Here is a 113743-nt window from a genome sequence, read left to right as displayed (position 1 = left end):
TGGCGTTCGACGAAACGCTGGGCGACTACGTTTACGTCGGATTGCGATGCAGTGACGACTCGGCAGATCTTGCCGGAGTGTTTCCTGTCAGGCCAAAGGCGGTGCGTGAAGGCGGTTTTGCACTCTCCGTCGCGGGGCTGCGCCGGGGTAAGGGATCGTCGCGCGAGGCCAGTCCGTTTGCCGAGTGGTGTGCAGGCATCCGCGTGGTGATTGCCGAGAGTTTCGAGCGCATCTACGCGCAGAACTGTCAAAACCTCGGGCTGCTGATGTCGACCGATGTGGCGCTTGCGGAGCGCTTGCAGGCGGGCGAAGCGGTGCCGATCGAGGTCTTTCTCGAGGACTGCGATCCGTTGGGTGAAGCCATTGTGCGCAGCGGGGGACTGTTCGGCTACACGCGGCGGCGTCTGGCGGGAGACACCGTACCGCCACGTCCCGCCCATGCGCCGGGCCCGATGACCTACGGCGAGAAGCTCATTGCCAAGGCGCTTGGCGTGGCTCGCGTGCGCGCGGGCGATGCCGTGTTCGTGCCCGCCGACTGGCGCTTCTCCCATGAATATGTGACGCCCATGGCCGTGAGCTTCCTGCGCCACGCCTTCGGCGATGCGGTGCCCGAGTTGCACGATCCGGCGTCGATATTGTGCTTCGAGGACCACCTCACCCATCTCGACGCGGTGTCCGCCGACGCCAGCCGGCCGCCGGCATTGGTGGATGCGGCGAAACGTCTTGGCACGGTGCAGCGTGAATTCTGCGCGCAGCACGATCTGCGCCTGCACGGGCGCGCGGCCGGCGGCGGCTCGGAAGGCATTTGCCACGCGCTGATGCTCGAGCGCTACGCCTTGCCGGGGCAGGTGATCGTCGGCACCGATTCGCACACGCCGCATTGCGGTGCCATTGGTGCGTTCGCCTTCGGTGTCGGGGCGACGGAAATGGCGAACGCCTGGCTGACGGGGGACGCGCGTCTGGCGGTACCCGGCACCTGCCTTGTGCAACTGCGCTCGTCTTTGCCGGCGGGCGTGGGGGCGAAGGATCTGGCGCTGCATCTGCTGCGTCTGCCGTATATCCGCGACGGCCGCGCCATCGGTCAGATCATCGAATTCGCCGGTGAGGCGGTGGCGCACCTATCGACCGACGAGCGCGCCACCCTGACCAACATGGTCGCGGAGATCGGCGGGTTGACAGGGCTGATCGTGCCTGATGCCGAGACCGTCCGGTATCTGCGCGAGCGGCGCGGCATCGACTTCTCGCTGGCGCCGTGGATGACCAACGATGCGCAGGCGTCATACGCGCACGTCATCGAGATCGATTGCGCATGTCTCGGGGCGATGGTGGCGAGTCCCGGCGATCCGGGCAACGGCGTAGCGCTGATCGATCTGACGGCGGCGGTGCCCATCGATATTGCTTACGGCGGGTCTTGTACGGGCAGCAAGCGCGACGATCTGCGGGCTTGTCACGATGTGCTCGCATGGGGGCTGTCGCATGGACATCGTGTGGCCGATGGGGTGCGCTTCTACCTGCAATACGGTAGCGAAGACGTGCGGGCATGGTGCGAGGAACAGGGTTACGCCGACGTGTTCGCGGCGGCAGGCGTGACGATGCTCTCGCCGGGGTGTGGCGCGTGTGTGAACGCCGGTCCCGGCGTGTCGCGCGCCCCGGGCGAAGTGGTCATCAGCGCGCAGAACCGGAATTTCCCCGGACGTTCCGGGCCGGGACAGATGTGGCTGGGGAGTCCGGCCACGGTGGCGGCGAGTGCCCTGGCAGGGTACATCGTCGGCTTCGATCAACTACGACGCGACGGATTCGTCCCGCATGCTGCGAGGCCGCCAGGCCGGCCGTGTGGCGAAGCGTCGAGAGCAGGTTCGGGAGGGTAGTCGATGCCGCAAGAATCTCCTGCGGCGCCAATGCCGTTGCAAGGCATTCGCGTCGTGGAGTTTTCCCATATGGTCATGGGCCCCACGTGTGGCATGGTGCTCGGCGATCTCGGCGCCGACGTCATCAAAGTGGAACCCGTGGGCGGCGACGCGACGCGGCGTCTGCTGGGCACGGGGGCGGGCTTCTTCCGCGCGTTCAATCGCAACAAGCGCAGTCTGGCCGTGGATATCACCCGGCCCGAAGGGCGCGAATTGATTCTGCGTCTGGTGGGCACGGCCGACGTGCTGACCGAGAACTTCAAGCCGGGGCGAATGCGTCAGATCGGGTTGGATTACGCGACGTTGTCGCGTCTGAATCCGGCGCTCGTCTATGTCTCGCTCAAAGGCTTCTTGCCGGGCCCTTACGCGGCGCGCACCGCGCTCGACGAAGTGGTGCAGATGATGGCCGGGCTGGCCTATATGACCGGGCCGCCCGGGCAGCCGCTGCGCGCAGGGGCGTCGGTCAACGACATCATGGGCGGTGTGTTCGGTGCCCTCGCCGCGCTGGCGGCGCTGTATGAACGCAAGACGACCGGGCGCGGGCAGGAGGTGCAAGGCGCGCTGTTCGAGAACTGCGTGCTGCTCGCGGCGCAGCACATGCAGCAGTATGCCGTGACGGGAGTGGCACCCGACCCGATGCCTGCGCGCCTGTCGGCCTGGGGGATCTACGATGTGTTCACGGCACGCGACGGCGTGCAGATCTTCCTCGCTGTCGTGAGCGACACCCAATGGCGAACGTTCTGCGACGTGTTCGGCCGTCAGGATCTGGCCGACGATGCGCGGCTCGCGACCAATAACGACCGGGTACTGGCGCGCGACTGGCTACTGCCCTTGTTGCGCGAGATGGCGCAAGGGTTCGACGCGAGCTATCTGGCGGCCGCGTTCGAGCGTCACGGTCTGCCGTTCGCGCCGATCGTCGCGCCGCAGGCGCTGTTCGACGATCCGCATCTGCTCGCGAGCGGCGGATTGGGCGATCTGGTGACTGAGAACGGCGAACACACGCAGGTGCCGCTGCTACCGATCACGATGGCGGGGCAACGCCTGCCGGCGCGCCGTGCCCTACCGGCGGCGGGTGAGCATACGGGTGAAATCCTGCGCGATCTGGGGTATCTGGATACCCAGATCGCCCGTCTGTTGAGCGAGGGGGTGGTGGCGGGACCGGTGCATGAAACCCTGACGGACAATGCCTCCGGCGCCAATGATCACACCGGTCCCGTTTTGTGGGAAGACGGCGCCAGTCGAGGCTGAATTCGGCATTTTCCGAGCGAGGATGGCGTGTCGTCTGCTTGCGGGCGGACGGCACGGCGCGGTACGGTGTGGGCATCGCCGCTCACTCCTTCTCTGCACGCCATGACCGCATCGTTCGATCTATCTCACACACGTGAATCGTCGGCACCGTCTGCCTTGGCCGACGCACCGCTTGCCGGCATTACCGTTCTGGATCTCACCCGTCTGTTACCCGGTCCGCTCGCCGGCCTTCGTCTCGCCGAACTGGGCGCGCAGGTCATCAAAATCGAGGACAAGGGCGCTGGCGACTACGCCCGCGAGATGATGCTCGGCGAGGACGAGCCACCGCCGAGCGCGTTCTGGCGTCTGCTCAATCGCGGCAAATCGGTGGAGCGGCTCGACCTCAAGAACGATGCCGATCGCGCGACGTTTCAGGATTGGGTGTCTCGTGCCGACGTACTGCTCGAAGGATTTCGCCCCGGCGTGATGGCACGGCTTGGCTTCGGCTATGAGACGCTTGCGCGCCTCAGACCCTCGCTGGTGATGGCGTCGATTTCGGGCTACGGACAGCATGGACCGATGGCGCAGGCGGCGGGGCACGATATCAACTACATCGGCTATGCGGGGGTGCTCGACCAGTTGGGAGACACGGCGGACGCGCCTATCGTCCCGAACTTCCAGATTGGTGACTTGTACGGCGGCGGGCAGGCGGCGGCGCAAGCCGTGTTGGCGGCGCTCGTCTTCGCACAGCGCACAGGGCGTGGCCGGTGGCTGGATATTTCGATGACGCACGAGGTGTTTCGCGCGAACCTCGTCCCCGCCGTGGCGTTGCACCGGCAGGGGCACGTGTCGCGGGCGGGCACAGATTTGCTCAACGGCGGTGTGCCTTGCTATCAGGTGTATCGCACTCAGGACGAACGCTACATGGCCGTGGGGGCACTCGAACTCAAGTTCTGGCAGACCTTGTGCGACGTACTCGGGCGCAGCGACTGGAAGTTGCGGCACTGGTCGCTGGGCCAGGTCATTGGCGGCGACGATGCGCGCGCCCTTCAGGGTGAACTTGCGGCGGTGTTTGCAAGCGCATCGCAGGCCGATTGGACGTTGCGCTTTGCCGATGCCGATTGCTGCGTCACGCCGGTGTTACGTCTGGAGGAAGCCATGACGCACCCGCTGTTTGTTCAGACACGCGAGGCGCTCATGCCCTGATGCCGGGGCACGGCAGGTTACCGAATGTCACAATTTTTCAGGGAGGTGAGGCGCGAGGTGCGGCCTTCCATCGCGTAGAGTCGTCGCTTACCGACACCGATACGCTCATGACTCGACGGCTCGCCTTACATCGACATCGACACTGGTTCACCCGCGCTGCGAGAGGACGATTGGCGTTTGCGCTCGTCAGTACGGTGGCAAGCGCGGCGATGACCGGATGTGTGTCCTATCAGGACGCACCGGCAGATCACGGGAAAGTTCGCTCGACAGCGATGACGGCGGCCGATCTTGCGCAGACGGATATCAATCGCATGGCGACATTGGGTATGCGGGCCAATCTCGAGAGCTTGTACGTGTTGGCCGACAAGCTCTACAGGCGTAACCCGCGCGAATGGCGCAAGAGCGGGGCCACGAGTCAGGCCCAGGCGATGACGCAATTGCGCGCTGCCGTCGAAGGGCGGCGTAGCGTGCCGGCGCTACAGGATCTGCGCGACGTGAAAGCGCTGTCTCTCTCGCTCGCCCCGACGTTCGATGGCGATCGCGTGGCCGCTTTCGTCTTCAGCCTGTCGGACACGATCATCACCGCGCACGGTGGAACGACCGTGTTTTATCTGAGCGATGGTCTCGATGCGCAGCGGATCTATAACGCGGCGCGCAACGTGGAAATTGCCGCGTGGCTGTTGGCGAGCCGTCGTGACCCCGCAGGCAATCCGTTATTGCTGGCGAACGAAATCGCTGATGTGCGCAACGTGAGCTTTGAACGGGAGTTCGGCAAGGTCATCGGCCGCCTCGACCTGCTGGCCGAGATGCTCGACGAAAAGTACCGCCGTGCGGGCATCGGCTATGCCCAGAATTTACTCGGCGCGCAGTTTCTCCAGTTCCTGCCTGTGCGATGATGGGACGTCACTGATGGGGCGCAAATGTTGCGCGAATGCTGTATATTTGCACAGTGTTTTCGCCGCCTGCCATGTCCTCCCCAATACGCAAGATCATTCACTGCGACGCCGACTGCTTTTACGCTTCTGTCGAGATGCGTGACGATCCGTCGTTGCGGGGAATTCCACTGGCCGTCGGTGGCCAGCCGGATCAGCGAGGTGTGGTCGCCACATGCAATTATGAGGCGCGCGCCTTTGGCGTGCGCTCCGCCATGCCGTCGGCTCAGGCGATCAAGCTGTGTCCGGTGCTGCGCATCATTCCCCCGAGGATGAGCCGGTATCAGGAAGCCTCGCAGCGCATCATGGCGATCTATCGCGATTACACGGATCTCGTTGAACCGCTTTCGCTGGACGAGGCGTATCTGGATGTCACAGATAGCGCGCATTGCGATGGCTCCGCGACGTTGATTGCCCGCGAGATTCGCGCTCGCGTTGCCGCAGAAGTCGGGCTGACCGTCTCGGCCGGGGTGGCGCCGAACAAGTTCATCGCCAAGATCGCCAGCGATTGGCGCAAGCCCGACGGCATGTTCGTCGTCAAGCCCGCGCAGGTCGATGCGTTCGTGGCTGCGCTGCCCGTCGAGCGCCTGTTCGGCGTGGGCAAGGTGACGGCGGAGAAGCTCCGCGCACTGGGCGTGGATTCGTGCGGTGACTTGCGAAGTCACTCGATGACCAATCTCACCGAGCGGTTCGGCGTGTTCGGCCAACGTCTGTTCGAGCGCTGCCGTGGCATCGACACGCGCGAAGTGAGTCCGGATCGCGAACGAAAATCGATCAGTGTCGAGACGACCTACACGCGCGATCTGCGAACGCTCGCCGAATGCGAGACGGCACTCGAGCCGCTGCTTCGTCAATTGTTCGAGCGCGTTGAGCGCGCGCGTCGCAGCGAGCCGCTGGCCATCGCGAAGATCTTCGTGAAAATCCGTTTCGCCGACTTCTCGCGCACGACTGCCGAAGCCGGTGCACTGGGTGTCGACCCCGTGCAATGCCGGGAGTTGCTGGCGGAAGCGGTGGGCCGCAAACGCCGCCCGGTGCGCCTGATGGGCGTGGGCGTGCGCCTGCTGGAAGCGCAGGCGGCACGCCAGTTGCGACTTTTCGACGACGAGCAGAGCTGCACCTCACTCACCGCGCCGCCGCTGGGCGATAATGCGGCATCACAGGCATAGATCGCGCGAGCGAGATGAGGGATGGCGGAGATCATCGAAGTCACATTGCGGCTGGCGGCGGCATTGATTCTTGGCGGCCTCGTCGGGCTCAATCGAAATTTGCATCACAAATCTGTCGGCTTGCGAACGCTGGCAATCGTGTCGTTCGGCTCGGCGTTGTTCGTGCTGGCGGTTGTGCCGTTTCCGGGGTCGTCGCTGAGCTACGACAACTCGTCGGTCAGCCGGGTGATACAGGGCATCGTCGCCGGCATCGGTTTTCTTGGCGCGGGTTGCATCATCCGTCCGAGTCACAGTGCGTCGGTGCATGGGTTCACCACGGCGGCGGCGTTATGGAGTACGACCGGGATCGGCATCATTTGCGGTCTGGGCCGCTGGCATATCGCGCTGGTGGCGATGCTGCTACTGCTTATCGTGTTAGCACTCGGCGGGCGGATCGAAGCGCTCGCGCACCGTTGGCTGGGGCACGACGAGTTGCAAGAGCCTTCGTCTGACGGGGACGCGCCGGCGCCGCATGAGCGCGACGGCAAGTGACATCCATCCTGCGTCTGCAGAAGATGCACATCGTAGCCTCCTCGTCCCGGACGTCACGGCCAAAATCCTGCGGATACCGAAGAAAAATGCCCGCCGAAGCGGGCAAATGACGTTGTCGCAGTACCCTCAAAAGGACGTAAGAGGGCGATTTCATTTTGGTCAGCGACGGGTCATTCGCCAATCGGGGCTTGCCCGATTAGGGAAAGCACGTCGGGGGGACTACGTAGGTTTGCCGAGAGATCGCACGCCCCCTCACCGTAGCGCGCGCAACTCCGTGGCGCGAGCCCGCGCGACCCGCAAGCCGTCGGCCTTGAGCGAGAACGTGGCGGCATCGGCTTGCTGCGAGGCGTCGGTTGCTGAGGTGTACGTCACAATGGCGGCCTGCCGCTCGCGGTGGAATCGCTCGGTGATCGGCGCGCACTCTGCGGCAGCTTCATCCGCCAGCCGGGCAGAATCGGGCACAAGATCGATATAGCGCGCGACATGGCCGTAGAGGCATGTCCGGTACTGGTCGGCCGCGGCGTCGGCGGCGGCCAGATGACGCTCACGCAAGGTGGCGGGGTCGGGCGCGGGAGGACGCGTCGCAGCAGGCGTGGTGTTCGGTTTCGATGGGGTGGCGCAGCCAGTGACAAGCAGCACGGTGGCGACACAGAACAGGGCGGGCACGACAAGGCGCGTGCGGGCCAAATTCGGAAACTTCCGAGTCATGAGGTAATCGAGGCCGATGGCATGAAGTCCGCGATCTCGCTATGGTAAGGGATTTGGCGGATTCGTCCCGAATCAACCGACAACGGCGCGCGGATGTCGCGCAAATCCGACATGAGCGAATTCGAAAAAGGGCTGGTCTGGATGCGGCGCGATCTGCGCTGCACCGATAACGCAACGTTGACGCAGGCGCTGTCAACGTGCCGCGAAGTGTATGTCGTGTTTGTTTTCGACACGACGATTCTTAAGTATCTGCCGTCCGACGATCGCCGTGTCGCATTCATTCACGACAGCGTGGCCGAATTGGCTCGCACCCTGGAGGATGCCGGGGGCGCGCTGATCGTGCGTCACGACGATCCCGCCGTAGCGATTCCCTCGCTGGCGAAGTCGCTTGGCGTTCAGGCCGTCTTTGCCGGCCGGGACTACGAACCGGCGGCGGTAGCGCGTGATCGTTCCGTGGCGCGCTCGCTCGACGATCTCGGCATTGCATTCGAGGCGCTCAAGGATCAGGTGATCTTCGAGGTCAGCGAGATTCTCACGGCGCAGGGTGAGCCGTACAGCGTGTTCACGCCTTACCAGCGGGCATGGTTGAAGCAGGTGCGTCCGGTCGATCTGGCGCCTCACGGGCGCACGCGTGATCTGGAACATCTGGCCGTGCCGCCGAACGGCGCCGAGGCACTTCCTTCGCTCGCGTCATTGGGTTTCGACGTGCCGGAATCTCGCCGGATGGCGGTTCCGGCCGGGGAGTCAGGCGCTCGCCAACTGCTGGACGATTTTCTGCCGCGTATGGCGCATTACCACGAGCGACGCGATTATCCCGCCGTGCGCGGACCGAGCTATCTGTCGGTGCATCTGCGTTTCGGCACGGTCTCGATTCGCACGCTCGCTCGCGAAGCCCATGCTGCAATGCTCCGGGAGGGGGATGCCGGAAGTGGCGCCCAGAAATGGCTGAGTGAACTCATCTGGCGCGAGTTCTATTTCATGATCCTGCACCATTATCCGCATGTCGCCGGGCAAGCGTTCAAACCCGCTTACGACGCTATCGAATGGGCTTCGGGGACGGCAGCCGACGCGAATTTTCAAGCCTGGTGCGAGGGCCGAACGGGGTATCCGCTGGTGGATGCCGCCATGCGTCAGATCAACCAGACGGGCTATATGCACAACCGCCTTCGCATGGTCACGGCAAGCTTTCTGGTCAAGGACCTGGGCATCGATTGGCGACGGGGCGAGGCGTATTTTGCACGCGCCCTGAACGATTTCGATTTGGCGGCGAATAACGGTGGCTGGCAATGGGCGGCGTCGACCGGGTGCGATGCGCAACCGTATTTCCGCATCTTCAATCCGACAACCCAGTCGGAGACGTTCGACCCACACGGCCGTTTCATCCGGAAGTATGTGCCGGAGCTGGCCGATCTGCCGGACAAGGCGTTGCATGCGCCGTGGCGAGCGGATGCGCAGACGCTGCTTGACGCCAAGGTCACGCTGGGGCGCGACTATCCGCAACCGGTAGTTGCTCACGACGTGGCCCGAAAGGAGACACTTGCACGGTACGCTGTCGTGAAGACACCGGCCGTTTCCGGCAAGCGCGGCGACGACATGGGCGCGGAGTGATGAAAGATCGGTGTATACCCCCGTCAACTTTTTCCGCTTCTGGCCGTTGATACGAGTAGGGCACTCAAGAGGCCTGGGCTTCGGTAGCGGTTCACAACGTCGGGGGGCGTTCGTGGGCGTCAGGGAGGAAGCAGTACAACAAGAATTGCTCGGAAACGAGCGAAGGCAGGCCAAAACCACACGGGGAAGCTGAAGAATGCTTTGCCGCACAGACGGCGGCTTCACCACACGGGGTTTGCGATGAGCGAGTGCCCGGAGCGTTAACGTTCCGGGCATTTTTTTATGGGGAGTCAGGCTGTCGGCGTTGGGCTGTTGTGCTCAGGACGATCCAGACCGCCAGATTGAACGGCAGGGTGAAGTACGGCCAGCCCAGCGAACCGAGCGTCTGGCCAAGCGTGATGCAGATGGCGCTGGCCAGAACGGCGCCGGCAAAGCGCAAGGCGGGGCACCGTGCAAACACGCCCAATCCGAGTGCCGCAAGAAACGCATTCACGCCAATCCCGCCGGCTTGTCCGGCCATCGCGGGCCATATCGTTGCCAGCGCGGAGAGACCCGACCAGACGGTGCCGCCCGCTGCCAGCGCCCACAACGTGGCGCGCACATTCCAGAGCGCGAGCACGTACCAGGTGAGCAGACCCAGTACTAGCGGTGCCATGAAGACGACCTGACCAACCGAGCAGAAGACGAAGCCGGGCGTGCCGGCGTCGCACGAGAGTGCCCCGGTGCGCGGTAACAGCGCCAGCCAGGGCTGCGCCGCCCATGTGAGCGCCATGACTCCCACAAACGGGCCGGTCAGGGCAGGGAGTCTGTAGCGGGCGAGTGCGGCCGTCGTGAAGACGGTCAGGCAGACGCAAACCACCAGCCATGCGGCGCACGCGGCGTCGGGTTGCCACAGAGCGCCGAAAGCGATGCCGGTCAACGCGCCGTTGTACCCAAGTGTCCCGCTGCGGTGCTGCTCACGCGGCAGCCGTAGCATGATCGCCAGACACGATGCGGCGACACTTGCCGCCAACCCGGAAAGGGCGGCAGGTAAGTCAGCCAGCGCGAGCACGGCGAGCAACAACAGGCCGATGCCTGCCGATGGAATGAAGTAGATCTGTGCGAAGTTCGCGACCGTGCCGTGAAGCGCATCGGTCAGCCAGCGGCGCTCAATCGCAAAGTGCGCCGGGGATGCCGGCATGGGCGAAGGATGAGGCATTGGCATGGTCGGACCGCGGCGGTTCGGGAGGGCATTGACGGTGAGCTCGCGACGTGAGGCGCCTGAGTGGGCGCCCCCCCCCCCGAAAGACACACGAGCGATGAGCGCGAGCTTACGCCGAACCGGTCTGTCCTGGCGCTTCGGCGCCTTATAGTCGGTATTTCATCGCATGCGGCGGCCGCCTGCCGCGAATCAATCGCGCCCGGAAAAGCAAAACCCGCGCACGAAGGCGCGGGTTTTGTTCGGCGGGCGTCGCTATGCGGCGATTACTTGCCGCCGCCCTTTGCCGGTTTGACTGCCCAGCTATCCTTGAGCGATACGATTCGGTTGAACACCGGCTTGCCCGGCACCGAATCGTGGCGGTCGGCGACAAAGTACCCATGACGCTCGAACTGCACGCGATCTTCCGGTGCAACGTGCATCAGACCCGGTTCGACAAAGGCTTGCGTGACATGCTTCGCGTTCGGATTGATGGCGTCGAGGAAGTTCTTGTCGCCAGCATCCGGGTTCGGGTCGAGGAACAGCCGGTCGTAGATGCGCACCTCGGCGGCAACCGCATGCGGCGCACTCACCCAATGGATGTTGCCCTTGACCTTGTAGTTGTCCGCGCCTGGCGTGCCCGAACGGCTGTCTTCGAAGTAGTTGCAATGCACGGCGGTGACGTTGCCGTTGGCATCGGTATCGAAGCTCGTGCACTCCACTACGTAACCGTAGCGCAGACGCACCTTGTTACCGGGGAACAGTCGGAAGAAGCCTTTCACCGGCTCTGCCTGGAAGTCTTCGCGCTCGATCCACAACTCGCGCGAGATCGGGAACGTGCGCATGCCGCGCTCCGGGAAGTGCGGATGCACCGGTGCCTGACAGTCTTCCTGCTTGCCTTCCGGGTAGTTGTCGATGACGAGCTTGAGCGGATCGAGCACCGCCGTCGCACGCGGGGCCTTCGGATCGAGGTCGTCGCGCAGGGCCTGCTCGAGAATGCTCATATCGATCCACGACGCCGACTTCGCCACGCCGATGCGCTCGCAGAACAATTGCAAGCTTTCGGGCGAGAAGCCGCGACGGCGCAGTCCGACAAGCGTGGGCATGCGCGGATCGTCCCAACCGTCGACGTGTTTTTCGTCGACCAACTGGCGTAGCTTGCGCTTGCTCGTGATGGCATAAGTCAGTTGCAGACGCGCGAATTCGATTTGCTGCGGCGTCGGACGCGTGAACATGCCGGCATCGGCCAGTTCGCCCAGCACCCAGTCGTAGAACGGACGCTGATCTTCGAACTCCAGCGTGCACAGGCTGTGCGTGATGTTCTCGATGGCGTCTTCGAGCGGGTGCGCATAGGTGTACATCGGGTAGAGGCACCAGGCGTCGCCCGTACGATGGTGATGCGCGTGACGGATGCGGTAGATAGCCGGGTCGCGCAGGTTGATGTTCGGCGAGGTCATGTCGATCTTGGCGCGCAGCACGTGCGTGCCGTCGGCAAATTCGCCTGCACGCATGCGGCGGAACAGATCGAGGTTCTCTTCGACCGAACGGTTGCGGAACGGCGAATCCTTGCCCGGCTCGGTCAGCGTGCCACGGTTGGCGCGCATGTCGTCGGCGCTTTGGCTGTCGACGTACGCCTTGCCGCGCTGAATCAGGATCTCGGCGCCCTGATACAGCTTATCGAAGTAGTCGCTTGCGAAGTAGAGGTGTTCCTTCTGCGGCGTCTGATAGCTGAAACCGAGCCACTTGACCATTTCAATGATCGAGTCGACGTATTCGGTCTCTTCCTTTTCCGGGTTTGTGTCGTCGAAGCGCAGATGGCACACGCCATCGTAGTCGCGCGCCATCCCGAAGTTCACGCAGATGGCCTTGGCGTGACCGATGTGCAGATAGCCATTGGGCTCCGGCGGGAAGCGCGTCTCAACGCGCTGGCCCCATTTGCCCGAGCGATTGTCTTCGTCAATGATATTGCGGATGAAATTGGATGCCGCGTTCAGCTCTGTGCTCATGCCTGACCAGTGTTTGGAGTTTGGCGAATATTCTACCGTACCGCATTGCACCACGGGCGAGCGTTCGCGCGGCAACACGGCGGGGATGTGGAGGCTGCGTGGAGTTGACCCCTGGAAACGCGGAGAACGTGGCGTCGGGAAGTGGTCCGGACGGGCATCCACTCGCACATGCGGGCAGGCGGCCGGTGCCTCGCGCGCGGGGCACCGGCGCTCAGGGGTCAGACGTTCGGTGCCTGGACTGCGGTGCGCTGTGCCGGCCAGTCGGCGTAGGACAGCAGCCAGAGAGAAATGATGTTCACGACCGGGATGAAGGCCAGTACCGTCAACCATGGCGACAGGCCGAGCCGGGTCAGAATGCGCCAGACGGGAATCCCAACGAGCACGATAGCGACGAGCAAGCCTATAAGACTGGACATGCGATATCTCCCGAAAGTCCCGCCGGCGGCGGGCTGCGACACCAAGTATATAGCGCGGGCCAGCCGTTGCCGCGCCCGGATTGTTCTATCCTGAAAAGACTGCCGGTGCTACCGGCGGCCTGTGAGTGACCCTCAAGGGAGGACATCATGGAACTGCACCTCCATTCGCATCGCTACACGCACCGCTCGCCCGACTGGGTGGCGGCCGCTATTGCCGGCTTTGTCGCCTGCGCCTTCTTCTCTGCGGTGGAAATGCTCATGGTGCTGCTGGTCTCAGGCCAGAGCCCGTGGGTGCCGCCTCGAATGGTCGCGGCCATTGTGCTGGGCCCGGGCATTCTGTCTCAGCCGGCCACGTTCGACCTTTCCATCGTCTCCATGGCGCTCCTGGTCCACGCGGCCATCGGCGTCGTGCTTGGCGTGGTGCTGGGCGCGATCATCGCGCCGTTCCGGCTGGACTCGGATGTGGTCACGGTGTCGGTTGCGGGCGGGGTCTTCGGGCTCGTCGTCTACGCCGTCAACTTTCACATCATGACGCAGTTGTTTCCGTGGTTCATCGAGTCGCGCGGCTGGACGATGGTCGCCGGGCACGTGATCTTCGGGGCGTTCGCGGGCTATATGTACTGGGTACTGGCCCAAATAGAGGACCGCACGGCCACGCCGTAGCCACAGTTCGGGATTGCGCCGCTTCGGTGCACGAGCAGGATTTTTCTGTTATCATTCGCGAACTGTACTCATTTTTCCGTCATCTTCGGATTCAATGAGTGGCAGTCCCCCGTGGCATGAATTGCCGGGCAGGTTCAGACCCGTCCGGAAGATAGCCAACGTGTGGCACGATTATCACTACACATGTGCCGCACGACCGTGCTACCCCATGTCGCCCTGAATGATTGGCGCGATTCCACGTGACCAACGTTCTTGTTGCTGCCCTCGACCGGGCGGCAGTGCATCGTTCCCCGAAACAGGAAGTCGTACACAGAACGCCCCCATTGCGCCTTACGTTGCGCAATGACGGTGTGCATAGGGTCTTGTGCCGTATGCAGCGTTCAGCAGTGCCGTCTGTCGTATGTCAGTCACGCGAATGTCGTGGGCTTGTCATATTTGCCCGATAGGCTGCGTGCACTTCACGGAAACATTTGTGCAAATCTGCACTCTCATCACCGTAAGCCGATTCGAGAGGGATAGTTATTAGTCAAATTTTATGCAGTAAGAAGGATACAAAATGAAAACAACGCAATATCAAGAATTCCAGTACATCGTCCATGCCGTGGAGCGTGACAACGCCCGGTGGGACGCGTTTTACGAGATTCATCGTCCGACCCGTCAAGGCATGAAAAAAGTAGGTGCCTATCAGGTGCAGACTGCCTACGGCTTTGCTACGCAAGGTAACGCCCTTGATGACGCCGAGCGTAATGCCCGTGCCGACATCGAGCAAGGCATCGTCTACTATCAGTAAGTCGGATTCCCAGCAGTTCATTCCATGTGCGCGATGCTGGCATCGTCGCTTTGCGACGGTGCTATAGTCCGGCCTTTCACAACGAGAGGCTGGAGCGTCGGGAATGGAATGGATTTGCAAGTCGTTCGACGAGTTGGGCAGCACACTGCTTTATCGCATTCTGGCGGCGCGAAGCGCCGTATTCGTGGTCGAGCAACAGTGCCCCTATCAGGACGTCGACGGACGCGATCTCCATAGCCTGCATCTCGTCGCGCAAGTGCGCGACGCATCGGATCAGCCGCAAATTGCTGCGTATCTCCGCCTGTTGCCGCCGGGGCTTGCTTATGACGAAGCGTCGATCGGGCGCGTGATCACGGCGGCGTCGCATCGCGGTACCGGGCTCGGGCGCGAGTTGCTGACCCGGGCGATCGCCATTGCCGAGGTGCAGTGGCCGTCGGCCCCGCTGCGCATCGGCGCTCAAGCCTATCTGGAAGCGTTTTATGGCGCGTTCGGGTTCGTCAAGGTTAGCGAGCCGTATGACGAAGACGGCATCATGCATATCGAAATGCTGCGCGCGCCGGCGGCGCAATGACAGTACCGTAGCCGTGCAATAGCAGTGCAATATCGGCCGGGCCTTCGTGCCCGGCACTACAATACCTCCCATCGCAGTTCTCCCGTTCCCCGACACATGGCCTTGTATTCCATCACGGGCGCCCAACTGGCGTTCGGTCACGTGGCATTACTCGACAATGCCGATTTTTCGCTCGAAGCCGGTGAGCGCGTCGGGCTTATCGGGCGCAACGGCACAGGTAAATCGTCGCTGCTCAAGATCGTGGCTGGCTTGACCGTGCCCGACGACGGGCTGGTCGCTCGTCAGGCCGGACTCAATACGGTCTATGTGCCGCAAGAACCCGAGTTCGACGCCGATCAGACGGTGTTCGACGCCGTCGCGCTCGGCCTCGGCGATTTACATCTGCTGCTCTCCGATTACGATCGCACAGCCGAGGCGCTGGCCGACGCCCCCGACGGGGCCGAGCACGATGCGCTGCTCGCGCGTCTCAATATCCTGCAGTCGTCGCTCGACGCCGCCGACGCATGGCAAGTCAAGACGCGCGTCGAGACGACCATCGCCCAGCTTGGCCTCGACGGGCACGCGCGCGTGGGAGCGCTCTCCGGCGGGATGCAAAAACGTGTCTCGCTGGCACAGGCGTGGGTAGCCAAACCCGACGTGTTGCTGCTCGACGAGCCGACCAACCACCTCGATTTCAAAGCGATCCGCTGGCTGGAAGACCTGCTCATCGGTTATCGCGGTGCGCTGCTGTTCATCACTCACGATCGCAGTTTCCTCGACCGCGTTGCTACGCGTATCGTCGAACTCGACCGCGGGCGCTTGCTCTCGTACCCCGGCAACTTCACGCAGTATCAGGAGCGCAAAGCCGCGCAGCTTGAAGTCGAGCGGGTGGAGAACGAGAAGTTCGACAAGCTGCTCGCGCAGGAAGAAGTGTGGATTCGCAAGGGCGTCGAAGCGCGCCGCACGCGCAGTGTGTCGCGTATCGAGCGTTTGAAGACGATGCGCAACGAGCGCGCCGAGCGTCGTGAAATTCAAGGCAACGTGCGCATGGATGTGGCGCAGGCCGAGAAGTCCGGCAAGATCGTGGCGGAACTGACCAACGTCACAAAGTCGTATGGCGAGCGCGTCATCGTGCGCAATTTCACGGCGACCCTCATGCGTGGCGACAAAGTCGGCCTTGTCGGCCCGAACGGTGTCGGCAAGACGACGATGCTTAAGCTCATCCTCGGCGAAATCGCGCCGGATAGCGGACAGATTCGCGTCGGCACCAATTTGCAGGTGGCGTATTTCGATCAGATGCGCGCGCAACTCGACCCCGAGAAGAGCCTGCTCGATACGATCAGTCCGGGCAGCGACTGGATCGAAATCAGCGGCGTGCGCAAGCATGTCATGAGCTATCTCGGCGACTTCCTGTTCTCGCCGGAGCGTGCCCGCTCCCCGGTGAAGTCGCTCTCGGGCGGCGAGCGGAACCGTCTGCTGCTCGCTCGATTGTTCGCGCGCCCGGCCAACGTGCTGGTGCTGGACGAACCGACCAACGATCTGGACATCCCGACCCTGGAACTGCTCGAAGAACTGCTCGAGGATTACAGCGGCACGGTGTTCCTCGTGAGCCACGATCGGACGTTCCTGGATAATGTGGTGACTTCGGTCATCGCAGCGGAAGGCGACGGCAACTGGCGCGAGTATGTCGGCGGGTTCACCGACTGGCAGGTGCAGAGTGAACGCTCCGCCGCGCTTGCTGCGCAGCGTGCGCCGGCCGACGAGGCCGCCAGGGAAGCGCCCGGCGCGTCGAAGCGCAGCGCCAATCGCACGGTCAAGCTGAGCTACAAGGAGCAGCGCGAACTCGACGGTCTTCCGGAGCGCATTGCCGCATTGGAAACGGAACAAAAGGACGCCGCTGCGAAGATTGAAGATGGCTCGATCTTTGTGAAAGATCCGGCAGCCGGGGCGGCGTTGTCCGAACGTTTCGAGGCCATCGAACTAGAGTTGCTCGAAGCGCTCGAACGCTGGGAAGTGCTCGAAGCCAAGCAGCGCGGCGAGAGCGCCTGACGATTGAACGAAGCGCTTGCGGCCGGATATCCGGCCGCATCGCGTCGACTGGCACGGGTTGTCATTCGAGCGCGTTGCGAGTGACAGTACAATAGGCCGCGATTCATCAGGCGCGGCTCGCCTCCCGGCTCACCCATGCCGGGCGCCGAGCGCGCAGAGTGCCCATTATGTGGGCGCCGCAACTCAAGTCGTTGATCCGGCGTCGCTTTTTTCATGTGTTAATGGGTTTTCCCCGTGGTTGTCCACAGGATGTGTGGATAATCACGGGGCGTCGTACCCCAATTTAGTCACGCTATGTCGAAAAAAAATACGCCTGCCCAGTACAGCGAAGCGTCCATCAAGGTCCTGAAGGGCCTTGAGCCGGTCAAGCAGCGCCCGGGCATGTACACCCGCACCGAAAATCCGCTGCACATCATTCAGGAAGTCATCGACAACGCGTCCGACGAAGCGCTTGGCGGTTTCGGCAAGCAGATTCTCGTCACGCTGAACAAGGATGGTTCGGTGAGCGTCGAGGATGACGGCCGGGGCATTCCCGTCGGCATCCACCCGGAAGAGGGCGTGCCGGTCGTTGAAATCGTGTTCACGCGTCTGCATGCAGGCGGCAAGTTCGACAAGGCTGCCGGCGGCGCCTACACCTTCTCCGGCGGTTTGCACGGCGTTGGCGTATCGGTGACGAACGCGCTGGCGACACGTCTGGCCGTGACGGTCTGGCGTGAGGGCCAGGTCTCCGAACTCGAATTTGCCAACGGCGGAAACGTCAGCGTGCCGTTGCATTCGCGCGCCGCACAACGTGGCGAGAAGAAGAGCGGTACGCGCGTCACCGTCTGGCCGGACACGAAATACTTCGACAATCCTGCGCTGCCGCTGGGTGAACTGCAACGCTTGCTGCGCTCGAAAGCCGTGCTGTTGCCGGGCGTGCGCGTCACGTTGCGTCAGGAGAAGAACGGCGAAGAACAGACGTGGTTCTACGAACATGGTCTGCGCGGCTATCTGGTCGAATCGCTGGGCGGCGCAGAGCCGCTCATCCCGTTGTTCGAGGGCGAGCGATTTGCCGATGGCAGCGAAGACAGCTTTGCCGAAGGCGAGGGCGCAGCGTGGGTCGTGGCATGGACCGAAGACGGCGCGCCGGTGCGTGAGTCGTACGTCAACCTGATTCCCACACCGGCAGGCGGTACCCACGAATCGGGGTTGCGCGAAGGGCTGTTTCAGGCCGTGCGCGGCTTCATCGAACTGCATAATCTTCAGCCCAAGGGCGTGAAGCTGCTGCCCGAGGATGTCTTTTCGCGCGTGTCGTTTGTGCTGTCCGCGAAGGTACTCGATCCGCAATTCCAGGGGCAGATCAAGGAACGTCTGAACAGCCGCGACGCTGTGCGTCTCGTGTCGTCGTTCACGCGTCCTGCGCTTGAACTGTGGCTCAACCATCACGTCGAGCACGGCAAGAAGCTTGCCGAACTCGTGATTCGTCAGGCGCAGGCGCGCACGCGTGCAGGCCAGAAGATAGAGAAGAAAAAGAGTTCCGGTGTGGCCGTGTTGCCGGGCAAGCTGACCGATTGCGAGACCGAAGACATCACGCGCAACGAACTGTTCCTGGTTGAAGGTGATTCGGCGGGCGGCTCGGCGAAAATGGGGCGCGACAAGGAGTTTCAGGCGATTCTGCCGTTGCGCGGCAAAGTCCTCAACACCTGGGAAACCGAGCGCGACAGGCTCTTTGCGAACAACGAAGTGCATGACATCGCCGTGGCCATCGGCGTCGACCCGCACGGCGCGAACGACACGCCCGATCTGTCGAATCTACGCTACGGCAAGATCTGCATCCTCTCGGACGCCGACGTTGACGGTTCGCACATTCAGGTGTTGCTGCTCACGCTGTTCTTCCGTCATTTCCCGCAATTGATCGCGAAGGGGCACGTGTATGTGGCACGTCCGCCGCTGTACCGCGTAGACGCACCGGCACGTGGCAAGAAGCCCGCGCAGAAGCTCTACGCGCTCGACGAAGGCGAACTCGAAGCGATTCTCGACAAGTTGCGCAAGGACGGTGTGCGCGAATCCGCATGGTCGATCAGCCGCTTCAAGGGGCTGGGAGAAATGAGCGCGGCGCAGTTGTGGGAAACCACCATGAATCCCGACACTCGCCGGTTGAGCCCCGTGGCACTCGGCGGACTCGATTTCGACGCGACCGTGGCGCGGATGAACATGCTCATGGGCAAGGGCGAAGCGGCGCAACGGCGTAGCTGGCTCGAGGCCAAGGGCAATGAAGTGGAAGCCGACATCTGAGCGTTTTTGCGGGTGTCGTTCCAATGACGGGGACCTCACGCATGTGCAGACCAGCGTGAGCGTTCACATAGTGGGATAATCCGAGTCTTACTCTTACCGGGAGTCGCGTTATGTTGCGTTCAATGCGTTGCATTTTCGTGCCGTTGCTGCTTGTGGGCGCAAGCGTTACCGCTTTGGCACAATCGCCTCAACCGCGCGTCTTTTTCGTTGCTCCGGCGGACGGGGCAACGGTGGCAAACCCGGTGGTGGTCAAGTTTGGCGTCGAGGGAATGGCGATCAAGCCGGCGGGCGATATGACGCCCAACACCGGTCATCACCACCTCATCATCGACGGCGGTTCCATTCCCGCAGGTCAGGTCGTCCCCACCGACGATACGCACCTGCATTTTGGCAAAGGCCAGACCGAGACGAGCGTCAATCTGACGCCGGGCGATCACACGTTGACGATGCAGTTCGCCAACGGTGCGCACCAGTCGTACGGTCCGGCGATGAGCCAGACGATCAAGGTGCATGTCAAAGGTCAGCAATAACCACTTCTCGATGACGTTTCGCCTTAGCGCGCTGCGCCGGCAGGTCTCTCTGCGCAAGTTCGCAGGGCTGGCGCTGGCGGCCGCGCTGCTTGGCGCGACGCCATTTGCGCACGCCGAACTCTACGGTTACGTCGACGAAAATGGCGTCGCCCATCTGGCCGCGCGCAAACTCGATGCGCGTTACCGTTTGGTCGTCGGAGCGGGCGGGAATGCCGATCTGCGGGCGTCGCAGGGCGGCGTTGTCAGCGGCACCGATCGCTCGCGTCTGTACGACGCCCTTGCGCGTCACCCCAATCTGAAAAAACTGGCGCCCCTGATCGCGCAGGCGGCGCAGCGCTTTCAAGTGGACGCTGCGTTACTCAAGGCCGTCATTGCGGCAGAGTCAGGATTCGACAGCGCGGCGGTGTCGCCCAAGGGAGCCGTCGGTCTGATGCAGGTACTTCCGGCCACGGGCGAGCGTTACGGTGTGCGTGCCGACGCGAAGCGCACGGTCGCGGAAAAACTCGCCGATCCGGATATCAACGTCCTGACCGGAGCGCGCTATCTGCGCGATCTGCAGGCGCGCTATCCCGATCGTCTCGAGCTTGTCCTCGCGTCGTACAACGCCGGCGAGGGCGCCGTGGCGCGTCACGCCGATCAGATCCCGCCTTACGCGGAGACGCGCGACTACGTGGCTGCCGTGCTCGAACTCTATCGACGTTTCAATCCCGAGGCGTCGAACGCCGCGCCCGGCAGTGGTGTGATACGGGCCAGCGGCGACGTGGGACAAGTCGGCCGCGCTCGCGTGAGCGGCTCGCGCAACGGCCGCATTCACGTCATTCTCGGTGCGCCGTCCGGCCTTCCTGTCGTGCCCGCTACCCTGCCGAACGCGTCGGTGCGTGACTCGGCGCCCAAGGTACTATCTTCCGCGCTGCCGACCGACTGAAGCACCATTCCACCGACTTTGCCACCGGAGGTTCGCGGGCGCGATGGCTGTGTTGCCGCATGTCGATTCCACGGTCTCGATGCTTGGATTCGTCTGAAATGTGAGCGGAGTCATCCCGATTCCCATCGCTTCCTCGCTGAAATCGCGTCTCGCTTTGTCAATCGGACGTGTTTTTGCCGAAATGTGCCGACGAGCTTGGTATGATCTCGCGGTCAACGTCCACCCGAACTCTCGTCAAACGTTCGCAGCAAACCCACAGGTTTTATGGAACAAGTAGAAGATCTCTTTACGCAACCGTCGGATGACGACACGCTGACGCTTGGCGCCTATGCCGAGCGCGCTTATCTGGACTACGCAATTAGCGTGGTTAAAGGCCGTGCACTGCCGGACGTCTGCGATGGCCAGAAGCCGGTGCAGCGCCGGATTCTGTTCGCGATGAACGAAATGGGCCTTGCGGCCGACGCCAAGCCGGTGAAGTCGGCGCGTGTGGTCGGCGACGTGCTCGGCAAGTTTCACCCGCACGGCGACCAGTCCGCCTATGACGCGTTGGTGCGTCTTGCGCAGGATTTCTCGATGCGCTACCCGCTCATCGACGGCCAGGGCAACTTTGGCTCGCGCGACGGCGATGGTGCGGCAGCCATGCGTTACACCGAAGCGCGTCTGACGCCGATCGCGAAACTGCTGCTCGACGAAATCGATGCGGGCACCGTGGACTTCGTGCCGAACTACGATGGCTCGACAGAAGAGCCGCGTCTGTTGCCCGCCCGCCTGCCATTCGTGCTGCTCAATGGGGCCTCGGGGATTGCTGTGGGGCTGGCGACCGAAATCCCGTCGCACAATTTACGTGAAGTCGCGTCGGCGGCGGTTGCGTTGATCCGCAACCCGAAGCTCGACGATGCCGAGTTGATGACGTACGTGCAGGGCCCGGACTTCCCGGGCGGCGGTCAGTTGATTTCGAGCGCTGCGGAGATCCGCGCCGCCTACGAGAGCGGCCGTGGCAGTCTCAAGATGCGTGCGCGCTGGAAGATCGAAGAGATGGCCCGCGGCCAGTGGCAAGCCGTCGTGTACGAGCTGCCGCCGAACACTTCGGGTCAGAAGGTGCTCGAGGAAATCGAGGAAATCACCAATCCGAAGATCAAGCTCGGCAAGAAGACGCTTACGCCGGAGCAGCAGAACCTCAAGCAGTCGGTGCTCGGCATGCTCGACACGGTTCGCGACGAATCGGGCAAAGACGCGCCCGTGCGGCTGGTGTTCGAGCCGAAGTCGAGCCGCATCGACCAGCAGGAATTCGTCACGATGCTCCTGGCGCACACGAGCCTGGAGTCGAGCGCCTCGGTCAACCTCGTCATGGTGGGCGCCGATGGCCGCCCGGCGCAGAAGTCGTTGCGCGACATCATCACCGAGTGGATCGGATTCCGCTTCGAGACGGTGACGCGCCGCTCGCGCCATCGTCTGGGCAAGGTCAATGACCGAATTCATATTCTTGAAGGCCGGATGATCGTCTTCCTGAATATCGACGAGGTCATTCGTATCATTCGCGAGTCGGACGAGCCGAAAGCCGCGCTGATGAGCGCGTTCAAGTTGAGCGAGCGGCAGGCGGAAGACATTCTGGAAATCCGGCTGCGTCAGTTGGCGCGTCTCGAAGCGATCAAGATCGAGCAGGAACTGGCCTCGTTGCGCGACGAGAAGGCAAAGCTCGAAGAGTTGCTTGCCAACGACAGCACGATGAAGCGATTGATCATCAAGGAAATCGAAACCGACGCGAAGCAGTTCGGCGACGATCGCCGTACGCTGATTCAGGAAGAAAAGCGCGCCGTCGCCGAGGCCCGCGTGGTCGATGAGCCGGTCACGGTCGTGGTGTCTGCCAAGGGCTGGGTGCGCGCCTTGAAGGGCCACGGCCTGGATGCACAAGGCTTCTCGTTCAAGCAGGGCGACGCCCTGTACGGTGCCTTCGAATGCCGCACCGTCGATCCGCTGATTGCCTGGGGCAGCAATGGCCGCGTCTATTCGGTGGCCGTGGCGCAATTGCCGGGCGGGCGCGGCGATGGTGTGCCGCTCACGTCGCTGATCGAACTGGAATCGGGTTCGCGGTTGCTGCACTACTACGCGGCATCGGGCGATCAGCAACTGTTGCTGGCCACCTCGGCGGGTTTCGGTTTCACGACGAAGCTGGGCGACATGGTCAGCCGTGTGAAGGCCGGCAAATCGTTCATGACCATTGACGACGGCGCTGAGCCGCTGGCGCCGACGCCAATCTGGCAGGGGGCGAGCGCAGTAGCCTGTCTGTCGAGTGACGGCCGTCTGCTTGTGTTTGGCATGGACGAGATGAAGTCGCTCACGGGCGGCGGACGCGGTGTCACGCTGATCGGTCTCGAAGACAAGCAGACGCTGGTGTCGGCTGTGCCCATCAGCCAAGCCGGTGTCACGGTGTACGGCGAAGTTCGCGGCGGCAAGGTGCAGTCCGAGACGCTCTCGGGCGCATCTCTGGCGCCGAACATCGGCAAGCGCGCCCGCAAGGGGCGCTCGCCAGCGGTCAAGTTCGCCACATTCAAGCCACGTTCGCTCGAGCCGGTGTTGCCGGCCGCGCCCTCGGCATCCTGACGGGAGTCATGCATGAGCGTTTATGCCTTCAGCCTTTTCTTGCATCTGGTCAGCGTTGCCGTCTGGATCGGGGGGATGTTCTTTGCGCTGGCCTGTTTGCGGCCAGCGTCGTCCGAACTCTCGCCGCAGCAACGCCTGCCGTTGTGGGAGGCGGCGCTCACGCGATTTTTCACATGGGTGAGCGTGGCCATCGTGGTGATCCTGCTGTCGGGCGGTCACATGATGCTTGCGATGGGCGGTTCGTACGCCCGTTGGCCCGTGCACGCGATGGCAGGCATCGGCGTACTGATGATGCTCATCTTCGGTCACGTCCGCTTTGCCCTGTTCCCGCGTTTGCAACGTGCGGTGCAGGCGCAGTCGTGGCCTGACGGTGCGGCTGCGGTGAACCGCATCCGCCGGCTGGTGATCCTCAACCTCGTGTTGGGCGTCGTCGTTATCGGTCTGGCAGCTTCTCTGCGCGGCTGATCGCGGGTCAGCCGGCTGGCCGGCTTGTCTCGTGAAGACTACCTGCCACTTCGTGGCACATCGCGACAAACGCCAGCACTAAGGGGCTGGCGTCGTCGCGGCGCTTGGCCACCAGCAGGGGCGTGTGGGCATCGGGCTCACTGAGGTCCATGAAGCACGCCCCCTCGATCTGAATGCATCGCACGGCGGCGGGGAGCACGGCAACACCCAGCCCGCTTGCCGCGAGCGCGACGATGGTTGTCGACTCGCGCGCTTCCTGCACCACGCGTGGCGTAAACCCCGCGCGCTCGCACATCTGCTGGATTTTTCCGTCGACGGCGGTACCGACATCGTGCGGATGCATGATGAACGCTTCGTTGGCCAGATCTGCAATGGATACGCTAGTACGGCCGGATAGCGCATGCCCCTGATGCAGAACCACAACCAGCGCTTCATCGATCAACGTCTCGAAACTCAATCCCGCCACCGGGGGGGCGTTGTCCGCCTGACGCAATAGGCCAATGTCGAGCGTGCGCTCGGCGAGCGCGTCCCGCTGGCGTTCCGACGGGGATTCGCTCAGTGTCAACGTCACACGTGGATACCGCTGCCGATAGCCGGTGAGCACGCGTTTCATCAGATTCGTCATCGGTGCGGAGGTTGTGAACGCGATGCGCAATTCTCCGGCGTCGAGTCCCGCAATTTGCTGCACCTCCAGACGGGCTGCGGCGGCATCGGCCAGGATCTGACGCGCTCGCACGAGAAACGCGCGTCCGGCGGCGGTCAGGAAGACACGCCGCTGCGAGCGCTCGAAGAGCGGTACGCCAAGCGCTTCCTCCAATGCACGAATCTGCATCGAGAGCGGCGGCTGCCCAATATTGAGTTTTTGCGCCGCGCGGCTGAAATGCAACTCTTCAGCAACGGCGACGAAGTAGCGGAGATGGCGCAGTTCCATACGTCGAGCCTCGATTGATCTGTTTTATATATGGAAATATCGCTTAAATATATATTGGACGTGGGGTAACGGCAAACTTATCATTGGTTCCATACCTTTCATCCTTGGTTCGCACGAGGCGAGCCAGCATCATGGCATCAACGAACTCCCTTCCTCTTCCCAGCGGCGTACCGGCCGGTAGCGTGCCGGCATCCAAGCTCCCGGCAGGTGTTGCACGCGGCACGCGCGAATATGCCGTCATCAGCCGAGCGCTCTTTTTCGGTGGTTTTTCGACGTTTGCGCAGTTGTATTGCATGCAGTCGCTGCTACCGCTGTTGACCACCACGTTCGGCATCACGCCAGCGCAAGCGAGCTGGTCGGTGTCGGCCGCCACGATGATGATGGCACTGGGTTTGCTCGTCACGTGCGTTGCGGCAGATCGCGTGAGCCGCAAGCGGATGATGACGATTGCGCTGCTTAGCTCGTCGGTGCTGACGCTCGCGAGTGCGTTCTCCACCAACTTCGAGACGCTTGTGATTCTCGGTGCTCTCAAAGGGTTGGCGCTCTCCGGATTGCCGGCAATTGCGATGGCGTATCTGAGCGAGGAAATCGATCAGCGATCGCTTGGCATGTCGATGGGGCTGTACATCGGGGGCAACATCCTCGGCGGCATGGCCGGACGCGTGCTTGCCGCATTCGTGGCGGACATGTTCTCGTGGCGCGTGTCGGTCGCGGTGATCGGGCTGGTGTGTCTGGCGATGGGGCTGGAGTTCGCTCGCAGCCTGCCGCATTCGCGCCGCTTTACCCCGCGTCATATGACCGTGCGCGACGCCCTCGGCCATGCACGTCGCCATCTGGGCGATCCGGCGCTGTTGGGGCTGTACTTGTTCGCCGGGCTGATGATGGGCAGCTTTGTCAGTGTCTACAACTATCTGGGCTTCCATCTGTCGGCATCGCCGTTCCATTTGCCGCATGCCGCGATCGGCGCGATCTTCACGATGTATCTCATCGGCGTGGTCGGCTCGTTCATCGCCGGGCCGCTGTCGGATCGCGTGGGCCGCCCCCGCCTGTTGTGGGTGCTGGTGGCGTTGGCCTTCGTGGGACTCATCACCATGCTCTCCTCACAGGTGTTGGGGGTGGTGATCGGCTTGGCGATTTTCACGTTCGGCTTCTTCGGCGCGCATACCGTGGCCAGCAGTTGGGTGGGACGCCGCGCAACGGAAGGGCGGGCGATTGCCTCGGCACTGTACCTGTTCTTCTACTATCTGGGCTCGAGCCTCTTGGGCAGTTACTCTGGCGTGATGCTCAAGTCGCATGGCTGGCAGGGTGTCGTGGCGTTGCTCGCCGTAGCGGTGGTGTTGTCGCTTGCCGTTGCGATGGCCATGCGCCGCGCTTACGGCAGCGGTCAGCCGCGCTGATCTACGCGGACAACGCACACGCCGCACATCCCCGAGCGCCCACAAAACAACAGCCACCCGAGGGTGGCTGTTGTCATTGGGTGTGCGAGGATGGCCGCGACGCGGCGCATCTCACACGGCGCTGTCGTTACGCGAGTTCGGCGATCAACTCGATCTCGACGCACGCGCCCAGCGGAATCTGCGCGACGCCAAAGGCCGAACGCGCATGCTTGCCGGCGTCGCCGAACACTTCCGCGATCAGTTCCGATGCGCCGTTCGTGACCAGATGCTGATCGGTGAATTCCTGCGTCGAGTTGACGAGGCTCATCAGCTTCACAACGCGCTTGACCTTGTTCAGGTCGCCCGTGTGGGCGTGCAGCGTGGCGATCAGCTCGATGGCGACGGCACGGGCGGCAGCCTTACCCTCGTCGACGCTGACGTCTTTGCCGAGCTTGCCGGTCCAGACCTTGCCGTCCTTCTTGGGCAGATGGCCCGAGAGGAATACGGTATTGCCGGTTTGTGCGCTCATCACGTAGGCGGCCGCAGGGGCGCCGGCGCTCGGCAGTTCAATACCCAGTTGCTTCAGTTTGTCGTAGACGGACATGTACGGCTTCCTTGCAGATGCGTTGAATCGGACCGATCGATCGGTCGGACAGGTCGGTATGAGGCTGGTGCGGCGACTTGCGCCAGACGCGCCGTCGATCACCGGCCCGAATTCCCTTCAGGCCGGCAGATAAGACGCGCTGGGCAGACGATTCAGGCGGCGCGACGCGTGAGCGCTTCGGCGACGAGGGCGCCAAGGCGCGCAACGCCCGCCTCGATCTTCTCGGGCGGCACGGTGACAAACGACAGCCGCAGCGTATTCGATTGCGGCGTGCCGACGTAGAAAGGCGCGCCGGGCACGAACGCCACATTCTGCGCAATCGCTTTGTCCAGCAACTGCATGGTGTCGATGCCGGCGGGCAATGTCAACCAGATGAACATTCCGCCTGCCGGCGTCGTCCAGGTGGCGTCAGCCGGCATATGCTTCGCCAGCGAGGCGAGCATCGCCTTGGCCTGTGCCGCGTAGAGCTTGCGGATCGACGGGATGTGCGTATCGAGGAAGCCGTCTTTCACCACTTCGTACACGATGCGTTGCGTGAGGCCCGGCGTGTGCAGATCGGCGGCCTGTTTGGCCTGCACGAGCTTGGAAATCACGGCCTGCGGGCCGATGATGAAGCCGAGCCGCAATCCCGGCGCGAGGACCTTCGAGAACGAACCCATATACAGCACGTGCTCAGGGGCGAGCGACATGAGACTGGGCAGACGCTGTCCTTCGTAGTCGAGTTCGCCGTACGGATCGTCCTCGATGATCGCCAGGCCGGCCCGCTTGGCAACGGCGGCCAGCGCCTCGCGGCGCGCCATGGACAAACGGCGCCCGGTCGGGTTCTGGAAGTTCGGCATGGCGTACAGAAAGCGTGCGCCATCGACGATCTCGGGCGTGAGCGCTTCGGGCAGCAGGCCTTGGTCGTCGGTCGGCACCGGCACGTACTTCGGCGCGAACAGCGAGAATGATTGCAGCGCGCCCAGATAGCTCGGCGCTTCCACCAGTACGCGGCTACCTTCATCGATGAAGATCTTGCCGATGAGGTCGAGGCCTTGTTGCGAGCCCGTCGTTATCAGGATGTTCTCGGGAACGAGCGTCAGGCCGTCGCGCGAGTAACGCTTGGCGATCCACTCACGCAGCGGCGCGAAGCCTTCGGTGGGGCTGTATTGCAGCGCAGCCTGCGGCGATTCGGTCAGTACGCGCTCGGCAGCGGCACGCATTTGGGCGATGGGGAAGGTGGCGGGGGAGGGCAGGCCGCCGGCGAACGAAATGACTTCGGGGCGTTCGGTGACCTTCAGAATTTCGCGAATGGCCGAGCTGGTCAGATTGCGGGCACGTTCGGAATATTGCCAATCATGCATGATGGTCTCGCTTTGAGGATGCGGCCTTTCTGAGCGGCCGCGAGTATCGGGCGTTGCGCGTGCCGGGCACGTGGGGGCAAGCGCAAACGCCGGGGGGGCAGACGCGCCGCGGTGCAGGGATCACATGCACCGCGACGTGCCTTCAGACCGGTTTGCTCGTGAGTCGCGAGGCGCCGATCTTCATGTTTTTGCCGAGTGCGATGGTCAGTACGACGCCGGCGGCGAACAGCCACGTTGCCGTGTCGACCTGTTCGCCGAAAAAGAGGGCGGACAGCGCAATCGTGAAGAAAATCTGAAGCAATTGTACTTGGCCCACGCGCGCGATCCCGCCCATGGCGAGACCGGCATACCAAGCGAAAAAGCCGATGAATTGAGAGAAGAGGGTGACGTAGGCAAACGCGCCCCAGGCTTTGCCGCTCACAGGCCACGGTTGCTGCCACGCGAGCCAGCCCACCGGCAGCACCAGCACCGGCGCACACACCACGAGCGCCCAGCAGATCACCTGCCAGCCACCCATCTCGCGGGCGAGCTTGCCGCCTTCGGCATACCCGAGGGCGCCGATCACCACGGCGAGCAGCATCAGGCCGTCGGCCGCGTGCAGACTGCCGCCTCCGGCGCGCAGTGCGAACGCAATCACCAGCGCGCTGCCAGCGAGCGCAAAGACCCAGAAGCCGCGTGACGGCCGTTCACCGCCGAGCCAATAGGCGTAAATCGCGACGAAAAACGGCTGCAAGCCGTTGACCACCGCGCCGTGCGACGCCGGAATCGTCTGCATCGCCCATGCAGAGAACACGGGGAACGCGACGATCACGCCCAGCGAGGTGATGGCAAGACTCTTGAGTTGCGGCAGCGTGGGCCACGGTTCCCGGCGCCACCAGAGCAGGGCGCCCGCGAAAACGGCGGCAACCAGCGCACGTCCCAGTCCGTTGAGCAGTGGATTGACTTCCGCGACGACGATACGCGTCATCGGCAACGTCAGACTGAAGATCAGCACGCCGATCAGCCCGATCAGCATGCCCCGGGATTCGCGCGAATTCATGGTGTTGCCTCGTGTATCTCGTTCTCGGTTGTCCGCCCGGCAGGCATTGTGCCGGGCGCTCGGTGTCACTGGGTGTTGCCCGGCCCTAGCGCAGCGTGCGCGGCCCTTCGGGCGTATCGATTTCTGCAGCGAGTGACGGCTCGACCAGTGTGGCTTCGACATTGACGAGGGTGTCCGCGCCAAGCCATTGCAATTGTTCATTGATCGCTGCCGCCTGCGGATGGAAGCCGCGCAATAACGTGACGGCACAATCGGCGCTGGGCAGCATGTCGGCCGGGTGCTGCGGGGAGTCCCATTGGATCAGCGTCGGCAGTACACCGTGTCCGGCGCCTTGCCACGCGGGCAGGCTGCCGTCGTCGGGTACGCCGATCTGCCAGGTCAGCGCGCCGCGTTGCATTTCGATGACCGGCGCCAGCCGCTGCGGATATTGCGCCTGCCAGCGCGGCAGCGAGCGCGGACGATCCACCCGGGCCACCCAATGCGCCAGATACGGTCCACGGGCGAGACGGGCCTGAACGGCCTCGTCGTCGAGCCCGAACCAGCGCGCACGGCTGGGCGGCGGGGCGTCCGGATCGATGGCGATGATCTCCAGATAGGCGCCGCCCCACAGCCCCAGCAAACTGTTATGCGTGCCCATGCGTGCGTGCTTGCCGCCACGCTGTGGCACAACGTCCGTCAGGCCGAGTTGCTCGATGACATGGGCTTCGCCCGCCTCCAGCGTTTGCGCGGCAACGACGAGATGATCCAGTTTCAGGGCGTGAGGTGCAGACATAGTGGGTTCGGGCGATAAAACCGATAGCTTACTCCGCGTCGTTCGTCGCCTTGTGCCTTTAACGGGTCATCGATTCATCCGCGCGAGAGCCGCGCCACCGTCCGATTGGCCACACGCGCCGCCAGATCGCGCAATGCGAGGCGCCAGCCGAGGCGTCCGCCCGCACGACGGGCCGGCTTGTCGGCCAGCGGCGAGAACGTCTTCGCCGGCTGACTCACGCGCAGGCGCACGCCATCCTGCCATGTGCCGAGCCACACCCGCTGACCGTGGCGAATCTCGAAGCTCTCGCCGGCCCGCAGCCAGTGGTCGGCGGGCTCGCCTTCCACGGTCAGCCACAACACGCCCTGCAGCACCTGAAGCGATTGTGGCAACTCGGCAGCCGGACTCTGCCAGAAGACAGTCCGTTCCCGGTCCAGTTCGAAGAGTCGGATTTCACGCATAGCGGTCTCCAGTTGAGGAGACACTTTATCGTTTAACTCCGGTACAGTACCGGTACAGATGTCAATGAAATTTTCGGTACAGTTCGGGATTGACAGGGAATTTGGCTGGCGTAGAGTGGCGAGCCATGAGCGGCAATGGGCAGACACTTCGGTAGTGAGTTGCCGTCAGCCGGGCAGAGGTGGACAGACGATGACGACGAACCATATTTCTCCGTTGGCGCTGGCGGACAACGCCGCGCTCGACACCGCACGCATGACGCTCGTCGACCAGCTCGTGCACTGGGCGAGTCTGCGCATCGAGGAGCGAGTATTTCTGCCGGGCATGCGCATGCCGTCGATCCGCTCGCTCGCGGAAGACAAACGCGTGTCGCGCTTTTCTGTCGTCGAGGCGTACGAGCGGCTGGTTGCGCAGGGGTATCTCGAGGCACGCCGCGGTTCGGGGTTCTACGTGCGTGAGCGGCCCGTGATGCCGCCGCAGAACGCCGCTGTACCGATGGTGGCAAAGGGCCCCATCGACGTGGCCTGGCTCGTGCGCAGCATGCTGCACTCGGTGGCGCCGGAGCGCGGTCCCGGCATGGGCTATCTGCCGCCGGGCTGGCTCGACGCCGACATGATGACGTCGGCCATGCGTTCCATGAGCCGTCAGTCGAGTGCGCATCTGCTGCAAACCGGCAATCCGCACGGCTTCCTGCCGTTGCGTGTTCAACTTCAAACGCAACTCGCGGAACTCGAAATCGGCGCACGGCCCGAGCAGATCGTGCTGACGTCCGGCATTACGCAGGCGGTGGATTTTCTGCTGCGTCTGTACGTGCGCGCGGGCGATACCGTGCTGGTGGGAGATCCGGCCTGGTTCGTGATGTTCGGCCGCATTGCGTCGCAAGACGCCCATACCGTTGGCGTGCCGTACACGCCGGACGGGATGGATATGCAGGCACTGGAGCGTCTGGTGCAGCAGCATCGCCCCAAGTTGCTGATCATCAATTCGATTCTTCAGAATCCGACCGGCACGTCGCTGACGCCGGCGCGCGCTTTCCAGATTCTGCGTCTGGCGGAGCAGTACGACTTCATGGTGCTCGAAGACGACATCTACTGCGACCTGTGCCCGCCGCACCAGCAAGTGGCGCGTCTGGCGAGCCTCGATCAGCTCAAGCGAGTGATCTACCTGGGCAGCTTCTCGAAGACCCTTGCCGCGAATCTGCGCGTGGCGTTCGTGGCGTGTTCCCCCGAGTTGGCGAAGACCTTCATCGATCACAAGATGCTGTCGGGGTCGACCACCCCGGAGATCAACGAACGGATCGTCTACAAGGCGCTCACCGAGGGGCATTACCGGCGTCACGTGGAGCGGTTGCGCTCGCGTCTCGACGACGTGCGCGACAACACGCGGCGGCATCTCGAGCGCATCGGCCTGCGTATGTTCGGCGATCCGACCTCCGGCATGTTCCTCTGGGTCGACACGGGCGTCGATACCAGTGCGGTGGCCGCTGCCGGGCACGAAGCGGGTTTCCTGTTTGCGCCGGGGGCATTGTTCTCGCCGCGTCAGACGCCGAGTACGTGGATGCGTATGAACGTCGCCTGCTCCAGCGATCCCGCCATGCTGACATTCCTCTCGCGACAGCTCGAACTGGCCGCCTGAACGGTCGGAAGACGGCCCGCCGGCCGGCCTGGCGGATGGCCCCGACAGCCCCGGATTCCGACGGGGCCCGCTGCAATTTTCCGTATCTTCGCGCAACTCGCACCGAAATAACCCTGCTGGCGGCCTTGAAATGCCGGCTGCCTGTCCCTATGTTCCGATCTGTACCGTCGTTTTGGCAGCGCGCGCGCAAGTGCGCCGGGCGGCGGTCAGCGTCGATATTCCATTCATCTCACCGATTCATGAGGGTTCCCGACCATGGCGCAAGAAACCATGAGCTTTCAGGCAGAAGTCAAACAGCTTCTGCAACTGATGATTCATTCGCTGTACAGCAACAAGGAAATCTTCCTGCGCGAATTGATCTCCAACGCGTCGGACGCCGCTGACAAGCTTCGCTTCGAGGCCATCAACAACGCTGCGCTGTACGAGCAGGATCCGGAACTCAAGATTCGCGTGTCGTTCGACAAGAACGCCCGCACCGTCACCATCGAGGACAACGGCATCGGCATGAGCCGCGAGGAAGCGATCTCGCATCTCGGCACGATCGCCAAGTCCGGCACCAAGGAGTTCTTCTCGCGCCTGTCGGGCGATCAGCAGAAGGACGCCGCGCTCATCGGCCAGTTCGGCGTGGGCTTCTACTCGGGCTTCATCGTCGCCGACCGTATGACGGTCGAATCGCGCCGCGCCGGTTTGCCGGCGTCGGAAGGCGTGCGCTGGTCGTCGACCGGCGAGGGCGACTTCTCAGTCGAGACCATCGAGCGTGCCCCGCGCGGCACGGCCATCACGCTGCACCTGCGCGAAGGCGAAGACGAACTGCTCTCGTCGTGGCAACTTCAATCGATCATCCGCAAGTATTCCGATCACATTTCGCTGCCGATCGTCATGCGCGGCGAGACGTGGGACGAAGAGAAGAAGGAGATGGTGCCCGCCGAGACGGATGAGACCGTCAATCAGGCAAGCGCGCTGTGGACACGCAGCAAGAGCGAGATCAGCGACGAGCAGTACACGCAGTTCTACCAGCACATCGCTCACGACATGCAGGCCCCGCTGGCCTGGACGCACAACCGTGTCGAAGGCCGCAGCGAATATACGCAATTGCTGTATGTGCCGGGCCACGCCCCTTACGATCTGTGGGATCGCAATTCGCAAGGCGGCCTGAAGCTGTACGTCAAGCGCGTGTTCATCATGGACGACGCGGATCAACTGCTGCCGAACTATCTGCGCTTCGTGCGCGGGGTGGTGGACTCGGCCGATCTGCCGCTGAACGTCTCGCGCGAAATCTTGCAGGAAAGCCGCGATGTGAAGGCGATCCGGGAAGGCTGTGCGAAGCGCGTGCTCAGTCTGCTCGAAGACCTGGCAGAGAACCAGCAAGACAAGTACACGCAGTTCTGGGGCGCGTTCGGTCAGGTGCTCAAGGAAGGCACGGGCGAAGATCATGCAAACCGAGAGCGCATTGCCAAGCTGCTGCGTTTTGCCAGCACACATAACGACTCGGCCGAGCAAAGCGTATCGTTGGCCGACTACGTCAGCCGGATGAAAGCAGGTCAGGACAAGATCTACTACGTCACGGCCGAAAGCTGGGTGGCGGCAAGCCACAGTCCGCATCTGGAAGTCTTCCGCAAGAAGGGCGTGGAAGTGCTGCTGCTCACCGATCGCGTGGACGAATGGATGCTCTCGTACGTGCATGAGTTCGACGGTAAGGCACTCGTGAGCGTGGCGCGTGGCGATCTGGATCTGGGCGCGCTCGAGGATGCCGGCGAGAAAGCGGCACAGGAAAAGACCAGCGACGACCTCAAGCCGCTTGTCGAGAAGATGAAGGAAGTGCTCGGCGATAAGGCTAAGGACGTGCGCGTGACGTTCCGTCTGACCGATTCGCCGTCGTGCCTGGTGTCGGACGAGAACGATATGAGCGGCACGCTCCAGCGTTTGATGAAGGCGGCCGGGCAGAAGATGCCGGAATTCCGTCCGATTCTCGAAATCAACCCGGAGCATGCGCTGATTCAGCGCCTCAAGGCGGATAGCGCCGATCTCTCCGACTGGACCGAACTGCTGTTCGATCAGGCGTTGCTTGCCGAAGGCGGCAGCCTCGAAGATCCGGCCGCGTTTGTGAAGCGTACCAACGCGCTGCTGCTCGCCGCACGTTAATCGCAATCATCGCGTAGTTCAAAGGCCCCCGCGTCGACATGTCGCGGGGGCCTTTGTATTTTCGGTGAACCTCCTGCTGGCCGGGTCGCAGTGGATTTCCCGCGTCGGGGGGCGGCCGTTTTGTGCACGGCACGCCGTCGCGCAGCGCCTTTATAATGCCGAGCCATGACTTTTCGATTCGATGTAGGCGGGCGGCGCTGGCAGGCTGTCCCGGCACCGGCGCTCTCGCGTCGTCATAAGGACTGGCTGACCCGGGGCGGTGCGCTCACACGCCATTTGTCGGCACTTGGCCGGGTGAGTGTGCGCGTCGTGGCAGAACGGGTGATGCCCGCCGACGCCGACCAGTGCCGCGCCATCGGCGTGCCGTTGCGTACGCCGATGTGGGCTCGCGATGTCATCCTGCTGATCGATGACGAGCCCGTGGTCGTGGCGCACAGCGTCACGCCGCTCACGTATAGCCGTTCGATCTGGCAGGCGATGCGTCGTCTGCGTACGCGTCCGCTGGCCGATCTGCTCTATCACGACCCTGCGGTCATGCGTTCCATGCTGGTGTCGAGCCCGTTGGGGCCGCGCCATTTGCTGCATGGCCGTGCGCGGCACGACGCCCGCGATCCGCTCGTTGGCGCAACGCCGCACGCGCGGCTGTGGGCGCGCCGCTCGGTGTTCGTGCGGCACGGGGCGCCGCTGCTGGTGACCGAAGCGTTCCTGCCGCGATTCTGGCGGCGTCTGCAGGCTGCGCACGGTGTGCCGGCGCACGACTGAATGCCATGGCGACGTCTCCCACCCCTGATCTCAAGCGCAATTTTCCGCCCGTGGCGGACGCGCAGACGCGCGTGCTTGTTCTCGGCAGCCTGCCCGGCGAGGTGTCGCTCGCGCACCAGCAGTACTACGCGCATCCGCAGAATCGCTTCTGGCATCTGGTAGGCGAGGTGATCGGTGAGCCGTTGCCGTCACTGCCCTATGCCGCGCGGCTGGCGATGCTGCGCACGCACGGCGTCGGACTGTGGGATGTGGTGGCGGAGGCGCGCCGCGAAGGCAGTCTCGACAGCAACATACGCTTGCATGCCGGCAGCGATCTCGCGGGCCTGATCGCCACGTTGCCGTCGCTGCGTGCCGTGGCATTCAACGGCGGAACGGCAGCCCGTATCGGGCAGCGCGCGTTGGCACAAAGCCGCGTGACGATGCCGGTAGTGCTGCTGCCGTCGAGCAGTCCGGCCTATACGATTCCGTATGCGACGAAACGTGACGCGTGGCTCGCATTGCGCGACTGGCTGGGGACGAAGGCGTCTGCCTGAATCCGCAGGGCGGCCGGTGGCGATACGGCAGGCCTGACGGCTGTCTTGCGCGAACCCGGTACAATGCGAACCCATCGGAATTTCCCGAGTTTCACAGAAGGACACATGACCCTCATCAAACGCAAATCCATCGAAGCCGAAGCGTTCGTCAGCGACGAGCGCACCACGCGTGCTCCCCGTCCCGCTTATAAGCCGCGCTTCGCGCCGGTGACATTCTCTGAACTGGGTGGCGTGCGTTACCTGCATTTCGGCACGGAGTGGGTGCAAGGGGCGATGCGTCTGTCCAAGCCCGACCGTATCGAGCTGGAATATGCGCAGCAGATGATGGCATGGTTGCTGTTCATGCGCGCGCCGAAGCATGTGGTGCAACTGGGTCTCGGCACGGGCTCGATCACCAAGTTTTCGCACCAGCATTTCCCGCGCACGCAGGTCACGGCCGTTGAACTGAACCCGGCCGTGGTTGTCGCCGCGCGCACGATGTTCAGCCTGCCCGACGACTCGCGTTATCTGAAGGTGGTGGAAGCGGACGCGTGGGATTTCGTCACCGATCCGGCGAATCACGGCGCGCTCGACGTGCTGCAAGTCGACCTCTACGATGCGACCGCACGCGGCCCGGTGCACGACACGCCTGCGTTCTACAAGGCTTGCCGTGCCACGCTGCGTGAGCCGGGCATGCTGACGATGAACCTGTTCGGAGATCACGACAGCTATCCGAAGAACATCCGTCGTCTGCGTCAGGCTTTCGATAACCGCGTGATCGAATTCCCGGAAGTGCACGACGGCAATGTCATCGTGCTGGCGTTCAACGGCCCGCTGCTGTCGGTCGAGTGGAAGGACGTGGAAGCTCGCGCGAAGGTGGTGGAAGCCGCCACGGGCCTGCCGGCCAAGCGTTGGGTCAAGCAGCTTCGCTCGGCCAACGGCGACGGTGGCCCGGTGTTGACGATCTGACGTCAGCCCGCCAACCTGCGCCGCACGATGCGCGCGCAGGAGACGTAGAAAAGCCAGCCGAGAGGCTGGCTTTTCTTTTGGCGCGACGCGAACCGCTGTCTCAGGCCGCGATTTCGTTGATGCTCAGCGCTTCGCCGCCGGCCACGATGGCCAGCAGGCGGTCGACGTTCGGATGCGCGCCCGGACGGTGGCGCGCGTCGGCGGTGTGCTCGCCGAAGACGGTCAGGCCGTGCTCGGCAGCCTTGGCGTCGAGCGTGCCGAAGGCCTGCTTGAGATAGTGGTACACGGCGAGCGAGCCTTGCTTGCCCGGTGCGTTCTCGATGGTCGCCACGACCGCGCCCTTGCCGTCGCGCAGTTCGATACGAGCGATGCCCTCGATGCTGCCGATGGCGGCCATCTGTGCGAGGTTGTCCTTGAAGACCGGGGTCGGTTCGATCACTGCCATGGTTGCGCTGCTCCTGCGGTTACGTTGAATTCGAAAAAACGGTGCGGGCCGAATGGTATCACCTCGGCCCGCGGGGCTTGCTGGCGCGTTCACACGCCAATCATGCACGCCGCCATTGCAGGATCGCCAGCGTGAGCACGCCCGCGATCAATCCCCAGAACGCCGAGCCGATGGACAGCAGCGTCAGGCCCGAGGCCGTCACCATGAACGTGATGAGCGCGGCTTCGCGTTGCTTCGTGTCGTGCATGGCATTGGCCAGACCGTTCATGATCGAGCCGAACAGGGCGAGGGCGGCGATCGAGACCACCAGCGCCTTCGGGAAGGCGGCGAACAGGGCGGCGATGGTCGCCCCGAACGTGCCGGCGATCAGATAGAACACGCCCGACCACACGGCGGCGGTGTAACGCTTGGCCGGATCTTCGTGCGCTTCGCGTCCGGTGCAGATGGCGGCGGTGATGGCTGCCAGATGAATGCCGTGCGAGCCGAACGGCGCGAGCAGTACCGACGCGATGCCCGTTGTCGAAATGAGCGGCGACGCCGGCACTTTGTAGCCGTCTGCGCGAAGCACGGCCAGACCGGGTACGTTTTGCGACGCCATCGCCACCACGAACAACGGGATCGCGATGCTGACCGTCGCCGATAGGGAGAACGACGGCGTGGTCCACACGGGCTTGGCGAGCGAGACGTCGAAGTGACTGAAGTCGAGCAGGCCGAGCCCGCCCGCGACCGTCGTGCCCACGATCAGCGCGAGCAGAATCGCGTAGCGCGACGCAAAGCGCTTGACGACGAGATACGTGAAGAACATCGAGAGCACGAGCGCCGTCTGATGCTGGGCCGCGACGAAGATTTCCAGCCCGATGCGAAACAGAATTCCGGCGAGCAGCGCCGACGCCAGCGCGGGCGGCACGCGGCGCATGATCGTCTCGAAGCCGCCCGTGAGCCCGCACAGGGCGATGAGCGCATTGCAGACGATGAACGCGCCGATGGCTTCGCCATAGGGCACGCCGGGCAGCGAGGTAATCAGCAGGGCAGCGCCCGGCGTCGACCACGCGATGACCACCGGAGTGCGATAGCGCAGCGATAGCCCGATGGTCGTCACGCCCATGCCGATCGAGAGCGCCCAGATCCATGACGAAATCTGCGCAGCGCTGAGGTGGGCGGCCTGTCCGGCCTGGAACATGAGAACGAGCGAACTGGTGTAGCCCGTCATCATGGCCACGAAGCCGGCGACGATCGCCGACGGCGACGTATCCGCCAATGGCCGAAGGGGGGGCAAGGGAGTGGTGCTGGACGTCATGGTGGAAGGGGGCCTCTCGTTGCGTTGTTATTGTGATGCTGCGCCACGTTACGCGATGCCGGGTGGCGAGACATGCCGCCGGCAGTCTCGGGCCGGGCGTTTGATCTGCGGTGATGAGGTTGGGCGGTTTGGGTTCGGGCTCACTTGCTCAGCACGCGCATGGCCGATTCCAGTCCGGCCAGCGTCATCGGATACATGCGGCCTGCAAAGAGCTGCCGGATGACCGAGATCGACTGACGATATTGCCATATCGGCTCGGGCTCCGGATTGAGCCATGCGTGATGCGGGAAGCGGTCGATGAAGCGGCGCAGCCACACGGCGCCGGCTTCCTTGTTGTTGTACTCGACCGAGCCGCCCGGTTGCAGCACCTCGTACGGACTCATCGTGGCATCGCCCACGAAGATCAGCTTGTAGTCGGCCGGGTACTTGCGCAGCACGTCCCACGTCTCGAAGCGTTCGTTGTGACGGCGTCGATTCTGCCGCCACAGATAGTCGTAGACACAGTTGTGGAAGTAGTAGAACTCGAGATGCTTGAATTCGGATTTCGCCGCCGAAAACAACTCTTCGGTACGTGCGATGTGGTCGTCCATCGAGCCGCCGACGTCGAGCAGCATCAGCACCTTCACGTTGTTGTGACGCTCCGGCACCAGTTTCAGGTCGAGCCAGCCGGCGTTGGCCGCCGTCGAGCGAATCGTGTCGTCGAGATCCAGCTCCTGCACCGCCCCCTCGCGCGCAAACTTGCGCAGGCGCCGCAGCGCGACTTTGATGTTGCGGGTGCCGAGTTCGACGGTGTCGTCGTAGTCGCGATAGGTGCGTTGATCCCACACCTTCACCGCCGTGCGGTTGCCGTTGCTCTCGCCGCCGATGCGGATGCCTTCCGGATTGAAGCCGCCGTTGCCGAATGGCGACGTGCCGCCCGTGCCGATCCATTTGTTCCCGCCTTCGTGGCGGCCTTTCTGCTCGTCGAACAGTTGCCTGAGCCGCTCCATGAGCTTGTCGATCCCGCCCAGCGCCTGAATGCGCGCGCGGTCTTCGGGGGACAACTCACGCTGCATGCGCTTCTCGAGCCACTCGAGCGGCACCTCGCCCGAGGCGTCGACAATTTGCTGCACGCCTTTGAAATACGCACCGAACGCCTGATCGAACTTGTCGTAGTGCTTCTCGTCCTTGATGAGCGAGAGGCGCGCCAGATAGTAGAACTCGTCGAGCGAGGGCGCGATCACCTGACGGTGCAGCGCTTCGAGCAACGTCAGGTATTCCTTGACCGAGACCGGCAGTTTCGCCGCGCGCAAGGTGTAGAAGAAGTCGATCAGCATGACGGTGGCGCGCTTACCGGTTGGCGCGGTTCATGAAGACGAGGCGCTCGAACAGATGCATGTCCTGTTCGTTCTTGACCAGGGCGCCTGCAAGCGGCGGGATCGCCAGCTTGTTATCGGCGCTGCGCAACGCTTCGGGGCCGATTTCCTCGGCCATCAACAGCTTGAGCCAGTCGATAAGCTCCGACGTCGACGGCTTTTTCTTGAGCCCCGGAATCTCGCGCACCTCGAAGAACGTCGCCATTGCGGCACCCACCAGTTCGCGGCGAATGTTCGGGAAATGCGCGTCGATGATCGACTGCATCGTCGCGGGATCGGGGAATTTGATGTAGTGGAAGAAGCAGCGGCGCAGGAAGGCGTCAGGCAGTTCTTTCTCGTTGTTCGACGTGATGATGACGAGCGGCCGGTGGCGCGCTTTCACGAGCTGGCGCGTCTCGTAGACGTAGAACTCCATGCGGTCGAGTTCGCGCAGCAAGTCGTTGGGGAACTCGATGTCGGCCTTGTCGATTTCGTCGATGAGCAGCACGACGGGATGATCGGCCTCGAAGGCCTGCCAGAGCACGCCCTTGACGATGTAGTTCGCGATGTCGCGCACCCGCTCGTCGCCCAGTTGCGAATCGCGCAGACGCGAGACGGCGTCGTACTCGTACAACCCTTGCTGGGCTTTTGTCGTGGACTTCACATGCCATTGCAGCAATGGCATATCGAGCGCGGCGGCGACTTCCTCCGCGAGCATGGTCTTGCCGGTGCCGGGTTCGCCCTTGATGAGCAGTGGTCGTTGCAGCGTGGCCGCCGCGTTCACGGCGAGCTTGAGGTCGTCGGTGGCGACGTACTGGGAAGAGCCTTCGAAGCGCATTGTCTGTGCCGTCCGCAAACAGCCGGCCAACCGGCCGGGCAGGGAAAAAGTTCAGTATAAGACATTGCGCATGAGCTTCGCCGTGACAGTCAAAATCTGTCTTTGCATCAAGGGCTTGCGGAAAAACTTCGGAGAACTGTGCGGGTCAGCCCCGAGTTTCCGGGGGCGGAGGTGTGGGTTACAATCGATTGCTTTTTTCACAGGTCGGCGGCCTTGGAGTCGGGACGTCGATCTGCGTGTTGCGGGCCGGTATTCCAACCAAAAACGTTCCCAAGAAGACCATGAAAAAGTTCCTCACCATGATGGCGCTGGCGCTTGGCAGCACGTCGCTCACGTCGCTTGGCGCGCTTCACGCGGCCGAACTCAAGCCCAATCTGGACGCGGCAAAGGACAAGGTGGCCATGTGTATCGGCTGCCACGGCATTCCCGACTATCGCACCGCATTTCCCGAGGTGTATCACGTGCCCCGGATCGGCGGACAGAATGCGAAGTACATCGAAAACGCGCTGAAGGAGTACGCGAAGGGCGACCGCAAGTTCCAGACGATGCATGGCATCGCAGCCACGTTGACCGATCAGGACATCGTCGACATTGCCGCGTACTACGCGGCGCAATCGGCGTCGACGCCGGTCAATCCCCAGAAGTAAAACGTGCGTGGCTGAGGAGAACACGATGAAGCATTCGATGGTAAAGGCCGCCGTTGCGGCATCCCTGGCGCTCGGCACCATGCTCGCGGGTGGCGCCAGCCCGGCGTACGCCGCCGGCAATATCGCCAACGGCAAAGCGCTCGTCGACAAAGGCATGTGCGTAAGCTGCCACGGCGCCAATCTGAACGCGCCGATCACGCCGGAGTATCCCAAGCTGGCGGGGCAATATGCAGACTACGTGTATAACGCGCTGCGTGCCTATCAGAACGAAACCAGTCTGGTATTTGGCCGCAGTAACGCGATCATGAAGACGCAGGTCATGTCCAATCCCGCGACGCTCGGTAAGGACGGCAAGCCGCGTCCGTTCACCTCGCAGGAACTCAAGGATATTTCGGCCTATATCGAATCGCTGCCCGGCGATCTCGTGACGAAGAAGTGAGCGGTCCGGCACCGGCATAAAAAAACGACGGTTGCGCCAAGGGCAACCGTCGTCTGCTTTGGTGTCTTCGCTTGCGGGTCGGGTTCGTGCCTGTCTTCGCTCAACGCGACGCTTGCTGCTCGATGCGCTGCAGATAGGCATCGGAGTCCGGCGGCTGACCGGTGCGTTGCGCCTCCCAGAGCGTTTGCCCCAGGCATTCCATGATGCGGTGCTGTGCGTCATGCGGCGAGTCGAGGCGCTGGGTCAGCTTTTCGTACGCGGCACGAATGCCCGGCGGCTGATCGATGGAGACCTGCTCGCTGATCGCCAGATGCATCGACAGATGCAGGAACGGGTTGGTCTGCCCGGCTTCGGGCGAGTAATCGCGGGCGCTGGCTTCTTCGGTGTCGGACAGGGCGTCGTGATACTCGGGATGTTCGTGGATCCAGTCGGCGGCAATCGTCTCGAGCGGCGTGAGGATGCTGCCGCTGCGCTGCTTTTGCCAGGTGGTGCAGAAGAATTGCCGGACTTCGTCGCGGCTCGGATTGAACATGGGGACTCCGTGGGGTTCGGGTGAGGCATCTTGCGGCGCGCCATCCCATGACTACAATGGCGGATCGATGGCCGCAGTGCGCCGGGCGAGCCGTAGTGGCGGAACACGCCGATATCGCATGAAAACTGGCCGTATTGTCGCTCAATTTTCCCAATCATGTCGCAAAGCCCCCGCGTGCCGGCCGCCACCGGCGACACCCCCATCACGCACTCGGCGCCCCCGCCTTCGGCCTGGATCGGCGTCGCATTGATTGCCGTGTCGGCATCCGCATTCGGCGCCATGGCCATCTTTGCGCGAGCGGCCACGGCCTCTGGTGCGGATATCTTCGCGATGCTGCTGTTTCGCTTCTTCGTGGCCGCCATCCTGCTGCTGGTCTGGTGCCGGTTGCAGCGAGTGCGCTTCCCGTCGCGCCGCCGTGTGCTTGGCATTGTGCTCATGGGCGGCATCGGCTACGTCGGCCAGTCGCTTTGCTTCTTCGGTGCATTGCAGTACGCGCAGGCGTCGCTGGTCGCGCTGCTGCTTTATCTCTACCCGGTGTTCGTGACAATACTGGCGGCCATCTTTCTGCATGAGCGCCTGACGCCCGTGAAGCTGGGCGCACTCGTGCTCTGCTCGCTTGGCACCGCGCTCACGGTTGGCGGCGGGCACGGGCAGCCGCTTGGCATGGTGCTGGCCGTGGCCTCGGCACTGATCTATTCGGGCTATATCGTGGTGGGGGCGAGGCTGACGAAGGGCGTCGATGCCCGTGCCACCGCCGCGCTCGTCTGTCTGGCGGCAACCATCTCCTTCGGTGCGATGGCCGCAGTGCGTATGTCGCAGGGGTTGCCGTTGCGGTGGCCGGCCGGGTTCGGGGGCTGGGCGGCGCTCGTTGCCATCGCGGTGTGTTCGACGGTCATTGCCATTCTGACGTTCTTCGCCGGACTGCAGCGTCTCGGGGCAGGGCGCGCCTCGATGCTCTCGACGCTGGAGCCGGTGGTCACGGTGCTGCTCGCCGCCGTGCTGCTGGGTGAAACGCTCACTGCGCCGCAGCTTGTCGGCGGCGTGCTGATTCTGGCCGGGGTGGTCTGGCTATCGGCGCGCGGGGCACGCGGCGCGTCTGCAAACGCCTGAACTCGCGGGGATTTTTATCGCGTCAGCGCGTGTTGCATGGCGACGGTACAATCGCGCATCGTTCGCCATTCATCTGCCGAGGTCTATCGTCATGAGCAGTATTGCCAAAGAAGCTATCGCCCAACTATTCACCCACGCCCGCACGCACAATGTGTGGCTCGACAAGCCTGTCAGCGACGAAACGTTGCACGAGCTGTACGACCTCATGAAATGGGGCCCGACGTCGGCCAACACCACGCCCGCGCGCATCGTCTTCGTGAAGAGTGCAGAAGCGAAGGCCAAGCTGCTCGAATGCATGGCGCCGGGTAACGTCGACAAGACCCGCACGGCGCCCGTGACGGCCATCGTCGCATTCGACCTGAAGTTCTACGAACATCTGCCCAAGCTGTTCCCGAATGGGGCCGAGAAGATGGTGCCGATGTTCTCGGGCGATGCTGCGAAGGCCGCTGGCGCTGCACATATGAACAGCTCGCTGCAAGGCGGTTACTTCATTCTTGCCGCCCGCGCGCTGGGCCTCGATTGCGGCCCGATGGCCGGTTTCGACGCACAGAAGGTCAACGACACGTTCTTCGCCGGCACTGACTGGCGTGTCAACTTCATCTGTAATCTGGGGTACGGCGATCACGACAAGCTGTTCCCGCGCAATCCGCGTCTGTCGTTCGACGAGGCAGCCCGCATCATTTAAAGCCGGACACGCGACGCGCCGAGGATGTTATTACGGCGCGCCAAATAAGACGGGCGGTCCCGATGCCGGGACCGCCCGTTGTCGTTCAAGGTGTTTGCGTTTGTCTGGGGAGGGGGCGGATCAGGCCTTCGGTGCGGGCGTTTTGGGCCGGAAGTCGCACAGCGGTTCGATGGCGCAATGCCAGCACTCGGGCTTGCGCGCCTTGCACACATAGCGGCCGTGCAGGATGAGCCAGTGATGCGCGTCGTGTTTGAATTCGCGCGGGGTGACGCGTTCGAGCGCCAGTTCCACCGCCAGCGGGTCCTTACCGGGCGCGAGGCCCGTTCGGTTCGCCACGCGGAAGATGTGCGTATCGACGGCAATCGTATCCTCGCCGAACGCGGTGTTGAGCACCACGTTCGCCGTCTTCCGGCCGACGCCCGGCAGTGCTTCGAGGGCCTCACGCGAGCGAGGCACCTCACCGCCGTGCCGATCGAGCAGCAACTGACACGTCGCAATGACGTTCTTGGCCTTCGTGCGGTACAGGCCGATCGTCTTGATGTAATCGGACACCCCCGCCTCGCCGAGCGCGAGCATCTTCGCCGGCGTGTTCGCCACCGCGTAAAGCTTGCGAGTGGCTTTGTTCACGGAGACGTCGGTCGCCTGTGCCGAGAGCAGCACGGCGATCAGCAATTCGAACGGCGACGTGTACTCCAGCTCCGTTGTCGGATGCGGATTGAGTTGTTGCAGCGTCTCGAACAGGGCACGGCGTTTGGCGTCGTTCATGGCGGGTGGCGCGAGGGGTTGGGCGGTCTGTTGTTGGTGGACGGGGCGTGCAGCCGCGCGTCTAGGCCTTGCCCGAGGTGTCAGGGGTATCCGGGGGAGGCGCGTCATTGTCGGTCGCAAGACCCAGCCGCTTGCGGCGTGCTTCGGCTTCGTCGATCTGCGCCTGCACGGCAGCAGAGACATTCTCCGTATTTTTCGGGCCAAGCCCTTCGGCGGCCAACGTGGCTTTCTTCTGACGTGCGCGCGCCAACGCGGCCTGAATGATGGCCTGCTTGCGGGCTGCGGCGGCCGCCTCATCGAGCGCTGGCGGGGAATCCGGTGTCTGTGTGCCACCCGATGAAACCGGCGAAGCCGTCGTCAGTGTCTCGGTGGCTTGCGATGCACCGGGCGCGGAAGCGGGCGCGCCTGGTGCGACGCGGGCCGCGCGCGCTGCCAGGCGCGCTTCACGTTGCGCCTTTTCCTTCTCGAGGCGTGCCTGATGAGCCTCGAAATGCGAGCGGGCCTCGTCGGCCTGTGCCTGCGACCAGGCCTGCCAACCGGTGCGCTCGCCGGTGACCGGCACCATGTCGATGCAGTCGACGGGGCAGGGCGGCACACACAGGTCGCAGCCCGTGCAGCGGTCTTCGATGACCGTGTGCATCAACTTGGCGGCACCCACGATGGCGTCGACAGGGCAGGCCTGCATGCAGAGCGTGCAGCCGATACACAGCGATTCGTCGATGACGGCGCGCGGGCGGGGACGCTCTGCACCATTCTCCGGATTGAGCGGAATCACGGGGCGGTCGAGCAGCCTGGCGAGACGCGCCACGCCCTCGGCACCACCCGGCGGGCACTGGTTATAGCTGGCTTGCCCGCTGGCGATGGCGTCGGCATACGGACGGCACCCTGCGTAACCGCACTTGGTGCACTGCGTCTGGGGCAATAGGGCATCGATGCGCTGCGCGAGCGCGCTGACTTCGGACACGTCTTTAGTGGGGGATTCGGCGGAAAGTCGAATTATCCTGCATTTTGCAGAAACACTGAAACCGTTGTGCCATAATTCCGCCGGTTGAGAACGACCGTCCGATCATGACGACACCAGAAACCAAGATCAAACGGGACCCCGAACGCACCCGACAGCGCATTCTTGCCGCTGCGATCGAGGAGTTTGCCGAACGTGGTTCGAGCGGTGCGCGCGTGGACAGCATCGCGCGCCGAGCGGATATCAATGAGCGCATGCTGTATTACTACTTCGGCAACAAGGACCAGCTCTATCTGGCCGTGCTCGAAGAGGTCTACGGTGAATTTAACCGTGCGGAACACGCGCTGAAGCTCGATGTGCTTGCCCCGCTCGACGCCGTGGCCGAACTGGCTCACTTCGTGTGGGACTATTACACCGATCATCCGGAACTGATTCAGCTCATCAACAACGAGAATCTGCACGAAGCGAAGTCGATGCGTCAGTCGACGGAGATTCGTCAGCAGGTCTCGCCGATTATCGAGTTGCTCACACAGACGCTCAAGCGAGGTGAGGCCAGTGGCGAAATCCGCCTGGGCGTGGACCCTGTGGATCTGTACGTGACGATCTCGGCCATGGGCTATTACGTGATGTCGAACCGTCATACGCTCTCGATCGTGATGGGGCGCGACATGATGGCCGCCGATTCGCGCAAGACGCACTCCGCGTTCAATACACAAATGCTGCTGGATTCGCTACGAATGCGATGATCTGAGCGCTGCGGTCTGCATTAGCCGCGCTGTCAGTCAAAAACAAAACCGCCGCGTGGGCCTGAGCCCACGCGGCGGTTTTGGTATGGCAGTCGAAAAAAACGAATGCCGTTCAGGCGTGCTTCGCGATGAAGTCGCGAATCTGCGGATAGATCACGTTGCGCCAGCGGCTGCCGGAGAAGATCCCGTAATGGCCGCACGACGGCGCGGTGAAATGCGCCCGGCGCTTGACCGGGATGCCGGTGCACAGCTCGTGTGCCGCCTGCGTCTGACCGCTGCCCGAGATGTCGTCCAGCTCGCCCTCGATGGTGAAGAGCGCAGTCGTCTTGATGTCCTGCGGACGGACACGCTGGCCTGCCACATCCCACGTGCCACGCGCGAGGCTGAAGTCCTGGAACACGGTCTTGATCGTGTCGAGGTAGTACTCGGCCGCCATGTCGAGCACGGCGTTGTACTCGTCGTAGAACCGGCGATGCGAGTCGGCATCGTCGTTGTCGCCACGCATCAGGTCGAGATAGAAGTCCCAGTGCGACTTCACATGGCGATCCGGATTCATGGCGACGAACCCGGCGTGCTGCAGGAACCCTGGATAGACCAATCGGCCCGAACCCGGATAGTTGGCCGGCACCGGATGGATCACATGATTCTCGAACCACTCGTAGGACTTGTTCGTCGCGAGCGAGTTGACCGACGTCGGGCTCTTGCGCGCATCGATCGGGCCACCCATCATCGTCATGGTCTTGGGCGTCTTTTCGCCGTTCGAGGCCATGAGCGAGATGGCGCCAAGCACCGGCACGGTGGGCTGGCACACCGAAATGACGTGCAGATTTTCCGCGCCGATGTGGCGAATGAAATCCTGGATGTACGCGACGTAGTCGTCCAGATGGAACTCGCCGTCTTCAAGCGGCACCATGCGTGCATCGACCCAGTCGGTGATATAGACCTTGTGGTCCTTGAGCAGCGTCGTGACGGTGTCGCGCAACAGCGTGGCGTGGTGCCCCGACAGCGGAGCCACCACCAGCACGACCGGATCGTCCTTGAGTTGCCCCACGGCGCTCGCGTCGTCCGCGTATCGCTTGAATCGCAGCAAGCGGCAGAACGGTTTCTCCATCGCCGTCATTTCCACGACGGGGATGTTATGACCGTCGACTTCGACTGCCTTGATATTGAATTCGGGTTTTTCGTAGTCCTTGCCGAGCCGATACAGCAATTCGTATCCGGCGGCGATGCGGGGTGCGCCCGGCATCATGGCAAGCAGGCTGCCCGGGTTGACGAAAGTCGTCGCAGCCGCCTTAGCCCACGTCGTGAGGGGATTCAGCCACGCGCGGTTGTACTCATGAATCTGATACAGCATGTTATGTGCCCTGGGGCGGATGATGTAGGGAATTATGCAACCGTTTATCGCGGCGGTGCAACGCAGCATAACCCTGATATATGGCATTTCCGCATCATCGCTATAGTTTTAGCTTATTCCGCCGATTGTTATTAACTATCGTTGCTGCGGTGCAACAAACGAGGAGCAAAAAAAGCCCGCCGGATGGGGCGGGCTTTTCATCGATGACGCCAGCGGCGATCAGCGCAGCACTTTGGCGATGGCCGAAGCGACGACGTCGATGTTCTTGTCGTTGAGCGCGGCCACGCAGATACGGCCCGTGCTCACGGCATAGATGCCGAACTCTTCACGAAGACGCTCGACCTGATCGGCGGTGAGGCCTGAGTAAGAGAACATGCCGCGTTGCTTGATCACGAACGAGAAATCGCGTTGCACGCCATGGGCGCGCAGCTTCTCGACCAGTGTCAGACGCATGGCGCGGATGCGCTCGCGCATTTCGGCCAGTTCCTCTTCCCACATGGCGCGCAGTTCGGGGTTGCCCAGCACGGCGGCGACGACCGAGCCGCCGTGCGTCGGCGGGTTCGAGTAGTTGGTGCGGATCACGCGCTTGAGTTGCGAGAGCACGCGGGTCGATTCGTCCTTGCTGCCCGTCACGATGGACAGGGCGCCGACACGTTCGCCATACAGCGAGAACGACTTGGAGAACGAGCTGGACACGAAGAAGTTCAGGCCGGCGGCTGCGAACAGGCGCACCACGGCGGCGTCGGCGTCGATGCCGTCGCCGAAGCCCTGGTAGGCGATGTCAAGGAACGGCACCAGCTTGCGGGCCTTCACGACTTCCACCACCTGCGCCCACTGGTCCATCGTCAGGTCAACGCCCGTCGGGTTGTGGCAGCAAGCGTGCAGCACGACGATGGTGCCTTCCGGTTCCTTGCCGAGCATGTCGAGCATGCCCGGCAGGTTCACGCCGTGCGATTCGGCATCGTAATACGGGTACGAGACGACGTTGAAGCCGGCTTGCGTGAACAGGGCACGGTGGTTTTCCCAGCTCGGGTCGCTGATGGCGACGGTGGCGTTCGGGTTAAGTTGCTTGAGGAAGTCGGCGCCAATCTTGAGGGCGCCCGTGCCGCCCAGTGCCTGGGCGGTGATCACGCGGCCTTCGGCCAGCACGGGGGAATCCTTGCCGAACAGCATTTCCTGCACGGCCTTGTCGTACGCGGCAATGCCTTCGATCGGCAGATAGCCGCGCGGCAGACCCGCGGCGACGCGTTGTTCTTCCGCTGCTTTCACGGCCTTGAGCAGGGGCAGCTTGCCTTCCGCATTGAAATACACGCCCACACCCAGATTCACTTTTTCGGTACGGTGATCGGCGTTGTAGGCTTCGTTCAGGCCAAGGATGGGGTCGCGCGGGGCGAGTTCGACAGCGGAGAAGAGAGTCATTTCGACGGCTCGAGGCAGGTAGAAGGAAAATGCAGCGGGTCGGCCGCCACTTACGCGGGATCGGCCCAACGGGGTATTTTAGCGAAGATTGCCTGCGCTTGTGGTAAACGCCGCTTCGCAAAGCGTGAATTCATGCGATTTCGACACGAAAACTGCCACGGATTGCCAGAATTTGACGAAGTCTGAGCAAGGTGAACCGTGCGACTTCGCCGCAGGTTGCCGAGTGTGCTGCCGATGACCCCGTTGTCACCCATCGAACTCAGGGAATCGTCCGACGCGCTAGAATGCCAAATTACGTCTCTCATGCTCGCACCCCCGCCATGACCCCTGCGGCTGAACACGACCTCGACGAAAGCAAGTTCCTGACGTTCCCGGATTCTCCCTACCAACTCTATTGCCCGTTCCCGGCCGCCGGCGATCAGCCCGCGGCCATTGCGCAGTTGACCGAAGGCGTGGAGGACGGGCTCGCGTTCCAGACGTTGCTCGGCGTGACCGGTTCGGGCAAGACGTTCACGATGGCGAACGTGATCGCACGGCTTGGCCGCCCGGCCATCGTGTTTGCGCCTAACAAGACGCTTGCCGCCCAGCTTTACTCGGAGTTCCGAGAATTCTTCCCGCGAAATGCGGTGGAGTATTTCGTCTCGTACTACGACTATTACCAGCCGGAAGCGTATGTGCCGCAGCGCGATCTCTTCATCGAGAAGGATTCGTCCGTCAACGAACACATCGAGCAGATGCGTCTTTCGGCGACGAAGAGCCTGCTGGAGCGCCGCGATGTGGTGATCGTGGCCACCGTCTCCGCCATCTACGGTATCGGGAATCCGACCGAATACCACCAGATGATTCTGACGGTGCGTCAGGGCGACAAGATGGGCCAGCGCGACGTCATCGCGCGACTGATCGCTATGCAATACACGCGCAACGAAACGGACTTCGGACGGGGTACGTTCCGTGTGCGCGGCGACACCATTGATATCTTTCCGGCGGAGCACGCCGAACTGGCGTTGCGCGTCGAGCTGTTCGACGACGAAGTCGACACGCTGCAACTCTTCGACCCGCTCACCGGGCGCGTGCGGCAGAAAGTGCCACGATTCACGGTGTATCCGTCCTCACACTACGTGACCCCGCGAGATACGGTGCTGCGCGCCATCGAGACGATCAAGGCCGAATTGCGCGACCGGCTCGATTTCTTTTACAAGGAAAGCAAGCTGGTCGAGGCGCAGCGGCTGGAGCAACGCACCCGGTTCGATCTGGAGATGTTGCAGGAGCTGGGTTTCTGCAAGGGCATCGAGAACTATTCGCGGCATTTGTCCGGCGCCGCGCCGGGCGAGCCGCCGCCGACGCTTGTGGACTATTTGCCGCCCGACGCGCTGATGTTTCTCGACGAGTCGCACGTCCTCATCGGGCAGTTCAACGGCATGTACAACGGCGACCGGGCGCGCAAGGAAAATCTCGTCAACTACGGCTTTCGTCTGCCGTCGGCGCTGGACAACCGCCCGCTCAAATTTGCCGAGTACGAACGCAAGATGCGTCAGGCGATCTTCGTCTCCGCAACCCCGGCAGATTACGAGGCCAAGCGCACGGGCCAGGTGGTGGAGCAGGTGGTGCGTCCGACCGGGCTGATCGATCCGATCATCATGGTGCGTCCGGCACGTACGCAGGTGGACGACGTCCTCACGGAAATCAACAAGCGAGTGGCGGTGGGAGAGCGCGTGCTCGTCACCACGCTCACGAAGCGTATGGCGGAGCAACTCACCGAGTATCTGTCCGATAACGGTGTGAAGGTCCGTTATTTGCATAGCGACATCGATACCGTCGAACGCGTAGAGATCATCCGCGATTTGCGCTTGGGCGCATTCGACGTACTGGTCGGGATCAACTTGCTGCGCGAGGGGCTGGATATTCCGGAGGTGTCGCTCGTGGCGATTCTCGACGCGGACAAGGAAGGTTTTCTGCGCGCCGAGCGGTCATTGATTCAGACGATCGGGCGTGCGGCGCGCAACGTCAATGGAACGGCCATCCTGTACGGCGACAAGATGACCGACTCGATGAAGCGTGCGATCAGCGAGACGGAGCGTCGCCGTGCCAAGCAGATGGCGCACAACGAGGCGAATGGCATCGTGCCGACGGGGGTGAAGAAGCGCATCAAGGACATCATCGACGGTGTTTACGATCCGCAGGATGCCAAGGCGGAACTGGCCGAGGCCAAGGAGCAGGCGCACTACCAGGACATGTCGGAAAAGCAACTGGCGCGCGAGATCAAGAAGCTCGAGAAGCAGATGCAGGAACACGCCCGGAACCTGGAATTCGAGAAGGCTGCCAAGGTGCGCGATCAATTGCTGCACGTCAAGGCGCTGGTGTTCGGGACCGACGGCGCGAGCGAGGCGGAGCTGGGGCCGAAGATCTGATGGCCGCCTTGCACGGCGCAACGTCTGGATAACGCAATGAATCACGCCTCCGTTCTTTTTGTTTGCATGGGCAACATCTGCCGTTCGCCCAGCGCCGACGGCATTTTTCGTCATCGTCTGGTCGAGGCCGGGCTGGCGGATCTGATCGTTGTCGATTCGGCCGGCACGCATAGCTATCACATCGGCCATGCGCCCGATGCCCGCACGCAGGCGGCGGCGCAACGGCGCGGCTACGATTTAAGCGAACTGCGGGCGCGTCGCGTCGAAACTGGCGACTTCGCGCACTTCGACTGGATCGTGGCGATGGACGACGCGAATGTCGCAGAACTCACGGCGCGTTGTCCGGCTGAGTATCGTCACAAGATTGTGCGGTTGATGGACTTTGCGGCGCGTCACGATGCCACCGAAGTCCCCGACCCGTATTACGGTGGCGCGCAAGGCTTCGAGACCGTGCTCGACTATATTGAAGACGGTCTCGATGGCCTGCTCGCGCGACTGAAAAAGGGCGCCTGAGACGCGCATTCCCACGGGGGAGGGGGCGTGAGGTGTGGCTGTACATCTTTCGCGACACGTGCCGGTGGGGCTATCATTCGCTCCAGCACCGGTACGGTGGCGCCGGTTCGGCGCGATCTTCGATGACCACGATATGCTTAGGTATCCCCGGTTTTGCCTCAGCACTCCCGTCTCTTTTCTCCCGTTCTTCAATCGATGCTCAATTCGCTCAATTCGTACTGGCGTAAATGGCGCGCCTCTCGTCACGCCGGCCATCAGCTCGACGAACTGCTTGCACACGCCGACCCATCTGCGCCGCTGGCCGTCCGTAATCAATGGCTGATCGAATTGGCGCATTGGGTGCAAAAGCGTGGCGCGCTCGTCAATGAAGTGGAAGTGCGCGAGGCGGGCGAGGCGGCGCGTTATCGTCCGCATACCCGCCTGCGCTATCTGCTGCAAATGCTCGACCGGAATCCGGCATGGCGTTTGCCTGTTGCTCGCACGCTGCGTAGTGTCATTCACGAGAGCGACGCGATTTCGTTGCTGTGCGATACGGGCTTGCCCGTGCGGCCGGGATTTTGGGGCGCGCTGGTCGAGCGTATCGAGAAGGCGCTGATTCCGCCGCCGCCGACACGACGCGATCTCTCCGCGTTGTGCTCGCTCATGTTCCCCGACGGCGACGCGGCCGATTGGATCGCCGCCATGCCCCCCGAACTGCTGGTCGATCTCATCGCGCTGCTGCATTACGGCGAGGACGAGGATGACGACGCCGACTGGAATCCGTTCGCCGACGATCTGCTTGCCGCAATGCATCACCTCGTCGACCAGATTGCGTCGACCGGGCTGTCGCAGGCGGTGCGTTCCCGTCTGACATATCCGCGTGCCACCGAATCGCCGTTCTACCGGCTCGGACGCGCCATGCAGGAACTCGAAGATGCCGGGCAGGCGTTCGCGCATGGTGCGCCGCCGTCACAGCACTTCGTGCAGCACATCAACGTGTTTCGCGCATTGCTCGACGATTGCGGCCGCGCGGCGCGTCAGGTGTATGCGCATCTCGACGAGAACGGCGTGAGCGTGGATATCGTGTTTCAGGTGGAGCGGGCCAAGGCGCGTATTCGCCGGCTCGAGCGTCTGCTCGAGGCGTGGCTGACCCAGGCCGATGAGGATCGCGCTACGGCGCGCGTGCGACTGTTCGCCGATCTGGTGCGCGCGAATCGGGCGAGCCAGAGCGTGGGTGAACTGGCACGGACCTCGTTCGGACTGCTGGCGCGCAAGGTCGTGGAGCGCAGTGCCGAGACGGGCGAGCACTACATCGCCCGCAATCGCAGCGAATACTTCGCCATGTTGAAGATGGCCTGCGGCGGTGGCCTCGTGACGGTGGTGACCGTCTACGTGAAGTTCCTGATTGTGAGCATGCACCTGCCGACCGTTGTCGAGGGCTTCCTCGCCGGTGCCAACTACGCGCTTTGCTTTCTTTTCATGCACTTTTGCCACTTCACACTGGCGACCAAGCAGCCTGCAATGACGGCACCGGCCATCGCCAGCAAGCTTGACGACGTGGACACGCCCGCTGGCATGGACGCCTTCGTCGGCGAGGTGATCGCCCTCGTGCGTACGCAGGCGGCGGCCATCTTCGGCAATCTGGCGATGGTGTTTCCGTTCTGCCTGCTGGTGCAGTGGGCGGTGTCGGCGGCGCTGGGTATGAATACGATTTCGCCCGAAAAGGCTCACGCGACGCTCACGTCGTTCTCGATTTTTGGTGTCACACCGCTCTTTGCGATCCTGACCGGGGTGCTGCTGTGGTTCTCGAGTCTGATTTCGGGCTGGGCGGACAACTGGTTCGCGCTACACGGCATCGGGGATGTGCTGGCCTACAACCGGCGTCTGCGCTTCGTCTTCGGCCGCAATGGCGCGGCGCGGCTGGCGGATGGGTGCCGTCGTCACATCGCCCCTGTGCTTGGGAATCTGACCCTCGGCTTCATGCTGGGGCTGGTGCCGGCCGTGTTGACAGCGTTCGCGCTGCCATTCGAGGTGCGCCACGTGACGTTGTCGACAGGCTCGATTGCCACCTCCATTGGGGTGCTGGGCATCCCGGTGCTGCACGATTCGGCCCTTTGGCTGGCGGTGGCTGGTGTCGGGTCGATGGCCCTGCTCAACGTTGGCGTCAGTTTTGCGTTAGCATTCCACATGGCGCTCCGATCACGTCCACTGCGATTGGGCGACCGCCGGCAAATCCATCGCGCCATCTGGCGCGCCGTGCTGCGCAATCCTCTGGTGCTGTTGTTCCCTCTGCGCTCCCCGCAGATGGATGCCCGTCCCGAAAAATAAGAAATTTCACGAACGGGTGAGGGAACTTCCGCAAAAAATGGGCCAGAAGTACTTGACTAAATTCGTAGGGAATTTATACTTGACGAAAATAGTCGAGATTAATCCCCTGCATCATCATGAGACTTACCACGAAAGGCCGTTTCGCCGTTACGGCGATGATCGACCTGGCCATGCGCCAGGACGCGGGTCCCGTGACGCTTGCGGGCATTAGTCAGCGTCAGCGAATTTCCCTCTCTTACCTGGAACAGTTGTTCGGTAAGCTGCGCCGCCACGAGATCGTGGAGAGCGTGCGCGGGCCGGGCGGCGGTTACAGCCTTGCGCGTCGAGCGGAAGAAGTGACGGTTGCTGACATCATCATTGCGGTCGACGAACCGCTCGATGCCACCCAGTGCGGCAGCAAGGGCAACTGCGAGAAGGGCCAGGACGGCCATCGCGGCCACTGCATGACGCACGAGCTGTGGGCGACACTCAACCAGAAGATGGTCGAGTATCTCGATTCCGTTTCGCTGCGCGACCTTGTCGAGCAGCAACGTAGCAAGCAGGCCCAGCAGGCCGTTCTGCGCGACACCCGCGAGTCCGGCACCAACAGCCAGACCATCGCTACGCGCATTCCCAATTCGGTCTTCGATATGGCCCGTTCATAACAGGCGCCACGGCACGATCCTGGAGCACCCCATGAAAAACGACACCCTCAACCTCCCCATCTATATGGACTACAGCGCCACGACGCCGATTGACCCGCGCGTCGTGGACAAGATGTTGCCCTACCTGCGCGAGCAGTTCGGCAACCCGGCATCGCGCAGCCACTCGTTCGGCTGGGCTGCCGAGCAAGCCGTGGAGGAGGCGCGCGAGGAAGTCGCCAAGCTGGTGAACGCCGATCCGCGCGAGATCGTCTGGACGTCGGGCGCCACCGAGTCGAACAATCTCGCCCTCAAGGGCGCAGCGCACTTCTACCAAGGCAAGGGCAAGCACCTCGTCACGGTGAAGACCGAGCACAAGGCCGTACTCGATACGATGCGCGAGCTTGAGCGCGAGGGCTTTGAAGTCACGTATCTGGACGTGAAGGACGACGGTCTGCTCGATCTGGACGTTTTCAAGGCGGCATTGCGTCCGGACACGATCCTCGTCTCGGTCATGGCCGTGAACAACGAAATCGGCGTCATTCAGGATATCGGCACTCTCGGTGAGATCTGCCGCGAGAAGGGCATCATTTTCCACGTTGACGCCGCCCAGGCGACCGGGAAGATGCCGATCGATCTGGACAAGCTGAAGGTCGACCTGATGTCGTTCTCGGCGCACAAGACGTATGGCCCGAAGGGTATCGGCGCGCTGTATGTGCGTCGTAAGCCGCGTGTGCGTATCGAGGCACAGATTCACGGCGGCGGTCACGAACGCGGTATGCGTTCGGGTACGCTGGCCACGCACCAGATCGTCGGCATGGGCGAGGCGTTTCGTCTCGCACGTGAAGAAATGGCAGCAGAGAACGAGCGCGTGCGTATGCTGCGCGATCGTCTGCTGCGCGGTCTGACGGAAATGGAAGAGGTGTATGTGAACGGCGACATGGAACAACGTGTGCCGCACAACCTGAACATCAGCTTCAATTTTGTCGAAGGCGAATCGCTGATCATGGCGATCAAGGATGTCGCGGTGTCGTCGGGTTCGGCGTGCACGTCGGCCTCGCTGGAGCCTTCGTACGTATTGCGTGCCCTGGGTCGTAACGACGAACTGGCGCACAGCTCGATTCGCTTCACCGTGGGTCGTTTCACGACCGAGCAGGAAGTCGACTACGTGGTCGAACTGCTCAAGGGCAAGATCGGCAAGCTGCGCGATCTGTCGCCGCTGTGGGAAATGTACAAGGACGGGGTCGATCTGAAATCGATCCAGTGGGCCGCACACTGAGCATTCAAGGAGTTAGCCATGTCGTACAGCAAGGAAGTTCTGGATCACTACGAAAACCCGCGTAACGTTGGCTCGTTCGAAAAGGGCGACGACGCTGTCGGTACCGGTATGGTCGGTGCCCCGGCTTGCGGTGACGTGATGAAGCTGCAGATTCGTGTGAACGAAGCCGGCGTGATCGAAGACGCCAAGTTCAAGACCTACGGCTGCGGTTCGGCGATTGCTTCGTCGTCGCTCGTGACCGAGTGGGTCAAGGGCAAGACGCTGGATCAGGCGCTCGACATCAAGAACACCCAGATCGCGCAGGAACTGGCGCTGCCGCCGGTGAAGATTCACTGCTCGATTCTGGCCGAAGACGCCATCAAGGCGGCCGTGGCCGACTACAAGCAGAAGCACGGCCAGTCGGCCGAGCCGGCAAAAGCTGCCTGAGCGGCACGACGGATAAAGGAATCGGCACGATGGCCATTACATTGACCGAGAAGGCCGCGCAGCACGTTTCGCGTTATCTGACGCGGCGCGGCAAGGGCGTAGGCCTGCGGCTGGGCGTGAAGACGACCGGTTGCTCGGGCCTGGCCTACAAGCTGGAGTACGCCGACGACGTGGCGGGTGAAGACACGGTCTTCGAGAGCCATGGCGTGAAGGTGATCGTCGATCCGAAGAGCCTGCCGTACATCGACGGCACCGAACTGGACTTCGCGCGCGAAGGCCTGAACGAAGGGTTCCGCTTCAATAATCCGAACGTCAAGGATGAGTGCGGCTGCGGCGAGTCTTTCCGCGTCTGACGCCGCGCCGTTGCGCGAGATCGTCGGTTTTCGGCAAGACGATGAAGGCCAATGGGTCGCGCGACTGGCGTGTGGGCATGGGCAACATGTCCGGCATCTTCCCCCGTGGCAGATCCGGACGTGGACGCAAACTCCCGCAGGCCGTGAAGCGATGCTCGGCACCACACTGCCCTGTCGCAAGTGCGAACGCGGCGAGCCAGCGGAGGCGTGAAGCGCGTCGGGTGCGCTGAGTATGTTAGGCGACGCAGTGAGATCGCAGCGGACGCCGTCAACGACGGCAGACGTGGCGAGAGCCTGCCGGGCGGTGAGCAGTAGCGTAGGCAGCAAGGCGGCGCGAGCCGCTTTTTTTACGGGCCGAAGGCGGGTGGCGTGACGCGACGGCATATCGCATCGACGCCCGTGACGAATGAAGAGTGCGCGATGAGTGCGTTGACTGACAACTATTTCACGCTGTTCGATTTGCCGCAGCGCTTTGCGCTCGATACCGAGGCGCTCGAGACGGCTTACCGTGCCGTGCAATCGCGCGTGCATCCGGATCGATTCGCGAGCGCGAGCGACGCCGAACGGCGCGTGGCCATGCAATGGGCTGCGCAGGCGAACGCTGCCTATCGCACGTTACGCGACCCGTTACAGCGCGCGACGTACCTGCTTACGCTGCAAGGCATCGATGTGGGCGCGGAAAACAACACCGCGATGGCCCCCGATTTTCTGATGCAGCAGATGGAGTGGCGCGAAGCGATCGACGACGCCGTCGCTGCACGCAATATCAACGCCCTCGAAGCGCTCGCCCGGTCTCTGCGTGATGATCGTCGCGTGCGGCTCACCAAGCTGGGCGACTGGCTCGAGAGCAGCGCATGGCAGCCGTCGGCGGAAGCCGTGCGGCAACTGATGTTCATTGCGCGCGCCGAAGACGACATCGCGCAGCGCATCGAAATGCTGGAAAACGCGTGACGGCCCGGTGCGGCGCCGTCACATGTCATTGAGAACTGCTTGAGAACAGGGTGCACGCGCGAGCGCGTCGCCCGCATTGCAAAGTCATGGCCCTTCTGCAAATTTCCGAACCCGGCATGTCCCCTGCGCCGCACCAGCGGCGGCTCGCCGTGGGCATCGACCTGGGCACGACGCATTCGCTCGTGGCCTCCGTGCGCAGCGGTGTGGCCGAAGTCCTCCCCGACGACCAGGGCCGCGTGCTGCTGCCGTCCGTCGTGCGTTATCTGGGCGGTCACCGTACCCAGATCGGCCACGACGCCAAGGCGGCTGCGGCTACCGATCCGCGTAATACCATCGTCTCCGTCAAACGCTTCATGGGCCGGGGTCTGGCCGATGTCGCTCACGCCGATAATGCGCCGTACGAATTCGTCGACGCGCCCGGCATGGTGCAGATGACAACCGCAGGTGGCGTGAAGAGTCCGGTGGAAGTGTCTGCCGAAATTCTGGCCACACTGCGTCAGCGCGCCGAAGACACGCTCGGCGACGATCTGGTGGGCGCCGTGATTACCGTGCCCGCGTACTTTGACGACGCGCAGCGTCAAGCCACCAAGGACGCCGCGCGTCTGGCCGGCCTCAACGTTCTGCGTTTGCTCAATGAGCCGACGGCAGCGGCGATTGCGTACGGGCTCGACAATGGGGCGGAAGGCCTTTACGCCGTCTACGATCTGGGCGGCGGCACGTTCGATATCTCGATTCTTCGTCTGACGAAGGGCGTGTTCGAAGTGCTCGCTGCGGGCGGCGATTCCGCGCTCGGCGGCGACGACTTCGATCAGGTGATCTTCCGCTGGGTGCTGGAAGCCGCCGGTCTCGACGCCGCCTCGCTCACGCCCGAAGACGTACGCGGCCTTCTCGATCATGCGCGCACCGCGAAGGAAGCGCTGACCGATGCCGAACAGGCCCCCATCTCGCTTGCGCTGTCTGGCGGGCGCAACGTTGCGCTGCAACTCACGCGCGAGCAATTCACCGCGCTTGGCGCGCCGCTCGTGCAACGCACGATCGGCCCGATGCGCAAGGCGTTGCGTGATGCCGGCATGGGGCAGGAAGACGTGAAGGGCGTTGTCCTCGTGGGAGGCGCGACGCGCATGCCGCAAGTGCGCGCGGCCGTCGCAGGCTTCTTCGGCCGTGAGCCGCTGATCGATCTCGATCCGGATCAGGTGGTGGCGCTCGGCGCCGCCGTGCAGGCCAACTTGCTGGCCGGCAACCAGGCGGAAGGGGACGACTGGCTGCTGCTCGATGTTATTCCGCTCTCACTCGGTGTCGAGACGATGGGCGGCCTTGTCGAAAAAATCATCCCGCGTAACGCGACGATTCCGGTGGCCCGTGCCCAGGAATTCACCACCTTCAAGGACGGCCAGACGGCGATGGCCATTCACGTGCTGCAAGGCGAGCGCGAACTGGCCTCGGATTGCCGCTCGCTGGCCCGGTTCGAGCTGCGGGGCATTCCGCCGATGGCGGCCGGTGCGGCGCGTATTCGCGTGACGTATCAGGTCGACGCCGACGGGCTGCTTTCCGTCTCGGCACAAGAAGTGCATTCGGGCGTGGCGGCCTCCATCGAGGTCAAGCCGTCGTACGGTCTGGCAGACGACGACATTTCGCGCATGTTGCAGGACAGCTTCGGTTCGGCCGAACAGGACATGCGTGCACGCGCGCTGCGTGAGCAGCAGGTGGAAGCCGAGCGTCTGCTGGTGGCGATCGATAGCGCTTTGCAGGCCGACCCGGAATTGCTCGATGCCGGTGAGCGCGCCAAGATCGATGGCCTGCTGGCCGACTTGCGCCAGAAGGCCTCTGGTGACGATCAGACCGCGATCAAGGCAGCGACCGAAACGCTCTCGCACGCGACGGACGAGTTTGCCGCACGCCGCATGGACAAGAGCATCCGCGCAGCGCTGGCCGGCCGGCGCGTGGCGGACATCGACAAACTGTAAGACACACACGGAAATTCAAAGTTATGCCTCAAATCGTTGTATTGCCTCACGTCGAGCTGTGCCCGGAAGGCGCCGTGCTGGAAGTTCCGACGGGCATCTCCGTGTGCAGAGCACTGCTGGACAACGGCATCGAGATCGAGCATGCGTGCGAGTTGTCGTGCGCGTGCACCACGTGTCATGTGATCGTGCGCGAGGGCTTCGAGTCGCTGGCGCCGGCGGAAGACGAAGAGGAAGATCTGCTCGACAAGGCCTGGGGCCTTGAGCCGACGTCGCGCCTGTCGTGTCAGGCGCTGGTGCCTGCCGACGGGGATCTGGTTGTCGAGATTCCGAAGTACACGATCAACCACGCCAAGGAAAATCACTAAGCAACGCCGTTGGCGTCGTGTGGTGACAAGTCAGGAGAAAAGGAGCCTGCCCATGAAATGGACTGACATTCAAGACATCGCGATTGCGCTTACCGAGGCCCATCCCGATATCGATCCGCAGTACGTTCGCTTCACCGACCTTCACCAATGGGTGATGGCGCTCGACGGTTTCGACGATTCGCCGGACCGTGCCGGTGAAAAGGTGCTGGAAGCCATTCAGATGGCGTGGATCGACGAAGTCTGACGACTGTCTATCGCGTTGGAATCAACGATTCCGCCAAAACAAAAGCCGCTCTGTTGAGCGGCTTTTGCGTTTTCTGCGATGCGGGTTACGGCAGACATCGATGATGAGGCATCGGCTGCCGCGATCATCCCGCGCGCACTAGCCCGTTGTTCTCGAGGCGCACACGGTCGCCCGGCTGCACGCCCGGTGCCGACTGATACGTCCAGTAGCGCGTCGTGCCGGTGTCCATGCGCACATACACACGATAGACAGTCTCGGAGCGCACGCGCTTCTCGACTTCGTTGCCGGCCAGACCACCGCCCAGTGCGCCGACCACCGTCATTGCGGTACGGCCGTTACCGGCGCCGAACTGATTGCCCAGCAGACCACCCGCGACTGCGCCACCGACGGCGCCCAGACCTGAAGCGCTACCCTGCGTGCGGATCGGTTCGATCGACTGCACGGTGCCGCACGTCGAACACGTTGCCGCCCGTTGCTTGGCGGGCGCTTCTGACGTTTGTGCGTACGACCGCTGCGGGGCAGGGGCACGTTGTGCCGGCGCCTGCGGCGGCGCGTACTGCGCTTGTTGGGGCGGTTGCTGCGGTGCCTGTTGCAAGGCCTGCTGCGGTGCTTGTAACGGCGCCTGTTGCGAGGCTTGCGGCTGCGCCTGCGGCGATTGCAGCGAAGGCGATGACGGTTGTGCCGCCGAGGTCAGTGCGTACTGCGAATTGTTGCTGGTCGGCGTGGGGCCATCCGTACTCTTGGCCACAGGCAGCACGCCTGTGATCGCGGCGACGCCGAGCAGACTGACGACGACGATACTGCCGGCAGCCGCAGCGGCCAGGGGATGCATGCGACGCGGTTGCAGATCGTTATCCATGTTGTTTTCTCCATCGTGCGGTTGTTGCGAACCCCTTTCTACGTGCTGGCGGGCACGGGCGTTTCGCATGAGAAAAGTTTCCGTCAAGGCAAGCGCGGCGTACGTTTCATTTTGTAACGCGATGTAAGATGTGCATCGTAGCGACACCTCCTCAGGTGCGCTGCAATGGCAGGATAAGTCTATGAGATATATGGAGATTTTCCTAGGGTGACGGCATTCCTCGCACCCGTCGTGAGGGCGTGTCTTAACAAATGAAACAAGTCGTGCGGGAGGGCAGACGTGAATCGTCAGGCGACGTCATCCGATGGGGCCGTGGGCCGTGTAGCTGTTAGCGGTGACGTTGACGATGCAGTTGATTGCACTGCATGTGCGGCGGTGGTGGCGCGCGCATAATGGCACGTATTGTCTGTGAACGTCATTTTCGTCTATTTGCGCCAACGTTATGATCGATACATTGCCCCCGCTGGATACTCCGTTCGATGTGGCCGCCCATCCGCACGTCTATCCGTATGTGGTGCAACGCACCTGGGTCGACACGAATGATCCGGCGGGCGACGTCAGCGAGCCGTTTTCCGACGACGTTTTCGTCACGCTCGTGCTCGATGGCCCGACAGGGCTGCGCCGGTTGCAATCCCAGGATCTGCATGACGCCGGTCTGACGTTCGAAGCGGCGTTTGCGCAAGCGGCATCGAACCTCTCGCGCGCCTGGTCGGCGCGGCACTTCGAGTTTGGCATTGCCCGGCTGGACGACGGTACCCTGATCGGTGGCTGTCGCGGTAACTGGATGGCACCTGCAGGCGGTCTGGTGCTGGGCAATCTCTACCAGTCGATGGTCGAACACTTCGACGTGGACGAGTTTGCCGCCGTCGCCGTTAATCGCACATTTCTTCTCGCATTTCCGACCGACACGAAGACGCTGTCCTCGCTCGCGCTACGCCAGTTGGTGGAGGAAGGCGCGAGCGGTGCGATTCTGCCCATCTCGCGTCGCTGGCTGCGACTGGATGGCGACTGGCCGTCCGCTTATCGCGGTGAACAGGTATTTTAGAAATATTTTGCGCCGGTTGGCGCGGGGGATGGCCTCGGCACCGGCGCGCTCGAATTCGGCGAAGGCGCACGTGTTCGATCAGCCACGCGGGGCCATGCAATACAAGATTCCGCGCAAGGTCATAGGCGTAGCTATCACCCTTGGCGAGCAAGGCGAGGGCGCAGAGGTCAAGCACGCCTTTTTCAGTGCGCGGCCACGCGGCGAGACTTAACGTGCTTGGTTTTCCAAACTCCGAGGACAAAAAAATGCCGCAGCGCCCTGACGAGGGCTGCGGCATTTTCATGGTGACCGTAGTGCGAGGCGAGGGGACCCGCCTGCTGCCCTGCGATCAGTCTTCGCGGCGCAGGTGCGGGAAGAGCAGCACGTCGCGAATGTTGGGGCTGTCGGTGAGCAGCATGATCAGACGGTCGATGCCAATACCGCAGCCGCCCGTGGGGGGCATGCCGTATTCGAGCGCCCGAATGTAATCGGCGTCGTAATACATGGCTTCTTCGTCGCCGGCGTCCTTTTGCTCGACTTGCGCCCGGAAGCGGGCAGCCTGATCTTCCGGATCGTTCAGTTCCGAGAATCCGTTTGCGATCTCGCGCCCCGTGATGAACAGCTCGAAGCGCTCGGTGATGCCCGGCAGCGTGTCCGATGCGCGTGCCAGCGGCGAGACTTCCACCGGGTAGTCGATGATGAAGGTCGGCTCCCACAATTGGCTCTCGGCCGTCTCTTCGAACAACGCCAGTTGCAGCGCGCCCAGACCGGCGTTCTTGAACTGAGGCGCATCGACCTTCACGCCGTACTTGCCCAATGCGCCGCGCACGAAGTCGATATCGGCCAGTTGCGCGTCGGTGAACTCCGGCGCGTACTTGCGGATGGCTTCGACGATCGTCAGGCGATGGAACGGCTTGGACAAGTCCAGTTCGCGACCCTGATACTGGATGGTTGCGGTGCCGCGCGCATCGATCGCCGCATTGCGGATCAGCGATTCGGTGAAGTCCATCAGCCAACGGTAGTCCGTATAGGCTGCATAAAACTCCATCATCGTGAATTCCGGATTGTGGCGCGGCGACACGCCTTCATTGCGGAAGTTACGGTTGATCTCGAACACACGCTCGAAACCGCCGACGATCAGGCGTTTCAGATACAGTTCCGGCGCGATACGCAGATACATTTGCATGTCGAGCGCGTTGTGATGCGTAATGAACGGCTTGGCTGCGGCGCCGCCCGGGATCGGGTGCAGCATCGGGGTTTCGACTTCCATGAAGTCGGCGTCCGTCATGTGCTTGCGGATCGAGGCGATGGCCTTGGCGCGAGCGCGGAACGTGCTGCGCGTCTCGGGCGAGGTGATCAGGTCGACGTAGCGTTGACGGTACTTCGTTTCCTGATCCGACAAACCGTGGAACTTGTCCGGCAGCGGGCGCAGGGCCTTGGCGAGCAGGCGCAGCTCCTTCACCTTAACCGACAGTTCGCCGGTGCGCGTGCGGAACAGCGTGCCGGTTGCGGCGATGATGTCGCCGATGTCCCAGCCCTTGAAGGCAGCCATGGAATCGGTGCCGACGTCGTCACGGCCGATGAAGAACTGGATCTGACCGCTGCCGTCCTGCACCGTGGCGAAGGCGGCCTTGCCCATCACACGCTTGAGCATCATGCGCCCGGCCACCGACACGGGAATGGGTTCGGCTTCGAGCGTTTCGTTATCCACGTCCTGGAAGCGCGCCTGCAGATCGCCGGCCTGATTCTCGGGACGGAAATCGTTCGGGAACGCGACGCCGTTGGCGCGCAGTGCCTGCAGCTTCTCGCGACGCTCCGCGATGAGCTTGTTGTCGTCCTGCGGCAGGTCGCCAGCCGGAGTGGCCGTTTGGGCCGGAGTGTTTTGATCGGTCATGATGCGAGCGATGAGGTTATTCGGTAAAACGTAGCGTGTGCAGCAGGGCATTCTTGAGCGAGCCGTCGGGCGCGCCCAGCCAGATCAGTTCGGTGCGATCCTGATGCGCTCCGGCATTGGCCGCCGCACTCGGGTCTCGCACGAACAGCGCCGCGATCGCCTGTGAGCGCGGCTCATACAAAATGTGGACGTACTCGCTAGGGCAGTCGTGCGGCTTGCAGCTTTGCACCAGCAACCAGGGCTTGCCGGCCACACTCACGCGTTGCGACGGCGTCGACGTACCCCCCTGACGCACCCACGCGGGAACACCGCGCGGCGCGACAATGCGCGCATACGCGCCCGAGAAGTCCGGGCGCTTGAGCAGTTCATGCAGGTACGGTCCCGTCTCGGGATTTGCACCGGGTGCGCCCGGCGTGCTGGCCGGGGCAGCAATGGCGGCGCGCTGCATGCACAACGCACTCACCACCCACACGGCTAGCGTGCGGACAAACGCCATTCCTTACACTCCCTGCTTGAGACTCGCGGAGATGAAGTCGTCCAGGTCGCCGTCGAGTACCTTGCCGGTATTGCCGGTTTCCACCCCAGTGCGCAGGTCCTTGACGCGCGACTGGTCGAGCACGTACGAGCGAATCTGATGGCCCCAGCCCACATCGGTCTTGCTCGACTCCAGCTTGTCCTGCTCGGCGCGACGCTTGCGCATCTCGTGTTCGAACAGGCGCGAGCGGAGCATGTCCCATGCTTCGGCGCGGTTGCGGTGCTGCGAACGGTCGTTCTGGCAGGCCACGACGATGCCGGTCGGGATGTGCGTCAGACGAACAGCGGAGTCGGTCTTGTTGATGTGCTGACCGCCTGCACCGGAGGCGCGATACGTGTCGGTGCGCACGTCGGCCGGATTGATGTCGATGTCGATCGAATCGTCCACTTCCGGATACACGAACAGGCTGGCGAACGACGTGTGGCGACCGCCCGACGAGTCGAACGGCGACTTGCGCACCAAACGATGCACGCCGGTTTCCGTACGCAGATAGCCGTAGGCGTAGTCGCCAGTGACCTTCAGCGAGGCGCTCTTGATGCCCGCGACGTCGCCGTCCGACACTTCGAGCACTTCGGCCTTGAAGCCCTTGCGTTCGCAATAGCGCAGGTATTGGCGCAGCAGCATGCCGGCCCAGTCGTTGGCCTCGGTGCCGCCGGCGCCGGCCTGGATGTCGATGAAGCAGTTGTTCGGATCGGCCGGGTTGTTGAACATCCGGCGGAACTCCATCTCGCCCACGCGTGCGGCGAGACCCTGCGTGTCGCTCTCGAGCGCCAGCAACGAGTCTTCATCGCCCTCGTCGCGGGACATTTCGAACAGTTCCTGCGTATCGGAAAGGCTGGCGTCGAGTTCGGTCAGGTTGGTGACGATGCTGTCGAGCGCCTTCTTTTCCTTGCCCAGTGCCTGCGCACGCTTGGAATCGTTCCAGATGTTGGGGTCTTCGAGTTCTTTGTTGACTTCAATCAGGCGAGCTTGCTTGACATCGAAGTCAAAGATACCCCCTGAGCTCGCCAACGCGGGTGCGCAGGTCGGCGAGCAGGGATTCAAGGGCGTTAAGGCGTTCGGCTTCCATGAGCTATGACGGTTGCGAATTCGGGAAAACCGCAATTATAGCGCAGCGAAGCCCCCATTCCCCCTACATTTCAGGGATATCTCAGCGTGCGGCGCGACGCAGACCGAAGGCGTCGCGGGCGTAGCCGGCGTCCGCGAGCGACGTGTCGTCGAACGAGGCGAGGGCTTCCGCCTGCAACGTCTGCTCATAGTGCTGGCGCCATTGATCGACGGCGCGGAAGAACAGGCCGAGCGGCGTGACCGGCGCAGCCACCACCGGTGTGAAGGCGTTGACTTGGGCAGCGGCGGACAGAGGGCGGAGCATGATGTGACTTCCTTCGGGAGTGGCGATGGACTGACCGGGGCGGGATGCCGTGGCAGACGTCGCACTAGGGATAACCCGAAGCTTATGCCTTTCCGTTGCGCTAAAAAAGTGAAATGTTGAGGCGCTTTTGTTCACTATTATTGAAGTGTTGCCGCTCGTCGCTTAACATGGGGCGATTCGATCCAATTCCTGTTGTCTGCGGCCTGGCCCGGGAGACGTTCATGGATTTTCTGCAACTTCAGACCTTCAAGGCCATCGTCGACGAAGGCAGCGTGCTTGGCGCTGCCGAAGCACTGCACTGTGTGCAGTCGAACGTCACGGCGCGCATCCGGGCGCTGGAACACACGGTAGGCGTCAAGCTCTTTCACCGGCAGGGGCGACGTCTGCAACTCACCCCGAGCGGGCGCACGCTGCTGGGCTATGCGGAGCGGATTCTGGCACTCGCGCGCGAGGCCAGCGCGGCGCTCAATCCGGCCAGCGAGCCGTCCGGCGACTTTTCGCTGGGGGCCATCGAGTCGTCGGCGACGTCGCGCTTGCCTGCGGTGCTGGCGCGGTTCCATGCCGCGTATCCGAAGGTTCGTTTGAATCTGGTGACCGATACGTCGCTCAATTTGCTCGACGAGATCCAGCACGGCCGTGTCGACGCCGCCCTGATTGCGGGCACGGCCTGCCTCGAAGCTCAGGCGCAGGCCGTTGTCGTGTCCGATGAGGTCTACCGCGAGCCGATCGTGTTGGTGGCGCCGGCGCGGGCGGGACGGGTGCTCGAAGCGTCGGACCTGTCGGGTGCCACGCTCCTGATGTGGCCGCCGGGCTGTCCGTATCGCGCCACGATGGAGCAATGGCTGGCGGCGAATGCCGTCACGCCGGGCCGCATTCTGAGCTATGGCAGTTACGCGACCATCGTGGCTTGTGTCGGCGCGGGCGTGGGTTACTCACTCGTGCCGCGCGGCATCTATCTGCGATACCGGCAGGAGGCGAACATCGTGGGACATGCGATGGAGGACCTCGCTGCCGTGCCGAACTTCTTCGTCCGGCATCGCGGTGTCGACGTGCATCCTGCGCGCGAAGCCTTCCTGCGCGTGATGCACGAGTACGTCGCCGAGGCGCAGCCCGCGTAGTTTTCCAGCCAGACGGGAACGCAGGCGAGTCGTTGCGTGAAGTGCTCGCCGGGGGCGGCGAGTCTGACACGGTGCGCTGCGGATCTGCAAGCGCTTCGCGTCGCGTCAGGCCTGCGCGTGCTCGACGATCATCTGCACGCGCGACACGCCGTTGAAGGTGTCTGCGGCCAGTCGATACGCGAACCGCGCACGGCTTGGCAACGTGTCGGCGTGATTGAACCAGATGGCATTGAAGCGCATGCGTCCACGACCGAGTTGCAGCTTCAGGTGCTTGTCCTTGAGGATGGCTTGCGAGAGCACATCGAACTCGCCCGAGAACACCGGTGGCGGGAAGCCTTGCCCCCACACTTGCGCGTCGAGCAACGCGACGAACGGTGGCACGAAGCACTCGTCGCCAATGTCGCCATCCGTTTCGATCACCCGAGACAGTGTCTTCTCGTCGAGCCATGCCTGTCCAACCGCCTCGAATGCCGCCTGAAAGCGCGGCAGGGCGTCGGCAGCTATCGTGAGGCCAGCGGCCATCGCATGACCGCCAAACTTGCCGATCAGGCCCGGTTCGCGTTTCGTGACCAGATCGAGCGCGTCGCGCAGGTGGAAACCGGGAATCGAGCGGCCGGAGCCCTTGATCTGCCCGTCGTCGCCTGGGGCGAACACGATGGTCGGACGATAGAACTTCTCTTTGAGGCGCGCGGCAACGATTCCGATGACGCCCTGATGCCACGTTTCGTTGAAAGCGCAGAGCGTGGTGGCGGCGCGAGGATCGAAGCGCGCCAGGTCGGCCAGCGCTTCCTGCTGCATTCCGGCTTCGATTTCGCGGCGTTCGCGATTCATTGCATCGAGTTCTTGCGCGAGTGTCCACGCGCGGCCGTCGTCGTCCGTGAGAAGACACTCGATGCCGAGCGACATGTCGGCGAGGCGTCCGGCGGCGTTCAGGCGCGGGCCGAGGCCGAAGCCCAGATCGAAGCTGCCTGCCTGCCGTGCATTGCGGGCGGCCGCGCGAAAGAGGGCGTTGATGCCCGGATGCATGCGGCCTGCGCGCATCCGCGAAAGTCCCTGCGCCACCAGAATGCGGTTGTTGGCGTCAAGTTTGACGACGTCCGCGACCGTGCCCAGTGCGACCAGATCGAGCAATGCGTCGAGACGGGGTTGTTCGCGCGCATCGAACGCGCCGCGTGCACGCAACTCGGCCCGAAGCGCGAGCAGGACGTAGAACATCACGCCGACACCGGCCAGATTCTTGCTCGGGAATTCGCAGCCCGGCTGGTTCGGGTTGACGATGCAGCGCGCGTTGGGCAATTCGCTGCCGGGCAAGTGGTGATCCGTCACCACGACTTCGATGCCGAGCGCCTGCGCGGCAGCCACGCCGTCGAGGCTGGCAATGCCGTTGTCGACCGTGATCAATACGTCGGGTGGCCCTTGTTTGCCTCGCGCGGCCAACGCCACGATTTCGGGCGTCAGGCCGTAGCCGTATTCGAATCGGTTCGGCACCAGATACTCGACCTTCGCACCGAACATACGCAGACCGCGCACGGCCACGGCGCAGGCGGTTGCGCCGTCGCAATCGTAATCGGCCACCACCAGCATGCGTTTGCCTGCGGCGATAGCGTCGGCAAGGAAAACGGCGGCGTCTTGCGCCCCTTTGAGCTGTGCGGGCGGTATCAGGCGGGCGAGCGCCGTTTCCGTCTCGGCGCTCTCGGCCACCCCGCGCGAGGCGAACAGGCGGGCGAGTACCGGGTGGACGCCGTCGCGCGAGAGGGCGTCGGCCGTCGCGTCGTCGACATGGCGGGTGACGATGTCGGTCATGCCACTTCCTCGCCAAGCCGGGCGAGCGGCACCATGCAGGCGCCGAGCGGCTGTCGGCGCCAGAACTTGCGCAGGTCGCTGCTGCGCGAGCGGATCGTCACGCTGTGGCTGTCGCCGCACAAAGTGAGTGCGACTTCGCGCGCTTGCCCCTTGGCGATGCGCTCAAGCGCGGGTGCCAGCCACATGCGGTCGATGTCGACGAGGGCATCGCGCCAGCGCGCCCAGTCTTCCACGAGGAAATACGGCGTGAGGGTGTCGATCTGCACAAGGGTGCGGCCGTCTGCGGCGGCGAGACCGGCGTCGGTGCCGTGCAAGGCGATTTGCAGGTGGGTGGCCAGGCCGCGTGTCGCGGGGTCGTCCGCCAGAATGGTCACGCAAGGCCGGTTCAGACGCGGGGCGGCGATACGCTGGCCCCCGGCGTACAGCCAGAGGGCATTGACCGGCGGCAGGCGGCGTGCTTCGCGAGCCTGATTGGCCGGATGGTCGTACCAGGCCATCTGCACTTCGTTCTGCCACTTGCGCCACGTCAGTTCGGCCTTGCCTTGCGGCAGCCAGATATCGACGTTCCGGCCGGCAGCCCGCGCGGGCGACGCGGTGAGCAGGTCGCCCAGCGCCGGCGCGCTCAGATACCACCGGTCGGGACGCGGGGCGATCAGCTCGGCGCCTTCCTCGGCAAACAGCGCGTGCGCCGTGGTGAAGAGGGCCGCCGATTCCTCGGCGCTCAGCGCCAGTTCAGACGGGGCCGTCAGCACCAGATGGTCGGTGGCGATATGGATGTGCGCGGGCTGCGCGCAGTACCAGAAGCGGGTGTCGAGCGTGCCGCTGTCTTCCAGCAGCATGAAGGGGGCTAGTGGCGCGCGCGAGGGCCCGCCGGGCAGGCCAAAGGCGTCGGCCAGCCAGCGTTCATGCGGCAGCGTGGGAACAAACGGGTCTTCCGGCACGTCTTGCGCCGACTGGACGCCGCGCGCGAGCAACTTTTCGAGCGCGGGCAACTCCAATCCGGCCAGCAGTGCGGGCAAGTGGGCCGACGCGGGCAGCGCGAACGGCAAGAGAAAGTGCAAGGCAGGTGTATCCATGTCGAGGCGAATTGTATGGCAAACTTCGCGCTGGCAGTTGGGTGACCCTGACGTCAGGTACGGAACGTAGCGTCCTTCGCGCCGGGCAGGGGCCGGGTGCGGAGCCCGGACGCCAGTGCAGACCGGCGCCGCTACGCTCCGATCGATCCTTATCAAGAATCAGGAATCCGTTTGAAATTCCCATACGAATGGCAGATCGGCTGGCGCTATACGCGCACCGGCAAGCGATCATCCGGCAACGGTTTCATTTCCTTCATTTCCTTCATCTCCATGGCCGGCATTGCGCTGGGCGTGGCAGCGCTCATTGTGGTGCTCTCGGTGATGAACGGCTTTCAGAAGGAAGTTCGGGACCGCATGCTCTCCGTGCTGGCACACATCGAGGTCTTCGCCGTCGACGGCAATCTGCCCGACTGGCAGCGCACGGCCGCCGAGGCGCTACAGAACAAGAACGTCATTGCTGCCGCTCCCTATGTGGGCGAGCAGGCCATGCTCACGCGTGACGACAACGTGCGCGGCGTGGTGCTGCGCGGTATCGTTCCCAGCGAGGAAGCCAAGGTTTCCGATCTCGGCAAGCAGATTACGGACGGCACGCTCGCCAACCTGACACCGGGCGGCTTCGGTATCGTGCTCGGACGCGAACTGGCCCGGGCGCTGGGGGTGACCATCGGCGACAAGATCACACTGGTGGCGCCACAGGGAACCATTACCCCGGCCGGGGTGCTACCGCGCGTGAAGCAATTCACCGTGGTGGCCATCTTCACGGCGGGACACTATGAATACGACAGTTCGCTCGCGCTCATCGATCTGCACGACGCCGAGACGCTGTTCCGTCTTGATGGCCCGACGGGCGTGCGTCTGAAAATTCAGGACATGGAGCAGGCGCCGCTTGTCGCGCGTGACCTTGCCAAGACGCTGACCGGCAACATGTGGGTGCGCGACTGGACGCAGCAGAACAAGAACTGGTTCATCGCCGTGCAGACCGAAAAGCGCATGATGTTCATCATCCTGACGCTCATCATCGCCGTGGCCGCTTTCAATCTGGTGTCCTCGCTCGTGATGACGGTGACCGACAAGTACGCGGATATCGCTATTCTGCGCACGCTCGGCGCACAGCCCGGTTCGATCATGAAGATCTTCATCGTGCAGGGCGTGACCATCGGCTTCGCCGGGGCGTTGCTCGGGGTGGCGCTGGGCTGTCTGGTGTCGGTCAACATCGGCACCATCGTGCCGTTCATCGAGCGCTTGCTTGGCATACACTTCCTGCCGCAAGACATTTACTTCATCTCCGAATTGCCTTCGGATCTGCAATCGACGGACGTGATCCGCATCGGGGTGATTTCCTTCATCCTTTCCGCGCTTGCGACGATCTACCCGAGCTGGCGTGCTTCGCGTGTCAAGCCGGCGGAGGCCCTGCGCTATGAATGACGCCAACAAACCCATGGCTCCCGTGTCGAACCTTGCTTACGACGGCCCGGTGCTGAGCGCGCGCGATCTCCACAAGACGTTCCGGCAAGGCGAACTGAATGTGACGGTGCTCAGCGGCGCGAGTCTCGACGTGTTACCTGGTGAGAAGGTGGCGATCGTGGGCGCGTCGGGGTCGGGCAAGAGCACGCTGCTGCATGTGCTGGGCGGACTCGACGACCCGTCGCGTGGCGAGGTGTCGCTGCTGGGCAAGCCGTTCTCGTCGCTCAAAGAGCGGGACAAGACGGCACAGCGCAATCGGTCGCTCGGCTTTGTCTATCAGTTTCACCATCTGCTGGCCGAATTCTCGGCGCTCGATAACGTGGCGATGCCGCTGCGGATTCGTCGCTTGCCGACCGAGCAAGCGCGCAAAACGGCGCAGGCGATGCTTGAGCGCGTCGGGCTGGGCCCGCGCGTGAAGCATCGCCCGTCGGAGCTGTCGGGGGGCGAACGTCAGCGCGTGGCGATGGCGCGAGCCCTCGTGACGCAGCCGGCTTGCGTGCTGGCCGATGAGCCGACCGGCAACCTTGACGGCCACACCGCCGAGACAGTGTTCGAACTGATGCTCGAGTTGTCCGAGACGCTGAAGACCAGCTTCGTGATCGTGACGCACGATATCGATCTGGCCCGTCGTTGCGATCGCGCGTTGCGGCTGCGCGAAGGCGTGCTCGAACCGGCCTGAACATCGGGCGAGCGCGCTGGCCCCCGATGTCGGGCGAAATTGGCGAAGCGCCGGGGGATCCCCGGCGTTTTGCTTTTCAGGCGCGAGCGAAGCAACGTCAGTTTCGGCAACGTCCTAGACTGTAACGCGGTGTTTTCCGATGGTCATCAACGGCGCGGCGTGCGAGCCTTGTCATCGACCCGTAGAATTGACGCTCAAGGACACCTGACCATGTGGATCGATACCCATTGCCATCTCGATGCGGCCGAGTTTGACGCCGACCGTGCGACTGTAATTGCCGACACTGCCGCTGCGGGCGTGGTGGGGTTGGTGGTACCCGCTGTTGAATGCGCGACGTTCGACGCGGCGCGCGCTGCTGCCGGGGCGATCTCCGGCGGCGCCTATGCGCTGGGCATTCACCCGCTCTACACGCCGCGTGCGCGTGATGAAGACATTGCCACGTTGCGTCGCGCCGTCGAGCGGGCGATGGGCGATCCGCGTTTTGTCGGTATCGGCGAGATCGGGCTGGATTTTTTCGTCAGGACGCTTGATCCCGAGCGTCAGCAGTTCTTCTACGTCGAGCAATTGAAGATCGCGCGCGACTTCGATTTGCCCGTCATCCTTCATGTACGCCGCTCACAGGATGCATTGCTCAAGCAACTGCGCATCTTCACGCCGCGCGGCGGTATCGCTCACGCCTTTAACGGCAGCCGCCAGCAGGCGGATATGTTTGTCGAGCGCGGCTTCTGCCTGGGGGTTGGCGGTCAGATGACGTTCGATCGTGCCTTACAGATTCGTCGTCTCGCGGTGGACGTGGCGCTCGATGCCCTCGTGCTGGAGACCGACGCGCCCGACATTGCGCCGGCGTGGCGTTACAAGCAACGCAATAGCCCGGTCGAACTGCCACGCATCGCGCAGGTGCTGGCGGATCTTCGCGGCGTGTCGATCGACGCGCTGTCGAAGGCGACGTGTGCCAATGCGTGGCGCGTGCTACCGCGTCTGCCAGGGGCCATGGCCATGACCCCCGGTGACGGGCCTGCCGCAGACATCTCCCTCATCTCCAACGAACCTGCGCGCTGACGCTGCGGCGTTGCGCGGTCTTTGAGACATGACGTGGTGACGTCATGAGAGTTGTCCTGCTTGCGTGGGTCGCGGGCGTCTGGTGGCTGCAACAGGCTTCGGCCTTGCCCGGCGGGCGGGTACTCGCTACGGCCATGGGTCTCGCCGGGGGCGTGTTGTTGGCGTGCGCACTCTGGGCGGTGACACGAAGCGGGCGCGCTGGGACGGGCGCGTCGACGGACACTGGTGGCGCTGACCCGGCACGAAGTGCGGTGTGTGCCGTTCAAGGATGGCGTCAGCGTTGCGTGGTGACAGCGCTTGCGTTGTGTGCGGCGACACTCGGGTATTCATGGGCGGCGCTTCGGGCAGAAGTGCGATTGAGCGATCGTTTCTCCACCGTGCTTGAGGGGGAAGACCTGTTGGTCGTCGGCACCGTGGCTGAGCTGCCCGTGTCGGCGGGCGACGGATTGCGGTTCGCGTTCGATGTGGAACACGCGTATCTCACTGGCGATGGGTGCGCGTTGCCAGTCATGGAGACGCCGGAAGCAGTGTCCGGGACGCGTGGCGAGCGACACGATTCGAAGCGCGGAGCGGCGTCGTGCGGACCAGTGCATGTGCCGGCGCACATCGAACTGGTCTGGCCGGGGCATTCGTTTTTCGGTCGCCAGAAAGTGGTGCGAGTTGCCGGCGTCGGGCAAACGCAAGGATTGCCTGCCGAGCGTGCGGGTCCGACAGGCCCCGGACGTCCGCGGGCAGGTGAGCGATGGCAATTGCCCGTGCGACTGACGTCGCCCAGAGGCTTTGCAAACTGGCACGGATTCGACGCCGAATTGATGGCGCTTGCACGGGGCGTCCGTGCGACAGGATATGTGCGCACTTCCTATGGCGGGGGCAGGGCGTCAAACGTAGGCGGCGCACGGCGTCTGCAATCCGGGCCGATGCCGGGATATCGTTTCGCTGCGTGGCGCGAGCGGCTGCGCGACGACTTTCGGATCGCGCTCGGACCGTCGGCGCGATATGGCGGCGTGTTGATGGCGCTTGCGCTGGGAGAGCGTGGCGACATTGCAGACGACGACTGGCAGGTGTTTGCCGATACGGGGGTGAGTCACTTGCTGGCGATCTCGGGGCTGCACGTATCGCTGGTTGCCGGGGTGTTTGCCGCGCTCGCCGGCGCGCTGTGGCGTCGGGCATGCGGGAGGCATTTCGGCTTGCCGCTATGGTGGCCGGCGCCGAAGGCCGCGGCGGTTGCGGGTCTGCTTGCCGCAGTGGCGTATGGGGCGGTCGCCGGGTGGGGCGTGCCGGTGCGCCGGGCAGTAGGCATGGTGGCGATTCTGGTTCTGGCGCTGCTCAATGGCCGATTCGCTGCGCCGTCTTACGTGCTGATGTGGGCGCTGGCCGTCATCGTCGCGCTCGATCCGTGGGCCGTGGTCACACCGGGTCTGTGGCTCTCATTCGGCGCAGTCGCTGCGCTGGTGTTGGCCGCGAGACATCGCGACCGATGGCGGGTAGCACGGCGGCGCGGGGCGTCTGAAGGGGCGCATGCCTCCACTACGCCCGGTGCGCTCAATGCGCTGGACGCGTCAGAGGTGTCCCACCGGTCTCTTTCGTCCCTTGCGTCCGAAAGGCCGCTTAGCGCGCGAGACGCTGCGAGCAGCACGCGCAGCATCGGCGTGTTTGGCCGCTGGCGAGCCGCGGCATTTGCCTCTCTGTGGCAGGCGGCGCGCGCGCAATACGCGGTCACGATAGGACTCGTGCCGTTGACGCTTGCGTGGTTTGGTGCGGTGCCGTTGCTGGGGCCGTTGGCAAACGCCGTCGCTATTCCGCTGATGACATTGATCGTGACGCCGCTGGCGCTGGCTAGCCTGCTCTTGCCCGCGACGTTGTCACATTGGGCGTTGGCGCTGGCGCATGCGGTGGTCGTCTGGCTGGCGGATTGGCTCGGCATGCTGGCGGCATTGCCTTGGGCCGTGTGGCGTGCAGGGGTTGCGCCGTCTTGGGCACAGGTGGCGGCGGTCGGCGGTGTGATCGCGTGCCTGATGCCGCTGCCTGTCGGAATGGGAGTGCGCAGGGCGAAGGCTTGGCGGGTTGGTGTTCGCTTCGCGGGTTTTGCGCTGATAGTGCCGGCATGGCTCGCTTCGTCGCCGCGCCCCGGTGCCGAGGCGTTTCGCGTCACCATGCTCGATGTCGGGCAAGGCAATGCCGTGCTCGTCGAGACGGCAACGCGCACGCTGCTCTTTGACGCCGGCCCGCCGTTGGGACGGCGCAGCGATGCGGGGCGCCGTGTGATCGTCCCCTATCTCCGGGCGCAGGGTGTCGAGCGGCTCGACCGTTTCGTCGTCAGCCACGCCCACGACGATCACTTTGGCGGCGCGTTGAGTGTGTTGAGGGCGTATCCGCACGCACAGGTGTTTTCGTCGCTGCCTGCGACGCATCGGGTGCGCCGCGCCGCCGCTGCTCATCGAACTTGCCTCGCGGGACAGCAGTGGACGTGGGATGGCGTGACGTTCCGGTTTCTGCACCCGGACACTGCGACGTTGCGCGATGGCTGGGGCGGGCGCGTCGGGCCAAACGGTGTGAGCTGCGTGTTGCGCGTATCGAGCGGGAAGCACAGTGCGCTACTCGCAGCGGACGCCGAAGCCCCCCAGGAGCGCACCATGCTGGCGCGCTTCAGGGTGGATTTGCGCTCGGACGTCCTGCTCGTGCCGCATCACGGGAGTTTGACCTCGTCGACGTCCGAATTCGTGGAGGCAGTGTCGCCGGGCCATGTGGTGTTTCAAACGGGCTATCGGAATCGCTTCGGACATCCGAGGCCGGCTGTGGTTGCGCGCTATCGGGCAGCAGGCGCTCGGATTTGGCAAACGGTGGCGCACGGAGGCGTTCGGTTCTCGATCACCGGAGATGGGATCGAGGCACTGTCCTACCGCGAGCAATACCGCCGGTACTGGCACGCCACTGATCCGGACGTGTAGGGGCGGTGCCTGACGGCGCGGGTGTGGGGACGTGGCGCCGGTCCGGCCCAGGTCTCGCGATTCGACTGAAACCTCTACCGGCACTCAATGCACTCGACGGGCGGTTCGCTAGAATGGTTCGACAAGTGCCAGACGGCCGGATTGACCGACAGTGGATTCGGGGGGGTAGACTGGGCGGGCAGGGGCGGTAGCGTCGCGCCTTCCGACTCCGGTGAAATTCCCATCGGGCTGGTTTGGCAACATGAAGAATTCCATGACAAGAGAGATCATCCATTTTTCGCACGGCAATGGCTTCCCCGCAGGCGTCTATCGCAAGATGCTCGGCGCGTTGGCCGACGAGTACGACGTGCGTGCCATCGACCGTATCGGTCACGACCCGCGCTATCCGGTCACGCCGGGCTGGCGCTATTTGCGCAACGAGTTGGTCGACACGCTCGAGCGCGAATATCACGGGGAGCCGGTCTGGCTCGTCGGGCATTCGCTCGGCGGCTTCCTGAGCCTCATGGCTGCGCTCAAGGCACCACAGTGCGTGCGGGGCGTGGTGATGATCGATTCCCCCATCGTTACGCCGGGGTGGCGCACGCAAATGCTGCGGCTGGGGATGCTCACCGGACTTTACGAACGGCTCTCGCCTGCCGGCGTGACCAAGCGGCGCCGCGATCGCTGGCCCGACTGGGAGGCGGCATGGCGGCATTTCGCCAGCAAGCCGGTGTTTGCCAATTGGGATCCGGACGTGCTGCGCGACTACATCGATTGCGGCACCTTGCCGACGGGGGAGGGCAAGGCCCGGCGTCTGGCATTCGCCCGCGAAATCGAATATCGAATCTATCTGACGCTGCCGCCGCGGCTCGCCGCACGGGCCATGCGCGGCGTGCCGGTGCCGGTCGGCTTTCTGGCAGGTACCGAATCGCGCGAGTTGCGGCAGGCGGGAATCGGGGCGACGCGCCGTATCGTGGGCACTCATCTGCGTTATGTCCACGGCACCCATCTCTTTCCGATGGAGCACCCGCTGGAGACCGCTGCGGCGGTGCGCGACATGCTCGCGGAGCTACGCGGCGAACACCGGCACCCGCTCGCGGCATGAGACTTGTGCGGGCGGCCCGCGCCTGAAGGTAGCCGAGCCGGGCAGATTCATGCTGTAGTGTGCCTGCCGTACCGGGGCGGTGCGCGCGATGGCCTGTCAAGGCCAAAATTTGCCGCGCCGCACCTCGAGGGCAAGGCAGCTTTCGGGTATAATCCGGCTTTCCCGCGAGCAATTACTGCGATGACCAAATTCGTTTTTGTCACGGGCGGCGTGGTTTCCTCTCTTGGTAAGGGAATTGCTGCCGCATCTCTGGCCGCGATTCTAGAATCGCGTGGCCTCAAAGTCACCCTCCTCAAGCTTGATCCCTACATCAACGTCGACCCGGGCACGATGAGCCCGTTTCAGCACGGCGAGGTGTTTGTCACTGAGGATGGTGCGGAAACCGACCTCGATCTGGGCCACTACGAGCGCTTCATCAGCGCCAAGATGCGCCGTGCGAACAACTTCACGACGGGCCAGATCTACGAATCGGTGATCCGCAAGGAGCGCCGTGGCGAATATCTCGGCAAGACCGTTCAGGTCATTCCGCACATCACCAATGAAATTCAGGCCTTCGTCGAGCGCGGCGCGCGTTCGACCTGGGACGGCCATCCGGACGTGGCCATCGTCGAAATCGGCGGTACGGTTGGCGATATCGAATCGCTGCCGTTCCTCGAGGCCGCACGTCAGATGAATCTGCGCCTGGGGCGCAACAGCGTGGCCTTCGTGCACCTGACGCTCGTGCCGTACATTGCGACGGCAGGCGAACTCAAGACCAAGCCGACGCAACACAGCGTGCAGAAGCTGCGCGAAATCGGTATTTCGCCGGACGTGCTGCTGTGCCGTGCCGACCGTCAGATTCCGGAAGACGAGTGCGCCAAGATTTCGCTGTTCGCGAACATTCCGCAGGACGCCGTGATCTCGGTCTGGGACGTCGACACGATCTACAAGATTCCGCAGATGCTTCGTGACCAGGGCATGGACAAGATCATCTGCGACGAGCTGAAGATCGAAGCCAAGCCGGCCGACTTGTCCATGTGGACGCGTCTGGTGCACGCTGTCGAGAATCCGAAGCATGAGGTCACCATCGGCATGGTCGGCAAGTACGTCGATCTGACCGAGTCGTACAAGTCGCTTATCGAAGCGCTGCGTCACGCCGCCATCCACACGGAAACGCGCGTGAATATCGAGTACATCGATTCCGAACAGATCGAGAAGGACGGCACGGATGCGCTCAAGCATCTGGACGCCATTCTCGTGCCGGGCGGTTTCGGTCGCCGCGGTACCGAAGGCAAGATCAAGGCGGTCCGCTACGCTCGCGAGAATCGCGTGCCGTATCTGGGCATCTGTCTCGGCATGCAGCTCGCCGTGATCGAGTTCGCACGCGACGTGGCCAAGCTGGCCGAGGCCAACAGCACGGAGTTCGATCCGTCGACGCCGCATCCGGTCGTCGCCCTCATTACCGAGTGGCAGGACCGCGATGGCAAGATCGAGCAGCGTACCGAAGATTCGGATCTGGGCGGCACGATGCGCCTGGGCTCGCAGCGCGTGCCGATCAAGGCCGAAACGATGGCCTCGCGCATCTATGGCGACACGGTCAACGAGCGCCACCGCCACCGCTACGAAGTCAACAACTACTACGTTCCGCAGCTCGAAGCTGCCGGCATGGTGATTTCGGCGCGTACGCCGACCGAGAACCTGCCGGAGATGATGGAACTGCCGCAGCAGATGCACCCGTGGTTCGTGGGCGTTCAGTTCCACCCGGAATTCACCTCGACGCCGCGCGACGGCCATCCGCTCTTCAAGGCTTATGTTGAAGCGGCGCTGGAAGGTCAGCAAGCGCGCAAGAAGGCTGCCTGAGACTGAGCTGCCGCGAGCGAGAGACAAGGAGTTCCCATGAAACTGTGCGGTTTCGACGTTGGCCTGGATAAGCCGTTTTTCCTGATCGCAGGCACCTGCGTCGTCGAGTCGGAGCAAATGACCATCGACGTCGCGGGGCAGCTCAAGGAAATGACGAGCGCGCTCGGCATCCCGTTCATCTACAAGTCGTCGTTCGACAAGGCGAATCGCAGCTCGGGCAAGTCGTATCGCGGCCCTGGGCGCGAGGCTGGCCTGAAGATTCTCGAGGAAGTGCGCCGTCAACTCGGCGTGCCGGTGCTGACCGATGTGCACACCGAAGAAGACGTGGCCGTGGCCGCGCCCATCGTCGATGTGCTGCAAACGCCTGCGTTCCTGTGCCGTCAGACGGATTTCATCCGTGCCTGCGCCCAGTCCGGCAAGCCGGTGAACATCAAGAAGGGGCAGTTTCTCGCGCCGCACGACATGATCAACGTCATCGACAAGGCCCGCGACGCCGCGCGCGAAGCCGGTCTGCCCGATGACGTGTTCATGGCCTGCGAGCGAGGTGTCTCGTTCGGCTACAACAATCTGGTTTCGGACATGCGCTCGCTCGCGATCATGCGCGAGACCAGAGCGCCGGTCGTGTTCGACGCAACGCATTCGGTACAACTGCCGGGCGGTCAGGGCACCAGTTCGGGCGGCCAGCGCGAGTTCGTGCCGGTGCTGTCGCGTGCGGCCGTGGCCGTGGGCGTGTCGGGCCTGTTCATGGAAACACACCCGGACCCGGCCTGCGCCCTTTCGGACGGCCCCAATGCCGTGCCGCTCGGACGCATGCGAGAACTGCTCACCACGCTCAAGACGATTGACGCGGCGGTGAAGCAGGGTGAGTTTCTGGAAAATAATTTCAACTGAAGTTCGGCCGGTGTGCGCAGAAGTGCGGCATCGGTGCCCACGTCAGGATTCGGCGCATGCGCCCGACGTGCGCGCGGCATGTGACGGGCTGCGGCGCGATGCAGGTTCCCTTTAGCGTTTTTGTCATTCAGTTACCGAGGAATACATGAGTGCAATCGTAGATATCATCGGGCGCGAAGTGCTGGACTCGCGCGGCAATCCGACGGTCGAGTGCGACGTGCTGCTGGAGTCGGGCGTGATGGGCCGTGCGGCAGTGCCGTCGGGCGCATCGACCGGCTCGCGCGAAGCGATCGAACTGCGCGACGGCGATAAGGAGCGCTATCTCGGCAAGGGTGTGCAGAAGGCAGTCGAGCACATCAACACCGAGATTTCGGAAGCGATCATGGGCCTGGATGCAGCAGAACAAGCCTTCCTGGACAAGACCCTGATCGAACTCGACGGCACGGACAACAAGTCGCGCCTCGGCGCGAACGCCACGCTGGCCGTGTCGATGGCCGTGGCCAAGGCGGCGGCGGAAGAAGCCGGTCTGCCGCTGTACCGCTACTTCGGCGGTTCGGGCGCCATGCAAATGCCGGTGCCGATGATGAACATCGTCAACGGCGGTGCGCACGCCAACAACAGCCTGGACATCCAGGAGTTCATGGTGATGCCCGTCGGTCAGACGAGCTTCCGCGAAGCCCTGCGTTGCGGCGCCGAAATCTTTCACGCGCTGAAGAAGATCATTTCCGAGAAGGGCATGAGCACGGCCGTGGGCGATGAAGGCGGTTTCGCACCGAACTTCGCGTCGAACGAAGAGTGCCTGACGACCATTCAGCAAGCCGTCGAAAACGCAGGTTACCGCCTGGGTGACGACGTGCTGCTGGCCCTGGACTGCGCCTCGACCGAGTTCTTCAAGAACGGCAAGTACGAACTCGCCGGTGAGGGCTTGTCGCTGACCTCGGAAGAGTTCGCCGACTACCTCGCCAACCTGTGCGACAAGTTCCCGATCGTCTCGATCGAAGACGGCATGTCGGAAGACGACTGGGCCGGCTGGAAGATCCTGACCGAGAAGCTGGGCAAGAAGGTGCAACTGGTCGGTGACGATCTGTTCGTGACCAACACGAAGATCCTGAAGCAGGGTATTGAGCAAGGCGTCGCCAACTCGATCCTTATCAAGATCAACCAGATCGGTACGCTCACCGAGACCTTCGCCGCCATCGAAATGGCCAAGCGCGCCGGTTACACGGCCGTGGTGTCGCACCGTTCGGGCGAAACCGAAGACTCGACGATCGCCGACATCGCCGTCGGTACGAACGCCGGTCAGATCAAGACCGGTTCGCTCTCGCGCAGCGACCGTATCGCGAAGTACAACCAGTTGCTTCGTATCGAAGAAGATCTCGGCGATATCGCTTCGTATCCGGGTAAGGAAACGTTTTACAATCTGCGCTAATTCCGTTTCCCCGGGAAGCTGAGCCCCGCCTCCGGTCGGGACGCACTTCCCGGAATTCTTGCCAGGCGAAAGCATGCGAATGGTGACATTGGTACTGGTGCTGCTTCTGGCGGCCATCCAGTATCCGCTCTGGTTCGGCCACGGTGGTTGGTTGTACGTGCACGAACTGCGCGACGAGTTGAGCGCCGAACAGCAAAAGAACGAGCAGTTGAAGGAACGTAACGATCGCCTTGCCGGCGAAGTGCAGGATTTGCAGGAAGGCACGGCGGCGATCGAGGAACGCGCTCGTTTCGAGCTGGGCATGGTCAAGGACGGCGAAGTGTTCGTGCAGTTCGTCGCACCCGACGGCACTGGTGGTCCGCAGGCGGCATCCGGTGTCGATGCGCCGCTGGTGTCGTCGACCGAGCCGGCGCACAAGTCGGTCGCGGCTGCCCCGCCTGCTGCTACGCCATCGTCGCAAACGAAGGGCAAGGCGCAGGCGGCGCACAAGACTCAGCATCACTGATCGCCGCTGGCATGATGTGCGGACGGTAAAACGAAAAGGCGTTCCCTCGGGAACGCCTTTTTTATTTCATGCACGGTGTCGCTCAGAAGCCGATGCCGATGCCAACCGACGAGCGCGGGCCATACCATCCGGGGCCGTACCAGCCTGGCCCATACCAGCCGGGTCCGTACCACCCGGGGCTTCCCCAGCCGCCATAGAAGTAGGCGTTGCTGTTGTAGCTGCGCATGGCGTCGTCAAACGCGCGTTGTGCGCGTTCGCGCTCGATGGCCGTTTCCTGCTCGTCGTAGATGCGCTTGTTCAGGCGTGTCAGGTCTTGTTTCTGCGCTTCGGTCAATGCAGGGGCGTCTTGCGTCTGCGGAAGACGCGCCGCCGGCGCGTCAGGGGGCGGTATTTGCAACGGCGCGCAGCCAGCGACGAGCATCAGCGCCGATGCACCGAGCGCGCCGGTGACTGACTGAATTCGCCGGACGCGCAGCGAACCGGCGGCGTGTGGTGCGTTGGGAGCGAGTCGCGACATGAACGAATCCCCGTGGATTGGCAGCGCAGCAGTGAGACCGAAGGCCTCATGCCATGACATGACGTGAGATTCACCGGCACGCGGGTCGTTCCGCGCCCGGCGATCTCAACGCCTCTCAATGCTGCACGGACGGTGCGGTGTGCGGCTGCTCGGCAAAAAGCTGTGCCGCATCCACCTTGTCGAAATGATAGGTCTGGCGGCAGAATTCGCACGCCACTTCGACGTTTGGACGCTCGTCGAACACGCTCATGACCTCCGCCTCACCTAGCGTACGCAGCATGTTGGCGACCCGCTCGCGCGAGCAAGTGCAGCGAAACGACGCGACTTGCGGCTCGAATACACGTACCGTTTCTTCCCAGAACAGGCGATGCAGCAGCGTTTCCCGATCGGTACTCAGCATTTCGTCGCGCTTGAGTGTGTTACCCAACTGACAGACGCGATTCCAGGTGTCCTCATCGAACTCGGGGGCCAGCTCGGCGCCGGCCCCTGCCGTACCGCCATGCCCCGGCAGCTTCTGCAACAGAATCCCGACCGTGTGGTTGTCGTCCGATGCCAGCCACAGGCGCGTATCGAGTTGCTCCGAATGGTGCATGTAGTGCTCGAGTACCGATGCCATGTCGGGCAGGGGGCCATGTTCGTCGGACAGCGGCACGATGCCTTGATACGGTTGCTGGCCCGGTTGTTTGACGCGGGGGTCGAGCGTGATGGCGAAGTGCGCGTGGCCATTGACGTTGACGAGCGACTTGAGCGTCGCATCTTCAGGAATCTCGCCGCTGTACTTCGCCGTGGCGCGCATCGTCAGGTCGGCGTTGCATTCGACCACGATCATGGTGACGGGGCCGTCGCCGTGCAGTTGCAGAATCAGGGCGCCGTCGAATTTGACGTTGGCCGTGAGCAGCGCCGCTGCAGCCATCATTTCACCGAGCAGATGGCGTATCGGCAGCGGGTAGTCATGGCGCTCCAGCACCGCGCGCCAGGTGGCGTCGAGGCTGACGTATTCACCGCGCACCGGGGCGGCGTCGAACATGAATTTCTGAAGTTGATCGGACACGGTTGAATTCCTGAAAAATGCGGCAACGGCGGTCAATATGGCGAGTGGCGGTGTAGGGAACAAAAACCGCACGAACGGGCCAGATGTCGCACAAAAAGCCGGTGATTGGCGCGTTAATGTTGCGTTATTTGGGGGCGCGCACCGCATTTTCAACACGTCGGGCAGCCCAGGCCCGTGCGCCGGGCCGCCGGCGCGCGTTGGCGCCGGTGGTTCGCATCAGCCGATGCGCACCAGTTGTTCCTTGAAGACCTGACGGCGTGTCGCGTAGACGTCCGCGTTGCGCTTCAGGTTGGCGACTTCCTCATCGGTCAGCTCGCGTACGACCTTGGCGGGCACGCCCAGAATCAGGGAGCGGTCGGGGAAGGTTTTGCGTTCGGTGACCAGCGCTCCTGCGCCCACCAGACTGTCGCGGCCGATGACTGCGCCATTGAGCAGCACGGCCTGAATGCCGATCAGCGAGTTCTCGCCCACCGTACAGCCGTGCAGCATTGCCTGATGGCCGATGCTTACGCCGTTGGCCAGCGTGAGCGGATAGCCCGGGTCGGCATGCAGGACGGCACCTTCCTGTACGTTCGTGCCCACACCGACCTTGATCGGCTCGTTGTCGCCGCGGATCGCCACCCCGGGCCAAACGCTGCTGTTCTCTGCGAGGATCACCTCGCCGATGATGGTGGCAGTGTCGGCCACGAAAGCACTCTCGTGGATCTGCGGGGTCTTGTCTCCAAGTTTATAGATCGGCATAGCGGCTTCGGTTCGCGGTTAAAATCGACGAAATAGCTATTGTAACGTCATGGCCGACTTCACTCCCGCGCCCGGCGGCGATACCGCCTGCAACGCCTTCTCCGGCAGTTCCACCCAACACGTCCCGTCTGGCGACGCCTCCTACGCGCCCGGTTGTGCCCGCGAGCGCGCGCTCGGCCTTCTGCGCCTGTGCGATCCGTATCAGAAGGCTGAGGGCGTGGCGGCGCTTCGCGATGCCGTGCGGGAGGGCGCCGCGCACTGGCGCCCCGAACGGCGCTTCGATGCGGCTGAAGCCGCTGAAGTGAACGGGGTGGCGAGGGCGTCCGATCCGGCTGGCGAGGCCGAAGCGCACGATGCGGGCATTCCGGGACGTCCGGCATTACCCCGGTTGGTGTCTCCACGTGAGCTGAAGCACCGCGCTGTCACGTCGGTGGAGGGACGCGCCGCGTTGCTGCACGCGCTCGCCCATATCGAATTTAACGCGATCAATCTCGCGCTCGACGCCCTATGGCGCTTCGATGGCCTGCCTGCCGCGTATTACGACGACTGGCTGCGGGTCGCCGCAGAGGAGGCGTATCACTTCACGCTGCTCTCGACGCATCTGAAATCGTTAGGCGATGCCTACGCCTACGGATGCTTCCCGGCGCACGACGGTCTGTGGGAGATGGCGCGCAGGACGTCCGGCGACTGGCTGGCGCGTCTCGCCCTGGTGCCGCGTACGCTGGAGGCGCGCGGATTGGACGCCAGTCCGCCGATCAAGGCGAAGCTGGCCAGCGCAGGCGACGCTGCCGGTGCGGCCATTCTCGACATCATTCTGCGCGACGAAATCGGGCATGTCGCCATCGGTAACCGTTGGTATCGCTGGGGCTGCGAGCGCGCCGGATGCGATCCCATCGAGACGTATTCCCGGCTGGCCATCCAGTACCGTGCGCCGCGTCTGCGAGGACCGTTCAATCTGGAGGCGCGCCGGGCGGCGGGCTTCGACGATGACGAACTCGCGGCCCTTCAGGCGAGCGAGTGACGGCGCCGTCGATGCACCAATTTTGAAGCCGATATACTCGGCGTTCCCCAATCCTTTCGCTCTTCACTACCCGCCAGCGCCATGACCGATTCGCGATCCGAATTTCTGACTGTGCGCGGCCTGCGCCATCATGTCCGGCAGTGGGGTACGCCCGGTGCACCGAAGCTGTTTTTACTGCACGGGTGGATGGACGTGTCGGCGTCGTTCCAGTTCGTGGCCGAAACGCTGGCGCAGCGCTGGCATCTGCTTGCCCCCGACTGGCGCGGCTTCGGCCTCACGGACTGGCCGGTGGCCGACGGCCGCTGCGGCAGCTACTGGTTTCCCGACTATCTCGCCGATCTCGAGGCCTTGCTCGACGTTTACACCGGGCCCGGCGACGCTATTAACCTGATCGGACACAGCATGGGCGGGAACGTCGCCTGCCTGTACGCCGGGGTGCGGCCGGCGCGGGTTCGGCGGCTTGTGAATCTGGAGGGTTTCGGTCTGCCGCCGTCTCAGCCGATTGCGGCGATCCGTCAATTGGGGCGGTGGCTCGACGATCTGCAAAGCGTGCCGACGCTGCGCCCCTACGCCACGCTTGACGCGGTGGCCGCGCGGCTGCGCAAGACGAATCCACGGCTCACTCCCGAACGGGCGGCGTGGCTGGCCCAACGGTGGGCGCGCCAGGCGCGCGACGGGCAATGGCATTTGCTTGCCGATGCGGCGCACAAGATCGCCAATCCGTATCCGTACCGGCTCGATGAAGCGATGGCGGTATGGGGCAACGTGAGCGCACCGGTGCTGCATGTGGAGGCAACGGATTCGGAAGTGCTGCAACACTTCGTCGGGGCGCAGGGGAAGGAGGCGTTCCGTGAGCGTTTTGAGGTCTTTCCGAATTTCACGGAAGCCTTCGTGGCCGATGCGGGCCACATGCTGCATCACGATCAACCGGAAGCTGTGGCACGGCTGATCGGCGACTTCTGCCGGGCGTAAACGGGATATGAGCGGGACATAAGCGGGACATAAGCGGGCGTCGGCGCGCGAGCAACTCGCGCAGCGTGCACTTGCGCGGTAGAATGAAGCCGTCATTACAACGTCACTCGCTGGTGTCCGGCGGGGCAGACGTGTCACAGCCTGGCCTCATCATGCTCAACGCGGATCTTCATTGTCATTCCAAAGTCTCGGACGGTACGCTTACGCCGTCTGAAGTCGCGCAGGTCGCTTTTGAGGCCGGTGTCGACCTGTGGGCATTGACGGATCACGACGAGATCGGCGGCCAGCGTGAAGCGCGTGCGGCGGCCGAGGCGCTTGGCATGCGTTACGTGAGCGGTGTGGAAATTTCCATCACATGGGCCAATCGCACGGTGCACATCGTCGGGTTGAACATCGACCCCGACAATCCCACGCTGATCGACGGCCTTGCGGCCACACGCGGCGGGCGGGCGACACGCGCCGAGCAGATGAGCGAACAACTGGCCGCGGCGGGTATTCCGAACGCCTACGAAGGGGCGCTGCGCTACGTTGGCAATCCTGACCTGATTTCGCGCACCCACTTCGCGCGGTATCTGGTGGAAATAGGCAAATGCGCGTCGGTCTCGGACGTGTTCGCGAAGTATCTTGCCGAGGGGCGTCCCGGCTATGTGCCGCACCGCTGGGCAACGCTTGAAGATTCCGTGAAATGGATTCGTGGCGCGGGCGGCATTGCCGTCGTGGCGCACCCGGGCCGTTATAAATTCTCACCGCTCGAATTCGGGGTGCTGTTCGATCAGTTCCGCGAACTGGGCGGCGAAGCGATCGAAGTGATTACCGGCAGCCACACGCCGGAGCAGTACCGCGAGTATGCCGATGTCGCGCGTCAGTACGATTTTCTGGCGTCGCGCGGCTCGGATTTCCATGGACCGACCGAGAGCCGCGCGCTCCTCGGCAAGCTGCCTGCGTTGCCCGACGATCTCACCCCGGTCTGGAGCCGCTGGCAGTAACCTCCCGACGCTATGTCGCAATTCTTCCAGATTCATCCGGAAAATCCTCAGTCACGACTCATCAAGCAGGCCGCCCAGATCATCGACAAGGGGGGCATCGTGGCCTTACCGACCGATTCGAGCTACGCGATCGCCTGTCATATCGACGACAAGCAGGCCGTCGATCGTCTGCGCCGCGTTCGTGGTCTTGACGAGAAGCAACTGCTGTCGCTGCTGGTGCGCGATCTGTCGGAGCTGGCGGAGTTCGCCATGGTGGACAACCGGCAGTATCGATTGATCAAGGCGACCACGCCGGGGCCGTACGTTTTCATTCTCGAGGCGACGAAGGAGGTGCCGCGCCGTCTCTCCCATCCATCGCGAAAGACGATTGGTTTGCGGGTGCCGGAGCATGCCATTACGCTCGCGTTGCTTGAAGAGCTGGGTCAGCCGCTGCTCGCCACTACGCTGATTTTGCCAGGCGAAACCGAGCCGCTGAACGACCCTGAAGAGATTCGCGAGCGGCTGGAAAAGCAACTGGATCTGGTGATCGATGGCGGCGCTTGTCCGAAAGAGCCGTCGACGGTGATCGATCTGACGGTGACGCCGCCCGAGGTGCTGCGCCGCGGGCGCGGCTCGCTGGCGCCCTTCGGGCTGTCGTGACGGGGCGCATATCGCCGCTTTGCAATGCGCGGTAATACTGGCGTGCGGGTCTGCTTGTTACAATAGCAGGCTATGAATGCAGACCTGATCCAGACCATTGCGGTCTACGCGCTCCCCGTCCTCTTTGCGATTACGTTGCACGAGGCCGCGCATGGCTACGTCGCCAAGTATTTCGGCGACCCCACGGCCTATCTGATGGGACGTGTGACGCTCAATCCCTTCAAGCATATCGACCCGATCGGTACGGTGCTCGTGCCGCTCGCGCTTTACTTCATGACGAGCGGAGCATTTCTGTTCGGCTACGCGAAGCCGGTGCCGGTGGCGTTCGGCAGCCTGCGCAATCCACGCGTCGATACGATCTGGGTGGCGCTCGCCGGCCCGCTCTGCAATTTCGTTCAGGCGATACTTTGGGCCGTGTTCGGACTAGGCTTGCAAGTGATCGGCGTTCACGAGCCGTTCTTCATGATGATGGCGCAGGCGGGCCTGCTGGTGAACCTCGTGATGTGCATGTTCAACCTGTTTCCGGTGCCGCCGCTCGATGGCGGCCGCGTGCTCGTGTCGCTGCTGCCGGCGCGCGCTGCCTACACGCTGTCGCGGGTGGAGCCCTTCGGCTTTTTCATCGTGATGGCGCTGGTGGTGAGCGGCGTGCTTGGCCGTGTGTGGCTGTGGCCGCTCATCCAGTGGGGGCGAGACCTCATCGTCTGGATGCTCACGCCGCTGTTTTTGCTGGTTTCCTGAAGCTTTTGCAGAAGACAACAAGACCATGTACCCCGAACGCGTTTTTTCCGGCATGCGACCGACCGGTCGTCTGCACCTCGGCCACTATCACGGCGTGCTCAAGAACTGGATTCGGCTTCAGTCGGAGTACCCGTGCTATTTCTGCGTGGTCGACTGGCATGCGCTCACCACGCACTATGAAACGCCGGAAGTCATCGAGCAGAACGTTTGGGACATGCTGATCGACTGGCTGGCGGCAGGCATCGATCCGAACCAGGCCACGCTCTTCATCCAGAGCAAGGTGCCCGAGCACGCCGAACTGGCGCTGCTCATCGGCATGAGCACGCCGTTGGGCTGGCTCGAACGCGTGCCGACGTACAAGGAACAGATCGAGAAGCTCAAGGAAAAAGACCTGTCGACGTACGGCTTCCTGGGGTATCCCGTGCTTATGGCGGCCGACATTCTGCTTTACCGCGCGCTGCATGTGCCGGTGGGGGAGGATCAGGTGCCGCACGTGGAAATGACGCGCGAGATCGCGCGTCGTTTCAACTACCTTTACGGCCGCGAAGCCGGCTTCGAGGAGAAGGCGCTGGCGGCTGCGCGCAAGCTTGGTGGCAAGCGCTCGAAGCTGTATCTGGAACTGCGTACGGCCTATCAGGAGCAGGGGGACGACGAAGCGCTTGAGCAGGCCCGTGCGATGCTCTCCGAGTCGCAGTCGCTGTCGCTGGGAGACCGCGAACGGCTCTTCGGTTATCTCGAAGGTGCGCGCAAGCTGATTCTGGTCGAGCCGCAGGCCTTGCTCACGCCGGCGTCGCGCATGCCGGGGCTCGACGGCCAGAAGATGTCGAAATCCTATAACAACACCATCGGTCTGCGCGAAGACGCAGAATCGATCACCAAGAAAGTGCGCACCATGCCGACCGATCCGGCGCGTGTGCGTCGCACCGATCCGGGCGATCCCGAGAAGTGTCCGGTGTGGCAACTGCATCAGGTCTACAGCGACGACGATACGCGCGACTGGGTGCAGAAGGGCTGCCGCAGCGCCGGTATCGGTTGCCTCGAGTGCAAGCAGCCGGTCATCGACGGCATTCTGCGCGAGCAGCAACCGATGCTCGAGCGCGCGCAAAAATACATGGACGATCCGTCGTTGCTGCGCGCCATCGTGGCCGATGGCTGTGAGAAAGCTCGAAAATCTGCGCAGGAAATCATGCGCGACGTGCGCGAAGCCATGGGGCTGCAATATTCATGACGGATGCTGGCGTTCCCGGCATGATGCACGGCGTGGGCGCTCCGTCGCCGTGGCTGGTGCGTTGGGCACATCTGATTCCATCGGGGGCGCGTGTCCTCGATCTGGCGTGCGGCCACGGATGTCACGCGCGCTGGCTTGCGGCACGAGGTGCGCAAGTCACCGCCGTCGATCGCGACGAGGTGGCACTTGCCACCATGTCAATGCTGGCGAACGTCACGACACTGGCGGCCGATCTCGAAGGCGCGCCGTGGCCGTTGGCCGAGGGCGCAACGTTCGATGCCGTCGTTGTCACGAATTATCTGCACCGGCCGCTGCTCTCGCACATTGCCGCCAGCGTGGCACCGGGCGGCGTGCTGATTTATGAAACCTTTGCGCAGGGAAACGAAAGATACGGAAAACCGTCCAATCCACTGTTTCTGCTGGCGCCGGGTGAGTTGCTTGATACGGCGCGCACGGCGGATTTGCGCGTGGTCGCCTTCGAGGATGTCACGTTGCCTGCGCCGCGTGCGGCGTGCGTTCAGCGTTTGTGCGCGACGCGCGCTGCCCCCGGGGAAAACCCCGGCGCTGCCGCGCTGTACGAGGCGACCGCGTAATCCGCTACAATCCACCCTTATCGCTGAATTGTTCGATCAACCATGACTACCCAAACTCCGATTCAAGGCAGTATCGTCGCGATTGTCACGCCGATGGCAGAAGACGGCAGCCTTGACCGTGAAGCACTGCGTAACCTCATCAATTGGCATGTCGATGAAGGCACTGACGGCATCGTGATCGTCGGTACGTCGGGCGAATCGCCGACCGTGAACGTCGAAGAGCATTGCGAACTCATTGAGATCGCCGTGCAGCAAACGGCGGAAGCCGGTGCGTCGCGCGGGCGTAAGGTGCCGGTGATTGCCGGCACGGGCGGCAATTCGACGGCGGAAGCCATCGAACTGACGAAGCATGCGAAGCAGGTCGGTGCCGATGCATCGCTTCAGGTCGTGCCGTACTACAACAAGCCCACGCAGGAAGGCCAGTACCAGCATTTCCGCGCCATTGCCGAAGCCGTTGAGCTGCCGGTCATCCTCTATAATGTGCCCGGCCGTACCGTGGCAGATGCCAGCAACGATACGCTGCTGCGTCTGGCGCAAGTGCCCGGCATCGTCGGCGTGAAAGACGCCACGGGTAATCTGGATCGTGGTATCGACCTGATCCGGCGTGCCCCGAAGCACTTTGCCGTGTATAGCGGCGACGACCTGACGGCAGTTGCGCTCATGCTCATGGGCGGTCAGGGTAATATCTCGGTCACTGCCAACGTGGCACCGCGTGCGATGCACGAATTGTGCGTCGCTGCGCTGGCCGGCAATGTGGTCAAGGCACGGGAACTGCAATTCCAGTTGTTCGAACTGCACCGTGCCATGTTCGTCGAAGCCAATCCGATCCCCGTGAAGTGGGCGCTGCAACAAATGGGCATGATCGCGTCGGGCATCCGCCTGCCGCTCACGCCGCTTGCGCAGGCGTATCAGGACACGGTGCTGGGTGCTCTCAAGTCGGCCAACATCGCCGTTGTCTAAGCTGTCGTTCAAGCCCCCGGGTTCGATTGCCCACCTTTTTTTGCGACTCATGAAACGAATCGTCAGTAATTCCGTAGCTCGTCCCGTGCTGGCATGGGCCGCTATTGCCTCGTTGGCCCTCGTCGCCGGATGCAGCTCCCTCTCGAGTGCCTTGTCCTCCGATAAGGTGGACTACAAAAGCTCGAAGACCGGCCCCTCGCTCGACGTTCCCCCGGATCTGACGAATGTTCAGGCCGCTGATCGCAAGTACGTGACTCCGGCCGGTACCGCCACACTGTCGACCTACGAGACGCAGCAGAAGGTCGTGGCGACGAACCCGACGGACACCGTGCTGCCGGCTGTGCCTGGCATGAAGGTCGTGCGCGACGGCAACGAGCGCTGGCTGGTGATTCAGAAGGCTCCCGGCGATCTGTGGCCGACGCTGCGTGAATTCTGGCAAGAGAACGGCTTCGTGCTGACGATCGACTCGCCTGACACGGGCGTGATGGAAACCGATTGGGCAGAGAATCGTGCAAAGCTGAATCAGGACATCATCCGCGATCTGCTCGGCAAGGTGCTCGACGGTCTGTACTCGACCGGCGAACGCGACCGCTTCCGCACTCGCGTGGAACGTGATCCGAACGGCGGCACGGACATCTACATCACGCATCGCCGTATGGTGGAAGTGTTCACGAACTCGCAGAAGGACACGACCAAGTGGGAGCCGGCACCGAATGATCCGGGCCTCGAGGCGATCTTCCTGACCAAGCTGATGCAACGCTTCGGCGTGCAGGTGGAGCAAGCTCAGGCTCAGGTTGAGGGCGCCAAGACGGGCGTGCCGACGAGCCAGGTCGTGAAGACGGCAGACGCGGCCTATCTTGATATCAACGAGCCGTTCGATCGTGCATGGCGTCGCGTTGGTGTGGCGCTCGACCGCGGTAACTTCACCGTGGACGATCGCGACCGCGCGAAGGGTCTGTACTTCGTGAGCTACGTCGATCCGGCAACGCTCGCCAAGGACAATGGCTTCTTCTATAGCCTGTTCCATGCGAAGGAAGTGCAGGACAGCAAGAAGGCCAAGAAGTACAGCGTGAACGTGCAAGGGCGCGGCGACAGCCAGACGCGCGTGCAGGTGCTCGACGACAAGGGTAACGTCGACAATTCGCAGATCGCGCAGACGATCATCAGCGTAATTGGCAACCAGCTCCGTTAAGGCGGGGCGTGCGATTCGCCAGTTTAGGCAGTGGCAGCGAAGGTAATGCCCTGCTGGTGGAGGCGTCGGAAGGCGCCTCCACGACACGTATTCTTCTCGATTGCGGTTTCTCGATGCGGGAGGTCGAGCGGCGTCTTGTGGCACGCTCGATCGACGTGACGTCGCTCGACGCCATCGTCATCACGCATGAGCATGCCGACCACATCGGCAGTGCCCTTTCCCTCACGCGCAAGTACCGGATTCCTCTCATCATGAGTTGGGGAACGGGGCAGGCCGTCAAAGTACACGCAACCCTCAAGGCTGGCGACGACGATGCGCTCGTGCGCTGGTGTCGTTCCGACGAGCCTTTGGCGGTAGGCGGTATCGAGCTTCACCCCTACACCGTGCCTCACGATGCGCGTGAACCGCTTCAGTTCGTGTTTTCCGACGGCGTGCGCCGCTTGGGGGTGCTCACGGATGCCGGGTGCCCGACCGCTCACTTGATCGCCACACTGGGCGGCTGCGATGCCTTGGTGCTCGAATGCAACCATGATCGCGAGATGCTGGCCAATAGCAAGTATCCGGCGTCGCTCAAAGCGCGAATCGGTGGCATCTATGGTCATCTGGCGAACGAGGCGGCCGCAGAGATTCTGGCGGCGATCGACAGAGCGAAGCTGCAGCGCGTGATTTGCGCGCATTTGAGTGAGCAGAACAACACGCCTGAACTGGCCATGGCGGCGATGTCCGCTGTCATCGGCACCGAGGCAACGGAGATACTCGTGGCGACGCAGGCAGGGGGCTTTGACTGGTTGGCGTGCTAGCGGCGTAGGCCCGTCGCATTGAGCTGTCGGCAGGGCGGGGTGGCCAGGGCGGATGCGATACGACGCGCAGGAATAAAAAAAGCCGGTCGAAAGACCGGCTTTTTTTGCTCAACTGCCTTGCGGCAGCGAGAGCTTACTTGCTGGCAGCAGCGTCAGCAGCCGAAGCAACGGCGTCAGCGGCAGCACCAGCAGCCGAAGCGACCGTGTCAGCAGCAGCACCAGCAGCCGAAGCAACCGTGTTGGCAGCAGCGCCAGCAGCCGAAGCGGCCGAATCAGCAGCAGCCGAGGCAGCCGAAGCGGCAGCGTCAGCGGCCGGAGCGGCGGCTTCTTCCTTCTTGCCGCAGGCGGTCAGGGCGATAGCCAACAACGAAGCGACGAGGAGAGACTTCTTCATGATCACGTCCTTTTATGGTAGAAGACAAGCGAATGAATATTAATTACGGTAATACGCTCTTGCCAGCGCAAAGCCGATTGCGAGACATTGGCAATTGAGGATTACCCTTGGTCATGCAAGCTGCTTGGCGAGAAATTATATTGGGTTTTCCCCAACGCGTCACGTCAATCTCGCGCATTTACCCCGCTTTTTTCCTTACAGCGCGCAACTTTCGCACGGTCTTCGAGTCTGGTTCGAGTTGCAGCCATCCCGAAGTATACCAATCGTACAGAATTTCGACGATTTCTTGGCTATTTTGCTCGAAATTCGCACATTCCTCGGCATCCAGTCGACGGAGGTCGGCGAGGCGCCGTAACGTCGATCTTGCACTGACGGGGACTTCGAGCGGCTCACCGTTGACGTAGTATCGGTTGCGTCGATACAACAATTGTGTCTTCGCCGAGAGCGCCAGGCCGCGCGACGACGCTTCGCGGACGAAACGCGTCTCTGAAAGCGGCGTTTCCGGCGGGTCGAAAAACACATGCGACTTCGGTTCGCTCAACCAGCGCCCAAGGAAGTCCTCCACCTCTTTCTGTCCCCAGCGCACCTTTTCGAGTTGCGAGACGAGTGTGTCGATCATGGCATCGGGCAGCGCGGCAGGATGCTTGACGGCAGATTGCGACGGGTCGGCGTATCGGCCAGCGAAATGACGTGCGAACGGCAATTCGGGGGCGTTCTCGGCAAGGTAGTACAGGAAGTTCTGAAGCATCTCCTGCTCGAGCGGCGCGCGAAAACCGATCGAGTACGTCATGCACTCGCCTTCGGCGACACCGTCGTGCGCATAGCCTGGCGGCAGATACAGCATGTCGCCTGGCTCGAGCACCCATTCCTCTTCGGCTTCGAAGTGCTTCAGGATGCGCAGCGGCACACCCTCGAGCCATGTGGTGTCACGTTGCGGCCCGATGCGCCAGCGACGCTTGCCATGGGCTTGCAGCAGAAAGACATCGTAGGAGTCGAGATGCGGTCCCACACCGCCGCCATCGGTGGCGTAGCTGATCATCACGTCGTCGAGACGAGCGTCGGGAATGAAGCGAAACTGTTGCATGAGGGCATCGACGGCCGGCGCGTGCAGATTCACACCTTGCACGAGAAGCGTCCATTGTTTGCGCGTGAGCGGCGGCAAATCGGTGGCATCGAACGGGCCGTGCTCAAGTTGCCAGCGCTTGCGCGCATGGCTGATGAGTCGAGATTCGACGTCGTCCTGCGCGGCGAGTGCGAACAGCGCGTCGCGCGAGAGCGGCGCGGTAAAGCCGGGGATCGCTTGCCGGATGAGTAGCGGGCGCTTGTGCCAGTAGCGCTTCATGAAGGCCTCGGGCGCGAGACCGCCGAGCAGGGGCGATGTGGGGCGGGATGTCGTCATGCGTAGATCGATGCGTTAAAAGTGACAGCGGGAGGCAACGGCGCCGGTGTCTGTCATCCGATGGCAGCCCGGCGCGTGCTTGCGCGAGGTGCAGGAATGAACACAATGCGAACACGCGGTGCGCCCGCTTGCGGACCTCGATGTCGCTTCAGGTTACTGCCGGGGCGCTGTCATACGGCTGCGCGTATAATGCGGGCTGTTTTCCGGAGAGTTTGATGAAGATCGAAAAGAATACCGTCGTCTCGGTGACTTACAAGTTGTCGGACGCTCAGGGCAACCTGATCGAAGAAAGCGGCGCCGAGCCGATGGTTTATCTGCACGGCGGCTATGATGGCACGTTCCCCAAGATCGAGGAAGCGCTCGATGGCCAGGACGTTGGCTATGAGGCGCAACTGCAACTGGAACCGGCCGACGCGTTCGGCGACTACGATTCCGAGTTGATCAAGGTCGAAGAGCGTGGCCGTTTCCCGGAGCCGCTGGAAGTCGGCATGCAGTTCGAAGGCACGCCGGAAGATGGTGACGACGAGTCCGACACGTTGATCTACACGGTGACGGACGTTGCCGACGACAAGGTTGTGCTCGACGGCAATCATCCGCTCGCGGGCATGGCGCTGCGTTTCGATCTGAAGGTGACCGACGTGCGTCAGGCGACGGAAGAGGAAATCGAGCACCAGCACGCGCATGGTGCGTCGGGTCTCGAGGTCGTCGACGAAGACGAAGACGACGCACCGACGCTGCACTGAGTTTCGGCGTCGCACTGCTGTCTAAGAGCAGTGCAGGCGACGCACGACGCGCGAAAGCCGTATCAGGACATTCGCCGGGTCCGGCGCATTGCATATCGCGATGCGCCGGACCCGGCGTTTGCGTTTCCAGGGCCTCGCTCAGCGGCTGTGCGCGGCGGGATGTGTCGCCGTGTTGGGCGTGCGTGCGGGGCCGATGGGCGTGACGCCCTGATTGGGGTCCGAGCTGACCGAACTGGCTCCGGTGACCAGACCGGACGACGGATAGACGGCGGAGTACGGCGCGGCGTAGGGCGCAGCGCCTGAGGGGCTGGCGGACGTTCTGCCGGGTTCGGGGTTCGGCGCGACGACCGATGCCGGCGCCGCGCCACTGCTGCGCTGAGCATTGGCCGCTGCCGCGCTATTGGGGGCGAGCGCCACGCTCTCGAAGCGGAACAGTTGCGGCGTACGCGGATCGACGCGCACGCGCACCCAGCGGTCTGCCGCGGGCGAGCCATAGCTGCTCAGTTGCGTGAATGACTTGACGGGCGCGCCGTGGGTATCGCGCAGCGGTTGCGTGTGACGCATCGTCTTGCCGCTGTCGATCAACAGGATTGGCGCTTTGAAGCGATTGGCAAGGCGCAGCAACTGCGCACGGAAATCCTTATAGCCATCGATCCCGTGCCGTCCGGACCGTTCCGAGAAGATGCCGCCCAGACCACCGCTGTGCGCCGGTTCGAACTCCGGATCGGCTTGCGCGACGATGACCATGCCAATAGCGTCCTTCTGTTGTGCGTAGACCGCCGCGTGCTGCAACCAGACGCGCGTTGCAATGACCCGATCTTCGTATTCGCCGTTGCGTCCTCCGGCCGAGCGGTAATTGTTGTTGTTACCCGGAAGGTTCAGGCCGACGAACACCACGCCGCGATAGAACCACCGCACGTTCTCGTGATACTGGCGAAAGCGTGCCATGTCGCTCTGACGCGTGATGTCGAACTGTGCGTAACCCACGGGGCCCGGGCCGAGCAGCGCATCGTCGTTGAATGCGTGATCGCGCAGAAAATCGAGGCGCTCCACGGGGTTGTAGCTCCCCTCGCTGGCGCGCTGGCAATCGGCCCAGTCGTTAGCGCCGGGCACATAGAGAAGCGGCTTGGGAGAACTGGCGAGCAGACTCAGGCGCTGCGTGATGAGTTCGTCACGGCACGACTCCGTGACGTCTTTGATATTGCCCGCGTGAACGACAAATGCAGCCTGCGTGTCGCCAATGTTGGTCAGCACGCTGCGCACCACGGGCACTTCGGCATTCCCGAACGGGGTATTGCCGAGCACGGCAAAATCGAACGGCGGCGGTTTGGGTGCGCTCTTGGCCACGGCTTTCGCGGCGGGCTTCGCGTTGCCCTGCGACGCTGCTGCCAACGTTGAACCCGTCGCCAGCGCAAGTGCCACGAAGCACACCGCGAACAAGCCGACGCGGGGGTGGCGAGGGGCGCGCAGGCGACGCAGCTTCAACACGGGAAGTCAGTGGTTCGCGCGGCCGTCCATCAGGCCTCGCAGTTCATACAACAGTTCAAGCGCTTCGCGCGGACGAAGGTCGTCCGGATCGATCTGTGCCAGACGCGCCAGCGCGGCCTCGGCGTCCGGGTCGAGTGCGGCGGCCCGACGTGTCGTATCAGGTGTCTCCTGACGTGCCGCCACGCTGCCGGCATCGTCGTCGAGATCGTCCTCGATGGGCGCGCGGGGCGCGAACAGATCGAGCTGCGGTGCGGCCGGATCGAGCGCCTGCTGTTCGAGCAACGCAAGATGCTTGCGCGCCGCGCGAATGACCGGCATCGGCACCCCGGCAAGCTGCGCGACCTGCAAGCCGTAGCTCTGGCTCGCGGGGCCATCCTGAACCGCGTGCAGGAACACGATGCCTTCACCATGCTCTACGGCCGACAGATGCACGTTCGCGCATTGCGGGAATTCGTCCGGGAGTTGCGTCAGTTCGAAATAGTGCGTGGCGAACAACGTGTAGCAGCGATTGTGACCGAGCAGATGCCGCGCAATCGCCCATGCTAGCGCGAGGCCATCGAACGTCGACGTGCCGCGTCCGATTTCGTCCATCAGCACGAGGCTCTGGTCGGTTGCCGTATGCAGAATCGCCGCCGATTCGGTCATCTCGACCATGAACGTCGAGCGTCCGCCCGCGAGGTCGTCCGAGGCGCCGATACGCGTGAAGATGGCATCGAGCGGCCCGAGGCGTACGGCCTCGGCGGGCACGTAGCAGCCCACGTAAGCGAGCAGGGCGATCAGCGCGGTCTGACGCATGAACGTCGACTTACCGCCCATGTTCGGGCCGGTGATGAGCAGCAGGCGGCGGGCATCGCCCAGCGAACAATCGTTGGCGATGAAGCGCTCCACCTGTTGCTCAACGACCGGATGACGACCCTGGCGAATGTCCACCACGCGATCTTGCACCAGCTCGGGCTTTACCCAGCCCAGTGTCTCGGCGCGTTCGGCCAGGGCGGAGAGAACGTCCAGTTGGGCGAGTGCCTGCGCAATGCGCTTGAACTCGGTGATGTGCGGCAGCAGGGCTTGCAGCAGCGCGTCGTAAAGCAGTTTTTCCCGGGCGAGCGAACGTTCCTGTGCAGACAGCGCCTTGTCTTCGAATGTCTTCAGTTCCGGCGTGATGTAGCGCTCGGCATTCTTGAGCGTCTGACGGCGACGATAGTCATCGGGCACCTTGTCGGTCTGGCCGCGCGTGACTTCAATATAAAAGCCATGCACCTTGTTGAACTCGACACGCAAATTGTTGATGCCGGTACGGGCACGCTCGCGCGTTTCCAGATCGATGAGGAACTGTCCGCAGTTCTCCGAGATGTCCCGCAACTCGTCGAGGTCGGCATCGTAGCCGCGTGCGATGACGCCGCCGTCGCGCACCATCGCAGCCGGGTCTTGCGCAACGGCGCTCGTGAGCAGCGCGAGCGCGGCGTCGGGAATGGCAAGGTCTTCGTGCAGGATGGCAAGCAGCGGCGAACTCGCTTCGACGGCGCGCAGTGTGGTGTGCAGCTCGGGCAGACGGCGCAAGGCATCGCGCAGGCTCGACAGATCGCGTGGACGCGCCGTGAGCAGTGCCAGACGTGCCGTAATTCGCTCGACGTCCGCCACATGCCGCAGTTCGCTGTTCAGCGCGCGCCACGTGCCGGGGCCTACGAGCAACGTGGCGATGGCCTGTTGGCGCGACTGCGGCACCTGCTGATCGCGCATCGGGTGGTGAAGCCAGTGACGCATCAGGCGGCTGCCCATCGTGGTGCCGCAGGTGTCGAGCAGCGAGAGCAGCGTTGGCGATTCGGTGCCGCGCAGCGTCTCGGTGAGTTCCAGATTGCGCCGGGTCGCGGCGTCCAGGCCAATATAGGCCGCTTCCCGCTCCACGTTCAGACTTTGCACATGGCGCAGCGACTGGCCCTGCGTAGCGGCTGCGTATTGCAGTAGCGCACCGGCCGCACCTAGCGCGGGGTTCAGGCCATCGCAGCCGAAGGCCGTCAGGCTGGCAACGCCGAGTTGATCGCGCAGTCGCTGCGTGCCGGCAGCCGTGTCGAAATGCCAGTCGGGCACCCGGGTCGTGGTGCCGAGGGAAAGGCCCTCGAACGTTTTCAAGGCGCTATCCGGCACGAGTGTCTCGGCCGGGCGGATGCGCTCCAGCTCGCGCGGCAGCTTATCGGCGGCCACTTCCATCAGGCGCAGTTCGCCGCTGGCGAGCGACAGCCACGCGAGGCCGGCGATGCATTCGCTGGCGCGCCGGGCCGGGGGTATCTGCACGGCGAGCAGATACTGATCGACCTTGTCGCTGAGCAGCGCGGCGTCGGTCAGCGTGCCGGGGGTAACGATGCGCACGACTTTGCGCTCCACGGGGCCCTTGGCGGTGGCCGGGTCGCCGATCTGCTCGCAGATGGCGACCGATTCGCCGAGCTTGACCAGCTTGCCCAGATATTGCTCCACGGCGTGATGGGGAACGCCGGCCATGCGGATCGGTTGACCGCCGGACTGGCCGCGCGCGGTAAGCGTGAGGTCGAGCAGGCGTGCCGCCTTGGCCGCGTCATCATGGAACAGCTCGTAGAAGTCGCCCATGCGATAGAAGACGAGCATGTTCGGATGCTCGGCCTTGATGCGTGTGTACTGCTGCATCATCGGCGTCATCGGTGCGGTGGAGGCGGGGGCAGGGGTAGCTTGGGTGCTCGTCATGAATGAATTCGGGTCGGGCGAGTCGGGTCACGATGCCTTGGGCAGGTGGCACCTGCCGGAGGATCTCGCGGTGAGCCGGCATGCAGCGCGCCGGTTCGCACCATCGTGGCGCGTTGGATGCGCAATTTTACGACGGGTTTGACCCGGCCCGTCATGCGACGTGCTGCGATGTTGCCTTCAGGTGTCGGTAAACATGTCACATGAAGGGGGCGAATTATTCTCAAGTTTCCCGAAAATGTGCCGTTTCGGGTGGTAAGCTCCGCAAAAATTACCAAAAAGCAGCGCAAGCTACTCTCGCACGGGTCAGTATGGTGAAGTCGTTGAAGGGACGAGTCGCGTTGGCGACAGCGCTCGTCTCGATGGTATTGATCGTCGGTGTGGCCGTTGGCATCGAGTTTTTCGTTTACGGGGAATTGCGAAACTCGATGCAGGCGCAGCTTGACTCGCAGGTCAAGCTCGTGGCCGACCAGCTCGACGACAAATTGCGGGGAAAGTTTCTCGCGCTGCATCGTATGTCCCGCCATATTGGCGATCTCCACGCCATGACGCCCGCGCAGTTCGACACCTTTGCCGGCATGTCGGTGTCGATGCCGGAGACGTTCAACACACTTTTCGTGGCCGCTCCCGACGGCCGCGTGCTCTACGACTCGACGTTCCCCGCCACGCCCTTCAATATTGCCGATCGCGATTACTTCCAGCAACTGCTCGCGGGCGCGCCGCAGGCCGCCTCAAGCGTGATTGCGGGCAAGATCACGCGCTCGCCGGGCATCGTGCTCGCTGTGCCTGTCACCGACGCGCAGGGTAAGGTGATGGCCGTGATCGGCGGGGCAGTCAATTTGCTGCGGCAGAATTTTATCGTTGATCTGGCGAGCAACGCGATCGGCGAGACGGGGCGTTACTGCCTGGTCACCAACGAGAATCCGGCACGGTACGTCATTCAGGCCGATGTGACAAAGATTCTCACCCCGGTGGGGCCGGAGCAGACGTTGTGCGGTATACGCGATCCCGGCCAGCACGAGATCGTCCACATGCACCCGCTGGTCGCGCGCGCGACCATGACGACGACGGGGTGGTCGGTCGTGGCGGTAGTGCCCGGTGCCGAAGCTTTCGATCCGCTCGCGCGGGTGCGGCGGCGCGTCATCATGCTCGCGATCGCCGCCATCGGTATTGCGGCGTTTGCGATGTGGTGGATGGCGCGGCGCATGTTGCATCCGCTCGACACGCTGCGCAACCTCGTACAGCGCAGCGCCGGCGATATGCGCGCCGTGCAATCGCTGCCCGTGCAGCGTGCCGACGAGATCGGGGCACTCGCGAACACGTTTCGCGACATGATGGAACAGTTGGGCGATCGTACGGAGGCACTGGAAATATCGCGCGAGGCGGCACGCGCGCACGTGCGTCGCATGCAGGAGATCGCAGACCGCGTGCCCTATTTGGTGGCGTTTCTCGATGGTGAAGAGCGCTTCGCGTTCGTGAACCGGGCCTGTGAGCAGCGATTGCGCCACTCGCGCGAGCGCATTCTCGGCGCGACGGCGCGCGAGTTGCTTGGCCCGTCGCTGTATCGTGAGTTTGCGCCTTACCTGTCGCGGGCATACGCCGGCGAGGCCGCCACCTTCGTCTGGGATTTCGGCGAAGACGCGGCGTATCGCTGCTTCGAAGTGAGTTATCAACCGGAGTGGGCGTCGCAGAATGTGCTCGCCGGCGTTCACGTATTTGTGCGCGACATCACCGTAGAGCGTTCGAACGAGCGGCGCTGGCGACGTGAATCGCACACCGATCACCTCACGGGGCTGCTCAATCGCAAGGGATTCGATCAGGCGCTGGCCAACGCCGTGCGACGTGCGCGCGAAGGCGCCGGGGCGCAGGCGCTGCTGTTCGTCGATCTGGATCGTTTCAAGGTGGTCAACGACACCTGGGGCCATGCGCTGGGTGATGAACTGCTTCGGCGGCTGGCCAAGCGGCTTGTGGCGAGCGTGCGTGAGAGCGATGCCATCGCCCGTTTCGGCGGCGACGAATTTGCCGTCATCATGGGGGATGTTCAGGATGTCGTCGACGTCGAGCGCACGGCGATGTCGATTCTCGATCTGGCGTCGCGGCCCATGGTGCTGTCCGTCGGTGAGGTGAGTGTGGGGGCCTGTGTCGGCGTGGCGATGGTCGCGCGTGGTGAGGACAAGACGCCCGACATGCTGTTCCAGGCCGCAGACCGCGCGCTCTACAACGCGAAACACGGCGGACGCGGGCGCTTCGTGCTCGGCGATGGTGCGCCCGGCCGATTCGCGTGAGCGGGCGCTCACCGGGGCGGCGAGATGTCTCGCGGATGTCGACGGTAATGCGCTGGCGTTTGCCGGGAGGGTTGGCCTGCGGTGAGCGTCGCGTATTAGGCAACGGCAATCGAACACGCCATTGCGATGAGCTTCTGTGAAGTTACGAGCGTGAATTGTCTGTCGCACAATGAACGACGCCGTACGTTGACTGCTTACCGCAGTCGATGGAGCCGGCGAGCGAAAGTGTTCATACAGGAGGCGGGCATGAAACTCGAAGGCGGACGAAGCCGGGTAACCACGCGGGCGGCTTCCGACGCAGGGTGGCGCGAGGCTGGGGCGCGCCGTGAGCCACCGCGGGCATCGCATCGGGCGCCGCGGTCGCGGCAGCGTACCGAGGGACGCGACGACAATCCGAGGTATCTGAGTTTGTCGGTTCGCGAAAACGAAGTGTTTCATATGCTGGTCGACGGCCTGGCCGTCAATGAGATCGTTGATGTCATGCATTCGAGCGAGCGAACGATCGCAGCACACGTCGCAAATATCCTGCACAAACTCGCGCTCGACGATAGTGCAGACCTGATCGGCTACGCCATTCGGCACGGGCTGATCGACGAAGGGGGGGAAGGCGTCGCCTGACGGTCTTTCCGAGGTAGGCGTCGCTGGCTTGCCCCGAACCGCCGGCTTCTTCCTTTTGGGCACAATCCGGCGCGTCGCACAAGGTCGTTACGATCCCACGCGACGCGCCCGTCAACCAGACAGTGAGCGCGTCGGTTCACGTCGCGCAAACCAAACCAACTGCGAGCACGTTGCCAATGTCGTGCCAACGTCCCGAATAATTCCGATTGATCGAGAACGAGCGCGAGGTTCGCTTCGTCGGCCAACACGATCGCGCTGTCGGTGATAAGGTACCGGCTCGACACAATTTACCGAGGGTGCGTGTCATGGCCGGTGCGCTTGAAGGCGCGCGGCGCAGGCATCATCCTCACGACCCCAACGAGACGGGCGACCCGCTTCGATGCGAGGACTTCGCCCCCGAAACCGAGGACAGACACGATGAAGGCGATCGAGATCACGCAGTACGGCGCACCGGAAGTGCTCAAGCCCACCGAGCGGCCGCGTCCCGAACTCAAGCCGGGCGAAGTGCTTATCAAGGTGGCGGCGTCGGGAGTGAACCGTCCGGACGTGCTTCAGCGTATCGGTCAGTACCCGGTGCCGCCGGGCGCCTCGGATCTGCCCGGACTCGAAGTCGCTGGCGAGATCGTCGAAGGCGCGCTCGATGGGGCAGACAACCGCTGGGGTCTGAAGATCGGTTCGCGCGTGTGCGCGCTGGTGCAGGGCGGTGGCTATGCCGAGTATTGCGCCGCGCCGCTCGCACAGGTGCTGCCGGTGCCGGAAGGGCTGTCGGACGTGGAGGCGGCGTCGCTGCCGGAAACGTTCTTCACGGTGTGGAGCAACGTGTTCGATCGCGCTCACCTCGGTGAGACCGAGACGGGCGAGAAGGAGACGCTGCTGGTGCAAGGGGGAACGAGCGGTATCGGCGTGACGGCGATCCAGCTTGGCGTGGCGCTCGGCCATCGCGTGTTCGCAACCGCCGGTTCCGACGAGAAGGCTCGCGCATGCGAAGCACTTGGCGCGGAGCGGGGCATCAATTACAAGACCGAGGATTTCGTCGCCATCGCCAAGGAACTCACCCAGGATCGCGGCGTGGACGTCGTGCTCGATATGGTGGGCGGCGACTATCTGCCGCGTGAAGTACAGGCGCTGGCCTTTGACGGACGCATCGCCATCATCGCGCTGCTCGGCGGGAGCAAGGCCACGCTGGATATGGGCGCGCTATTGCGCCGCCGCCTGACAGTGACCGGCTCGACGCTGCGCCCGCGCTCGGTAGCATTCAAGGCGGCCATCGCGCAGCGCCTGTACGATAACGTCTGGCCGCTGTTTGCGGCAGGCAAGATTCGTCCGGTGATTTATCAGACGTTCCCGGCCGAACAAGCGGACAAAGCCCATGCTTTGATGGAAACCAGTACGCACGTCGGCAAGATCGTGCTGACCTGGTAAGCACGCCTGCGTCGATTGATGGTGGGAATCCGCGTGAAATGCGTGTTTCATGCGGATTCTCGCGTTAGAAAGCCATCGAAATTGACCCCCATGCCCTGGACGCACTAGAATGAGAGGTTTTTCGTCCATACGCATTGGGGGATAAGGCGTGACAACTGGTACCGCAGCTTCGGCTCGCACCATCAGCCGCAAGGCTGGCAAGCTCGTCGTGGGCAATTGGAAACTGCATGGCAGTCTGGCCGGCAACGAGGCGCTTCTGGGCGACCTGCTGGCATCGCCGGTGCTGAGCGCGCCGGGCGTGATTGCGGCCGTGTGCGTGCCGTTCCCCTATCTCGCACAATGCCAGACTCGCCTCTCGGGGCAGGTGTTGGGCTTTGGTGCGCAGGATGTCTCGGCGCAGTTGAGCGGTGCCTTCACGGGCGAAGTCGCGGCGCCGATGATTGCCGAGTTCGGTGCGCAGTTCGTGATCGTGGGGCACTCGGAGCGTCGCACGTATCACGCCGAGACCGATGCGAATGTTGCTGGCAAGACGGTGCGCGTGCTCGATGCGGGCATGACGCCGATCGTATGTGTGGGTGAGACGCTTGCCGAGCGCGAGGCCGGTGAGACGACGGCGGTGGTGACGCGTCAGCTCGAGGCGGTACTCGCAGCGCTGACGGTGGAGCAGGCCGAGCGGATCGTTGTCGCTTACGAACCGGTTTGGGCGATTGGTACGGGCAAGACGGCAACCTCGGCCGAGGCGCAGGAAGTACATGCCCATCTGCGTTCGCTGTTGCGCGCGAAGGGTGAGGCGGTCACGGATGTGGCGGTGTTGTACGGTGGCAGTGTGAAGCCGGACAACGCGGCCGAGCTGTTCTCAATGGCGGACGTCGATGGCGGTCTGATCGGCGGTGCGGCATTGAAGGCGGTCGATTTTCTGGCGATTTGCGAGGCGGGACTGTCGCGCTGATTGCCAATGCCATGCTTCGTCATGGCACGAAATAGTCATGATGCGGTGCATCAAAAATGCACTGCAAATCGGATTTTTCTATACGGGTGATGAGATGGGGTTGTTGAAAACGTTGTTGATCGTGGTGCAGGTGCTTTCGGCGCTGGGCATCATCGGTCTGGTGTTGCTTCAGCATGGCAAAGGCGCCGACATGGGCGCTGCATTCGGTAGCGGTTCGTCGGGCAGTCTCTTCGGTGCATCGGGCTCTGCGAACTTCCTGTCGCGTACCACGGCAGTTCTGGCGGCCGTATTCTTCGTGACCACGCTGGGTCTCACGTATCTCGGTTCGTATAAGCCGGCAGCAAACATCGGTGTCCTTGGTAATTTGCCTGCCGCGACTTCGCCGGCAACGGCGTCGGCACCTGCTGCGGCAAGCATTCCGGCACCGGCTTCTGTGGCCAATCCGCAGGGCGTGCCCAAGTAATTGACGATAGCTTTGTGACAAGTAATAAGCTGTAAAGAAAATCGAAAAAAAATCGATTTGTGCATTGAACAAAAGGTGGAAGGGCGCTACTATAGCGGTCTTGAAGCGATTCGTAAGTGACAGCGGATTGCAGACTATGAATGCCGACGTGGTGAAATTGGTAGACACGCTATCTTGAGGGGGTAGTGGCGAAAGCTGTGCGAGTTCGAGTCTCGCCGTCGGCACCACAGTTCTACGATGCCAGCCTTGCGTTTATGCTTTGGCTGGCATTTTATTTTGTGCTCACCGTTCATCCGCTTTCCGGTCCCCACGCCATCGACGAGAGCGGTTCTTTGAACTAACCGAAAGAGGGTAGAGTTGAACCTCGGAACCTATTATCCCGTCCTGCTGTTTCTTCTGGTAGGTGGCGGTCTTGGGGCGGTACTGATTGGGGTTGGTAAATTCCTCGGCCCCAACAAACCCGACAGCGAAAAACTCTCTCCGTACGAGTGCGGCTTCGAGGCTTTCGAAGACGCGCGCATGAAGTTCGATGTGCGCTACTATCTCGTCGCCATCCTTTTCATCCTGTTCGATCTGGAAACGGCATTTCTGTTTCCGTGGGGCGTGGCCCTGCGCGATATCGGCTGGGTGGGCTTTATCTCCATGATGGGTTTCCTGCTTGAACTGCTCGTCGGTTTCGTGTTCCTGTGGAAGCGCGGTGCGCTTGACTGGGAATAAGACCGTCAACGTATTGGCAGCATTGCAGAAGGATTCAGGGTAAGCATATGAGCATCGAAGGGGTTTTGCGCGAAGGGTTCGTCACCACCACGGCTGACAAACTCATCAACTGGACGCGCACGGGTTCGCTTTGGCCGATGACGTTCGGCCTTGCGTGTTGTGCCGTTGAAATGATGCACGCCGGCGCGGCGCGTTACGATCTGGACCGGTTTGGCGTGGTGTTCCGCCCGAGCCCGCGTCAGTCGGACGTGATGATCGTGGCCGGCACGCTGTGCAACAAGATGGCGCCCGCGCTGCGCAAGGTGTACGACCAGATGGCCGAGCCGCGTTGGGTGATCTCGATGGGGTCGTGCGCCAACGGCGGCGGTTACTATCACTATTCCTACTCGGTGGTGCGCGGTTGCGATCGCATCGTGCCAGTCGACGTCTACGTGCCGGGCTGTCCGCCCACGGCCGAGGCGCTTGTCTACGGCATCATCCAGTTGCAGTCGAAGATCAAGCGGACTGCGACGATCGCGCGTAAATAACCGCCCCCGCCCATGTCTACACTAGAACAACTCAAGACCACCCTGCAAAACGTGCTTGGCACTCGTGCCGAGCAGTTGGTGGAAGCCCTCGACGAGCTGACGTTGACCGTCAAGGCAAGCGACTATCTCGAAGTGGCGCGCACGCTGCGCGATCATCCCGAGCTGAAGTTCGAGCAATTGATGGATGTTGCCGGCCTGGACTACTCGGCCTATGGCGAGGGTGCCTACGACGGCCCGCGCTATGCCGCCGTCTCGCATCTGCTCTCGCTCACCCACAACTGGCGTCTGCGTGTGCGCGTGTTCGCACCGGAAGACGATCTGCCGGTCGTGGCATCGCTGATCGATCTGTGGAGTTCGGCCAACTGGTTCGAGCGTGAAGCCTTCGATCTGGTCGGTATCGTGTTCGAGGGTCACCCGGATCTGCGCCGTATTCTGACGGACTACGGTTTCATCGGTCACCCGTTCCGCAAGGACTTCCCGACGTCCGGTTATGTCGAGATGCGTTACGACCCGGAACAGAAGCGAGTGATCTACCAACCGGTGACGATCGAGCCGCGCGAAATTACGCCGCGCATCATCCGCGAAGAGCATTACGCCGGTCTGAAACATTAAGGTGGCCTTGTGGCAGACATCAAGAACTACACTCTGAACTTCGGTCCGCAGCACCCGGCAGCGCACGGTGTGCTGCGCTTGGTGCTGGAGCTGGACGGCGAAGTGATCCAGCGCGCCGATCCGCACATCGGCCTGTTGCACCGCGCGACCGAAAAGCTCGCCGAATCGAAGACGTTCCTGCAATCCGTGCCGTACATGGATCGTCTGGACTACGTCTCGATGATGTGCAACGAGCACGCCTATGTGATGGCGATCGAAAAGCTGCTCGGCGTCGAAGTGCCGATTCGCGCACAATACATCCGCGTGATGTTCGACGAAATTACGCGCGTTCTGAATCACCTGATGTGGATCGGCTCCCATGCGCTCGACGTGGGCGCGATGGCGGTGTTCCTGTACGCCTTCCGTGAGCGCGAAGATCTGTTCGACGTGTATGAAGCCGTTTCGGGTGCACGTATGCACGCGGCTTACTACCGTCCGGGCGGTGTGTACCGCGATCTGCCGGACACGATGCCGAAGTATCGTGCGTCGAAGTTCCACAACGAGCGTGCGATCAAGAAGATGAACGAAGCGCGCGAAGGCTCGCTGCTGGACTTCATCGAAGATTTCGCCATCCGCTTCCCGAAGTGTGTCGACGAGTACGAAACGCTGCTCACCGACAACCGTATCTGGAAGCAGCGTCTGGTCGGTATCGGCGTGGTGTCGCCCGAGCGTGCCATGCAGCTCGGCTTCTCCGGTGCGATGCTGCGTGGCTCGGGCATTGCCTGGGATTTGCGCAAGAAGCAGCCGTACGAAGTGTACGACCGCCTCGAGTTCGACATCCCGGTGGGTAAGGAAGGCGATTGTTACGACCGTTATCTGGTGCGCGTTGAAGAAATGCGCCAGTCGGCCAGCCTGATTCGTCAGTGCGTGAAATGGTTGCGTGCCAACGAAGGTCCGGTGATTACGGACAATCACAAGGTGGCGCCGCCGTCGCGAGTGGAAATGAAGTCGAACATGGAAGAGCTGATTCACCACTTCAAGCTCTTCACCGAAGGCTTCCACGTGCCCGCCGGCGAGACGTATGCCGCTATCGAGCACCCGAAGGGCGAGTTCGGCATCTATCTGGTGTCGGACGGTGCCAACAAGCCGTACCGCCTGAAAATTCGCGCGCCGGGCTTTGCCCACCTTTCTGCGCTCGACGAGATGGCAAAGGGTCACATGATTGCAGATGCTGTCGCAATCATCGGTACCCAGGACATCGTGTTCGGCGAGATTGATCGCTAAATGCGCAGCGGGCGCCCCAGGCGCCCGCAGTGTTAATTCGGCAGGGTTTCGCAGGTCGATACCATTGCCGTTCCAGTTGCCGTGCCTGTGAGTTGCGGGCAGCCGAGATGATCGGCTCGCCCGCGCTGGCACGAGCGGGGATAACGTTTTAGAGAACCGTCGGATCGGAAATGCTTTCTCCCGAAGCCCTGAAGAAAATCGACCGTGCCGTTGCCAAATACCCTGCCGAGCAGAAACAGTCGGCGGTAATGCACGCACTTGCCGTAGCGCAGGTCGAGAAAGGCTGGTTGTCGCCCGAAGTGATGCAATTCGTGGCGGACTACCTCGAGATGCCCGCAGTCGCGGTGCAAGAGGTCGCAACCTTCTACACCATGTTCAACACGAGCCCCGTGGGCAAGTTCAAGTTGACCGTGTGCACGAACCTGCCTTGCCAGCTCACGCGCGGCGAAGAGATGGCCAAGTACCTGAAGGAGAAGCTGGGTGTCGAGTACAACGACATCACGCCGGATGGTCTCTTCACGGTCAAGGAAGGTGAGTGCATGGGCGCTTGCGGCGATGCCCCCGTCATGCTGGTGAACAACCACCGCATGTGCGGCTTCATGAACGAAGCCAAGGTCGACGCGCTCATCGACGAGCTCAAGGCCAAGGGTGCCGCGGGAGAGAAAGCATGACGTCGCTGCACAACCGTCACATCAAGCCGCTGATTCTCGCTGGCCTCAATGGCGATAACTGGCATCTGGAAGATTACGTCAAGCGCGGTGGTTACCAGCAGCTCGCACGCATTCTGAAGGAAGGCCTCACGCCGGAGCAGGTCATTGCCGACGTCAAGGCATCGGGCCTGCGTGGCCGCGGAGGCGCAGGCTTCCCGACTGGTCTGAAGTGGAGCTTCATGCCGCGCGCGTTCCCGGGTCAGAAGTACCTTGTCTGTAACTCGGACGAAGGCGAACCCGGCACGTTCAAGGATCGCGACATCCTGCGCTACAACCCGCATGCGCTGATCGAAGGCATGGCCATCGGCGGTTTCGCCATGGGCATCACCGTCGGTTACAACTACATCCACGGCGAAATCTACGAAGTGTATGAACGCTTCGAAGCGGCGCTCGAGGAAGCGCGTGCCGCCGGTTATCTGGGCGAGAACATCCTCGGCACAGACTTCTCGTTCCAGTTGCACGCTCACCATGGCTATGGCGCGTACATCTGCGGCGAAGAAACCGCATTGCTCGAGTCGCTCGAGGGCAAGAAGGGCCAGCCGCGTTTCAAGCCGCCGTTCCCGGCGAGCTTCGGTCTGTACGGCAAGCCCACGACCATCAACAACACCGAGACGTTCGCGGCGGTTCCGTTCCTGCTGGCCACCGGCCCTCAGCAGTATCTGGAAATGGGCAAGCCGAACAACGGCGGCACCAAGATTTTCTCGGTGTCGGGCGACGTCGAGCTGCCGGGTAACTACGAAGTGCCGCTGGGCACACCGTTTCCCGAGTTGCTGGAACTTGCCGGTGGCATGCGCGGCGGCAAGAAGCTCAAGGCCGTGATTCCGGGCGGCTCGTCGGCACCGGTCGTGCCGGCCGGGTTGATGATGGAAACCACGATGGACTACGACAGCATCGCCAAGGCTGGATCGATGCTGGGCTCTGGCGCCGTGATCGTGATGGACGAGACACGCTGCATGGTGCGCTCGCTGCTGCGTTTGTCGTACTTCTACTACGAAGAATCGTGCGGTCAGTGCACGCCGTGCCGTGAAGGCACGGGCTGGCTGTGGCGCGTGGTCAATCGTATCGAGCACGGTGAAGGCCGCAAGGAAGATCTGGACCTGCTCAACTCGGTGGCCGAGAACATCATGGGCCGTACCATTTGCGCGCTGGGCGACGCCGCAGCGATGCCGGTGCGCGGCATGCTCAAACACTTCTGGGACGAGTTCGCCTACCACGTCGAGCACAAGCATTGCTTGGTCGGCGCTCACTAATCCCTTTTGACGCTTGGCATTGAACCGCTATGGTTGAAATCGAAATTGACGGCCAAAAGGTCGAGGTGCCCGAAGGCAGCATGGTGATCCAGGCTGCCAAGAAGAATGGCACCTATATTCCTCACTTCTGCTACCACAAGAAGCTGTCCATCGCTGCGAACTGCCGCATGTGCCTGGTCGAGGTCGAAAAGGCCCCGAAGGCCGTGCCGGCCTGTGCAACGCCGGTGGCCAACGGCATGATCGTGCGCACCAACTCCGAGAAGGCTGTGAAGGCACAGCAATCGGTGATGGAGTTCCTGCTGATCAATCACCCGCTCGACTGCCCGATCTGCGATCAGGGGGGGGAGTGCCAACTGCAGGACTTGGCCGTCGGTTACGGCAAGTCGGCGTCGCGCTATCAGGAAGAGAAGCGCGTGGTGTTCCACAAGAACGTGGGCCCGCTCATCTCGATGGAAGAGATGTCGCGCTGCATCCACTGCACCCGCTGCGTGCGTTTCGGTCAGGAAGTGGCCGGCGTCATGGAGTTCGGCATGCTGGGGCGCGGCGAGCACTCGGAAATCACGTCGTTCGTCGGCAAGACGGTCGACTCCGAACTCTCGGGCAACATGATCGACCTGTGCCCGGTCGGTGCGCTGACGTCGAAGCCGTTCCGTTACAGCGCCCGTACGTGGGAGCTGTCGCGCCGCAAGTCGGTGAGCCCTCACGATGGCGTGGGCGCGAACCTCGTGGTGCAAGTGAAGAACAACAAGGTCATGCGCGTTGTGCCGCTCGAGAACGAAGCGGTCAACGAATGCTGGATCTCGGACAAGGACCGTTTCTCGTACGAAGGTCTGAACAGCGACGATCGCCTCACCAAGCCGATGCTCAAGCAAGGCGGTGAGTGGCACGAAGTCGACTGGCAGACGGCGCTCGAGTACGTCGGTCACGGTTTGACGGACATCATCCGCGACTTCGGCGCCGACGCCGTCGCCGCACTGGCCTCGCCGCATGCCACGCTCGAAGAACTGCACCTGTTGCAGAAGTTCGTGCGCGCACTGGGCAGCGAGAACGTCGACTTCCGTCTGCGTCAGACGGATGTATCGGGCGGCACCCAGGGCGCACCGTGGCTCGGCCTGCCGATCGCAGAACTCGACACGCTGCAAAGCGCACTGGTCGTCGGCTCGTTCCTGCGCAAGGATCATCCGCTGTTCGCCTCGCGTCTGCGCTCCGCTGTGAAGGCCGGTGGCCAACTCAACGTGCTGCACGGCTCGGACGACGATCTGCTGGTGAAGCTCGCCAACAAGATCATCGCCGCACCGAGCGCCTGGGTGAGCGAACTGGCCGGTATCGCCGTGGCGGCTGCCGCTGCCAAGGGCGTTGCCGCTCCGGCAGAGCTGGCCGGTGTGAGCGCTAGCGATACGGCCAAGGCCATCGCTGCGTCGTTGGTGAACGGTGAGCGTCGCGCAATTCTGCTGGGTAACGCCGCTGTGCAGCATCCGCAGTTCTCGCAACTGCACGCCATCGCGCAAGTGATCGCTGACATCACCGGCGCCACGCTGGGCTTCCTGACCGAAGGCGCCAACACGGTCGGCGGCTACGCAGTGAAGGCCACGAACGCGAAGGGCGCAGCCGCGCTGTTCGCGCAGCCGCGTCAGGCATACCTGCTGCTCAACGCCGAGCCGGAGTACGACTCGGCCGATGCGAAGCAAGCACTCACGGCTTTGAGCGCCGCGAAGATGGTTGTCTCGCTCTCGCCGTTCAAGCATGGCCTCGACTACGCCGACGTGCTGCTGCCGATCGCGCCGTTCACGGAAACCGCCGGTACGTTCGTCAACGCCGAAGGTCTGCCGCAACACTTCAACGGTGTGGTGCGTGCGCTGGGCGAAACGCGTCCGGGCTGGAAGGTGCTGCGCGTGCTGGGTAACCTGCTGAAGCTGCAAGGCTTCGAGCAAGACACGGCCGAGCAGGTTCGCGACGAAGCCCTCGCCGGTTTCTCGGCGGCCTCGCTCGATAACCGCGCCAAGGCTGCACTGACTGCGCCGAAGGCGGCGGGTCAGGGGCTGGAGCGTCTGGCCGATGTGCCGATCTACGCTGCCGATGCACTGGTGCGCCGTGCGCCGTCGCTGCAACTGACGAACGATGCCAAGGCAGCGCTGCGTGCCACGCTGCCGGCGGCACTGTTCGACAGCCTGGGCCTCGCTGCCGGCGACGCCGTGCGCGTGCGTCAGGGCGATGCCGTGGTTACGCTGCCGGCCGCTCGCTCGGAAACGCTGCCTGCCAACGTGGTGCGCGTTCCGGCAGCCACGCCGGCGTCCGCCGCGCTTGGCGCGATGTTCGGTGAAATTTCGGTGGAGAAGGCGTAAATGAGCCTGAACGAAGTCATCAATCAATACGGCACGCAACTGCTGGGCGTGGCCTGGCCGACGGTGTGGGCGCTGGTCCGCATTCTCGTTGTGGCCGTGATCCTGCTGCTGTGCGTGGCGTACCTGATTCTGTGGGAGCGTAAGCTCATCGGCTGGATGCACGTGCGTCTCGGTCCGAACCGTGTGGGTCCGGCCGGTCTGCTTCAGCCGATCGCCGACGTGTTGAAGCTCCTGCTCAAGGAAGTCATCACGCCGTCGCAAGTCAGCAAGGGCATTTACGCCATCGCTCCGGTGATGGCGGTGCTGCCGGCCTTTGCGATCTGGGCGGTGATCCCGTTCCAGCCGGGGGCGGTGCTGGCCGACGTGAACGCCGGTCTGCTGTACGCCATCGCGATCTCGTCGATCGGTGTGTACGGTGTGATTCTCGCCGGTTGGGCATCGAACTCGAAGTACGCCTTCCTCGGCGCCATGCGCGCGTCGGCCCAGATGATTTCGTACGAAATCGCCATGGGCTTCGCGCTGGTGACGGTGCTGATGACGGCTGGCTCGCTCAATCTGTCGGACATCGTGCGCTCGCAAGAG

General features: G+C 63.1%; 107 protein-coding genes and 1 tRNA gene (2 of these 108 running past the window's edge). 75 read left to right on the top strand and 33 right to left on the bottom strand.

The annotated features are described in order from the left end of the window. The 6 genes from C266_RS02615 to C266_RS02590 all read left to right on the top strand — a co-directional run. A protein-coding gene (locus tag C266_RS02615) for an aconitase family protein (RefSeq protein ID WP_010807513.1) crosses the window boundary here: on the top strand, positions 1 to 1868 show its 3' portion. 160 nt of this gene lie to the left of the window's left edge; the window shows 1868 of its 2028 coding nt (coding positions 161–2028); the start codon falls outside the window, past its left edge; the stop codon is at positions 1866 to 1868. Between the two features lie 3 nt (positions 1869 to 1871). Further along, positions 1872 to 3155 (top strand): CaiB/BaiF CoA-transferase family protein, encoded by a 1284-nt coding sequence (locus tag C266_RS02610; protein ID WP_036660982.1) that lies wholly within the window; start codon positions 1872 to 1874, stop codon positions 3153 to 3155. 102 nt (positions 3156 to 3257) lie between these two features. Continuing rightward, complete coding sequence (locus C266_RS02605; protein WP_010807511.1) at positions 3258 to 4340, top strand: CaiB/BaiF CoA-transferase family protein; 1083 nt, start codon at positions 3258 to 3260, stop codon at positions 4338 to 4340. Positions 4341 to 4549: 209 nt separating this feature from the next. Beyond that, positions 4550 to 5236 carry a hypothetical protein gene (locus C266_RS02600; RefSeq protein ID WP_144265685.1) on the top strand — a complete coding sequence of 229 codons (687 nt, stop codon included), beginning with the start codon at positions 4550 to 4552 and terminating at the stop codon, positions 5234 to 5236. Between the two features lie 71 nt (positions 5237 to 5307). After that, complete coding sequence (gene dinB, locus C266_RS02595) at positions 5308 to 6438, top strand: DNA polymerase IV (RefSeq protein WP_036661192.1); 1131 nt, start codon at positions 5308 to 5310, stop codon at positions 6436 to 6438. A gap of 21 nt (positions 6439 to 6459) precedes the next feature. Continuing rightward, positions 6460 to 6969 (top strand): MgtC/SapB family protein, encoded by a 510-nt coding sequence (locus C266_RS02590; RefSeq protein ID WP_010807508.1) that lies wholly within the window; start codon positions 6460 to 6462, stop codon positions 6967 to 6969. Between the two features lie 252 nt (positions 6970 to 7221). Here the strand turns inward: C266_RS02590 and C266_RS02585 are convergent, their stop codons facing one another. Beyond that, positions 7222 to 7677: a hypothetical protein gene (locus tag C266_RS02585; RefSeq protein ID WP_010807507.1), complete on the bottom strand. Its 456-nt coding sequence runs from the start codon at positions 7675 to 7677 to the stop codon at positions 7222 to 7224. Between the two features lie 111 nt (positions 7678 to 7788). On the opposite strand from C266_RS02585, the gene C266_RS02580 reads away from it, so the two are divergent. Continuing rightward, positions 7789 to 9285: a deoxyribodipyrimidine photo-lyase gene (locus tag C266_RS02580; protein WP_081636126.1), complete on the top strand. Its 1497-nt coding sequence runs from the start codon at positions 7789 to 7791 to the stop codon at positions 9283 to 9285. A 280-nt stretch (positions 9286 to 9565) separates the two neighbouring features. Here the strand turns inward: C266_RS02580 and C266_RS02575 are convergent, their stop codons facing one another. The 3 genes from C266_RS02575 to C266_RS02565 all read right to left on the bottom strand — a co-directional run bounded on the left by C266_RS02575 (position 9566) and on the right by C266_RS02565 (position 12884). Next, positions 9566 to 10483: an urea transporter gene (locus C266_RS02575; RefSeq protein ID WP_168162856.1), complete on the bottom strand. Its 918-nt coding sequence runs from the start codon at positions 10481 to 10483 to the stop codon at positions 9566 to 9568. Between the two features lie 266 nt (positions 10484 to 10749). Continuing rightward, the gene (locus C266_RS02570) at positions 10750 to 12468 is read right to left on the bottom strand and encodes a glutamine--tRNA ligase/YqeY domain fusion protein (protein ID WP_010807504.1); all 1719 of its coding nucleotides are present in this window, start codon (positions 12466 to 12468) and stop codon (positions 10750 to 10752) included. Between the two features lie 218 nt (positions 12469 to 12686). After that, entirely contained in the window at positions 12687 to 12884 is a 198-nt protein-coding gene (locus C266_RS02565; RefSeq protein WP_010807503.1) for a hypothetical protein, read from the bottom strand. A gap of 147 nt (positions 12885 to 13031) precedes the next feature. Between C266_RS02565 and C266_RS02560 the strand changes: the two genes are divergently transcribed. The 9 genes from C266_RS02560 to C266_RS02520 all read left to right on the top strand — a co-directional run bounded on the left by C266_RS02560 (position 13032) and on the right by C266_RS02520 (position 23731). Beyond that, entirely contained in the window at positions 13032 to 13547 is a 516-nt protein-coding gene (locus C266_RS02560; protein WP_010807502.1) for a hypothetical protein, read from the top strand. A gap of 556 nt (positions 13548 to 14103) precedes the next feature. Further along, positions 14104 to 14337 (top strand): hypothetical protein, encoded by a 234-nt coding sequence (locus tag C266_RS02555; protein ID WP_010807501.1) that lies wholly within the window; start codon positions 14104 to 14106, stop codon positions 14335 to 14337. Between the two features lie 103 nt (positions 14338 to 14440). Further along, positions 14441 to 14908, top strand: a complete 468-nt coding sequence (locus C266_RS02550) for a GNAT family N-acetyltransferase (RefSeq protein WP_010807500.1) — start codon at positions 14441 to 14443, stop codon at positions 14906 to 14908. A 96-nt stretch (positions 14909 to 15004) separates the two neighbouring features. Continuing rightward, entirely contained in the window at positions 15005 to 16936 is a 1932-nt protein-coding gene (locus C266_RS02545; protein WP_010807499.1) for an ATP-binding cassette domain-containing protein, read from the top strand. Positions 16937 to 17230: 294 nt separating this feature from the next. Next, complete coding sequence (locus C266_RS02540) at positions 17231 to 19210, top strand: DNA topoisomerase IV subunit B (RefSeq protein WP_010807498.1); 1980 nt, start codon at positions 17231 to 17233, stop codon at positions 19208 to 19210. Between the two features lie 110 nt (positions 19211 to 19320). Further along, a complete protein-coding gene (locus tag C266_RS02535; protein WP_010807497.1) occupies positions 19321 to 19740 on the top strand; it encodes a DUF4399 domain-containing protein in 420 nt (139 codons plus the stop codon). A 10-nt stretch (positions 19741 to 19750) separates the two neighbouring features. Then, on the top strand, positions 19751 to 20665 hold the full coding sequence (locus tag C266_RS02530; RefSeq protein ID WP_010807496.1) for a lytic transglycosylase domain-containing protein: 915 nt from the start codon (positions 19751 to 19753) through the stop codon (positions 20663 to 20665). A 264-nt stretch (positions 20666 to 20929) separates the two neighbouring features. Next, positions 20930 to 23266: a DNA topoisomerase IV subunit A gene (gene parC, locus C266_RS02525; protein WP_010807495.1), complete on the top strand. Its 2337-nt coding sequence runs from the start codon at positions 20930 to 20932 to the stop codon at positions 23264 to 23266. A 12-nt stretch (positions 23267 to 23278) separates the two neighbouring features. Next, the gene (locus C266_RS02520) at positions 23279 to 23731 is read left to right on the top strand and encodes a CopD family protein (protein ID WP_010807494.1); all 453 of its coding nucleotides are present in this window, start codon (positions 23279 to 23281) and stop codon (positions 23729 to 23731) included. Positions 23732 to 23738: 7 nt separating this feature from the next. On the opposite strand, the gene C266_RS02515 is transcribed toward C266_RS02520, so the two are convergent. Beyond that, a complete protein-coding gene (locus C266_RS02515; RefSeq protein WP_010807493.1) occupies positions 23739 to 24662 on the bottom strand; it encodes a LysR substrate-binding domain-containing protein in 924 nt (307 codons plus the stop codon). A 131-nt stretch (positions 24663 to 24793) separates the two neighbouring features. Here C266_RS02515 and C266_RS02510 point away from each other — a divergent pair, with 131 nt between their 5' ends. Beyond that, positions 24794 to 26059 (top strand): MFS transporter, encoded by a 1266-nt coding sequence (locus tag C266_RS02510; protein WP_010807492.1) that lies wholly within the window; start codon positions 24794 to 24796, stop codon positions 26057 to 26059. 127 nt (positions 26060 to 26186) lie between these two features. On the opposite strand, the gene C266_RS02505 is transcribed toward C266_RS02510, so the two are convergent. The 5 genes from C266_RS02505 to C266_RS25985 form a co-directional block, all read right to left on the bottom strand. Then, complete coding sequence (locus C266_RS02505; protein WP_010807491.1) at positions 26187 to 26642, bottom strand: RidA family protein; 456 nt, start codon at positions 26640 to 26642, stop codon at positions 26187 to 26189. A gap of 152 nt (positions 26643 to 26794) precedes the next feature. Further along, entirely contained in the window at positions 26795 to 27985 is a 1191-nt protein-coding gene (locus C266_RS02500) for a PLP-dependent aminotransferase family protein (protein ID WP_010807490.1), read from the bottom strand. Positions 27986 to 28127: 142 nt separating this feature from the next. Continuing rightward, positions 28128 to 29024: a DMT family transporter gene (locus C266_RS02495; RefSeq protein ID WP_010807489.1), complete on the bottom strand. Its 897-nt coding sequence runs from the start codon at positions 29022 to 29024 to the stop codon at positions 28128 to 28130. Between the two features lie 85 nt (positions 29025 to 29109). Continuing rightward, positions 29110 to 29796, bottom strand: a complete 687-nt coding sequence (locus C266_RS02490; protein WP_010807488.1) for a VOC family protein — start codon at positions 29794 to 29796, stop codon at positions 29110 to 29112. Positions 29797 to 29870: 74 nt separating this feature from the next. Next, a complete protein-coding gene (locus C266_RS25985; RefSeq protein WP_010807487.1) occupies positions 29871 to 30236 on the bottom strand; it encodes a DUF2917 domain-containing protein in 366 nt (121 codons plus the stop codon). A 190-nt stretch (positions 30237 to 30426) separates the two neighbouring features. Here C266_RS25985 and C266_RS02480 point away from each other — a divergent pair, with 190 nt between their 5' ends. The 5 genes from C266_RS02480 (at position 30427) to C266_RS02460 (ending at position 36254) form a co-directional block, all read left to right on the top strand. Beyond that, on the top strand, positions 30427 to 31869 hold the full coding sequence (locus C266_RS02480) for a PLP-dependent aminotransferase family protein (protein WP_010807486.1): 1443 nt from the start codon (positions 30427 to 30429) through the stop codon (positions 31867 to 31869). Positions 31870 to 32124: 255 nt separating this feature from the next. After that, positions 32125 to 34011 carry a molecular chaperone HtpG gene (gene htpG / locus C266_RS02475; protein WP_010807485.1) on the top strand — a complete coding sequence of 629 codons (1887 nt, stop codon included), beginning with the start codon at positions 32125 to 32127 and terminating at the stop codon, positions 34009 to 34011. A gap of 165 nt (positions 34012 to 34176) precedes the next feature. After that, positions 34177 to 34773: a chorismate lyase gene (locus C266_RS02470; protein WP_010807484.1), complete on the top strand. Its 597-nt coding sequence runs from the start codon at positions 34177 to 34179 to the stop codon at positions 34771 to 34773. A gap of 5 nt (positions 34774 to 34778) precedes the next feature. Then, entirely contained in the window at positions 34779 to 35306 is a 528-nt protein-coding gene (locus C266_RS02465; protein ID WP_010807483.1) for a DNA-deoxyinosine glycosylase, read from the top strand. Positions 35307 to 35411: 105 nt separating this feature from the next. After that, a complete protein-coding gene (locus C266_RS02460) occupies positions 35412 to 36254 on the top strand; it encodes a spermidine synthase (RefSeq protein ID WP_010807482.1) in 843 nt (280 codons plus the stop codon). A gap of 100 nt (positions 36255 to 36354) precedes the next feature. On the opposite strand, the gene C266_RS02455 is transcribed toward C266_RS02460, so the two are convergent. The 4 genes from C266_RS02455 to C266_RS02440 form a co-directional block, all read right to left on the bottom strand. Further along, the gene (locus tag C266_RS02455; protein WP_010807481.1) at positions 36355 to 36693 is read right to left on the bottom strand and encodes a DUF2322 family protein; all 339 of its coding nucleotides are present in this window, start codon (positions 36691 to 36693) and stop codon (positions 36355 to 36357) included. A 106-nt stretch (positions 36694 to 36799) separates the two neighbouring features. Further along, positions 36800 to 37996: a benzoate/H(+) symporter BenE family transporter gene (locus C266_RS02450; protein WP_036660974.1), complete on the bottom strand. Its 1197-nt coding sequence runs from the start codon at positions 37994 to 37996 to the stop codon at positions 36800 to 36802. A gap of 140 nt (positions 37997 to 38136) precedes the next feature. After that, a complete protein-coding gene (locus C266_RS02445; protein ID WP_010807479.1) occupies positions 38137 to 39312 on the bottom strand; it encodes a VWA domain-containing protein in 1176 nt (391 codons plus the stop codon). A gap of 13 nt (positions 39313 to 39325) precedes the next feature. Continuing rightward, a complete protein-coding gene (locus C266_RS02440) occupies positions 39326 to 40168 on the bottom strand; it encodes a MoxR family ATPase (protein ID WP_010807478.1) in 843 nt (280 codons plus the stop codon). Between the two features lie 281 nt (positions 40169 to 40449). Between C266_RS02440 and C266_RS02435 the strand changes: the two genes are divergently transcribed. Together C266_RS02435 and C266_RS02430 are read left to right on the top strand one after the other, a co-directional pair. Next, positions 40450 to 40815 carry a c-type cytochrome gene (locus tag C266_RS02435; RefSeq protein WP_010807477.1) on the top strand — a complete coding sequence of 122 codons (366 nt, stop codon included), beginning with the start codon at positions 40450 to 40452 and terminating at the stop codon, positions 40813 to 40815. Between the two features lie 25 nt (positions 40816 to 40840). After that, positions 40841 to 41254 carry a c-type cytochrome gene (locus C266_RS02430; protein WP_010807476.1) on the top strand — a complete coding sequence of 138 codons (414 nt, stop codon included), beginning with the start codon at positions 40841 to 40843 and terminating at the stop codon, positions 41252 to 41254. A 100-nt stretch (positions 41255 to 41354) separates the two neighbouring features. On the opposite strand, the gene C266_RS02425 is transcribed toward C266_RS02430, so the two are convergent. Then, positions 41355 to 41786, bottom strand: coding sequence for a DUF1841 family protein (locus C266_RS02425; protein WP_010807475.1), 432 nt, complete (start codon positions 41784 to 41786; stop codon positions 41355 to 41357). A gap of 156 nt (positions 41787 to 41942) precedes the next feature. On the opposite strand from C266_RS02425, the gene C266_RS02420 reads away from it, so the two are divergent. Continuing rightward, entirely contained in the window at positions 41943 to 42896 is a 954-nt protein-coding gene (locus tag C266_RS02420) for a DMT family transporter (RefSeq protein ID WP_010807474.1), read from the top strand. 91 nt (positions 42897 to 42987) lie between these two features. Continuing rightward, a complete protein-coding gene (locus tag C266_RS02415; protein WP_010807473.1) occupies positions 42988 to 43581 on the top strand; it encodes a malonic semialdehyde reductase in 594 nt (197 codons plus the stop codon). Positions 43582 to 43701: 120 nt separating this feature from the next. Here the strand turns inward: C266_RS02415 and nth are convergent, their stop codons facing one another. Both nth and rsxB read right to left on the bottom strand, forming a co-directional pair. Next, positions 43702 to 44346 (bottom strand): endonuclease III, encoded by a 645-nt coding sequence (gene nth / locus C266_RS02410; RefSeq protein ID WP_010807472.1) that lies wholly within the window; start codon positions 44344 to 44346, stop codon positions 43702 to 43704. A gap of 61 nt (positions 44347 to 44407) precedes the next feature. Further along, positions 44408 to 45310: an electron transport complex subunit RsxB gene (rsxB, locus tag C266_RS02405; protein ID WP_010807471.1), complete on the bottom strand. Its 903-nt coding sequence runs from the start codon at positions 45308 to 45310 to the stop codon at positions 44408 to 44410. A 104-nt stretch (positions 45311 to 45414) separates the two neighbouring features. On the opposite strand from rsxB, the gene C266_RS02400 reads away from it, so the two are divergent. Further along, positions 45415 to 46053, top strand: a complete 639-nt coding sequence (locus C266_RS02400; RefSeq protein ID WP_010807470.1) for a TetR family transcriptional regulator — start codon at positions 45415 to 45417, stop codon at positions 46051 to 46053. Between the two features lie 112 nt (positions 46054 to 46165). Here the strand turns inward: C266_RS02400 and C266_RS02395 are convergent, their stop codons facing one another. After that, positions 46166 to 47407, bottom strand: coding sequence for a polyhydroxyalkanoate depolymerase (locus tag C266_RS02395; RefSeq protein WP_010807469.1), 1242 nt, complete (start codon positions 47405 to 47407; stop codon positions 46166 to 46168). 219 nt (positions 47408 to 47626) lie between these two features. Then, on the bottom strand, positions 47627 to 48826 hold the full coding sequence (locus C266_RS02390; protein WP_010807468.1) for an amino acid aminotransferase: 1200 nt from the start codon (positions 48824 to 48826) through the stop codon (positions 47627 to 47629). Positions 48827 to 49146: 320 nt separating this feature from the next. Between C266_RS02390 and uvrB the strand changes: the two genes are divergently transcribed. From uvrB to iscX, 12 genes are all read left to right on the top strand, one after another. Further along, positions 49147 to 51234 (top strand): excinuclease ABC subunit UvrB, encoded by a 2088-nt coding sequence (gene uvrB / locus C266_RS02385; protein ID WP_010807467.1) that lies wholly within the window; start codon positions 49147 to 49149, stop codon positions 51232 to 51234. Between the two features lie 36 nt (positions 51235 to 51270). After that, positions 51271 to 51747 carry a low molecular weight protein-tyrosine-phosphatase gene (locus tag C266_RS02380; protein WP_010807466.1) on the top strand — a complete coding sequence of 159 codons (477 nt, stop codon included), beginning with the start codon at positions 51271 to 51273 and terminating at the stop codon, positions 51745 to 51747. A 195-nt stretch (positions 51748 to 51942) separates the two neighbouring features. Beyond that, complete coding sequence (locus C266_RS02375; RefSeq protein WP_010807465.1) at positions 51943 to 54054, top strand: site-specific recombinase; 2112 nt, start codon at positions 51943 to 51945, stop codon at positions 54052 to 54054. 116 nt (positions 54055 to 54170) lie between these two features. After that, on the top strand, positions 54171 to 54698 hold the full coding sequence (iscR, locus tag C266_RS02370) for a Fe-S cluster assembly transcriptional regulator IscR (protein WP_010807464.1): 528 nt from the start codon (positions 54171 to 54173) through the stop codon (positions 54696 to 54698). Between the two features lie 31 nt (positions 54699 to 54729). After that, on the top strand, positions 54730 to 55953 hold the full coding sequence (locus tag C266_RS02365) for an IscS subfamily cysteine desulfurase (protein ID WP_010807463.1): 1224 nt from the start codon (positions 54730 to 54732) through the stop codon (positions 55951 to 55953). 18 nt (positions 55954 to 55971) lie between these two features. Further along, complete coding sequence (gene iscU / locus C266_RS02360; protein WP_010807462.1) at positions 55972 to 56379, top strand: Fe-S cluster assembly scaffold IscU; 408 nt, start codon at positions 55972 to 55974, stop codon at positions 56377 to 56379. Between the two features lie 29 nt (positions 56380 to 56408). Next, the gene (gene iscA, locus C266_RS02355; protein ID WP_010807461.1) at positions 56409 to 56732 is read left to right on the top strand and encodes an iron-sulfur cluster assembly protein IscA; all 324 of its coding nucleotides are present in this window, start codon (positions 56409 to 56411) and stop codon (positions 56730 to 56732) included. Then, positions 56698 to 56943 carry a DUF3565 domain-containing protein gene (locus C266_RS26535; protein WP_081636112.1) on the top strand — a complete coding sequence of 82 codons (246 nt, stop codon included), beginning with the start codon at positions 56698 to 56700 and terminating at the stop codon, positions 56941 to 56943. Before iscA ends, C266_RS26535 begins: the two co-directional genes overlap by 35 nt. Positions 56944 to 57152: 209 nt before the next feature. Next, on the top strand, positions 57153 to 57683 hold the full coding sequence (gene hscB / locus C266_RS02350; protein WP_010807459.1) for a Fe-S protein assembly co-chaperone HscB: 531 nt from the start codon (positions 57153 to 57155) through the stop codon (positions 57681 to 57683). A gap of 86 nt (positions 57684 to 57769) precedes the next feature. Further along, a complete protein-coding gene (gene hscA / locus C266_RS02345) occupies positions 57770 to 59647 on the top strand; it encodes a Fe-S protein assembly chaperone HscA (RefSeq protein ID WP_010807458.1) in 1878 nt (625 codons plus the stop codon). Between the two features lie 23 nt (positions 59648 to 59670). After that, positions 59671 to 60012 (top strand): ISC system 2Fe-2S type ferredoxin, encoded by a 342-nt coding sequence (gene fdx, locus C266_RS02340; RefSeq protein WP_010807457.1) that lies wholly within the window; start codon positions 59671 to 59673, stop codon positions 60010 to 60012. A gap of 52 nt (positions 60013 to 60064) precedes the next feature. After that, positions 60065 to 60256: a Fe-S cluster assembly protein IscX gene (gene iscX, locus C266_RS02335; RefSeq protein ID WP_010807456.1), complete on the top strand. Its 192-nt coding sequence runs from the start codon at positions 60065 to 60067 to the stop codon at positions 60254 to 60256. 124 nt (positions 60257 to 60380) lie between these two features. Here iscX and C266_RS02330 read toward each other — a convergent pair whose 3' ends face one another. Continuing rightward, positions 60381 to 61115: a glycine zipper 2TM domain-containing protein gene (locus C266_RS02330; RefSeq protein ID WP_010807455.1), complete on the bottom strand. Its 735-nt coding sequence runs from the start codon at positions 61113 to 61115 to the stop codon at positions 60381 to 60383. Between the two features lie 442 nt (positions 61116 to 61557). Between C266_RS02330 and C266_RS02325 the strand changes: the two genes are divergently transcribed. Continuing rightward, positions 61558 to 62160 (top strand): hypothetical protein, encoded by a 603-nt coding sequence (locus C266_RS02325; protein ID WP_010807454.1) that lies wholly within the window; start codon positions 61558 to 61560, stop codon positions 62158 to 62160. Between the two features lie 328 nt (positions 62161 to 62488). Here the strand turns inward: C266_RS02325 and lysS are convergent, their stop codons facing one another. The 4 genes from lysS to C266_RS02300 all read right to left on the bottom strand — a co-directional run bounded on the left by lysS (position 62489) and on the right by C266_RS02300 (position 65940). After that, on the bottom strand, positions 62489 to 64033 hold the full coding sequence (gene lysS / locus C266_RS02315) for a lysine--tRNA ligase (protein ID WP_010807452.1): 1545 nt from the start codon (positions 64031 to 64033) through the stop codon (positions 62489 to 62491). A 16-nt stretch (positions 64034 to 64049) separates the two neighbouring features. Further along, positions 64050 to 64529 carry an Ivy family c-type lysozyme inhibitor gene (locus C266_RS25980; protein ID WP_010807451.1) on the bottom strand — a complete coding sequence of 160 codons (480 nt, stop codon included), beginning with the start codon at positions 64527 to 64529 and terminating at the stop codon, positions 64050 to 64052. Positions 64530 to 64532: 3 nt separating this feature from the next. Then, positions 64533 to 65637 (bottom strand): peptide chain release factor 2 gene (prfB, locus tag C266_RS02305; RefSeq protein WP_174977150.1). Its coding sequence is split into 2 segments (ribosomal slippage): positions 64533 to 65564 and positions 65566 to 65637, totalling 1104 coding nucleotides; the frame shifts between segments, so codons are not numbered across the junction. A gap of 81 nt (positions 65638 to 65718) precedes the next feature. Further along, positions 65719 to 65940 carry a hypothetical protein gene (locus C266_RS02300; protein WP_010807449.1) on the bottom strand — a complete coding sequence of 74 codons (222 nt, stop codon included), beginning with the start codon at positions 65938 to 65940 and terminating at the stop codon, positions 65719 to 65721. 221 nt (positions 65941 to 66161) lie between these two features. On the opposite strand from C266_RS02300, the gene C266_RS02295 reads away from it, so the two are divergent. Beyond that, a complete protein-coding gene (locus tag C266_RS02295; RefSeq protein ID WP_010807448.1) occupies positions 66162 to 67058 on the top strand; it encodes a LysR family transcriptional regulator in 897 nt (298 codons plus the stop codon). A 105-nt stretch (positions 67059 to 67163) separates the two neighbouring features. Here C266_RS02295 and recJ read toward each other — a convergent pair whose 3' ends face one another. Then, positions 67164 to 68861: a single-stranded-DNA-specific exonuclease RecJ gene (recJ, locus tag C266_RS02290; protein ID WP_010807447.1), complete on the bottom strand. Its 1698-nt coding sequence runs from the start codon at positions 68859 to 68861 to the stop codon at positions 67164 to 67166. Then, positions 68858 to 69937, bottom strand: a complete 1080-nt coding sequence (locus C266_RS02285) for a hypothetical protein (RefSeq protein ID WP_010807446.1) — start codon at positions 69935 to 69937, stop codon at positions 68858 to 68860. The genes recJ and C266_RS02285 overlap by 4 nt, the downstream gene beginning before the upstream one ends. A 171-nt stretch (positions 69938 to 70108) precedes the next feature. On the opposite strand from C266_RS02285, the gene C266_RS02280 reads away from it, so the two are divergent. The 9 genes from C266_RS02280 (at position 70109) to ftsB (ending at position 81835) form a co-directional block, all read left to right on the top strand. Next, positions 70109 to 71362: a lipoprotein-releasing ABC transporter permease subunit gene (locus C266_RS02280; RefSeq protein WP_010807445.1), complete on the top strand. Its 1254-nt coding sequence runs from the start codon at positions 70109 to 70111 to the stop codon at positions 71360 to 71362. Further along, the gene (gene lolD, locus C266_RS02275) at positions 71355 to 72080 is read left to right on the top strand and encodes a lipoprotein-releasing ABC transporter ATP-binding protein LolD (RefSeq protein WP_010807444.1); all 726 of its coding nucleotides are present in this window, start codon (positions 71355 to 71357) and stop codon (positions 72078 to 72080) included. Before C266_RS02280 ends, lolD begins: the two co-directional genes overlap by 8 nt. Positions 72081 to 72290: 210 nt before the next feature. After that, the gene (locus C266_RS02270; protein ID WP_010807443.1) at positions 72291 to 73139 is read left to right on the top strand and encodes a TatD family hydrolase; all 849 of its coding nucleotides are present in this window, start codon (positions 72291 to 72293) and stop codon (positions 73137 to 73139) included. Between the two features lie 44 nt (positions 73140 to 73183). Beyond that, positions 73184 to 76087 (top strand): DNA internalization-related competence protein ComEC/Rec2, encoded by a 2904-nt coding sequence (locus C266_RS02265; RefSeq protein ID WP_081636110.1) that lies wholly within the window; start codon positions 73184 to 73186, stop codon positions 76085 to 76087. 253 nt (positions 76088 to 76340) lie between these two features. Then, positions 76341 to 77171, top strand: coding sequence for an alpha/beta fold hydrolase (locus C266_RS02260; protein WP_010807441.1), 831 nt, complete (start codon positions 76341 to 76343; stop codon positions 77169 to 77171). 180 nt (positions 77172 to 77351) lie between these two features. Continuing rightward, on the top strand, positions 77352 to 79010 hold the full coding sequence (locus C266_RS02255; RefSeq protein ID WP_010807440.1) for a CTP synthase: 1659 nt from the start codon (positions 77352 to 77354) through the stop codon (positions 79008 to 79010). Positions 79011 to 79046: 36 nt separating this feature from the next. Continuing rightward, positions 79047 to 79901, top strand: coding sequence for a 3-deoxy-8-phosphooctulonate synthase (gene kdsA / locus C266_RS02250; protein ID WP_010807439.1), 855 nt, complete (start codon positions 79047 to 79049; stop codon positions 79899 to 79901). A gap of 145 nt (positions 79902 to 80046) precedes the next feature. Next, positions 80047 to 81330 (top strand): phosphopyruvate hydratase, encoded by a 1284-nt coding sequence (gene eno / locus C266_RS02245; protein ID WP_010807438.1) that lies wholly within the window; start codon positions 80047 to 80049, stop codon positions 81328 to 81330. Between the two features lie 73 nt (positions 81331 to 81403). Then, positions 81404 to 81835: a cell division protein FtsB gene (gene ftsB, locus C266_RS02240; protein WP_036660966.1), complete on the top strand. Its 432-nt coding sequence runs from the start codon at positions 81404 to 81406 to the stop codon at positions 81833 to 81835. A gap of 82 nt (positions 81836 to 81917) precedes the next feature. On the opposite strand, the gene C266_RS27205 is transcribed toward ftsB, so the two are convergent. The 3 genes from C266_RS27205 to C266_RS02225 form a co-directional block, all read right to left on the bottom strand. Further along, entirely contained in the window at positions 81918 to 82352 is a 435-nt protein-coding gene (locus C266_RS27205) for a hypothetical protein (RefSeq protein ID WP_144265676.1), read from the bottom strand. Positions 82353 to 82467: 115 nt separating this feature from the next. Next, entirely contained in the window at positions 82468 to 83403 is a 936-nt protein-coding gene (gene hslO / locus C266_RS02230) for an Hsp33 family molecular chaperone HslO (protein ID WP_010807435.1), read from the bottom strand. A 216-nt stretch (positions 83404 to 83619) separates the two neighbouring features. Further along, a complete protein-coding gene (locus C266_RS02225) occupies positions 83620 to 84144 on the bottom strand; it encodes a gamma carbonic anhydrase family protein (RefSeq protein WP_010807434.1) in 525 nt (174 codons plus the stop codon). A 49-nt stretch (positions 84145 to 84193) separates the two neighbouring features. On the opposite strand from C266_RS02225, the gene C266_RS02220 reads away from it, so the two are divergent. The 10 genes from C266_RS02220 (at position 84194) to C266_RS02175 (ending at position 93273) form a co-directional block, all read left to right on the top strand. Then, positions 84194 to 85165, top strand: coding sequence for a ferritin-like domain-containing protein (locus tag C266_RS02220; protein ID WP_010807433.1), 972 nt, complete (start codon positions 84194 to 84196; stop codon positions 85163 to 85165). An 81-nt stretch (positions 85166 to 85246) separates the two neighbouring features. Further along, a complete protein-coding gene (locus C266_RS02215) occupies positions 85247 to 86137 on the top strand; it encodes an alpha/beta fold hydrolase (RefSeq protein ID WP_010807432.1) in 891 nt (296 codons plus the stop codon). Between the two features lie 152 nt (positions 86138 to 86289). Continuing rightward, entirely contained in the window at positions 86290 to 87123 is an 834-nt protein-coding gene (locus C266_RS02210) for a 3',5'-nucleoside bisphosphate phosphatase (RefSeq protein ID WP_010807431.1), read from the top strand. Positions 87124 to 87135: 12 nt separating this feature from the next. Next, positions 87136 to 87762: an L-threonylcarbamoyladenylate synthase gene (locus C266_RS02205; RefSeq protein ID WP_010807430.1), complete on the top strand. Its 627-nt coding sequence runs from the start codon at positions 87136 to 87138 to the stop codon at positions 87760 to 87762. A 72-nt stretch (positions 87763 to 87834) separates the two neighbouring features. After that, positions 87835 to 88500 carry a site-2 protease family protein gene (locus C266_RS02200; RefSeq protein ID WP_010807429.1) on the top strand — a complete coding sequence of 222 codons (666 nt, stop codon included), beginning with the start codon at positions 87835 to 87837 and terminating at the stop codon, positions 88498 to 88500. Between the two features lie 25 nt (positions 88501 to 88525). Continuing rightward, positions 88526 to 89728 (top strand): tryptophan--tRNA ligase, encoded by a 1203-nt coding sequence (locus C266_RS02195; RefSeq protein WP_010807428.1) that lies wholly within the window; start codon positions 88526 to 88528, stop codon positions 89726 to 89728. Further along, positions 89725 to 90321: a bifunctional 2-polyprenyl-6-hydroxyphenol methylase/3-demethylubiquinol 3-O-methyltransferase UbiG gene (locus tag C266_RS02190; RefSeq protein WP_010807427.1), complete on the top strand. Its 597-nt coding sequence runs from the start codon at positions 89725 to 89727 to the stop codon at positions 90319 to 90321. The genes C266_RS02195 and C266_RS02190 overlap by 4 nt, the downstream gene beginning before the upstream one ends. Before the next feature lie 42 nt (positions 90322 to 90363). Next, the gene (gene dapA / locus C266_RS02185; RefSeq protein WP_010807426.1) at positions 90364 to 91281 is read left to right on the top strand and encodes a 4-hydroxy-tetrahydrodipicolinate synthase; all 918 of its coding nucleotides are present in this window, start codon (positions 90364 to 90366) and stop codon (positions 91279 to 91281) included. A 49-nt stretch (positions 91282 to 91330) separates the two neighbouring features. Next, entirely contained in the window at positions 91331 to 92473 is a 1143-nt protein-coding gene (gene bamC / locus C266_RS02180) for an outer membrane protein assembly factor BamC (protein ID WP_036660962.1), read from the top strand. An 8-nt stretch (positions 92474 to 92481) separates the two neighbouring features. Further along, entirely contained in the window at positions 92482 to 93273 is a 792-nt protein-coding gene (locus C266_RS02175) for an MBL fold metallo-hydrolase (protein ID WP_036660959.1), read from the top strand. 133 nt (positions 93274 to 93406) lie between these two features. Here C266_RS02175 and C266_RS27645 read toward each other — a convergent pair whose 3' ends face one another. Both C266_RS27645 and C266_RS02170 read right to left on the bottom strand, forming a co-directional pair. Further along, positions 93407 to 93667 (bottom strand): hypothetical protein, encoded by a 261-nt coding sequence (locus C266_RS27645; protein ID WP_081636109.1) that lies wholly within the window; start codon positions 93665 to 93667, stop codon positions 93407 to 93409. 178 nt (positions 93668 to 93845) lie between these two features. Then, complete coding sequence (locus C266_RS02170; RefSeq protein ID WP_010807423.1) at positions 93846 to 95066, bottom strand: cupin domain-containing protein; 1221 nt, start codon at positions 95064 to 95066, stop codon at positions 93846 to 93848. Positions 95067 to 95281: 215 nt separating this feature from the next. Between C266_RS02170 and C266_RS02165 the strand changes: the two genes are divergently transcribed. Continuing rightward, positions 95282 to 95809: a peptidylprolyl isomerase gene (locus C266_RS02165; protein WP_010807422.1), complete on the top strand. Its 528-nt coding sequence runs from the start codon at positions 95282 to 95284 to the stop codon at positions 95807 to 95809. 138 nt (positions 95810 to 95947) lie between these two features. On the opposite strand, the gene C266_RS02160 is transcribed toward C266_RS02165, so the two are convergent. Next, a complete protein-coding gene (locus C266_RS02160) occupies positions 95948 to 97297 on the bottom strand; it encodes a hypothetical protein (RefSeq protein ID WP_010807421.1) in 1350 nt (449 codons plus the stop codon). Positions 97298 to 97303: 6 nt separating this feature from the next. After that, positions 97304 to 100006 (bottom strand): DNA mismatch repair protein MutS, encoded by a 2703-nt coding sequence (gene mutS, locus C266_RS02155; RefSeq protein WP_036660955.1) that lies wholly within the window; start codon positions 100004 to 100006, stop codon positions 97304 to 97306. A gap of 308 nt (positions 100007 to 100314) precedes the next feature. Here mutS and C266_RS02150 point away from each other — a divergent pair, with 308 nt between their 5' ends. The 14 genes from C266_RS02150 to nuoH all read left to right on the top strand — a co-directional run. Beyond that, on the top strand, positions 100315 to 102288 hold the full coding sequence (locus C266_RS02150) for a diguanylate cyclase domain-containing protein (protein WP_010807419.1): 1974 nt from the start codon (positions 100315 to 100317) through the stop codon (positions 102286 to 102288). Positions 102289 to 102414: 126 nt separating this feature from the next. Further along, entirely contained in the window at positions 102415 to 102906 is a 492-nt protein-coding gene (locus tag C266_RS28225; RefSeq protein WP_081636107.1) for a response regulator transcription factor, read from the top strand. 417 nt (positions 102907 to 103323) lie between these two features. Continuing rightward, entirely contained in the window at positions 103324 to 104328 is a 1005-nt protein-coding gene (locus C266_RS02140; protein ID WP_010807417.1) for an NAD(P)H-quinone oxidoreductase, read from the top strand. A gap of 181 nt (positions 104329 to 104509) precedes the next feature. Then, positions 104510 to 105277, top strand: a complete 768-nt coding sequence (gene tpiA / locus C266_RS02135; RefSeq protein ID WP_036661143.1) for a triose-phosphate isomerase — start codon at positions 104510 to 104512, stop codon at positions 105275 to 105277. A 94-nt stretch (positions 105278 to 105371) separates the two neighbouring features. Further along, positions 105372 to 105740: a preprotein translocase subunit SecG gene (gene secG, locus C266_RS02130; RefSeq protein WP_036661140.1), complete on the top strand. Its 369-nt coding sequence runs from the start codon at positions 105372 to 105374 to the stop codon at positions 105738 to 105740. A 142-nt stretch (positions 105741 to 105882) separates the two neighbouring features. Then, positions 105883 to 105967, top strand: a tRNA-Leu gene (locus C266_RS02125). A 130-nt stretch (positions 105968 to 106097) separates the two neighbouring features. Beyond that, complete coding sequence (locus C266_RS02120) at positions 106098 to 106457, top strand: NADH-quinone oxidoreductase subunit A (RefSeq protein WP_010807414.1); 360 nt, start codon at positions 106098 to 106100, stop codon at positions 106455 to 106457. Between the two features lie 47 nt (positions 106458 to 106504). Continuing rightward, positions 106505 to 106984: an NADH-quinone oxidoreductase subunit B family protein gene (locus C266_RS02115; protein ID WP_010807413.1), complete on the top strand. Its 480-nt coding sequence runs from the start codon at positions 106505 to 106507 to the stop codon at positions 106982 to 106984. A gap of 12 nt (positions 106985 to 106996) precedes the next feature. After that, positions 106997 to 107596 (top strand): NADH-quinone oxidoreductase subunit C, encoded by a 600-nt coding sequence (locus C266_RS02110; protein ID WP_010807412.1) that lies wholly within the window; start codon positions 106997 to 106999, stop codon positions 107594 to 107596. Between the two features lie 9 nt (positions 107597 to 107605). After that, entirely contained in the window at positions 107606 to 108859 is a 1254-nt protein-coding gene (locus tag C266_RS02105; RefSeq protein ID WP_010807411.1) for an NADH-quinone oxidoreductase subunit D, read from the top strand. A 170-nt stretch (positions 108860 to 109029) separates the two neighbouring features. Beyond that, positions 109030 to 109530: an NADH-quinone oxidoreductase subunit NuoE gene (nuoE, locus tag C266_RS02100; RefSeq protein ID WP_010807410.1), complete on the top strand. Its 501-nt coding sequence runs from the start codon at positions 109030 to 109032 to the stop codon at positions 109528 to 109530. After that, positions 109527 to 110819, top strand: a complete 1293-nt coding sequence (nuoF, locus tag C266_RS02095; protein WP_010807409.1) for an NADH-quinone oxidoreductase subunit NuoF — start codon at positions 109527 to 109529, stop codon at positions 110817 to 110819. The genes nuoE and nuoF overlap by 4 nt, the downstream gene beginning before the upstream one ends. 29 nt (positions 110820 to 110848) lie before the next feature. Beyond that, on the top strand, positions 110849 to 113161 hold the full coding sequence (gene nuoG / locus C266_RS02090; protein ID WP_010807408.1) for an NADH-quinone oxidoreductase subunit NuoG: 2313 nt from the start codon (positions 110849 to 110851) through the stop codon (positions 113159 to 113161). Continuing rightward, a protein-coding gene (nuoH, locus tag C266_RS02085; RefSeq protein WP_010807407.1) for an NADH-quinone oxidoreductase subunit NuoH crosses the window boundary here: on the top strand, positions 113162 to 113743 show its 5' portion. It continues 483 nt past the right edge of the window; the window shows 582 of its 1065 coding nt (coding positions 1–582); its start codon is at positions 113162 to 113164; its stop codon lies off the right edge, out of view. It begins immediately after the preceding gene.

It is taken from the genome of Pandoraea sp. SD6-2, assembly GCF_000389825.1.
In the GTDB taxonomy this organism is placed as follows: Bacteria; Pseudomonadota; Gammaproteobacteria; order Burkholderiales; family Burkholderiaceae; genus Pandoraea; species Pandoraea communis.
Note: the sequence above shows the minus strand (reverse complement) of the source record. Positions and strands in the feature narration are given on the sequence as shown.

Bases quoted from the DNA above. Each gene is read 5' to 3' on its own strand.
- C266_RS02610 (WP_036660982.1), top strand. From the start codon at position 1,872: ATGCCGCAAGAATCTCCTGCGGCGCCAATGCCGTTGCAAGGCATTCGC.
- C266_RS02605 (WP_010807511.1), top strand. From the start codon at position 3,258: ATGACCGCATCGTTCGATCTATCTCACACACGTGAATCGTCGGCACCG.
- C266_RS02600 (WP_144265685.1), top strand. From the start codon at position 4,550: ATGACCGGATGTGTGTCCTATCAGGACGCACCGGCAGATCACGGGAAA.
- dinB (WP_036661192.1), top strand. From the start codon at position 5,308: ATGTCCTCCCCAATACGCAAGATCATTCACTGCGACGCCGACTGCTTT.
- C266_RS02590 (WP_010807508.1), top strand. From the start codon at position 6,460: ATGGCGGAGATCATCGAAGTCACATTGCGGCTGGCGGCGGCATTGATT.
- C266_RS02585 (WP_010807507.1), bottom strand. From the start codon at position 7,677: ATGACTCGGAAGTTTCCGAATTTGGCCCGCACGCGCCTTGTCGTGCCC.
- C266_RS02580 (WP_081636126.1), top strand. From the start codon at position 7,789: ATGAGCGAATTCGAAAAAGGGCTGGTCTGGATGCGGCGCGATCTGCGC.
- C266_RS02575 (WP_168162856.1), bottom strand. From the start codon at position 10,483: ATGCCTCATCCTTCGCCCATGCCGGCATCCCCGGCGCACTTTGCGATT.
- C266_RS02570 (WP_010807504.1), bottom strand. From the start codon at position 12,468: ATGAGCACAGAGCTGAACGCGGCATCCAATTTCATCCGCAATATCATT.
- C266_RS02565 (WP_010807503.1), bottom strand. From the start codon at position 12,884: ATGTCCAGTCTTATAGGCTTGCTCGTCGCTATCGTGCTCGTTGGGATT.
- C266_RS02560 (WP_010807502.1), top strand. From the start codon at position 13,032: ATGGAACTGCACCTCCATTCGCATCGCTACACGCACCGCTCGCCCGAC.
- C266_RS02555 (WP_010807501.1), top strand. From the start codon at position 14,104: ATGAAAACAACGCAATATCAAGAATTCCAGTACATCGTCCATGCCGTG.
- C266_RS02550 (WP_010807500.1), top strand. From the start codon at position 14,441: ATGGAATGGATTTGCAAGTCGTTCGACGAGTTGGGCAGCACACTGCTT.
- C266_RS02545 (WP_010807499.1), top strand. From the start codon at position 15,005: ATGGCCTTGTATTCCATCACGGGCGCCCAACTGGCGTTCGGTCACGTG.
- C266_RS02540 (WP_010807498.1), top strand. From the start codon at position 17,231: ATGTCGAAAAAAAATACGCCTGCCCAGTACAGCGAAGCGTCCATCAAG.
- C266_RS02535 (WP_010807497.1), top strand. From the start codon at position 19,321: ATGTTGCGTTCAATGCGTTGCATTTTCGTGCCGTTGCTGCTTGTGGGC.
- C266_RS02530 (WP_010807496.1), top strand. From the start codon at position 19,751: ATGACGTTTCGCCTTAGCGCGCTGCGCCGGCAGGTCTCTCTGCGCAAG.
- parC (WP_010807495.1), top strand. From the start codon at position 20,930: ATGGAACAAGTAGAAGATCTCTTTACGCAACCGTCGGATGACGACACG.
- C266_RS02520 (WP_010807494.1), top strand. From the start codon at position 23,279: ATGAGCGTTTATGCCTTCAGCCTTTTCTTGCATCTGGTCAGCGTTGCC.
- C266_RS02515 (WP_010807493.1), bottom strand. From the start codon at position 24,662: ATGGAACTGCGCCATCTCCGCTACTTCGTCGCCGTTGCTGAAGAGTTG.
- C266_RS02510 (WP_010807492.1), top strand. From the start codon at position 24,794: ATGGCATCAACGAACTCCCTTCCTCTTCCCAGCGGCGTACCGGCCGGT.
- C266_RS02505 (WP_010807491.1), bottom strand. From the start codon at position 26,642: ATGTCCGTCTACGACAAACTGAAGCAACTGGGTATTGAACTGCCGAGC.
- C266_RS02500 (WP_010807490.1), bottom strand. From the start codon at position 27,985: ATGCATGATTGGCAATATTCCGAACGTGCCCGCAATCTGACCAGCTCG.
- C266_RS02495 (WP_010807489.1), bottom strand. From the start codon at position 29,024: ATGAATTCGCGCGAATCCCGGGGCATGCTGATCGGGCTGATCGGCGTG.
- C266_RS02490 (WP_010807488.1), bottom strand. From the start codon at position 29,796: ATGTCTGCACCTCACGCCCTGAAACTGGATCATCTCGTCGTTGCCGCG.
- C266_RS25985 (WP_010807487.1), bottom strand. From the start codon at position 30,236: ATGCGTGAAATCCGACTCTTCGAACTGGACCGGGAACGGACTGTCTTC.
- C266_RS02480 (WP_010807486.1), top strand. From the start codon at position 30,427: ATGACGACGAACCATATTTCTCCGTTGGCGCTGGCGGACAACGCCGCG.
- htpG (WP_010807485.1), top strand. From the start codon at position 32,125: ATGGCGCAAGAAACCATGAGCTTTCAGGCAGAAGTCAAACAGCTTCTG.
- C266_RS02470 (WP_010807484.1), top strand. From the start codon at position 34,177: ATGACTTTTCGATTCGATGTAGGCGGGCGGCGCTGGCAGGCTGTCCCG.
- C266_RS02465 (WP_010807483.1), top strand. From the start codon at position 34,779: ATGGCGACGTCTCCCACCCCTGATCTCAAGCGCAATTTTCCGCCCGTG.
- C266_RS02460 (WP_010807482.1), top strand. From the start codon at position 35,412: ATGACCCTCATCAAACGCAAATCCATCGAAGCCGAAGCGTTCGTCAGC.
- C266_RS02450 (WP_036660974.1), bottom strand. From the start codon at position 37,996: ATGACGTCCAGCACCACTCCCTTGCCCCCCCTTCGGCCATTGGCGGAT.
- C266_RS02445 (WP_010807479.1), bottom strand. From the start codon at position 39,312: ATGCTGATCGACTTCTTCTACACCTTGCGCGCGGCGAAACTGCCGGTC.
- C266_RS02440 (WP_010807478.1), bottom strand. From the start codon at position 40,168: ATGCGCTTCGAAGGCTCTTCCCAGTACGTCGCCACCGACGACCTCAAG.
- C266_RS02435 (WP_010807477.1), top strand. From the start codon at position 40,450: ATGAAAAAGTTCCTCACCATGATGGCGCTGGCGCTTGGCAGCACGTCG.
- C266_RS02430 (WP_010807476.1), top strand. From the start codon at position 40,841: ATGAAGCATTCGATGGTAAAGGCCGCCGTTGCGGCATCCCTGGCGCTC.
- C266_RS02425 (WP_010807475.1), bottom strand. From the start codon at position 41,786: ATGTTCAATCCGAGCCGCGACGAAGTCCGGCAATTCTTCTGCACCACC.
- C266_RS02420 (WP_010807474.1), top strand. From the start codon at position 41,943: ATGTCGCAAAGCCCCCGCGTGCCGGCCGCCACCGGCGACACCCCCATC.
- C266_RS02415 (WP_010807473.1), top strand. From the start codon at position 42,988: ATGAGCAGTATTGCCAAAGAAGCTATCGCCCAACTATTCACCCACGCC.
- nth (WP_010807472.1), bottom strand. From the start codon at position 44,346: ATGAACGACGCCAAACGCCGTGCCCTGTTCGAGACGCTGCAACAACTC.
- C266_RS02400 (WP_010807470.1), top strand. From the start codon at position 45,415: ATGACGACACCAGAAACCAAGATCAAACGGGACCCCGAACGCACCCGA.
- C266_RS02395 (WP_010807469.1), bottom strand. From the start codon at position 47,407: ATGCTGTATCAGATTCATGAGTACAACCGCGCGTGGCTGAATCCCCTC.
- C266_RS02390 (WP_010807468.1), bottom strand. From the start codon at position 48,826: ATGACTCTCTTCTCCGCTGTCGAACTCGCCCCGCGCGACCCCATCCTT.
- uvrB (WP_010807467.1), top strand. From the start codon at position 49,147: ATGACCCCTGCGGCTGAACACGACCTCGACGAAAGCAAGTTCCTGACG.
- C266_RS02380 (WP_010807466.1), top strand. From the start codon at position 51,271: ATGAATCACGCCTCCGTTCTTTTTGTTTGCATGGGCAACATCTGCCGT.
- C266_RS02375 (WP_010807465.1), top strand. From the start codon at position 51,943: ATGCTCAATTCGCTCAATTCGTACTGGCGTAAATGGCGCGCCTCTCGT.
- iscR (WP_010807464.1), top strand. From the start codon at position 54,171: ATGAGACTTACCACGAAAGGCCGTTTCGCCGTTACGGCGATGATCGAC.
- C266_RS02365 (WP_010807463.1), top strand. From the start codon at position 54,730: ATGAAAAACGACACCCTCAACCTCCCCATCTATATGGACTACAGCGCC.
- iscU (WP_010807462.1), top strand. From the start codon at position 55,972: ATGTCGTACAGCAAGGAAGTTCTGGATCACTACGAAAACCCGCGTAAC.
- iscA (WP_010807461.1), top strand. From the start codon at position 56,409: ATGGCCATTACATTGACCGAGAAGGCCGCGCAGCACGTTTCGCGTTAT.
- C266_RS26535 (WP_081636112.1), top strand. From the start codon at position 56,698: ATGAGTGCGGCTGCGGCGAGTCTTTCCGCGTCTGACGCCGCGCCGTTG.
- hscB (WP_010807459.1), top strand. From the start codon at position 57,153: ATGAGTGCGTTGACTGACAACTATTTCACGCTGTTCGATTTGCCGCAG.
- hscA (WP_010807458.1), top strand. From the start codon at position 57,770: ATGGCCCTTCTGCAAATTTCCGAACCCGGCATGTCCCCTGCGCCGCAC.
- fdx (WP_010807457.1), top strand. From the start codon at position 59,671: ATGCCTCAAATCGTTGTATTGCCTCACGTCGAGCTGTGCCCGGAAGGC.
- iscX (WP_010807456.1), top strand. From the start codon at position 60,065: ATGAAATGGACTGACATTCAAGACATCGCGATTGCGCTTACCGAGGCC.
- C266_RS02330 (WP_010807455.1), bottom strand. From the start codon at position 61,115: ATGGATAACGATCTGCAACCGCGTCGCATGCATCCCCTGGCCGCTGCG.
- C266_RS02325 (WP_010807454.1), top strand. From the start codon at position 61,558: ATGATCGATACATTGCCCCCGCTGGATACTCCGTTCGATGTGGCCGCC.
- lysS (WP_010807452.1), bottom strand. From the start codon at position 64,033: ATGACCGATCAAAACACTCCGGCCCAAACGGCCACTCCGGCTGGCGAC.
- C266_RS25980 (WP_010807451.1), bottom strand. From the start codon at position 64,529: ATGGCGTTTGTCCGCACGCTAGCCGTGTGGGTGGTGAGTGCGTTGTGC.
- C266_RS02300 (WP_010807449.1), bottom strand. From the start codon at position 65,940: ATGCTCCGCCCTCTGTCCGCCGCTGCCCAAGTCAACGCCTTCACACCG.
- C266_RS02295 (WP_010807448.1), top strand. From the start codon at position 66,162: ATGGATTTTCTGCAACTTCAGACCTTCAAGGCCATCGTCGACGAAGGC.
- recJ (WP_010807447.1), bottom strand. From the start codon at position 68,861: ATGACCGACATCGTCACCCGCCATGTCGACGACGCGACGGCCGACGCC.
- C266_RS02285 (WP_010807446.1), bottom strand. From the start codon at position 69,937: ATGGATACACCTGCCTTGCACTTTCTCTTGCCGTTCGCGCTGCCCGCG.
- lolD (WP_010807444.1), top strand. From the start codon at position 71,355: ATGAATGACGCCAACAAACCCATGGCTCCCGTGTCGAACCTTGCTTAC.
- C266_RS02270 (WP_010807443.1), top strand. From the start codon at position 72,291: ATGTGGATCGATACCCATTGCCATCTCGATGCGGCCGAGTTTGACGCC.
- C266_RS02265 (WP_081636110.1), top strand. From the start codon at position 73,184: ATGAGAGTTGTCCTGCTTGCGTGGGTCGCGGGCGTCTGGTGGCTGCAA.
- C266_RS02260 (WP_010807441.1), top strand. From the start codon at position 76,341: ATGACAAGAGAGATCATCCATTTTTCGCACGGCAATGGCTTCCCCGCA.
- C266_RS02255 (WP_010807440.1), top strand. From the start codon at position 77,352: ATGACCAAATTCGTTTTTGTCACGGGCGGCGTGGTTTCCTCTCTTGGT.
- kdsA (WP_010807439.1), top strand. From the start codon at position 79,047: ATGAAACTGTGCGGTTTCGACGTTGGCCTGGATAAGCCGTTTTTCCTG.
- eno (WP_010807438.1), top strand. From the start codon at position 80,047: ATGAGTGCAATCGTAGATATCATCGGGCGCGAAGTGCTGGACTCGCGC.
- ftsB (WP_036660966.1), top strand. From the start codon at position 81,404: ATGCGAATGGTGACATTGGTACTGGTGCTGCTTCTGGCGGCCATCCAG.
- C266_RS27205 (WP_144265676.1), bottom strand. From the start codon at position 82,352: ATGTCGCGACTCGCTCCCAACGCACCACACGCCGCCGGTTCGCTGCGC.
- C266_RS02225 (WP_010807434.1), bottom strand. From the start codon at position 84,144: ATGCCGATCTATAAACTTGGAGACAAGACCCCGCAGATCCACGAGAGT.
- C266_RS02220 (WP_010807433.1), top strand. From the start codon at position 84,194: ATGGCCGACTTCACTCCCGCGCCCGGCGGCGATACCGCCTGCAACGCC.
- C266_RS02215 (WP_010807432.1), top strand. From the start codon at position 85,247: ATGACCGATTCGCGATCCGAATTTCTGACTGTGCGCGGCCTGCGCCAT.
- C266_RS02210 (WP_010807431.1), top strand. From the start codon at position 86,290: ATGCTCAACGCGGATCTTCATTGTCATTCCAAAGTCTCGGACGGTACG.
- C266_RS02205 (WP_010807430.1), top strand. From the start codon at position 87,136: ATGTCGCAATTCTTCCAGATTCATCCGGAAAATCCTCAGTCACGACTC.
- C266_RS02200 (WP_010807429.1), top strand. From the start codon at position 87,835: ATGAATGCAGACCTGATCCAGACCATTGCGGTCTACGCGCTCCCCGTC.
- C266_RS02195 (WP_010807428.1), top strand. From the start codon at position 88,526: ATGTACCCCGAACGCGTTTTTTCCGGCATGCGACCGACCGGTCGTCTG.
- C266_RS02190 (WP_010807427.1), top strand. From the start codon at position 89,725: ATGACGGATGCTGGCGTTCCCGGCATGATGCACGGCGTGGGCGCTCCG.
- dapA (WP_010807426.1), top strand. From the start codon at position 90,364: ATGACTACCCAAACTCCGATTCAAGGCAGTATCGTCGCGATTGTCACG.
- bamC (WP_036660962.1), top strand. From the start codon at position 91,331: ATGAAACGAATCGTCAGTAATTCCGTAGCTCGTCCCGTGCTGGCATGG.
- C266_RS27645 (WP_081636109.1), bottom strand. From the start codon at position 93,667: ATGAAGAAGTCTCTCCTCGTCGCTTCGTTGTTGGCTATCGCCCTGACC.
- C266_RS02170 (WP_010807423.1), bottom strand. From the start codon at position 95,066: ATGACGACATCCCGCCCCACATCGCCCCTGCTCGGCGGTCTCGCGCCC.
- C266_RS02165 (WP_010807422.1), top strand. From the start codon at position 95,282: ATGAAGATCGAAAAGAATACCGTCGTCTCGGTGACTTACAAGTTGTCG.
- mutS (WP_036660955.1), bottom strand. From the start codon at position 100,006: ATGACGAGCACCCAAGCTACCCCTGCCCCCGCCTCCACCGCACCGATG.
- C266_RS02150 (WP_010807419.1), top strand. From the start codon at position 100,315: ATGGTGAAGTCGTTGAAGGGACGAGTCGCGTTGGCGACAGCGCTCGTC.
- C266_RS28225 (WP_081636107.1), top strand. From the start codon at position 102,415: ATGAGCTTCTGTGAAGTTACGAGCGTGAATTGTCTGTCGCACAATGAA.
- C266_RS02140 (WP_010807417.1), top strand. From the start codon at position 103,324: ATGAAGGCGATCGAGATCACGCAGTACGGCGCACCGGAAGTGCTCAAG.
- secG (WP_036661140.1), top strand. From the start codon at position 105,372: ATGGGGTTGTTGAAAACGTTGTTGATCGTGGTGCAGGTGCTTTCGGCG.
- C266_RS02115 (WP_010807413.1), top strand. From the start codon at position 106,505: ATGAGCATCGAAGGGGTTTTGCGCGAAGGGTTCGTCACCACCACGGCT.
- C266_RS02110 (WP_010807412.1), top strand. From the start codon at position 106,997: ATGTCTACACTAGAACAACTCAAGACCACCCTGCAAAACGTGCTTGGC.
- nuoE (WP_010807410.1), top strand. From the start codon at position 109,030: ATGCTTTCTCCCGAAGCCCTGAAGAAAATCGACCGTGCCGTTGCCAAA.
- nuoF (WP_010807409.1), top strand. From the start codon at position 109,527: ATGACGTCGCTGCACAACCGTCACATCAAGCCGCTGATTCTCGCTGGC.
- nuoG (WP_010807408.1), top strand. From the start codon at position 110,849: ATGGTTGAAATCGAAATTGACGGCCAAAAGGTCGAGGTGCCCGAAGGC.